Raw genomic sequence first — 112128 nt, 5'->3', positions numbered from 1 at the left:
CATGGCGCCGCCGAGCGCATCGATCTCTTTGACCAGATGGCTTTTGCCAATACCGCCAATCGCGGGGTTGCAGCTCATGTGACCGAGGGTTTCCACGTTGTGGGTCAGCAGCAGGGTTTTGACACCCATGCGTGCAGACGCAAGCGCAGCCTCGGTACCGGCATGGCCGCCGCCGATGACGATCACTTCAAAACGGGAAGGGAAATCCACCACGCACCTCGTGCCTGTTTTTGCGAATAGAGAAGGTAAGCCGACAAGTATAGGGACTTACCCCCTTGCAAAGGAACCGTTTGCGCAAAATTTGATCAGGCTGTGGATGAGTGGCAAACAACAGAAATCAAAGAATAAGAATTTAAAAAGCTTTGTTTTTATGTTTATTCTTATGCACACACCTTTCTGTGGATAAGGTTACACAGGCCTTATCTGGCGCTGTGTACAGAGAAATTAAACCCTGTTATTCAAGTGCCATGAGGGCTATGGATAACGTCATTTAACCTGTGGATTAAATGCCTATTTACCCACAGGCCGGTTTTTCCTCAAGAAAAAGAGTGGGTTATCAAGAGACCTGAAGGTGGGTTATCCCCAGGGTACAGGCGCACCTATTTTCACCTGTGGATGAAAAAAACCAGGATCTGGACGGCCTTCTTGGCCAACGCACAGCCAGTGAGGTGACTGACGAGCAAAAAAAAACCGCTCCCGAAGGAGCGGCCTGGTGTCGCCAATGGCCTTGTGAAGGCCTGTGGATTACTTGCCGATGCAGAAACTGGAGAAGATACGCCCCAGCAGGTCATCCGAGCTGAACGCCCCTGTGATCTCTCCCAGGGCGTGCTGAGCCTGGCGCAGGTCCTCTGCCAGCAGTTCACCGGCGCCAGCCAGGGTCAGCTGCGCACGGCCATGCTCCAGGTGATCGCTGGCCTGTCGCAGGGCATCCAGGTGGCGCCGGCGGGCACTGAAACCGCTCTCTGCAGTCTGTTCGTAGCCCATGCAGGCCTTGAGGTGGTCACGCAGCAGCTGCAAGCCGCTATCGTCATCCTTGGCGCTGAGGGTGATGGTCACATGGCCGTCGTCACACTGCTCCAGGCCCACGGCTTCACCGCTGAGGTCGGCCTTGTTACGGATCAACGTGACGTTGCCAGGGTCCGGGCGCTGATCGAGGAACTCCGGCCAGAGGGCGAAGGGATCGCTGGCTTCGGGTGCCGTGGAGTCGACCACCAGCAATACACGATCAGCTTCGCCAATGGCCTTGAGCGCCCGCTCGACACCTATCTTTTCCACATGGTCATCGGTATCACGCAGGCCAGCGGTGTCCACCACGTGCAACGGCATGCCGTCGATGTGGATATGTTCACGCAGGATGTCCCGGGTGGTGCCGGCGATGTCGGTAACGATGGCCGCTTCGCGACCGGCAAGGCGGTTCAGCAGGCTGGATTTACCCGCATTCGGGCGGCCGGCGATCACCACCGTCATACCATCGCGCAGCAGCGCGCCCTGCCCGGCTTCGCGTTGTACTGTGGACAACTCGCTGCGCACGGTATCCAGCATCGACAGCACGTGGCCATCGGCGAGGAAGTCGATCTCCTCCTCCGGGAAGTCGATCGCCGCCTCCACGTAGATGCGCAAGGCGATCAGCGCCTCGGTGAGGCTGTGCACACGCTTGGAGAACTCCCCCTGCAGCGAGCGCAAGGCATTGCGCGCCGCCTGGCTGGAGCTGGCCTCGATAAGGTCGGCGATCGCCTCGGCTTGTGCCAGGTCGAGCTTGTCGTTGAGAAACGCACGCTCGCTGAACTCACCCGGGCGGGCCAGCCGGCAACCGAGTTGTACACAGCGCTGCAGCAGCATGTCCAGGACCACAGGCCCGCCATGCCCCTGGAGCTCGAGCACATCTTCACCGGTGAACGAGTTGGGCCCTGGGAAGTACAAGGCGATGCCTTCGTCCAGCACCAGGCCCTGGTCATCGCGAAACGGCCCGTAATGGGCGTGGCGAGGCGTCAGGGTACGGCCGGTGATGAGCTGGCCTGCCTGGGCAGCCAACGGGCCGGACAACCTGACAATGCCCACGCCTCCGCGGCCCTGGGCGGTAGCGATGGCGGCGATGGTCTCACGCACAGTGTTCATGCTCGAAAGCCTCTACGACAAAAAACGACAGATAGCAAAAACGCCCCACTAGGGGGCGTTTTTATTCACAGACTAGCAGCCCGTCAAGCAGCAGCTTTCTTGCTCGCTGCTTCGATACGGCGGGTGATGTACCACTGCTGGGAAATCGACAAGCAGTTGTTCACAACCCAGTACAGCACCAGACCAGCCGGGAACCACAGGAAGAAGAAGGTGAAGATGATTGGCATCATTTTCATGACCTTCGCCTGCATCGGATCCGGCGGCGTCGGGTTCAGACGCTGCTGAATGAACATGGTGGCGCCCATGATGATCGGCAGGATGAAGAACGGATCCTTGATCGACAGGTCAGTGATCCACAGCATCCATGGGGCCTGGCGCATCTCGACGCTTTCCAGCAGTACCCAGTACAGGGCCAGGAATACCGGCATCTGTACCAGGATCGGCAAGCAGCCACCCAGCGGGTTGATCTTCTCTTTCTTGTACAGCTCCATCATCGCCTGGGACATCTTCTGGCGATCATCGCCGAAGCGTTCCTTCAGCGCGGCAAGCTTTGGCGCCACGGCACGCATGCGCGCCATCGAGCGGTAGCTGGCAGCCGACAGCGGGAAGAACAGGCCTTTGATCAGCATGGTCAGCACGATGATCGACCAGCCCCAGTTACCCAGCAGGCTGTGGATATGTTGCAGCAGCCAGAAGATCGGCTGGGCAATGAACCACAGGAAGCCGTAGTCGACGGTCAGTTCCAGGCCTGGGGACAACTCCTTGAGCTTGGACTGGATCTTCGGGCCGGCGTACAGCATGGCGCTGGTTTCGACCTTGCCGCCAGCAGGTACGCTGATGGCCGGGCCGGTGTAACCGATGATGTAGTTGCCTTGGCTGTCCTTGCGGGTTTGGACAACGTTGTTGTCCGACTTGGCCGGGATCCAGGCGGTTACGAAGTAGTGCTGCAGCCAGGCGACCCAGCCGCCGGACACATTTTCTTTCAAACTACCTTTGTCGATGTCTTTCATCGACACTTTCTTGTACGGCTCGGCAGCTGTCCACAGGGCGGCGCCCAGGTAGGTGGCGGTGCCGGTTGCCGTGCTCGAAGACGGATCGCCACTGGCGTCACGCTTGAGCTGGGCAAACATGTTGCCGCTCCAGGGCTGTGCGCTCTGGTTGTCGATCAGGTAGCTGACAGTCAGGTCGTACTCACCACGCTTGAAGCTGAAGCGCTTGATGTAGTTCACACCGTTGTCGCTGAACTTCAGGTCGACCACCAGTTGTTCCTGGCCATCGGCCAGCTGGTAGCTGCGCTGCTCGGCCGCGTACAGCGGGCGACCAGTGGAACGGGCGTCCGGGCCGTTGGCGCCGGTCAGGCCGCTCTGGGCCAGGTACACACGCTCGCCGCCATTGTCGAACAGCTGGAACGGAATGTTCGGGTGGTCCTGACGGCGTGGGTACTTCGGCAGGTTCAGCTGGACGATGTCACCACCGACCGGGTCGATAGCCAGTTCCAGAACATCAGTCTTGACCCGGACCAGATCCTTGCTGAGTGCGACCGGTGCCAGTTCGGCAGGGCTCGATTCGGCGTTGGCGCTCGGTACATCGGCGCTGGCACCGTTGTTACCGGCCGGCACGCCATCGGGCAAGCCCGGAGCAACAGTGCTGGCAGCAGTATTCTGAGTCGGCAGGGCAGCTTGGCCGTAGTCATCGTTCCACTTCAGGACCATGACGTAGGACACGACTGCCAGCGCGGCGATCAGGATCGTGCGTTTAATATCCATGATTACTCGGCTATCGAAGAAGTTCGGGAGGAAGGAGCGGGTGGAACGGGGTCGAAACCGCCGTCGTTCCACGGATGACAACGCCCCAGGCGACGAACGGCCAGCCACCCACCACGCCAGAGGCCATGGTTTTCGATGGCTTCGTAAGCGTAACAGGAGCAGCTGGGGAAGAAACGACAGTGATTGGCCATCAGTGGACTGATGGCATAACGGTAAAACTGGATCGGAACGAGTGCCAGTTTACGCATCTTGGCTGTCTACCCCTGCGGAATCGGCGCTAACTGCTGGAGATGGCCGGCTGCGCGCCAGGCGTTTCCAGAGCTTGCCAAAGTGTTGATGCAATTCCGGGTTTTCTACCTCACCCAATCCCTTGCGCGCGACGATCACGATGTCCAGGCCAGCGAGTATCTGCTGGTTCAGACGAAAGGAATCGCGCATCAAGCGCTTGAGGCGATTGCGTTGAACGGCGAGCTTGACGCTCTTCTTGCCAATCACCAGGCCAAGGCGTGGATGATCGAGGCCGTTCTCGCGAGCAAGGATCAGCAGGTTTTTCCCTGGAACCTTGCCGGTTGGGGAGTCGAAGACCGCTTTGAAATGTCGGGGTGTAAGCAGTCGCTTTTCCCGACTGAAGTCCTGACTCACCACCTGTGCCGAAAAATCAAATGGCCAGACGCTTACGGCCTTTGGCACGACGACGCGACAGAACAGCGCGGCCGTTCTTGGTAGCCATACGAGCACGGAAACCGTGAGTGCGCGCGCGCTTGATGGTGCTTGGTTGGAAAGTACGTTTCATGGCGTGTTACCTGGGTTTGTCGACGACGGCCGGGATGGCCCCCTTTTTAAGAGACCGGCGATTCTAGAGAAAGCAAGGCAATAGGTCAATTTCCAACCAGTCATTCCTTATAGACGGCGTGATGCGTTTGCTCGGCCAGCGGTTGCCCAGACACGAGCCATTCGGGATCCCCCCACCGTGGATAACATGATAAAAAAGAAGAGACATTTAAAAAGCTTTCTTAAAGAACTTATAAATCTTAAGTGGATAACTTTCTGTGGATAACGTTCTACAGCCCAGGAAAATCAGTCTGTACAGAGTTTTGAAACCCTGTCGGTATCCGGTGCTGCGCTTGTGCTGCGCCTGCGTAGAATCTGTGTATAAAAACACGCTTTATCCACAGTCGAATTATCCACAGATCTCGACCCAGGGTTGTGCATAGCCCTCAGGTGCGGTTATCCACAAGGTTTATGCACAGCTGTATAAAGACGTTTTGGTCGATAAATGGCTGTTTTGCCATGACTCCTAACGTATCCACATGTGGATAACTGATCGCTCGACCGGTACAATGGCGGTTTGCTTTTGCCTCATCCGGCTTTCAAACTCAGGGGATATCCGTGTCAGTGGAACTTTGGCAGCAGTGCGTGGAGCTTCTGCGCGATGAACTGCCTGCCCAGCAATTCAACACCTGGATCCGTCCGCTACAGGTCGAAGCCGAAGGCGACGAGTTGCGCGTCTATGCGCCTAACCGTTTCGTTCTCGATTGGGTCAATGAAAAGTACCTGGGTCGTCTGCTCGAGCTGTTGGGTGAAAACGGCAGCGGCATTGCACCTGCCCTTTCCTTATTAATAGGCAGCCGTCGCAGTTCGGCGCCGCGTGCCGCCCCCAATGCGCCTGTCAGTGCCGCTGTGGCTGCTTCGCTGGCGCAGACCCAGGTACACAAGGCTGCGCCCGCTGTTGTGTCGGCAGAACCTGCCGCTGCACCGGTAGAGCCTGTGCTGGTCAACGAGGTGGCTGAGCCGTCGTCGCGCGACAGCTTCGATGCCATGGCCGAGCCTGCGCCGGTGCCGGCTACCAGCACCCGTACCGAACAGCGCACCGTTCAGGTTGAAGGCGCGCTCAAGCACACCAGTTACCTGAACCGCACGTTCACCTTCGACACGTTCGTCGAAGGTAAGTCGAACCAGCTGGCGCGTGCGGCCGCCTGGCAGGTCGCCGACAACCCCAAGCATGGCTACAACCCGCTCTTCCTTTATGGCGGCGTCGGCCTGGGCAAAACCCACTTGATGCATGCTGTGGGTAACCACCTGCTGAAGAAAAACCCGAATGCCAAGGTGGTCTACCTGCACTCGGAGCGTTTCGTCGCCGACATGGTCAAGGCGCTGCAGCTCAATGCCATCAACGAATTCAAGCGCTTCTATCGCTCGGTCGATGCGCTGCTGATCGACGATATCCAGTTCTTCGCCCGCAAGGAGCGCTCGCAGGAAGAGTTTTTCCACACCTTCAACGCCCTGCTCGAGGGCGGCCAGCAGGTGATCCTCACCTCCGACCGCTACCCGAAAGAAATCGAAGGCCTGGAAGAACGCCTGAAGTCCCGCTTCGGCTGGGGCCTGACCGTTGCAGTCGAGCCGCCAGAGCTGGAAACCCGTGTGGCGATCCTGATGAAGAAGGCCGACCAGGCCAAAGTCGAGCTGCCCCATGACGCAGCCTTCTTCATTGCCCAGCGCATCCGTTCCAACGTCCGTGAACTTGAAGGGGCACTGAAGCGGGTGATTGCTCACTCGCACTTCATGGGCCGCGACATCACCATCGAACTGATTCGCGAATCGCTGAAGGATCTGCTGGCACTGCAGGACAAATTGGTCAGTGTGGATAACATCCAGCGCACCGTGGCCGAGTACTACAAGATCAAGATCTCCGATCTGTTGTCCAAACGGCGCTCGCGCTCTGTCGCGCGGCCGCGGCAGGTGGCCATGGCCCTGTCGAAGGAGCTGACCAACCACAGTCTGCCGGAGATCGGCGACATGTTTGGTGGTCGCGACCACACGACCGTGCTGCACGCCTGCCGCAAGATCAACGAACTGAAGGAATCCGACGCGGACATCCGCGAGGACTACAAGAACCTGCTGCGGACGCTGACGACCTGATGGCCGTCTGCGCAGCTAATTGAAGGCAAGGGACTAGACCATGCATTTCACCATTCAACGCGAAGCCCTGTTGAAACCCCTGCAACTGGTCGCCGGTGTCGTCGAGCGCCGTCAGACCTTGCCGGTCCTGTCTAACGTATTGCTGGTTGTGCAAGGCCAGCAGCTGTCGTTGACCGGTACCGACCTGGAAGTCGAACTGGTAGGCCGCGTGCAACTTGAAGAGCCAGCCGAGCCTGGCGAAATCACTGTCCCGGCGCGCAAGCTGATGGACATCTGCAAAAGCCTGCCGAACGACGTCCTGATCGATATCAAGGTCGACGAGCAAAAACTGTTGGTCAAGGCCGGCCGCAGCCGCTTTACCCTGTCGACCCTGCCTGCCAACGACTTCCCGACTGTGGAAGAAGGCCCGGGCTCGCTGACCTGCAACCTGGAGCAGAGCAAGCTGCGCCGCCTGATCGAGCGCACCAGCTTCGCCATGGCCCAGCAAGATGTTCGCTACTACCTCAACGGCATGCTGTTGGAGGTATCGCGTAATACCTTGCGTGCGGTGTCTACCGATGGTCACCGCCTGGCACTGTGCTCGATGAGTGCCCCCATCGAGCAGGATGATCGCCATCAGGTCATCGTGCCGCGCAAAGGTATCCTTGAGCTGGCGCGTCTGCTGACCGACCCTGAAGGCATGGTCAGTATCGTCCTGGGGCAGCATCATATCCGCGCGACCACCGGCGAATTCACCTTCACCTCCAAGCTGGTGGACGGCAAATTCCCTGACTACGAGCGCGTATTGCCCAAGGGTGGCGACAAACTGGTGGTGGGTGATCGTCAGGCACTGCGTGAGGCCTTCAGCCGTACCGCTATCCTGTCCAACGAGAAGTACCGCGGTATTCGCCTGCAACTGGCCGCTGGCCAATTGAAGATTCAGGCCAATAACCCGGAACAGGAAGAAGCTGAAGAAGAAATCAGCGTCGACTATAACGGCAGCGCGCTGGAAATCGGCTTCAACGTCAGCTACCTGCTGGACGTGCTGGGCGTCATGACAACCGAGCAGGTGCGTCTGATTCTGTCCGACTCCAACAGCAGTGCGCTGCTGCAGGAGGCTGGCAATGATGATTCGTCCTACGTTGTCATGCCGATGCGTCTGTAACCTGTAGCAGAGCGAATGTCCCTTCGACGTATCATGGTCACCGCGGTGCGCAACCTGCACCCGGTGACCCTCTCACCTTCTCCCCGCATCAACATCCTCTACGGTGCTAATGGCAGCGGCAAGACCAGTGTGCTTGAAGCTGTGCACCTGCTTGGGCTGGCGCGGTCCTTCCGCAGTACGCGTCTTAACCCCGTCATCCAATACGAGCAGCCAGCGTGCACCGTGTTTGGCGAGGTCGAGTTGACGTCGGGAGGCACCAGCAACCTGGGGGTATCTCGGGAACGGCAAGGCGAATTCACAATTCGCATCGACGGGCAGAATGCCAAAAGTGCTGCGCAGTTGGCCGAACTGTTGCCATTGCAGCTGATCAACCCAGACAGTTTCAGGTTGCTGGAGGGCGCCCCGAAAATTCGCCGCCAGTTCCTGGATTGGGGAGTGTTCCACGTGGAACCTCGGTTTTTGCCTGCCTGGCAGCGCCTGCAGAAGGCGCTCAGGCAGCGAAACTCGTGGTTGCGGCATGGTACACTTGACCCAGCTTCGCAAGCCGCCTGGGACCGGGAATTGTGCCTGGCCAGCGCGGAAATAGATGAATACCGTCGCAACTACATCATGGCCTTGAAGCCCGTCTTCGAGCGAACCCTGAGCGAACTGGTCGAGCTTGACGGGTTGACCCTGAGCTATTACCGAGGCTGGGACAAGGACCGGGAACTCAACGAAGTACTCGCCTCCTCTCTCCTTCGTGATCAGCAGATGGGCCATACCCAGGCCGGTCCGCAGCGTGCTGATCTACGACTTCGATTGGCTGCCAACAACGCAGCCGACATTCTGTCGCGAGGGCAGCAGAAACTTGTGGTGTGTGCGCTACGCATTGCCCAAGGGCACCTCGTCAGTCAGGCTCGCCGCGGTCACTGTATTTATCTCGTGGATGATTTGCCGTCAGAACTGGACGAGCAACACCGCCGCGCATTGTGCCGCTTGCTTGAAGAATTACGCTGCCAGGTGTTCATCACCTGTGTAGATCACGAATTACTGAGGGAAGGCTGGCAGACGGAAACGCCAGTTGCTTTGTTCCACGTGGAACAAGGCTGTATCACCCAGACCCACGACCATCGGGAGTGAAGGCATGAGCGAAAATCAAACGTACGACTCCTCCAGCATCAAGGTGCTGAAAGGTTTGGATGCCGTACGCAAGCGTCCCGGCATGTACATTGGCGACACCGATGATGGTAGCGGCCTGCACCACATGGTCTTCGAAGTGGTCGACAACTCGATCGACGAAGCCCTCGCCGGTCATTGCGATGACATCACCGTCATCATCCACACGGATGAATCCATCAGCGTGCGCGACAACGGTCGCGGCATTCCGGTTGATGTGCACAAAGAAGAAGGCGTTTCCGCAGCGGAGGTCATCATGACCGTGCTGCACGCCGGCGGTAAGTTCGACGACAACTCGTACAAAGTATCTGGCGGCCTGCACGGCGTGGGTGTTTCTGTAGTGAACGCTCTGTCCGAAAAGCTGGTGCTGACAGTACGTCGCAGCGGCAAGATCTGGGAGCAGACCTACGTTCATGGTGTCCCGCAGGCACCGATGGCGATTGTCGGTGACAGCGAAACGACCGGTACCCACATCCATTTCAAGCCTTCGGCTGAGACGTTCAAAAACATCCACTTCAGCTGGGATATCCTGGCCAAGCGGATCCGTGAGCTGTCGTTCCTTAACTCGGGCGTCGGCATTCTGCTCAAGGATGAACGCAGCGGTAAGGAAGAGTTCTTCAAGTACGAAGGTGGCCTGCGGGCGTTCGTCGAGTACCTGAACACCAACAAGACGCCGGTTAACACCCAGGTGTTCCACTTCAGTGTTCAGCGTGAAGATGGTGTGGGCGTTGAAGTCGCCCTGCAGTGGAACGACAGCTTCAACGAGAACCTGTTGTGCTTCACCAACAACATTCCGCAGCGTGATGGCGGTACTCACCTGGTGGGCTTCCGTTCTTCGCTGACCCGTAGCCTGAACAGCTACATCGAGCAGGAAGGCCTGGCCAAGAAGAACAAGGTCGCAACCACCGGCGACGACGCCCGTGAAGGCTTGACCGCGATCATCTCGGTCAAAGTCCCGGACCCCAAGTTCAGCTCCCAGACCAAGGACAAGCTGGTCTCCTCGGAAGTGAAGACTGCCGTGGAACAGGAGATGAACAAGTACTTCTCGGACTTCCTGCTGGAAAACCCGAACGAAGCCAAAGCTGTTGTCGGCAAGATGATCGACGCTGCCCGAGCGCGTGAAGCGGCGCGCAAGGCGCGTGAGATGACTCGCCGTAAAGGCGCACTGGACATCGCTGGCCTGCCTGGCAAGTTGGCTGACTGCCAGGAAAAGGACCCTGCCCTTTCCGAACTGTACCTGGTGGAGGGTGACTCCGCAGGTGGTTCGGCCAAGCAAGGTCGAAACCGTCGCACCCAGGCTATCCTGCCGCTGAAGGGCAAGATCCTCAACGTCGAGAAGGCTCGTTTCGACAAGATGATCTCGTCCCAGGAGGTCGGCACGCTGATCACTGCGCTGGGCTGTGGTATCGGTCGCGAAGAGTACAACATCGACAAGCTGCGTTATCACAACATCATCATCATGACCGATGCTGACGTTGACGGTTCGCACATCCGTACCTTGTTGCTGACCTTCTTCTTCCGTCAGCTGCCTGAGCTGGTCGAGCGTGGCTATATCTATATTGCCCAGCCACCGTTGTACAAGGTGAAGAAAGGCAAGCAGGAGCAGTACATCAAGGACGACGAGGCCATGGAAGAATACATGACCCAATCGGCCCTGGAAGATGCCAGCCTGCACCTGGACGAGTCGGCGCCAGCGGTTTCCGGTGTACAACTGGAAAGCCTGGTGAACGAGTTCCGTGGGGTGATGAAGACCCTCAAGCGTTTGTCGCGCCTCTACCCACAGGAGCTGACCGAGCACTTCATCTACCTGCCGGAAGTCACCCTGGAGCAGTTGGGCGACCACGCTGTGATGCAGGCCTGGCTGGCCAAGTTCCAGGAGCGTCTGAGCAATACCCAGAAGTCGGGCCTGGCTTACAATGCCAGCCTTCGCGAAGACAAAGAGCGCAATGTCTGGCTGCCGGAAGTGGAAATCACCTCGCACGGTCTGGCCAGCTACATCACGTTCAACCGCGATTTCTTCGGCAGCAACGACTACCGTACCGTGGTCAACATCGGTGCCAAGCTGTCCAGCCTGCTGGGTGAAGGTGCCTATGTTAAGCGCGGTGAGCGTCGCAAGGCGATTGTCGAGTTCAAGGAAGGCCTGGACTGGCTGATGAACGAGAGCACCAAGCGCCACACCATCCAGCGATACAAAGGGCTGGGTGAGATGAACCCGGACCAGCTGTGGGAAACCACCATGGACCCAACCGTGCGCCGCATGCTCAAGGTCACTATCGAAGACGCGATCGCTGCCGATCAGATCTTCAACACCCTGATGGGTGACGCGGTGGAGCCTCGCCGCGAGTTCATCGAAAGCAATGCGTTGTCGGTGTCGAACCTGGACTTCTGATCAGGTTCAGACAACCGCCATAAAAAAGCCCGCGCAAGCGGGCTTTTTTTTACCTCGATTTTGGCGACCTCAGTACCCACTGAGAATATTTACAATCACCCCGCTGGCGATGGCCACCAGCACGTAATCGCCGTTCACGGACAACCAACGGTGGTCACGCGGCGGTGCATAGAGGTGACGTGCGCGCCAGTCAGTCACCCAATAGCGGTCGCCGCGGTAACGGGGGGCAACGGCATGACCGCGTTGCCATTGCTGATGCGGTACCGGCATCCCCGCTTGAGGGCGGTAGTTTGGATTTTTGTAGGCCGGCGCGTGGCCGTTGCCCGGGCGCCCTTGCTGCGGCTGCTTTCCATGTTGGGGGCCGCCATGCTGAGGGTTGCCCTGATGGGCGGGACCGTTGTCATGCCCCTGGGGCGGGCCAGGTTGAGCGAAACTGGCCAGCGGTACGCTGAACATCAGCGCGGCGCAAAGCACGGTCAGGGTTTTCTTCATGTGATGCTGATCCTCTGCATGTTAAGGCCCGGCGCAACTCACTGAGCGCCTGGTGCGGTTAACTGTTCAGACAGCGGTTTTGCCAGCCTAATCCTTGGCCAGAGGTAAAGGTCGGGTAAAGGTGAACCAGGCGATCACATCGTGCCCAGGCCCAGCGCCTTCAACCGCCGATAGAGCGTGCGCTCGCTCATGCCAAGATGCCGGGCCAGTTCACTGCGTGGCCCCTGAAACTGATCCAGCGCCTGCGCCAGCTCACTCAAGTCGCCATGCCCCCTGCCCTTGGTGACACCTGGCGCGCTCTGCGGGCCGATATCTTCGGGTAGATGCTCGGGGCGGATCAGCCCGTCATCGGCAAACAGCCTTGCCCTTTCCAGGATATTACGCAGCTCGCGGATGTTGCCTGGGAATGGATGCAGGCCTAGCTGTTTCAGCGCGCCATCGGTCAGGCTCGGCGTCGGCTTGCCAGCCATACGCTGAAGGAGGCTCTCGGCAAGCAATGGCAGGTCTTCCACACGCTCGCGCAGTGCGGGCAGCCGGATCGGAAAGCCACTGATGCGGTAATACAGATCCTCACGGAAAGTACCCTCAGCGACCATCTTCTTGAGCGGTTTGTGTGTTGCCGACACCAGGCGGAAATCCGCGTGCACGGTCCGCAGGCTGCCCACCGGGCGGAAGCTTCCGGATTCGATCAGGCGCAGCAACTTCACCTGCATCGCCATCGGCACCTCGCCAATTTCATCGAGGAACAACGTGCCGCCATGGGCCGCTTCGGCCAGGCCGATCTTGCGCTGGTTGGCGCCGGTGAACGCGCCCTTCTCGTAGCCGAACAATTCGCTCTCGAACAGTGATTCGGTCAAACCGGTGCAGTCGACCACCACCAACGGCCCACTGGCGCGCGGGCTGCCCATGTGGATGGCGCGGGCGAACAGCTCTTTACCGGTACCCGATTCACCCTGCAACAACACCGGAATTTGCGCGGGGGCGGCGCGCTGCAGGCTGGCCAGTGCCGCCTTGAACGCTGGCGCCCGCCCGACCAAGCCCTGTTGCTGGGGCTGCGCCGAGGCTAGGGTGATCGTGGTGAGCCGCTCGACAAAGGCGACCACCCTGCCCTGCTCGTCCAGGATCGGCCGCAGTTCGACATCCACATGCTCAGGGCCTCGCGGGGTGTGATGAATGTGCAGCACGCGCTCCGGCACCTTGCTGTGCCACGCCTTGCGCATCGGGCAATGTTCACCTGCCTGGTCGCAAGGTACCGCGTAGTGGTGCGAGACCTTGTGGCACTTTTCACCCAACGGCGCCTGCTCGTCTCGGCCGAACTGGCGGCGGTAGGCGGCGTTGGCGGCGAGGATGTTGTAGTCGGTATCCAGCACGATGGTGGGCAGCGCATCGTGTTCGAGGTAGGAAACCAGCGCTAGGATGATGTGATGGGCTTCAGGCATGGGGGCACCGATGTGATAACCCGGCGGAGGGTAGCAAGGACTGCCAAACACTGCCATTGGCTGACAGTCGACTGTCAATGTGGCTGCCATGTTGCCTGGCGCGTGCCAGGCAGGGCCGCATTCATTGGCCCATGCCCATGAAAAACCCTGGCATGTATCTTGATAAACCTCCGGTCACTGCCTACGCCTCTACAAAGGGTGCAGGAAACTTTGGAGAACGTGATGATCATCGGTAACAACCTTCACGTGGAAGCCTTCTTCGACGAGGCGACCTCGACCATCAGCTACCTGCTCATGGACAGCGAGACGCGCAAGTGCGCGTTGATCGACAGTGTGCTGGACTACGACCCCAAGTCCGGGCGTACCTGCACCGCATCGGCAGACCGCTTGATCGCCCAGGTTGAGGCGCTGGGTGGCCAGGTGCAGTGGATTCTGGAAACCCATGTTCACGCCGATCACCTTTCGGCAGCCGCCTACCTGAAGGAAAAACTTGGCGGCCACACCGCCATCGGTGCGCACATCACCCAGGTGCAAAAAGTCTTCGGCGCGCTGTTCAATGCCGAGCCGGGTTTTGCCCGGGACGGCAGCCAGTTCGATGTACTGCTTGAGGACGAGGAAGGTTTTCGTATCGGCAACCTGCACGCCCGTGCCTTGCACACCCCGGGGCACACCCCGGCATGCATGAGTTATGTGGTGGTGGATGGTGGTGAAACGGCGGTGTTCGTCGGCGACACGCTGTTCATGCCCGACTACGGTACGGCGCGCTGCGACTTCCCCGGCGCCGACGCCCGCACCCTGTACCGGTCGATCCGCCGCCTGCTGGCCTTCCCCGACCAGACCCGGTTGTTCCTGTGCCACGACTACCTGCCTGGCGGGCGCGCGATGCAGTACGTCACGACCGTGGCCGAGCAGCGCGGCAGCAATATTCACATCCATCACGGCGTTGATGAAGACAGCTTCGTGGCCATGCGCGAGGCCCGTGACAAGACCCTCGACATGCCCGTGCTGATTCTGCCATCAGTGCAGGTGAACATGCGCAGCGGTCATTTTCCCGAGCCCGAGGCCAATGGCGTGAGCTACCTGAAGATTCCACTGAACACGCTTTGATCGCTTCTACCCATAACGAGATTTCCAGGAACTACCGCCATGCCTGCCTTGCTGTCCCCTGCCAATGCTTCCACTACCGACCACCACAAAGTGGTCATCGTCGGTGCCGGTGCCGCCGGTATCGCCACGGCGTCCAGCCTGATCAGCCGTGATCCGTCATTGGACATCGCACTGATCGACCCTGCCGACGTGCACTACTACCAGCCGGGCTGGACGATGGTCGGCGCCGGTGTGTTCAAGGCGCCGAGCACGGCGCGCACCATGGCCTCGACCATTCCCCGGGGTGTGCAATGGATCAAGGCGCGGGTGCAGGGCTTCGACCCGTTGGGCCAGCTGGTCGTGCTTGAGGGTGGCCGCGTCATCAGCTACGAGCAGTTGGTGGTTTGCCCTGGCCTGAAACTCGACTGGCAGGCCATCGACGGCCTGAGCGAGACCCTTGGCCGCAACGGCGTGACCTCGAACTACCGCTATGACCTGGCGCCTTACACCTGGCAGCTGGTGCAAAACCTCAGGCAAGGCCGTGCCCTGTTCACCCAGCCGCCAATGCCGATCAAGTGTGCCGGCGCGCCGCAGAAGGCGCTGTACTTGTCTTGCGATCATTGGTTGCGCCAGGGCCATCTGGGCGATGTGAAAGCCAGTTTCTTCAACGCCGGTGCCGTGCTGTTTGGCGTAGCCGACTACGTCCCTGCATTGATGGCCTATATCGACAAGTACGCCGTGGACCTCAATTACGCCCACCGCCTGGTGGCGGTGGATGGCCCCGGCAAGCGCGCGACGTTCGTGCGTACGTTGCCCGATGGTAGCCATGAAACCCGTATCGAGCCCTTCGACATGCTGCACGTGGTACCGCCGCAAGTGGCGCCCGAATTCATTCGGGAAAGCCCGCTGGCCGATAGCGCAGGCTGGGTCGATGTCGACCCGCAGACCTTGCGCCACCGAAAATTCACCAACATCCATGCCTTGGGCGACGTGGCCAGCACCAGCAATGCCAAGACTGCCGCAGCAGCGCGCAAGCAGGCGCCGGTAGTGGCCAACAATGTGCTGGTGGCGCTGGGCAGGCTGCCTACCCTCGCCCAGTACGACGGCTATGGCTCGTGCCCACTGACCGTCGAGCGCGGCAAGATCGTGCTGGCCGAGTTCACCTATGGCGGCAAGGTGGCGCCGAGCTTCCCGCGCTGGTTGCTCGATGGCCGCCAGCCGACGCGCCTGGCCTGGTTGCTCAAGGCGCGGGTACTGCCACCCTTGTACTGGAAAGGCATGCTCAAAGGGCGTGAATGGCTGGCGCGCCCGCAGCCACTGGTAGCCGAGGCCGGCAAGTGATCGAACATCAACTGTTGGGCGCGGGCCTGGGCGCGATCATTGGTGCGGTGTTGGCATTGACCGGCGCCGGGGGCGGTATTCTGGCGGTGCCACTGCTGGTGTTTGGCCTGGGCCTGTCGATGGTCGAGGCGGCGCCCGTCGGCCTGTTGGCCGTGGGCCTGGCTGCCGCCGTGGGCGCCGTGCTGGGTTTGCGCCAAGGCTTGGTGCGCTACCGGGCGGCGTTGTTCATTGCCCTGATCGGCATCGCGGTCGCCCCCTTTGGTTTGATGCTGGCGCACCGCGTGCCCAATACACCGCTGGTGCTGATATTCGCCTGCGTGCTGGTCTACGCCTGCCTGCGCATCTGGCGCAAGGCCGCCAGGGAGCTGCGCGGCGAAGCTAACGATGCGCACCGCTACATCGAGCCTTGCGTGCTCAACCCATTGCAAGGGCGTTTGCGTTGGACGCTCCCCTGCGCACGGGCCCTGGCATTGACCGGTGCGCTGTCGGGGTTGTTGTCTGGCCTGTTGGGGGTGGGCGGTGGCTTCGTGATTATTCCGGCCTTGAACCGCTACACCAACCTGCGCATGGCCAGCATCGTCTCTACCTCGCTGGCGGTGATTGCGCTGGTGTCCACCGGTAGCGTGGTCAGCGCCAGCCTGGCGGGGGTAATGCACTGGCAGGTTGGTGCCCCCTTTGCGGTCGGCGCGGTGACCGGCTTGCTGCTGGCGCGGCCACTGGCGGCCAGGCTGGCTGGGCCACGCTTGCAACAGATGTTTGCCGTGGCCGGTTGGTTGGCCGCCCTGCTGCTGGCTGGCAAGGTTCTATTGAGCTAACAGCTCGCCCTGTTCGGCGGCACACAGCGCCAGCAGGTAGTCCCACACGACCCGCAGGCGCACTGACTTGTGCAGCTCACGCCGCGTACAGATCCAGTAACTGCGCTGGATGGTTTCGCTGGGCAGCACACGGACCAGCGTCGGGTCGTGGCGCGCCATGAAGTTGGGCAACACGGCAATGCCAAGGCCTGCGCGTGCGGCTTGTTGCTGGGCGATTACGCTGGTGCTGCGAAATGCCACGCTGGGCGACCGGCAGAAGCTGTTGAGAAACAGCAGCTCCTGGCTGAACAGCAGGTCATCGACGTAGCCGATCCAGCTGTGCCGGGCCAGGTCTTCGCGGGTGCGCAGCGGCGGCGCGCGGTCGAGGTAGGCCTGGCTCGCGTACAGGGCCAGGCGATAGTCGGTGAGCTTGCGGGTGATCAGCAGGTCGGCATTGGGCCGCTCCAGGTGGATGCTGATTTCCGCCTCGCGGTTGAGGATGCTGACGAAGCGCGGTACGGCCACCAGCTCCACCTCAAGGCCCGGGTAGCGCTCGAACAACGCGTTCATGCGCGGGGTGAAGAACATGATGCCGATGCCTTCGGTCACCCCCAGGCGAATCTTGCCCAGCGGGGTGATGGCCTGGGTGATTTCTTCCTGCGCCAGCAAAGCAACGTTTTCCATGGCTTCGGCGTGCTTGAGCAAGGCCTGGCCGGAGGGGGTCAGGTCGTAGCCCTGGGCGTGCTGCACGAACAGGGGCGTGCCCAGGCTTTTCTCGATGCTCTCGATATGCCGGGCTACTGTGCTGTGGGTGGTGTTGAGGCGTTTGGCAGCGGTGAGCAGGCGGCCGCTGCGTTGCAACTCGAGGAAAAACCGCAAATCGTTCCAGTCGAACATGCTGATCCCTGCATCTCGATTACGCGGTCGTTCCCACAATGACCGTGTGCGTTCAATGGTTGTCGCTGTGCTAAAACGCACAGTGGCTGCGCGAAATCTCGTGTTTCCACAGCGAAATTAATCAATAAGATGGTGCGGGACAAGAATAATAATCAGGCGCGAGGTTGCACATGCCATCAGCCGATTCTGTCTTCGACTACGTGGTCGTGGGTGCCGGTCCTGCCGGGTGCCTGCTGGCCAATCGCTTGTCCGCCGACCCTTCCTGCCGCGTGCTGCTGCTTGAAGCGGGTGGCCGTGACAACTATCCCTGGATCCACATCCCCGTCGGCTACCTCTACTGCATCGGTAACCCCCGCACCGACTGGTGCTTCAAGACCGAGGCGCAGAACGGCCTGGGCGGCCGCAGCCTGGGTTACCCACGGGGCAAGGTGCTTGGCGGTTGTTCATCGATCAACGGCATGATCTACATGCGCGGCCAGGCGGCCGACTATGACCGCTGGGCCGAGCAAGGCAACTCAGGCTGGGCCTGGCAGGACGTACTGCCCCTGTTCAAGGCCAGCGAAAACCACTTTGCCGGTGACAGCGAGCACCATGGCGCTGCCGGTGAATGGCGGGTCGAGCGCCAGCGCTACAGCTGGCCGATTCTCGACGCCTTCCGCGATGCGGCCGAGCAAAGCGGCATCGCCAACGTCGACGATTTCAACACGGGTGATAACCAGGGCTGTGGATACTTTCAGGTCAACCAGCGCAGTGGTGTGCGCTGGAATGCGTCCAAGGCGTTTCTGCGGCCAGTGATGAGCCGGCCGAACCTGACGGTGCTGACCGGCGTGGAAGTCGACCAGGTGCTGCTCAACAACACCCGTGCGCGTGCGGTAAAAGCCCGCTGGCAGAATGCCTGGCACGAATTTGCTGCGCGGCGCGAGATCATTCTGTGTGCCGGGGCCGTGGGCTCGCCGGGCATCCTCCAGCGCTCCGGTATTGGCCCGCGCAAATTGCTGGAAGACTTGGGGATCGGCGTGCGCCATGACATGCCTGGCGTCGGTGGCAATCTGCAGGACCACCTGCAATTGCGCCTGATCTACCAGGTCCGCAACACCCGCACCCTCAACCAGATGGCCAACAGCCTGTGGGGCAAGATGGGCATGGGCCTGCGTTACCTGTACGACCGCAGCGGCCCGCTGGCCATGGCCCCCAGCCAGTTGGGCGCGTTCGTGCGCTCCAGCCCCGAGCACGCCACCGCCAACTTGCAGTACCACGTGCAGCCCTTGTCGCTGGAGCGCTTCGGCGAGCCGTTGCACCGCTTCCCGGCATTCACCGCCTCGGTGTGCAACCTGCGGCCGCTCAGCCGCGGGCGCATCGACATCGGTGCTGCAGATATGCACAGCGCGCCACGGATCGACCCCAACTACCTCAGTGACCCTGAAGATTTGCGGGTTGCCGCCGACGCCATCCGGATCACCCGGCGCATTGTCCAGGCCCCTGCCCTCGCCGCGTTCGCGCCACAGGAATACCTGCCGGGCGCAGCCCTGCAAAGTGAAGAGGACCTGTTCGAGGCCGCTGGCAAGATCGGTACCACCATCTTCCACCCTGTGGGCACCTGCCGCATGGGCAGCGGCCCACTGGATGTTGTGGATAACCAGCTGCGGGTGCACGGCATACCCGGCCTGCGTGTGGCGGACGCCTCGATCATGCCGCAGATCACCTCCGGCAATACCTGTTCACCCACGCTGATGATCGCCGAGAAGGCGGCGCAACTTATCCTCAAAGGAGCCGCAACCCAGACCTACCTAAACGAAGACGCAATACCGACGCCCTGACCCGGGTGCGTGCAACACCGGCAGCTTGCGGTCGGAAGCTGCCGACAGTGGAACAAAAAGAATAATCACTGTGGCCTGTGGGCCGAGGACAGCAACGATGTCGGATTACATCCAAGAGCAGGGTGCGACGGCCAGCGGCACCAGCCGTCGCGAAGAACGAAAGATCATTTTCGCGTCATCCCTCGGGACGGTTTTCGAGTGGTATGACTTTTTTCTCTATGGCGCGCTGGCAGCGGTCATCAGCAAGCAGTTCTTTGCTGGGGTCAACGACACCACGGCCTTCATCTTTGCCCTCATGGCCTTCGCCGCCGGCTTCCTGGTTCGCCCCTTCGGCGCGCTGGTGTTCGGCCGGCTGGGCGACATGATCGGGCGCAAGTACACCTTCCTGGTGACCATCGTGCTGATGGGCCTGTCGACCTTTGCCGTCGGCCTGCTGCCAACCTATGCCAGCATCGGCATCGCGGCACCGATCATCCTGGTGATCCTACGCATGCTGCAGGGGCTGGCGCTGGGCGGTGAATACGGCGGTGCGGCAACCTACGTGGCCGAGCATGCGCCGCAAGGCAAGCGCGGCTTCCATACCGGCTTCATCCAGTCCACCGCCACCCTTGGCTTGCTGCTGTCGCTGCTGGTGGTATTGGGCAGCCGCTACATCAGTGGCGACCAGTTCGAAACCTGGGGCTGGCGCCTGCCGTTCCTGCTGTCGATCTTCCTGCTGGCGATCTCCACCTGGATCCGCATGAGCATGCACGAGTCGCCGGCCTTCGTGAAAATGAAGGCCCAGGGCAAGATCAGCAAGTCGCCGATCCGTGAATCGTTCACCTCCTGGCCGAACCTCAAGGTGGTACTCACCGCCCTGTTCAGCATCAACGCTGGCCAGGCGGTGACCTTCTACACGGCGCAGTTCTACGTGCTGTTCTTCATGACCCAGATGCTCAAGATGGACCCCGCCCAGGCCAACACCCTGCTGATCATCAGTGTGGTGATCGGGGCGCCGTTCTTCGTGTTCTTCGGTTGGCTGTCGGACCGCATCGGGCGTAAGCCGATTCTGATGCTGGGCCTGTTGCTGGCGACCGTGCTGTACTTCCCACTGTTCAAGGCGCTCAGCCATTACGCCAACCCACAGATCGACGCCGCCAGCCGTCAGGCGCCGATCGTGGTCACCGCCGACCCGCAGGGCTGCACCTTCCAGTTCGACCCGGTCGGCAAGGCGCGTTTCGACAGCCCGTGCGACAAGGTCAAGACGTTCCTGGTCAAGCAGGGGCTGCCGTACAGCTCGGTGAGCGTGGCCGGCAGCGAGGTGGTGGTCAACATTGGCGACAAGACCATCAACGGTTTCGACGAAACCGCCATGCGCTCGGCGATCGAGCAGGCGGGGTACCCGGCCAAGGCTGACCCGGGGCAAGTGAACCAGGTGATGGTGGTGGTACTGATCGTGGCGATGATCCTGATCGCGACCATGACCTACGGCCCACTGGCGGCGGTGATGGTCGAGCTGTTCCCCACCCGTATCCGCTATACCTCGATGTCCCTGCCCTATCACATCGGCAACGGCTGGTTCGGTGGCTTCCTGCCGACGGTGTCGTTCGCACTGGTGGTGTATACCGGGGATATCTTCTACGGGCTGTGGTACCCAGTGCTGGTGACCGGCATCAGCCTGGTGGTAGGGATCTTCTGCCTGAAGGAAACCAAGGACGTGGATATCGACAAGGTTTGAGGGGTAAAAACGCCCATAAAAAACCGGCTTAAGCGCCGGTTTTTTTATGCCCTCTAAAAACTTATGCACGTTTTTCGCAAATCTGTAACGTGAAGAAATAAACAGCTAATTCAATCACTTAACACGTACTTGCAACAGCTCATTAAAAAACTGCTCACAAGTTATCCACAGAACGTCAGGCCATCTGCTCGTGTGGCTTTTCATCTACTGGTGGCAGCGAGCCCAAGGCCCTTTGCGTGGCCTCGTTCCAGGCGGCCGCGCGGTCGTTGAGCTCGGCGATGGCACGCGGGCCGGTGCCGTTGGCATACATCGGCTCACCGATCACCACCTCGATGGTGCCCGCCCGCTTGCCCCAGCCAGCCTTCGGCCAGAACTTGCCCGCATTGTGCGCAATGGGCAGCACCGGCAGGCCAGCATTGACTGCCAGCGCGGTACCGCCGCGGGAGAACTTGCCGACGATGCCGAATGGCACGCGGGTACCTTCCGGGAAAATCAGCACCCATACACCCTGCTTGAGCAGCTCGTCACCTTGGCTGGCGACCTGGCGCAGGGCTTCCTTGGGGTTGTCGCGGTTGATTGCGATCGGCCGCAGCATGGCCATGGCCCAGCCGAAGAACGGCACGTACAGCAGCTCGCGCTTGAGCACTTGGCTGAGCGGCGAGAAGTACTGGGAAAGGAAGAAGGTTTCCCAGGTGCTCTGATGGTTGGACAGGATCACACACGGCTCACTGGGCACGTTTTCGGCGCCGGTGATCTTGTAATCGATGCCAAGGATGGTGCGGCTCAAAAATAACGCGCAACGGCACCAGAACACGTTGATGAACTTGTAACGCCTGGGGAATGACAAGAATGGCGCGACAAAAAAGCTCAGGGTGCACCACAGCAACGAGCTGGTGCCCAGCAGCAGGTAAAAAAGAAAGATTCTGATCGCCTGCAGGATCGACATAGTGGCTTGTACCATTGCGGGCGTGCCCGCCTGAGAAAAATGCGCCCGAAGGCGCACTGTTTAAATTAGTTCTCTGGCGATAGCTGCCAGATCGTCGAAAATCAGTGTAGTTTCAGGGACGCCTTTTTCCAGGGTCCGCTCACCCTTGCCGGTTTTCACCAACACAGGTCGTGCACCGACGGCCAGGGCGGCCTGAAGGTCACCTTGGCTGTCGCCGACAAACCACACGCCGCCAAGGGCGGCCTGGTAATGCTCGGCAATTGCCAGCAGCATGCCCGGCTTGGGCTTGCGGCAAGCGCAGCCCTCGTCCGGCCCATGCGGGCAATACACGATATGGCCCACTTCACCGCCCTGCTCGGCCACCAACGCACGCAGGCGCGTGTGCATGGCCTCCAGGGTATCCAGCGAGTAGTAGCCACGGGCAATGCCGGACTGGTTGGTGGCCACGGCCACCGTCCAGCCCGCCTTGCTCAACTGCGCGATGGCCTCGACCGAGCCGGGGATGGGGACCCACTCTTCCAGCGACTTGATGTAGGCGTCGGAGTCGTAGTTGATCACCCCGTCACGATCGAGAATCAGCAGTTTCAAGGCTTACCCCAGCAGCGAGATGTCGGCTACACCCAGGAACAGACCGCGCAGGCGGCTGAGCAGGGCATAACGGTTGGCGCGGACCTTGGCGTCCTCGGCATTGACCATCACCGCCTCGAAGAAGGCGTCGACCGGGTCACGCAGGGCAGCCAGGCGGGCCAGCGACTCGCTGTACTGGCGTGCGGCAGCCATCGGTTGCACAGCCTGGTCGGCCTGCTGGATGGCCGAGTACAGGGAGAACTCGTTGGCGTTGTCGAAGTACTTCGGCTCGACCTGTTCGGCGATGGCGCCCTCGGCCTTGCTCAGCAGGTTCGATACGCGCTTGTTCACCGCCGCCAGGGCTTCGGCTTCCGGCAGTTTGCGGAAAGCCTGCACGGCCTGCACGCGCTGGTCGAAGTCCAGGGCAGAGCCCGGCTTCAGGGCACGTACCGACAGGTAGGTGGCGACGTCGATGCCTTCGTCTTCGTAGCGCGCACGCAGGCGGTCGAAGATGAACTCCAGCACCTGCTCGGCCAGGCCAGCGGCCTTGACCTTGGCGCCGAACTGCTTGACCGCGAATTCGGCGGCACCGGTCAGGTCCAGGTCCAGCTGCTTCTCGATCAGGATGCGCAGCACACCCAGTGCGGCGCGGCGCAGGGCGTACGGGTCTTTGCTACCGGTAGGCAGCATGCCGATACCGAAGATGCCGACCAGGGTGTCGAGCTTGTCGGCGATGGCCACGGCAGCACCGGTCAGGGTCTGCGGCAGTTCAGCGCCAGCGCCACGCGGCATGTACTGCTCGTTCAGGGCCATGGCGACGTCTTGCGGCTCGCCATCGTTGAGCGCGTAGTAGTAACCGGCAACACCCTGCATTTCAGGGAATTCGCCGACCATCTCGGTGGCCAGGTCGCACTTGGACAGCAGGCCGGCGCGGCCGGCGCGCTGGGCATCCCCGCCAATCAGTGGCGCGATGAATGCGGCCAGCTTGGAAACGCGTTCGGCCTTGTCGTAGACGGTGCCCAACTGAGCCTGGAACACCACGTTCTTGAGGCGCTCGTTGAAGGTTTCCAGCGGCTGTTTCTTGTCTTGCTTGAAGAAGAACTCGGCGTCGGTAAGGCGTGGGCGCACGACCTTCTCGTTGCCTTCGACGATCTGCTTCGGGTCGCGGCTTTCGACGTTGGCCACGGTAATGAAGCGCGGCAGCAGCTTGCCTTCGCTGTCCAGCAGGCAGAAGTACTTCTGGTTGTCCTGCATGGTGGTGATCAGGGCTTCTTGCGGCACGTCGAGGAAACGCTCCTCGAACGAGCACACCAGCGGCACTGGCCACTCGACCAGGGCGGTCACTTCGTCCAGCAGCGCGGGCGGCACGATGGCGCTGCCTTCCTGCTGCATGGCCAGTTCCGCAGTGCGTTTGGCGATCAGCTCGCGGCGCTCGGAGAAGTCGGCCAGCACGTAGGCTTTGCGCAGGTCTTCAACGTAGTTGGCCGGGGTGGTGATGACCACGTTTTCCGGGTGATGGAAACGGTGCCCGCGGGATTCACGGCCGGCTTGCTGGGCAAGGATGGTGCAGTCGACGACCTGGTCACCGAGCAGCATCACCAGCCACTGGGTCGGGCGCACGAACTCTTCGCGGCTGGCGCCCCAGCGCATGCGCTTGGGGATCGGCAGGTCGTTGAGCGAGTCTTCGACGATGGTCGGCAGCAGGCCGAGGGTGGCCTTGCCCGGGATGTGCTGGGAGAAGCGCAGCTTGGCGCCGCTCTGGTCGATCTCGGCCAGCTCGACGCCGCACTTCTTGGCGAAGCCCAGGGCGGCCTGGGTCGGGTTGCCTTCGGCGTCGAAGGCCGCCTGGCGGGGCGGGCCATCGATATTGATGCTGCGGTCAGGCTGCTGCACGTCGAGCTGTCGGATCAGCACGGCCAGGCGGCGCGGCGCGGCGTACACCGACTTGGCGGCGTAGTTCAGGCCTGCGGCCTGCAGGCCTTTCTCGATACCGGCCAGGAAGGCGTCGCCGAGGGTGGCCAGGGCTTTGGGTGGCAGCTCTTCGGTGCCCAGTTCTACCAGGAAATCTTGAGCACTCATTGTGCAGCCTCCAGCTTAGCCAACACTTCGTCACGCAGTTCAGGGGTCGCCATCGGGAAGCCCATGCGTGCGCGGGCTTGCAGATAGCTTTGCGCCACGTCCCGGGCCAGGGTACGTACACGCAGGATGTAACGCTGGCGCTCGGTCACCGAGATGGCGCGGCGGGCGTCGAGCAGGTTGAAGGTGTGCGAGGCCTTCAGGACCATTTCGTAGGTCGGCAGCGGCAGCTCCAGCTTGATCAGGCGGTTGGCTTCGCTTTCGTAGAAATCGAACAGCTCGAACAGTTTCTCGACGTTGGCGTGTTCGAAGTTGTAGGTCGACTGCTCCACTTCGTTCTGGTGGAACACGTCGCCGTAGGTGACCTTGCCGAACGGGCCATCGGCCCAGACCAGGTCGTAGACCGAGTCGACGCCCTGGATGTACATGGCCAGGCGTTCCAGGCCATAGGTAATCTCACCGGTGACCGGGTAGCACTCGATGCCGCCGACCTGCTGGAAGTAGGTGAACTGGGTCACCTCCATGCCGTTCAGCCAGATTTCCCAGCCCAGGCCCCAGGCGCCGAGGGTCGGCGATTCCCAGTTGTCTTCGACGAAACGGATGTCGTGGACCAGCGGATCCAGGCCGATGGCTTTCAGCGAGCCGAGGTACAGCTCCTGGAAGTTGGCCGGGTTCGGCTTGAGCACTACCTGGAACTGGTAGTAGTGCTGCAGGCGGTTTGGGTTTTCGCCATACCGCCCGTCGGCAGGGCGACGGCTAGGCTGCACGTAGGCGGCGTTCCAGGTCTCTGGGCCAACGGCGCGCAGGAACGTGGCGGTATGGAAAGTGCCGGCGCCTACTTCCATATCGTAGGGCTGAAGCACCACACAACCTTGAGCTGCCCAGTAGTTCTGCAGGGCGAGGATCAGGTCTTGGAAGGTACGCACGGCTGGCGTAGGCTGGCTCACGAAATTCACCTGTATCTGGGGATGCGGATGTAAAGAGCGGGAGTATAACCTGATTCGCCTCGCCCTCTACTCATTGGAGCCTTATGCCACGCTGCTTTTGGTGTACCGACGATCCGTTGTACCAGGCCTACCACGACCAGGAATGGGGAACACCGCAGCGTGATCCGGCGTTGCTGTTCGAGATGCTTTTGCTCGAAGGGTTCCAGGCTGGGCTGTCATGGATCACGGTTTTGCGTAAACGCGAGCGCTATCGCGAGGTGCTGCACGGCTTTGATCCGTTGAAGTTGTCGCAGTTGAGCGATGAACGCATCGAAGCGCTGATGCTCGACGCCGGCATCATCCGCAACCGCCTCAAGCTCAAGGCCGCCCGGCGCAACGCCCAGGCCTGGCTGGCTGTGGATAACCCCGCCGAGTGGCTCTGGTCGTTTGTCGGCGGCAAGCCCAAGGTCAATCATTTCGTGGGCCGCAGCGACGTGCCGGCGGTCACCGACGAAGCCAAGGCGATGAGCAAGGCCTTGCAAAAAGCTGGCTTCACCTTTGTTGGCCCGACCATCTGCTACGCCTTCATGCAGGCCACCGGCATGGTCATGGACCACACCACCGATTGTGATCGCTACGCCGCCTTGGCGCGCTGAAGGGGTACAATGCGCGCCTTGCTGAAATAAGGAATTCGCCTGTGGAAAAGTTCAAGGGCGCCCTGATGGTCGGGGTGCTTCGACTGTTCGCCAAGTTGCCCTGGGGCGCGGTACAGCGCGTCGGCGCCGGTATCGGCTGGCTGATGTGGAAGGTCCCGAACGGGTCGCGCAACGTGGTGCGTATCAACCTGGCCAAGTGTTTCCCCGAGATGGACCCGGTCGCGCGTGAGCAGCTGGTTGGCCATGCGCTCAGAGATATCGGCAAGTCCTTCGTCGAGAGCGCGTGCGCCTGGATCTGGCCACCGCAGCGTTCGCTGGAGCTGGTCAAGGAAGTGCAAGGCCTGGAAGTGCTGGAGCAGGCCCTTGCCTCGGGCAAGGGCGTGGTCGGCATTACCAGCCACCTGGGTAACTGGGAAGTGTTGAACCACTTCTACTGCAACCAGTGCAAACCGATCATCTTCTACCGCCCGCCGAAACTGAAGGCCGTGGATGACCTGCTGCGTGAGCAGCGGGTGCAAATGGGTAACCGCGTCGCGCCTTCGACCAAGGAAGGCATCCTCAGTGTGATCAAGGAAGTGCGCCGCGGTGGGCAGGTGGGCATCCCAGCCGACCCGGAGCCGGCGGAATCGGCCGGGGTGTTCGTGCCGTTTCTCGGTACCCAGGCGCTGACCAGCAAGTTCGTGCCGAACATGCTGGCCGGTGGCAAGGCGGTAGGGGTGTTCCTGCATGCGCTGCGTCTGCCGGATGGCTCTGGGTTCCGGGTGATTCTGGAAGCGGCGCCTGAAGCGATGTACAGCACGGATGTGACCGAATCGGCGGCGGCCATGAGCAAGGTGGTCGAGCGGTATGTGCGCGAGTACCCGAGCCAGTACATGTGGAGCATGAAGCGCTTCAAGAAGCGCCCGGCCGGTGAGCCGCGCTGGTATTGAGATTTTTTGGGGGCGCTTTGCGCCCCATTCGCGAGGCCAGCCCGCGTGCGCAGCCTGAGGGTCACTCTGTACCTTGTGGGAGCGGGCTTGCCCCCGCGAATGGGCTGCAAAGCAGCCCCGGCGATCTCAAGACTTGTTCAATTTCTTGAGAAAAACTGCCATTTCCTTCTCCGCCTGCTTATCCCCATGGGCCTGCGCCGCCACGATCCCGTCCTCCCAGGCCTTGCGCGCCGCCGCCAAGTCACCCTGCAACTGATACGCCTTGCCCAGCAGCTTCCACGCCGCCGAATACTTAGGGTCCTGCTCGACGCACCGTGCCAGGTGCACCGCCGCCTCAGCCCCGTTGCCCTCATCCAGCCAGGCTTTGCCCAGGCCAAACCTCAGCAGTGGGTTATCCACACCCTTGGCCAGCATTTTCTCCAGCGACTCGCGCATGCCCACTTCTCCTAGAAGAAACTCAAGCCGACGTGGAACAGCTTCTCCACATCCCGAATGTGCTTTTTATCCACAACGAACAGAATCACGTGGTCACCCGACGCGATCATCGTGTCGTCGTGGGCAATCATCACCTCTTCGTCGCGGATGATCGCGCCGATCGTGGTACCCGGTGGCAGGGCGATGTCTTCAATGGCCTTGCCCACCACCTTGCTCGATTTCGAATCGCCGTGCGCCACGGCCTCGATGGCCTCGGCCGCGCCGCGGCGCAGGGAGTGCACGCTGACGATGTCGCCACGCCGCACGTGCGCCAGCAAGGTGCCGATGGTGGCCAACTGCGGGCTGATGGCGATGTCGATTTCACCGCCCTGCACCAGGTCCACGTAGGCCGGGTTGTTGATGATGGTCATCACCTTGCGCGCACCCAGGCGCTTGGCCAGCAGCGACGACATGATGTTGGCCTCGTCGTCGTTGGTCAGGGCCAGGAAGATGTCGGCGTCGGCGATGTTCTCTTCGAGCATCAGGTCTTTGTCTGACGCACTGCCCTGCAGCACCACGGTGCTTTCCAGGGTGTCGGAGAGGTGGCGGCAGCGGGCCGGGTTCATCTCGATGATCTTCACCTGGTAGCGGCTTTCGATGGCCTCGGCCAGGCGCTCGCCGATCTGCCCGCCACCGGCGATGACCACACGCTTGTTGGTCTCGTCGATGCGCCGCAGCTCGCCCATCACCGCGCGAATGTCTTTTTTCGCGGCGATGAAGAACACTTCGTCATCGGCCTCGATCACGGTGTCACCGCGTGGGGTGATCGGCCGGTCACGGCGGAAGATTGCCGCCACGCGGGTGTCCACATTGGGCATGTGCGCGCGGATCTGGCGCAGCTGCTGGCCCACCAGTGGGCCGCCGTAGTAAGCCTTGACCGCCACCAGTTGCGCCTTGCCTTCGGCGAAGTCGATCACCTGCAAGGAGCCCGGGTGCTCGATCAGGCGCTTGATGTAGTTGGTCACCACCTGCTCGGGGCTGATCAGCACGTCCACCGGGATGTGGTCGTTGTGGAACAGCTCTTCGCGGGTGAGGTAGGCTGATTCGCGTACCCGGGCGATCTTGGTCGGCGTATGGAACAGCGAATAGGCGACCTGGCAGGCCACCATGTTGGTCTCGTCGCTGTTGGTCACCGCCACCAGCATGTCGGCGTCGTCGGCGCCGGCCTGGCGCAGCACCGTCGGCAGCGAGCCGCGGCCCTGCACCGTGCGGATGTCCAGACGGTCGCCGAGGTCGCGCAGGCGCTCGCCGTCGGTGTCGACCACGGTGATGTCGTTGGCCTCGCTGGCCAGGTGCTCTGCCAGCGTACCGCCCACCTGCCCTGCGCCGAGGATGATGATCTTCATCCGCTACTCCCTGAACCGTTGTGCTTATCCGCGTGAAGCGGCGATTTTGATCAGCTTGGCATAATAGAAACCGTCGTGGCCGCCTTCCTGGGCCAGCAACTGGCGGCCGTGGGGCTGGCGCAGGCCGGCCTCGGTGGCCAAGTCCAGCTCACGGGCGCCCGGAGTGCGGGCGAGGAACGCCTCGATCACCTCGGTGTTTTCGGTCGGCAGGCTCGAGCAGGTGGCGTAGAGCAGCATGCCGCCTACTTCCAGGGTTGGCCACAGGGCATCGAGCAGCTCGCCTTGCAGCGTGGCCAGGGCCGGAATGTCGTCGGCCTGGCGGGTCAGCTTGATGTCCGGGTGGCGGCGGATCACGCCGGTGGCCGAGCACGGGGCGTCGAGCAGGATGCGCTGGAAGGGTTTGCCGTCCCACCAGCTGGCGGTGTCGCGGGCATCACAGGCGATCAGTTCGGCGTCCAGTTGCAGGCGCTCGAGGTTCTCGCGCACGCGGGTCAGGCGCTTGGCCTCCAGGTCGATGGCCACCAGGTGTGCAAGGCCGGCCTCGGCTTCGAGCAAATGGCAGGTCTTGCCGCCCGGGGCGCAGCAGGCGTCGAGCACGCGTTGGCCGGGGGCCAGTTCGAGCAGGTCGGCAGACAATTGCGCGGCCTCGTCCTGCACGCTCACCCAGCCTTCGGCGAAGCCCGGCAGGCTGCGCACATCACAGGGCTCATTCAGCACGATACCGTCGCGGCTGAACTGGCAGGCGCTGGCGCCGACGCCGGCCTCTGCCAGCAAGGCCAGGTAGGCATCGCGGCTGTGGTGGCGGCGGTTGACCCGCAGGATCATCGGCGGGTGGGCGTTGTTGGCGGCGCAGATGGCTTCCCATTGCTCTGGCCAGAAGGCTTTCAGCGCTTTCTGCAGCCACCGAGGGTGTGCAGTGCGTACCACCGGGTCGCGCTCCATGCCGGCGAGCAGCGCTTCGCCTTCACGCTGGGCGCGGCGCAGCACGGCATTGAGCAGGGCCTTGGCCCACGGTTTTTTCAGCTTGTCGGCGCAGCCTACGGTCTCGCCGATGGCGGCGTGTGCCGGAATGCGCGTGTAGAACAGCTGGTACAAGCCGACCAGCAGCAGTGCCTGCACATCGGCATCGGCGGCCTTGAACGGCTTTTGCAGCAACTGCGCGGCCAACAGGTCGAGGCGCGGCTGCCAGCGGGCGGTGCCGAACGCCAGGTCCTGGGTCAGGCCACGGTCGCGTTCATCGACCTTGTCCAATTGCGCCGGCAACGAACTGTTCAGCGAGGCCTTGCCGCTGAGCACAGCGGCAAGGGCACGGGCGGCGGCCAGGCGTGGGTTCATTGGCCAAGCACCTTGCCGTTGGCGAACTTCTCGCGGCGGCTGTTGAACAGGTCGCTGAAGTTCAGCGCCTTGCCGCCGGGCAGTTGCAGGCGGGTCAGGCTCAACGCTTGATCACCACAAGCGACCTCCAGGCCATCCTTGCTGGCAGACAGGATCTCGCCGGGGGCGCCCTTGCCTGTGGACAACCTGGCCGCCAGCACCTTCACGCTTTCGCCGTCCAGGGTGCTATGGCACACCGGCCACGGGTTGAAGGCACGGATCAGGCGCTCCAGCTCCACGGCCGGGCGGCTCCAGTCGATGCGCGCTTCGTCTTTGTTCAGCTTGTGTGCGTAGGTGGCCAGGGTGTCGTCCTGAACTTCACCTTGCAGCGTGCCGTCGGCGAGGCCAGCGATGGCCTGTATGACGGCCGGTGGGCCCATTTCGGCGAGGCGATCATGCAGGGTACCGCCGGTGTCTTCGGCGCTGATCGGGGTGACCACCTTGAGCAGCATCGGCCCGGTGTCCAGGCCGGCTTCCATGCGCATCACGGTTACGCCGCTCTCGGCGTCACCGGCTTGCACGGCACGCTGGATCGGCGCTGCACCGCGCCAGCGTGGCAGCAGCGAGGCGTGGCTGTTGATGCAGCCCAGGCGGGGAATATCCAGCACGGCCTGGGGCAGGATCAGGCCGTAGGCGACCACCACCATCAGGTCGGGCTTGAGCGCGGCGAGTTCTGCCTGGGCATCGGCGTTGCGCAGGGTCGGCGGTTGCAGCACCGGGATGTCGTGGGCCACGGCCAGGGCCTTGACCGCGCTCGGCATGAGCTTCTGGCCACGGCCGGCGGGGCGGTCTGGCTGGGTGTAGACGGCCACGATCTCATAGGGGCTGTCGAGCAGTGCCTTGAGGTGTTCGGCGGCAAACTCTGGAGTGCCTGCGAAGACGATGCGCATGGAGTTCTCGCTGCAAAAAAGAAGAAGGCTTGCCGGAGCAAGCCTTCTGGAAGGTGGGGATCAGGCGTTCTGGCGGTGCTGCTTTTCCAGCTTCTTCTTGATTCGGTCGCGTTTGAGCGTGGACAGGTAGTCGACGAACAGCTTGCCGTTGAGGTGATCGAACTCGTGCTGCACGCACACGGCCAGCAGGCCTTCGGCTTCGAGCTCAAAGGGCTTGCCGTCGCGGTCCAGGGCTTTGACGCGCACCCGCAGAGGGCGGTCGACGTTCTCGTAGAAGCCAGGCACCGACAGGCAGCCTTCCTGATACTGGCCCATGTCGTGGGTCAGCTCTTCGACCACCGGGTTGATGAAAACCCGTGGCTCGCTGCGGTCTTCGCTCAGGTCCATCACCACAAGCTGTTTGTGGACGTTGACCTGGGTCGCCGCCAGGCCGATGCCAGGCGCCTCGTACATGGTTTCAAACATGTCGTCGATCAGCTGGCTCAGGGCGTCGTCGAACACCGTCACCGGTTTGGCGATGGTGCGCAGGCGCGGGTCCGGGAATTCGAGAATGTTCAAGATGGCCATAAGGTCGGGCAGTCACTGTGCGTTCGGTTGAAAACTGAACACACATAATAAAGGTAATCGGCGATTTCGGCACCTGGCAAGCTCGTCTAGGGTGTCTATGGGCTTGATAGCGTCCGATTAATGGACAGCTTTTCAAAGTGTTACCCACAAACTTATCCACAGGTTGTGCCACGTAAATGGCCCTGTTTCGATCAAGGATGATCCCGATGCCGACCCCCCACTCGTCGCTTTGCCCACCTGCCGAACTGGAAGCGCGATTACGCCTGCACCGCCTTCCCGAGACCGGGCTGCGTCGTTTTCACACCTTGCTGCAAGCCTTCGGCAGCGCCTCTTCAGCGCTGAGTGCGCCGGCCGGCGCCTGGCGAGCGCTGGGCATGGCGCAGGCCACCATCGACGCGCGGCGCAGCGCCGAAGTACGCGACGGCGCACTGGCTGCGATGGCCTGGCTAGAGCATCCCGGCCAGCATTTGCTGATGTGGGACAGCCCTGGCTACCCTGCGTTGCTGGGTGAAATCGACGATCCACCGCCGCTGCTTTTCGTCGCCGGTGACCCTGCTTTGCTTGAGCGGCCACAGCTGGCAATTGTGGGCAGCAGGCGTGCTTCACCCCCCGCGCTCGACACCGCCAGGGCATTTTCCCGATACCTGTCGCAGGCCGGTTTCACCATTACCAGTGGGCTGGCGTTGGGCATCGACGGTGCCGCTCATCGGGCTGCTCTGCAGGCTGGCGGGGGGACGATCGGTGTACTCGGCACGGGCTTGCAAAAACTTTATCCACAGCGCCACCGCGAGCTTGCCCAGGCGATCATCGACAGCGGTAGCGCACTGGTTTCCGAGTACCCGCTGGATGCCGGGCCGCTGCCGGGCAATTTTCCACGGCGCAATCGCATCATCAGCGGTTTGTCGCTGGGCGTGCTGGTGGTGGAGGCGAGCCTGGCCAGTGGTTCGTTGATAACCGCGCGGCTGGCGGCCGAGCAGGGCCGCGAGGTTTACGCCATCCCCGGTTCGATCCACCACCCAGGGGCCAAAGGCTGCCACCAGTTGATCCGTGACGGTGCGCTCTTGGTGGAGAGCGTGGAACAGATTCTGGAAAGCCTGCGAGGCTGGCAGCACCTGCCCCCTGCGATAGTGGACGAATATGACCACCCCCTGCTTGCTCTGCTGCATGCCGCACCACAGACTACCGAAAGCCTGGCCCATTGCAGCGAGCAGCCGCTGGCCGACGTGCTGGCGCAACTGACCGAACTGGAGCTGCAAGGCCAGGTCAGCAATGAAGCGGGGCGTTGGTTTGCCCGTGCGGGCTAAGTACACTGCGCGCAAGCAAGGTTTATAGGCGGAGAGAGAGAAATGGTGAGCAGTTTTCGTGTGCAACAAGCCGCACGTGAGATCCGGGCGGGCGCGGTGATTGCCTACCCGACCGAAGCGGTCTGGGGCCTGGGCTGCGACCCGTGGAACGAGGACGCGGTGTACCGCCTGCTGGCGCTCAAGTCGCGGCCTGTGGATAAAGGCCTGATCCTGGTCGCCGACAACATCCGCCAGTTCGACTTCCTGTTCGAGGATTTCCCCGAGGACTGGATCGACCGCATGGGCAGCACCTGGCCTGGCCCTAATACCTGGCTGGTGCCGCACCAGGACCTGTTGCCCGAGTGGGTGACGGGTGAGCACGACACGGTGGCGCTGCGGGTCAGCGACCACCCGCAGGTGCGTGAGTTGTGTGCATTGGTTGGGCCGTTGATTTCCACCTCGTGCAACCCCGGCGGGCGCCCGGCGGCGAAGACCCGGTTGCGGGTGGAGCAGTACTTCCATGGGCAGTTGGATCTGGTACTGGGCGGGGCGCTGGGCGGGCGGAAGAACCCGAGTGTGATTCGCAACCTGGCGACTGGCGAAGTCGTTCGTCCGGGCTAAATTGCCAAGCGCCAATACACCTCCTTGTGGGAGCGGGCTTGCCCCGCGAAGCGCCGCGCGGGCGGCGCTCGATATCCGCAACACCACATAAACCAAGGCAGGCACTTGGTCGCTTCAACGCAGCCTTCTGTCAATCAAGGCAACAAAACAGTCGACCCCACAGTCCGCCGCGCCGACAACTCCGCCTGCGCCTTGGCCGCTTCACCCAACGGATACCGTTGCTGGATATCCACAACCACCTTGCCACTCGCGATCACCGCAAACAGGTCATCGGCCATGGCCTGGGTGTTCTCGGCATTGTTGGCATAACTGGCCAAGGTCGGCCGGGTGACATACAGCGAACCCTTCTGCGCCAGGATCCCCAGGTTCACCCCGCTCACCGCGCCGGAGGCATTGCCAAAGCTCACCATCAACCCGCGCGGTTGCAGGCAATCGAGCGAGGTCAGCCAGGTGTCGGCACCCACACCGTCATACACCACCGGGCATTTCTTGCCGTCGGTCAGCTCCAGCACCCGCTTGGCCACGTCTTCACGGCTGTAGTCGATGGTTGCCCATGCTCCCAGCGCCTTGGCCCGCTCGGCTTTCTCGGCAGAGCTGACGGTACCGATCAGCTTGGCCCCGAGCGCGTTGGCCCACTGGCAAGCCAGGGAACCCACGCCACCCGCAGCGGCATGGAACAGGATCACGTCGCCCGGCTGCACGGCATAGGTCTGCTTGAGCAGGTATTGCACGGTCAGCCCCTTGAGCATCACCGCCGCCGCCTGCTCGAAACTGATGTTGTCCGGCAGCTTGACCAGGTTGGCCTCCGGCAGCGTATGCACCTCGCTGTAGGCACCCAGCGGCCCGCCGCCATAGGCTACGCGGTCACCCACTTTCAGGCGGGTAACGCCCTCGCCCACCGCCTCGACCACGCCTGCACCCTCGGTGCCCAGGCCTGACGGCAGTGCAGGCGGCGCGTACAGGCCATTGCGGAAATAGGTATCGATGAAGTTCAGGCCGATCGCATGGTTACGCACGCGGACCTGCTGTGGCCCGGGCGGGGCGGGTTCGAACTCTACAAGCTGCAGAACTTCCGGGCCGCCATGCTGGCTGAACTGGATACGCTTGGCCATCTCGCACTCCTGTTGTCGGGATTGGTAACAGCCCTCTATCGGACGCCTTTGCTTGATCGCCGTCAACTGCGGCGCGTCGGCCGCCGGTGGTATGCTACGCGGCGAATTCTTCTCTGCCCGCTCCAGGTGACCCGATGACCAGCCGCACCGAGGCCGTGAAAGCCTACCTGCTCGACCTGCAAGACCGCATCTGCTCCGCCCTCGAAACCGAGGACGGCGGCGCCCGCTTCGTCGAGGACGCCTGGACGCGCGAAGCCGGTGGCGGGGGCCGTACGCGGGTGATCGGTGATGGTAAGTTGATCGAGAAAGGCGGGGTCAACTTCTCTCACGTGTTCGGTACCGGCCTGCCGCCTTCGGCCAGTGCCCACCGCCCGGAACTGGCTGGCCGTGGCTTCGAGGCCCTGGGCGTGTCGTTGGTGATCCACCCGCACAACCCGCACGTGCCCACCTCTCACGCCAATGTGCGGTTCTTCATCGCCGAAAAAGAGGGTGAAGAGGCCGTGTGGTGGTTCGGCGGCGGCTTCGACCTGACCCCGTACTATGGCAATGAAGAAGACTGCATCCACTGGCACCGCGTGGCCGAGCAGGCCTGTGCGCCGTTTGGCGCCGACGTTTATCCGCGCTACAAAGCCTGGTGCGACCGCTACTTCCACCTCAAGCACCGTGGCGAACCGCGTGGCATCGGCGGGCTGTTCTTCGATGACCTGAACGAGTGGGACTTCGACACCTGCTTCGCGTTCATCCGCGCCATCGGCGACGCCTACGTCGAGGCCTACCTGCCGATTGTCCAGCGCCGCAAGGACACGCCCTACACCGCCGAGCAGCGTGAGTTCCAGGAGTACCGCCGCGGCCGCTACGTGGAGTTCAACCTGGTCTATGACCGGGGCACCTTGTTCGGCCTGCAATCGGGTGGGCGTACCGAGTCGATCCTCATGTCGCTGCCACCGCAGGTACGCTGGGGCTACGACTGGAAGGCCGCGCCCGGTAGCGAAGAAGCGCGCCTGACCGAGTACTACCTGCAAGATCGCGACTGGCTCGCCCAGTAAGCCTGTGGATAACCGAGGAACCCACCATGGACCAGTACGTCGTTTTCGGTAACCCCATCGGCCACAGCAAGTCGCCGCTGATCCACCGCCTGTTCGCCGAACAGACCGGCCAGGACCTGGAGTACGCCACCCTGTTGGCGCCGCTGGACGAGTTCAGCGATTGTGCCTACGGCTTCTTCAAACAAGGCAGAGGCGGCAACGTCACCGTGCCGTTCAAGGAAGAAGCCTACCGCCTGTGCGACAGCCTGACCCCACGTGCCCAGCGGGCGGGGGCGGTGAATACCCTGAGCAAGCTGGCTGACGGCACGCTGCAGGGTGACAACACCGACGGTGCCGGCCTTGTACGCGACCTGACGGTGAATGCCGGCGTGCAGCTGGCGGGCAAGCGGATTCTCATCCTTGGCGCGGGTGGCGCGGTGCGTGGCGTGCTGGAGCCGATCCTGGCGCACGGCCCCGAGTCGCTGGTGATTGCCAACCGCACGGTGGAAAAGGCCGAGCTGCTGGCCCATGAGTTCGATGAACTCGGGCCGGTGGTGGCCAGTGGGTTTGCCTGGCTGCAGGAACCGGTGGACGTGATCATCAACGCCACCTCGGCAAGCCTGGCGGGCGAGATGCCGCCGATTGCCGCAAGCCTGGTCGAGGCGGGGCGTACGGTTTGCTATGACATGATGTATGGCAAGGAGCCTACGCCGTTTTGCCAATGGGCCACCGACTTGGGGGCGGCCAAGGTGCTGGACGGGCTGGGGATGCTGGCTGAACAGGCGGCGGAAGCGTTCTTTATCTGGCGTGGGGTGCGCCCGGATACGGCGCCGGTGCTGGCTGAATTGCGCAGGCAGTTGGCGCGGGGTTGAGGTTTTGGGGCCTTAAAGCGGCCCCAGTCATTCTTCAAACCGGATCGGACACAACGCCACCCCCTCCAGCTTCTGCAATTCCTCGACCACCTGCGGCCGCGCCCGCTGCAAGGTCAAACTACCCCCCGCACGCCGCAATCGCCGGGCCTCGCGGTGCAACATATCCACACCGGAGTAATCGATGAAGTTCACCTGCCGCGCGTCGATCACCACATGCGGCCCCTGGCAGCGTTGCAGGCGCACCTGCAGGTAATGCGCCGCGCCAAAGAAGATCGACCCGCCCACCCGCAGCACATCGGCCTGCCCTTCCCGGCTCTGCTGCACCCGTGGCCGTGAAGTGCGCTTGAGGTAGAAGAACAGCGAAGCCAGCACCCCGGCGTAGATCGCCGTTTGCAGTTCCAGCAGCAAGGTCGCGGCGGCGGTCAGGGCCATGACCAGGAATTCCGAGCGGCTGACCCGGCACAGCGCGCGAATACCCCGGTGATCCACCAACCCCCAACAGATCAGCAGAATGCTGCCCGCCATGGCCGGGATCGGCAGATGGGCGATCAGCCCCGCGCCTGCGACGGCAAACACCGCGACCCACAGCGCCGAGAACACCCCCGCCATAGGCGACCTGGCACCTGCGTCGTAGCTCAGGCCCGAGCGGGTGAAAGAGCCTGATGAAAGGTAGCCGGAGAACCACGCACCGACGATGTTCGACAGGCCTTGGGCGCGGATCTCCTGGTCGGCGTCGATCAGCTGTTCGGAGCGCGAAGACAGCGACCTGGCGATCGACAGGCTGGTGACCAGGCCGAGCATACCCACGGCCACCGCGGTCGGCAGCAGCCGCAGCATCAGCTCAAGGTCCAGCAACGGCAGCGGGCTCAAGGGCGGTAATTGGCCGGTGAAGGCCGGCACCCTCGGCACATGGCCAAAGAAGCCAGGCAGTAACCAGGCCAGCAGGCTGACCAGGATCAGGCTGATCAACAAGCTTGGCCAACGCGGCCGCCACAGCTTGAAGCCCACGCCGATGAGCACCGTGGCCAGGCCCAGCATCAGCGATGGCAGGTCAACCTCACCGGCGTGGCTGGCCAGGTCCTGGACGGTTTTCAAGGCCGTGGCCTGGCTCGGCAGGTCCATGCCCAGCAGATTGGGCAACTGGCCGAGGGCGATGACGATGGCGGCGCCCAAGGTGAAGCCGAGCACCACCGAGTGGGAGACGAAATTGACCAGCGCGCCGAACCGTAGCAGGCCGAGCAAAAGCTGGAAGATGCCAGCAATGAAGGTCAGCAGCAGAACCAGCGTGACGTAGTCGGCACTGCCGGGCACCGCCAAGGGGCTGACACTGGCATACAGGACAATGGAGATGGCGGCAGTCGGGCCGCAGATCAGGTGCCAGGAAGAGCCCCACAGGCAGGCGATGAGCACCGGGACGATGGCGGCGAACAGGCCGTATTCGGCAGGCAGGCCGGCAATCAGGGCGTAGGCGATGGATTGGGGCAAGGCGAGGATGGCACCGCTTAGGCCCACCAGCAGGTCCTGACGCAGGCTGCGGCCCGATTGGCGGGGCAGCCAGGTGAGGAAGGGCAGCAGGCGGTGAAGACGGTGCATGGCTTATTCAAATCCCGGGGGTTGTACCCGCCCCTGTCGGAGCGGGTGAGTGTGGTTGTCTGAATTACAATTTGGCTTTGACGGCCTCGTTCGCATCACCACCGGCCTTGCTGGTTACCCCGGCCAGCCACCCTTCCAGAACCTCGGGATGCGCCTTGACCCACGCCTTGGCCGCCTCGTCGAAGCTGATTTTCTTATCCACAGCCTCGGCCATGATGCTGTTTTCCATGTCCAGGGTAAATCTCAGGTTACCCAGCAGCTTCGCGGTATTCGGGCACGCCTGTGCATAACCTTTGCGAGTCAGGGTATAGACCTCGCCCTTGCTGCCAAACCACTGCTCGCCGCCCGTGAGGTAGTGCATCTTCAGCTTCACGTTCATCGGGTGTGGTGTCCAGCCGAGAAAGGTGATGAACTGCTGTTTCTTCACGGCGCGGTCCACCTGCGCGAGCATCGCCTGTTCACTCGACTCCACCAGCTTCCACTGGCCGAGGTTGAACGCATTCTTGTCGATGATCTCCTTGAGCGACAGGTTGGCCGGGGCTCCCGAGCCGATTCCGTAGAGCTTCTTGTCGAACTGTTCGGCATGCGTTTGCAGGTCGGCGAAATCCTTCACCCCGGCATTCCACACATAGTCGGGCACCGCGAGGGTGAACTCGGTGCCTTCGAGGTTGCGGGCCAACTGCTGCACATCACCGGTGGCGACGAACTTGTCATGAAACCCCTGGTGCGCCGGCATCCAGTTGCCAAGGAAGGCATCGACTCGCCCATCCTTGAGGCCACCGTAGATGATCGGCACGGCCAGGCTGTCGATCTTCACCTGGTAGCCGAGGCTTTCCAGCAGCAGGCGGGTGATGGCGTTGGTGGTGGCGATGTCGCTCCAGCCGGGGTCGGCCAGCTTCACGGTGTTGCATTGCGCGTCTTCGGCGTGCGTCGAGGCAGCGCCCAGGCTCAAGGCCAGGGCGAGCACGGCGGTAGAGAACTTTTGCATGGCGGACTCTCTTCTCAATCCAGAGGTGCGGGCTGTGGATAACGGGCCTTGCGCTCGAGGTCGTCGAGATCGATGTGGTTGCGCATGTACTGTTGGCTGGCGTCCACCAGCGGTTGGTGGTCCCAGCTCTTCAGCTTGCCGATGGCCAGGGCCTCGGCCACCAGGCGACGGCGGCGCTGGCTGGCCAGCACCTGCTGGCGCAGGGTGGGGATGTCCCAACGTTGCCGGGCTTCATCGACAAATGCCTGCAGCAGCGCCTGATGGTCCGGGCTGCCGGTGAGGTTCTCCCGCTCGTACGGGTCGCGGCTCAGGTCATAGAGTAGCCATGGGTCGTCTTCGCTGTACACGAACTTGTACGGGCCGCGGCGGATCATCATCAGCGGGCCGACCGTACCCTCGGCCATGTATTCACCGATCACCTCGTCGTGGCCGCCCTGCCCTTGCAGGTGGCCAAGCAGCGAGCGTCCGTCCAGCTGCAGCGAGTTGTCCACAGTGCCGCCGGCCAGTTCGACCAGGGTGGGCAGCAGGTCGCAGGTCGAGACCGAGGCGCTTACCCGTGCCGCTGCAAAGCGCTTGGGCGCGTGAATCAGCAGTGGCACCCGTGCCGACATCTCGAACCAGTGCATCTTGTACCAGAGGCCGCGTTCGCCAAGCATGTCGCCGTGGTCGCCGGAGAACACGATCAACGTGTCCTCTGCCAGGCCGCATTCCTCAAGGGTTTGCAGCAACTGGCCAATGTTGTCGTCGATGTAGCTGCAGGCGCCGAAATAGGCACGCCGGGCATCGCGGATCTTGTCCACAGGCAGCGGCTTGTCCCACAGGTCGTAGACCTTGAGCAGGCGTTGCGAATGCGGGTCCTGCTCGTGCTGGGCGAACTCGGCGCGGGGCATGGGGATATCCACACCCTCGTAGCGGTCCCAGTAGCGCTTGGGGATGGTGTAGGGGTCGTGGGGGTGGGTCATGGACACGGTCAGGCAGAACGGCCGGCCATCGTTTTCGCGCACATGGTCGTAGAGGTACTGGCGGGCCTTGAACACCACCTCTTCGTCGAAATCCAGTTGGTTGGTGCGCACGCAGGGGCCGGCCTGCAGTACTGAAGACATGTTGTGGTACCAGCTCGGGCGCTCGTCGGGTGCATCCCAGTTCACCGCCCAGCCGTAGTCGGCCGGGTAGATATCGCTGGTCAGCCGTTCTTCATAGCCATGCAACTGGTCCGGGCCGCAGAAGTGCATCTTGCCGGACAACGCGGTGCGGTAGCCCAGACGACGCAGGTAGTGGGCGTAGGTTGGCACATCGGCAGGGAAGTCGGCGGCGTTGTCGTAGGCGCCAATGCGGCTGGGTAACTGGCCGCTGACCAGGGTGAAGCGCGAGGGCGCGCACAGCGGGCTGTTGCAGTAGGCCGAGTCGAAAACCACCGCCTGCGCGGCGAGGCGGGCGAGGTGTGGCATCTGGAGGGGCGAAGGGGCGTAGATCGGCAGCAGGGGCGCGGCCATCTGGTCGGCCATGATGAACAGGATATTCGGGCGCGTCATGGTTGGTTTCCATCGTTGAAGGTTATGCGAACCGCTTGCCTATCAAGATGCGACTGTGGATAACATGGGTAAAGCCCATGGCGGGCAATGACTGGGATTAGCTGAGCTTATGTTTGAGCGCCTTGCCGAGCTGTCGCTCGATACCCTGCGCGTGTTCGAGGCTGCGGCACGCTTGCGTGGCTTTACCGCCGCCGCGCTGGAACTGGGCACCACGCAGCCAGCGGTGAGCCAGCAGGTGAAGCGCCTTGAGGCTCAGCTGGGTACCCGGCTGTTCGACCGGATCTACCGGGGTATCGCGCTGACCGATGCCGGCCAGGTGCTGTTCGAGCAGGTGCACCAAGGGCTGCAGGCCATGGACGACGGCCTTGCCCTGGCCAGTGGCCGGGGCCAGCGTGAGGTGCTGCAAGTGGCCACCGACTTTGCCTTTGCTGCGTTCTGGCTGATGCCCAGGCTGCAACGTTTTCACGAGGCTTATCCACAGGTGGATGTCAGCTTGGTGACGGGTGAGCGCAGCCAGGCGATGTTGCGGCCGGACATTGATGTGGCCGTGCTGTTTGGCGATGGGCGTTTTCATCAGGGCGAGAGCCGGTGGTTGTTCGATGAAGAGGTATTTCCGGTCTGCAGCCCCCGGCTGACTCATGGCAAACCCTTGTCAGCCGTGGCTTTGCAGCGTTTGCCCTTGCTTCACCTGCGCGGCGAACAAGCCAGCCGCTGGTTCGACTGGGCGGGGGTGTTTCGCGGGTTTGGCGTGGACAGCCCGCCACCGCCGGGGCAACTGCGTTTCGATAACTACACCCTGTTGATCCAGGCGGCGATTGCCGGCCAAGGGGTGGCGATTGGCTGGGGGCACCTGGTCGATGGGCTGGTGGAGCAGGGCCTGCTGTGTCGGCCACTGGAGGGCAGTTTGCGTTCGGCGCGGGGGTATTACGTGGTGTTGCCGCCACGCAAGCGGCGCGGGGCGTTGATCGAGCGGTTTGTGGGTTGGCTTGAAGACGAGCGCAATGCTTGAGGGGCTCTTCGCGGGGCAAGCCCGCTCCCACAGATACTGCACACCAATCTGTGGAGGGCTTGACCCGCGAAGAGGCCTCAGGATACGAAGTTCAAATGCTCGCCCCGATGCAAGCCCAGGTCGAGCATATCCACCATCCCCGCCGCAACGTTCTCCAAATCCGCCAACTGCTGCGGCGCATTGATCAGCGTCCAGTGCAGCGCACTGCGCTGTAGCGCATCGACCACATGGTCCACGCCCTCGCGCTGTTCATCGGTGTAATGGCCTGGCCTGTCCAGCACATCGAAATCGCCCACCAGCAACAGCCGGCGTATAGTCGTACGCGCAAGCCCAGCGATCAGCGCCTCGCTCATCCGCCATTGCGCGGGCAGGTCAGCGGGTGCCAGCGCTGACACCAGCGCAACCACCGCCGAGCCCCCCGCAGCGCCCTGCTCTGCCTGGTCGGCAGCGCCCAGCCCGCCTATCTTGAAATGCAGGCCAGGGCGTGGCGCATGGCGGTTGAGGTCGTCGACCACGGCGGTAACCTCATGCTGGCGCGCCAGCAGCTCGGCGATCAGCGCACTGCCAAGGCTAGACTCGGCCCCGAACAGCACCAGCTTGAACACGGGGGTTTCGGCATTTTTCACTGCATCACCTCCTTTGCGGTGGTGATGGTTGGACCGCAATCAGGAGTTATCGTGCAGAGGATCAAGGGCTATCACGCCCACGTGTACTACGACGCATCGACCATCGAGCAGGCGCGGGCATTGTGCGAAGAGGCGGCGCGGCTGTTCCCCGTGACCATGGGGCGCATGCACCAGCAACCGGTGGGGCCGCACCCGGACTGGAGCTGCCAGTTGGCGTTCGGGCCGGAGGTGGTGGGGGTGGTGTTGCCGTGGCTGGCGTTGTATCGCAACGGGTTGGTGGTGTTTCTGCACCCGCTGACCGGGGATGAGCTGGCCGATCACCGTGATCATGCGATCTGGATGGGGGCTGTGCGGCCTTTGAAACTGTCGATTTTTGGTGGCTAGATGGGGGCCGCCATGCGGCCCATTCGCGGGGCGAGCCCCGCTCCCACAGGTCGAGTGCTTTCTGACAGATTGCAGTGGACCGGTGGGAGCGGGCTTGCCCCGCAAAGAAGGCAACGCCAATCAGCGTCGAGCGCCGCGCACACCTTCAGCCAGCGCCGAGCACAAGCTCAATACATCGTTAACAGCCTGATCCGCATCTTTGGCCTGGGCGATCTTGTCGACCAGTGCCGAGCCCACCACCACACCATCGGCCAGGCGCGCAATCGCCGCCGCCTGCTCTGGCGTGCGAATGCCAAACCCTACGCTGATCGGCAGGGCGGTATGCCGACGCAGGCGGGCAATCGCCTCGCTCACGTGCTGGGTTGTCGCAGACCCTGCCCCGGTTACACCAGCCACCGACACGTAATAGACAAACCCGGAGCTGCGCTCCAGCACACGCGGCAGGCGCGCGTCGTCGGTGGTCGGTGTGGTCAGGCGGATGAAGTCGATGCCCGACGCCTGGGCCGGGGTCGCCAGCTCGGCGTCGTGCTCAGGCGGCAGGTCGACGATGATCAGGCCATCGACGCCCGCATCCTTGGCCTCGGCCACGAACTTTTCCACGCCAAAGCGATGGATCGGGTTGTAGTAACCCATCAGTACGATCGGCGTAGCCTGGTTGCCCACGCGGAATTCGCGAACCATCTGCAGGGTCTTGGCCAAGGTCTGGCCGGCTTCCAGCGCACGCAGGGTGGCCAGCTGGATGGCGACGCCATCGGCCATCGGGTCGGTGAACGGCATGCCCAGTTCGATCACGTCGGCGCCAGCCGCTGGCAGGCCCTTGAGAATCTGCAGCGAGGCGTCGTAGCCGGGGTCACCCGCAGTTACGAAGGTGACCAGTGCCGCACGGCCTTCGGCCGCAAGTTCGGCGAAGCGTTGTTCAAGACGGCTCATGCCTGTTTCTCCTGGGCGGCCATGTGGTTCATCACGGTTTGCATGTCTTTGTCGCCGCGCCCGGACAGGCACACGACCATCAAGTGGTCCTTGGGCAGGTTCGGCGCGCGCTTGATCGCCTCGGCCAATGCGTGGGCGCTTTCCAGGGCCGGGATGATGCCTTCCAGGCGGCAGGTGGCGTGGAACGCATCCAAGGCTTCGTCGTCGGTAATGCTGACGTACTCGACGCGCTTCACTTCGTGCAGGTAGGCGTGCTCGGGGCCGATACCTGGGTAGTCCAGGCCGGCGGAAATCGAGTGGGCGTCGGTGATCTGGCCGTCAGCGTCTTGCAGCAGGTAGGTGCGGTTGCCGTGCAGGACACCCGGTACGCCACCGTTCAGGCTGGCAGCGTGCTTGTCGGTATGCACGCCGTGGCCGCCGGCTTCGACGCCGATGATCTGCACGCTTGGTTCTTCAAGGAATGCGTGGAACAGGCCCATGGCGTTGGAGCCGCCGCCGACGCAGGCGACCAGGCTGTCGGGCAGGCGCCCTTCCTTCTCTTGCAGCTGGACACGGGTTTCCTTGCCGATGATCGACTGGAAGTCGCGGACCATGGCTGGGTACGGGTGCGGGCCGGCCACGGTGCCGATCAGGTAGAAGGTGTCTTCGACGTTGGTGACCCAGTCGCGCAGGGCTTCGTTCATGGCGTCTTTGAGGGTGCCGGTGCCAGCGGTGACCGGGACGATTTCGGCGCCCAGCAAGCGCATGCGGAACACGTTCGCCTGCTGGCGCTCGATGTCGGTGGCACCCATGTAGATCACGCAAGGCAGGCCGAAACGGGCTGCAACGGTGGCGGTGGCCACGCCGTGCATGCCGGCGCCGGTTTCGGCGATCAGGCGTTTTTTGCCCATGCGCTTGGCCAGCAGCACCTGGCCGATGCAGTTGTTCACCTTGTGCGCGCCGGTGTGGTTGAGCTCTTCACGCTTGAAGAAGATTTTTGCGCCGCCGCAGTGCTCGGTCAGGCGCTCGGCGAAGTACAGCGGGTTCGGGCGGCCGATATAGTCACGCTGGAAGTAGGCCAGCTCTTCGAGAAACGCGGGGTCGGCCTTGGCCGCTTCGTATTCGCGGGCCAGGTCCAGCACCAGCGGCATCAGGGTTTCTGCCACGTAGCGGCCGCCGAACGAGCCGAACAGGCCGTTGGCGTCTGGGCCAGGGCGGTATTGAGTCTGGGTCATGGGGCGCTCCAAGGCGTACTGAATGAGTGATGGGCTTTACTGTAACCACGCAACGCCCGTCTGAAAACCGATAAGATTGCGCAAACCTGTCAGGAAAACTCACAAGACAATGGCCCAGGACCTTCCCCCTCTCAATGCCCTTCGGGCCTTTGAGGCCACTGCCCGGCTGAACAGTGTCAGCCAGGCTGCCGAGGCGCTGCACGTGACGCACGGGGCAGTCAGCCGGCAGATCAAGGTACTCGAAGAACACTTGGGCGTTGCCCTGTTCGTCAAGGATGGGCGTGGCATCAAACTCACAGATGCCGGCGTGCGCCTGCGCGATGCCAGTGGCGAGGCGTTCGACAGGTTGCGGGGGGTGTGTGCCGAACTGAGCCGGGATAACCGCGAGGCGCCATTCGTGCTTGGGTGCTCCGGCAGCCTGCTGGCGCGTTGGTTTATCCCTCGGCTCGGGCGGCTCAAAGCCGACTTGCCCGAGCTGCGCCTGCACCTCTCCGCCGGGGAAGGCGACCTGGACCCCAGGCGCCCGGGGCTGGATGCCTTGCTGGTGTTTGCCGAACCGCCGTGGCCGGCGGACATGCAAGTACACGTGCTGGCCGAAGAGCGCATCGGGCCTGTGCTAAGCCCGCACTTTGCCGGGTTCGAACGCTTGCGCGGGGCAGCGCCCGACGCCTTGCTGGGCGAGGCGTTGCTGCATACCACGTCTCGTCCGCAGGCGTGGCCGGCCTGGGCCGGGCAGCACGGGCTGGATGCGGGGGCCTTGCAGTTCGGCCAGGCATTCGAACACCTGTACTACCTGCTGGAGGCCGCAGTGGCCGGGCTGGGTGTGGCGATCGCGCCGCAACAGCTGGTGGCGGACGATTTACGTGCTGGAAGGTTGGCGGCACCTTGGGGTTTCTCACCCACCTGTGCCGCGCTGGCGCTGTGGGTGCCCCGACGCGCCGCAGATGGGCGCGCCGAGCAACTGGCGCAATGGCTGCGCCAGGAACTGCAGCTGCAAATCGCTTAGTTGCGCTTGTACAGCAGCCAGGCCGCCAGCAGGCCCAGTGCCCCAACGGCTACCCCGGCGGTGGTGATGGGGTGCTCCTGGGCATAGTCACGGGTGGCGATGCCGGTCTGGCGGGTGCGGGTCTTCACTTCCTCGTAGGCGTCGCTCAGCAGGCTGCGCGAATGTTTGAGAGCGCTTTCGGCATTGCTGCGGATGGCCTTTACCGACTTCTGGGACTCCTCCGATGCATCGTGCTTGAGGTTTTCCAGCGATTTCAGAAGGCTTTCGATCTCGGCTTCCATGCTTTCCAGGGATGTTTTACGCAGCGAGTTGCGATGCATGTTGAATCTCCTTCGGGGGTGGGCTGTAAGGATTGCGACTGCGCAGGGCTGCGAAAGTGCGATCGAACTTTTGCCCAAGGCGACGGCTCGCAGGTAAACCAGGCCTGCGCTGCTAGGCTCAAGCAGACTGTCATCCAAGGAGAGTGCACATGTCCGATCATCACACGTACAAGAAGATCGAACTGGTAGGGTCGTCGCCCACCAGCATCGAGGACGCGATCAACAATGCCCTGGCCGAAGCGGCCAAGAGCATCAAGCACCTGGAGTGGTTCGAAGTGATCGATACCCGGGGCCACCTGCGTGACAACAAGGTCGAGCATTTTCAGGTCACGCTCAAAGTCGGCTTCCGTATTGCCAACAGCTGAAACAGTGCCGGGGTAGCTGGCGCTGGCAAGATGGGGTAATACAGAGGGGGCGCCTTAGCCGGCGCCCTCTTTGATTTTCATCTGTACAAGGAAAGCGAACGATGAAGAAAATGATTCTGGCGGCAGGCCTTATGGCGTTGGCGGGTGGTGCGCTGGCGGCGGGCAAGCCGTGTGAAGAGCTCAAGGCAGAGATTGCCGCCAAGCTGGATGCCAAGGGCGTAAATGGCTACACGCTGGAGATCGTCAAGAAAGGCGAGCCGGCGGGCAAGGTAGTTGGCAGCTGTGAAGCTGGCACCAAGGAAATTGTCTACCGGCGTGGTTGAGTGACGGCCTCTTCGCGGGGTTGCCCGCGAAGAGGGTTACTCGGCCTTCAAAGCCTGCGCCAGCAGCTCATAGGACCTGACCCGGTCCGCATGCTCATACAGGTCACAGGTAAAGATCAGCTCATCCGCCCCGGTCTGCTCCAGCAGCACCTCCACCTTGGCCCGTACCTTCTGCGGGCTGCCAATCATCGCCAGGCCCAGGAAGCTCATCACCGCGTCGCGTTCGTGAGGTAGCCACAGCCCCTCCATGCTCTCAACGGGCGGGCGCTGCATCAGGCTCTGCCCGCGAATCAGGGCAAGGATGCGTTGGTACACCGAAGTAGCCAGGTATTCGGCCTTTTCGTCGGATTCGGCCACCACCATCGGAATGCCAAGCATCACATAGGGTTTGTCGAGCGTGGTGGAAGGCTTGAAGTGGTTGCGGTAGACGCGGATCGCCTCGTGCATGAAGCGCGGCGCGAAATGCGAGGCGAACGCGTAGGGCATGCCGCGCATGCCGGCCAGTTGGGCGCTGAACAGGCTTGAGCCGAGCAGCCACATCGGCACCTCGGTGTCATGCCCAGGCACGGCGATCACTTTTTGATCATCGGTGCGCGGGCCGAGGTAGCGTGACAGCTCCTCGACATCGTCGGGGAAGTCGTCCGCGCTGCCGGAGCGCTCGCGGCGCAGGGCGCGGGCGGTCATCTGGTCGGAGCCGGGGGCGCGGCCCAGGCCCAGGTCGATACGGCCGGGGTAGAGGCTGGCCAAGGTGCCGAACTGCTCGGCGATCACCAGCGGTGCGTGGTTGGGCAGCATCACGCCGCCGGAGCCAACGCGGATGCTCGAGGTGCCACCCGCCAGGTAGCCGATCAGCACGGAAGTCGCGGAACTGGCAATGCCATCCATGTTGTGATGCTCGGCGACCCAGAAGCGGTTGTAGCCGAAGCGTTCCACGTGCTGGGCCAGGTCCAGCGAGTTATGCAGCGACTGAGCCGGCCCGCCGTCGGCGCGCACGGGCACCAAGTCGAGGGTTGAAATTTTCAGGTCACGCAGCTGCGTCATCGGAGCCTCCTTGAACGTGGTTGGCCAGAGGCCTTTTAAACTCTGTATGGGCACATTCGGTGGATTCAATGCTTACGGTCAGATTGATCTGAACTTGCCGTACGCGGCCGGCCTCTGAACCCATAAGCATGTCACCCCAAGATATGTAAATGCAGCGACCAGGAGGCATCATGAAAAAGACAGCATCGGCGATCTGGCAAGGTGGCCTGAAGGATGGCAAGGGCCTGCTTTCTACTGAAAGCGGCGCGCTCAAGCAGAACCCCTACGGCTTCAACACCCGTTTTGAAGGCTCACCTGGGACCAACCCGGAAGAACTGATCGGCGCCGCCCATGCCGGCTGCTTCTCGATGGCGCTGTCGATGATGCTCGGCGAGGCGGGCCTGACCCCAGAGCGCATCGATACCATTGCCGAGGTGACCCTGGACAAGCAGCCCGATGGTTTCGCCATCACCGCCGTGCACCTGATTCTGAAGGCCAAGGTACCTGGGGCCAGCGAGGCGCAGTTCCTCGAGATTGCCAACAAGGCCAAGGCCGGGTGCCCGGTATCGAAGGTGCTCAATGCCACCATCAGCCTGGATGCCTCACTGGTGGGCTAGGCGGCGCAACGGGGGCGGTTTGCTGTAGTCTAAACAGCAACGGCAGCACGACTGCCCTTTCAGGAGCCATTCCATGATCCGCGTAGCAATCGCCGTGCTGGCCTCGCTGCTCGCCACGTCCGCCCTGGCGGCAGTGAAGCCGTGCGAAGAATTGAAAACCGAGATCGAGGCCAAGATCCAGGCACAGGGCGTGACGTCCTACACCCTGGAGATCGTGCCAAACAGCGAGGTCAAGGACCAGAACATGGTCGTAGGCAGCTGCGAGGGTGGTACCAAGAAGATCATCTATCAGAAGAATGATCGCTAGGGTTTAATTTGGTTGGGGGCGCAAAGCGCCCCCAACTGTCATGGAATACAAAACACGTTACTGGGCTCGTTCACTACCACTGTGCGGCTGGCGTCGTACAGCAGCACCTGCGGCTCCATCACCGGCGCGCGCGCCTCCAGGCGATAGCGCTCGCCTGCTTTGAAATTGTCATAGCGCACGGTCAGGTAGCAGGTACGGTCCCTTGGCTGGGACATCATGCCGCCGCCATAGATCTCATAATCGAAACGCACCACCAGCTCATGCTTGCCAGGTGTCACCTGGAAATAGCGGCCATCCTCCAGGCGCTTGCCGTCAAGGCGATCAGCCATGATGACTCTGCCGGGGGTGATGGTAGAAAGCTCGACCCAGGCCTGCTTGGGGTCGACGGGTGGCAAGGGGCTGGCGCAAGCCCCCAGTGCACTGAGGGCGATCAGCATCATGGGCTGGCGCATGGCAAAACTCCCACTTGCGATATACACGTTACAAGCATAGCGCCGATTGCGCGGCTCAGGTGCGTTGACAGCCTGCGGGCAAGCCTTGGCCAAGCAGTTTTTGCTGGTGATCGTAGAGTTTGACCCAAGGCCGGAAGCCAATGCTGCCCGCCTGCAACTGGTAGCGCTGCCCGGCGCTGAAGTCCTTGAAGGTCAGGTTGAGCTGGCAATCGCGCCACAGCGGCTCGTTTACCGGGCCTATATTGCTCGGGGTGACCGGAAACTGGTAGCGCACCGTCAATTCGTGGCTGCCGGGGGCGACCTCGAAGTAGCGCGTGTCGGCCCAGTCGCGTTCGTCTACCTGCACCGCATGCAGTGACGTTTCGTCCAGGGGTGTGAGGTCGACCCACGCCTGGTTCGGATCGGGGTCCGGCAGGGTCGAGCAAGCGGACAACAGCATGAGTGTGCTGGCGGCAAACAATGGACGCATGGCGAAACTCCCCCCTGGCGAGATAGTCTTGGCGCGAATTGGCCGTGAGCGAGTCAGACAGTCCCAGATGCTTCGACTATTTCTTTTTCAGCGCTCAGGCCCTGGGCCACTCGACCGCGTTTTCACCCGCTTTGTTCCCCTGCTGGCGGCTGTTCTGCTGAACGGTTGTAGCAGTGTTGGCTATTACGGGCAGTTGGCGCAGGGCCAATGGCAGCTGTTGCGCGCGCGCCAGCCGGTGGAACAGGTAATGGCAGATCCGGCCAGCAGCCCGCAACTGCGGGCGCGCTTGCAACATGCCGAACAGGCCCGAGTGTTCGCCAGCCAGCAGCTGAAACTGCCGGACAACCGCAGCTACCGGGTTTACGCCGACCTTGGCCGCCCTTATGTGGTGTGGAACGTGTTTGCCACGCCGGAGTTGTCGTTGCAGCCGGTGACGCATTGTTTCCCGATCGCGGGCTGCGTGGCCTACCGTGGTTACTACCGCCAAGGTGCGGCGCGTGGCGCGGCGGCGTTGATGCGCCAGGCAGGCATGGATGTGTATGTGGGCGGTGTCGAGGCTTACTCGACTCTGGGCTGGTTCGACGACCCACTGTTGTCTTCGATGGTCGGCTGGGGGGACGAACGGCTGGCCTCGCTGATCTTCCATGAGTTGGCCCATCAGCGCTTCTATGTGCAGGACGACACGGCGTTCAACGAGTCGTTTGCCACCTTCGTCGAGCACGAAGGCGCGCGGCAATGGCGCGCGGCACGCGGGCTTGCAGCGATCGAGGATGATCAGGCCGGGCAGCGTGACCAGTTCATTCGGCTGGTGCTGGCCAGCCGCGAACGGCTTCAGGGGATCTACGCCGGCCCTTTGGATGATGCGCACAAGCGGGCGGCGAAGCAGGCCGAGTTCGAGCGGTTGCGGCGCGAGTACCGGCAGGTGCGTGATGGCCAGTGGGGTGGGGACACGCGTTATGACGCTTGGATGTATGGGCCGATGAACAATGCCAAGCTGCTGCCGTTTGGGCTGTATGACCAGTGGGTGCCGGCGTTTGCGGCGTTGTTCCGGAAGGTTGACGGGGATTGGGCGCGGTTTTATCAGCGGGTCGAGGCGCTGGGGCGGCTGTCGGGTGAGGCGCGCAAAGCCGCGTTGGAGCGGCTTGTCGTTAGCCAATGAGATTTTCGGGCCGCTGCGCGGCCCCATTCCATTTCAGGCCTTGATGAAGGCCTGATGCATCTCGGCCAGGGTGGCGAAATGGAAGGCTGGCGTCTCGGCCTTCAACTCTTCCTCGCTACCAAACCCGTACCCCACCGCCACCGCCTGCAGCCCATTGCTGCGCGCGCCGATCAGGTCATGCTTGCGATCGCCGATCATCAGCGTCTGCGCCGGGTCCAGCCCTTCTTCGTCCAGCAAGTGGCGAATCAGCTCGACCTTGTTGGTGCGGGTGCCATCCAGCTCGCTGCCATAAATCACCTTGAAGTGGTGATCGAAGGCGAAATGCCGGGCGATCTCGCGGGCGAACTCCCAAGGCTTGGACGTTGCCACATACAGCGTGCGCCCCTGGCCAGTGAGGGCTTCGAGCAACGCCGGTACCCCTTCGAACACCTGGTTTTCATAAAGGCCGGTGACGCGGAAGCGCTCGCGATAGAAATTCACCGCCTCCCACGCCTTGGCTTCGTCAAAGCTGTAAAACTGCATGAACGCCTGCAGCAAGGGCGGGCCGATGAAGTGTTCGAGGCGGGTCAGGTCCGGCTCGTCGATACCCAGTTTGGCCAACGCATACTGGATGGAGCGGGTGATGCCCAGCCGTGGGTCGGTCAGGGTGCCGTCGAGGTCGAAGAGGATGTTCTGCTGGTGCATGTAAGCGGTTCCACTCAAGTCATTCGGGTTGGTCGTAGCCTTCGGCCAAGTGCTGGTCCTTGAGCTTGACGTAGTTGCCGGCGCTGTAGGGGAAGAACGCGCGCTCCTTGTCGGTCAGCGGCCGGGCCTGTTTCACCGGGCTGCCAACATACAGGAAGCCGCTGAGCAGGCGCTTGCCGGGCGGTACCAGGCTGCCGGCGCCGATGATCACCTCGTCCTCGACGATGGCGCCATCCATGATTGTGCTGCCCATGCCGACCAGGATGCGATTGCCCAGGGTACAGCCGTGCAGCATCACCTTGTGGCCGATGGTCACCTCATCACCGATGATCAGCGGGAAGCCGTCGGGGTTGAAAGGGCCGGCATGGGTGATGTGCAGCACGCTACCGTCCTGCACGCTGGTGCGGGCGCCGATGCGGATGCGGTGCATATCGCCGCGTACTACAGTCAAAGGCCAGACCGAGCTGTCTTCGCCAATCTCCACATCGCCCAGCACCACCGCCGAGCGGTCGATGAAGGCCCGTGGTCCAACTTTCGGAGTGTGTTGCTGGAAGCTTCGGATGGCCATGATAGGGTCTCTCATCTGTGCCGATAGGCAGGCTGCCTGCTGCGGTCGGCGTCGATTGTAATTAAGATGGTCCAGTGTTTCTTCTGCCAAGGTATCCAAACCGTGAGTGCGAACAACCCGCTTCTGCAGCCCTACGATCTGCCGCCCTTCTCGGCGATCCGTGCCGAACACGTGCTGCCGGCCATCGAAGAGATCCTGGCCGACAACCGCAAAGCCATTGCCGAGATTCTCGAACAGCAAGGCAAGACCCCTTCCTGGGCAGGCCTGGTGCTGGCCATGGACGAACTCAATGACCGCCTGGGCGCTGCCTGGAGCCCGGTCAGCCACCTCAATGCCGTGTGCAACAGCAAGGAACTGCGCGAGGCCTACGAGTCTTGCCTGCCGGCGCTGAGCGCCTACTCTACCGAACTGGGCCAGAACCGTGCGCTGTTCGACGCCTACCAGGCCCTGGCCAACAGCCCGGAGGCGGCTGGCTTCGATGTGGCGCAAAAGACCATCCTCGAACATGCCCTGCGTGATTTCCGCCTTTCGGGCATCGACCTGCCTGCCGACAAGCAGCAGCGCTACGCCGAAGTGCAGAGCAAGCTCAGCGAACTGGGCAGCCGCTTCTCCAACCAGCTGCTCGATGCCACCCAGGCCTGGACCAAGCACGTCACCGACGAAGCCGCGCTGGACGGCTTGACCGACTCGGCCAAGGCGCAGATGGCCGCCGCCGCCCAGGCAAAAGCGCTCGACGGCTGGCTGATCACCCTGGAGTTCCCCAGCTACTACGCGGTGATGACCTACGCCACCGATCGCGCCCTGCGCGAAGAGCTGTATGCCGCCTACTGCACCCGCGCTTCGGACCAAGGCCCCAATGCCGGCCAGTTCGACAATGGCCCGGTGATGCAGGAAATCCTCGACCTGCGCCAAGAGCTGGCCATACTGCTGGGCTACCCGAACTACGCCGAGTTGAGCCTGGCCACCAAGATGGCCGAGTCCAGTGACCAGGTGCTGAGCTTCCTGCGTGACCTGGCCAAGCGTTCCAAGCCGTTCGCTGCCCAGGACCTGGAGCAGCTCAAGGCCTATGCCGCCGAGCAGGGCTGCCCGCAACTGGCCAGCTGGGATGCCGGTTACTTCGGCGAGAAGCTGCGCGAGCAACGCTACAGCGTGTCGCAGGAAACCCTGCGTGCCTACTTCCCGATCGACAAGGTGTTGTCTGGCCTGTTCAGCATCGTCCAGCGCCTGTATGGCATCGAAATCGCCGAACTCAAAGGCTTCGACAGCTGGCACCCGGACGTGCGCCTGTTCGAAATCAAGGAACACGGCCAGCACGTCGGCCGTTTCTTCTTCGACCTCTATGCCCGCGCCAACAAGCGTGGCGGCGCCTGGATGGACGGTGCGCGCGACCGTCGCCGTACCGTCGATGGCGTGCTGCAGAGCCCGGTGGCCAACCTGGTGTGCAACTTCAACCCGGCCGCGCCAGGCAAGCCTGCGCTGTTGACCCACGATGAAGTCACCACCCTGTTCCACGAGTTCGGCCACGGCCTGCACCACCTGCTGACCCGCATCGAACACGCGGGTGTGTCTGGCATCAACGGCGTAGCCTGGGATGCAGTCGAGCTGCCGAGCCAGTTCATGGAAAACTGGTGCTGGGAGCCGGAAGGCCTGGCGCTGATCTCCGGCCATTACGAAAGCGGCGCTGCCCTGCCCCAGGACCTGCTGGACAAGATGCTGGCCGCCAAGAACTTCCAGTCCGGCATGATGATGGTGCGCCAGCTGGAGTTCTCGCTGTTCGACTTCGAGCTGCACGCCACCCATGGCGATGGCCGCAGCGTGCTGCAGGTGCTCGAAGGCGTGCGCGACGAGGTGACGGTCATGCGCCCACCGGCGTACAACCGCTTCCCCAACAGCTTCGCGCACATTTTCGCGGGCGGTTACGCGGCGGGCTACTACAGCTACAAGTGGGCCGAGGTATTGTCGGCTGACGCCTTCTCCCGCTTCGAAGAAGAAGGCGTGCTCAATGCCGACACTGGCCGTGCCTTCCGCGAGGCGATCCTGGCCCGAGGCGGGTCGCGTGAGCCGATGGTGCTGTTCGTCGACTTCCGTGGCCGTGAACCTTCCATCGATGCATTGCTGCGCCATTGCGGGCTGAGCGAGGACGCAGCGGCATGAGTGAGGTAGCTGTGAACAAGACCAAGAAACGCTTCATCGCCGGGGCCGTGTGCCCGGCGTGCAGCGAGCCGGACAAGTTGATGATGTGGAACGAGGACGGTGTACCGCACCGTGAGTGCGTGGCCTGTGGTTTCACCGATACCTTGAATGAACAAGGCCTGTCGGTACCGTCGGAGCTCGGTACCCGGGTCAACCACCTGGCGCCCAAGGCGGCGCCGGCCAAGGTGCAGACGGTGCAGTTCTTCCCCAACCCCAAATTGAAGAAACCGGCTGAGTGAAGCCGTCTTGCCACCCGGGCCTTGGCCTGGGTGGCAGGTTTCAGCTCGACCCTGGGTGTTAGATAGTCAGGCCAGCGCCTGCCCGCTGGTGGCGCATGCTCGCTTGCTCCAATCAGAGCAAGGTAAACAGCGATGGACACCCGCAACCCCCTTCTGCAACCCAGCAACGTACCTGTCGATTACGACGCGGTGACGCTGGATAACCTGCGTGCAGCGTTCGACTACGCGCTATCGGCTCATCAACAAGGTATCGCCCAAGCCCTCCTGGCTCAGCAGTCCATGCCGACCTGGGATGACCTGGTCATGGCGATCGATGGCTTGGATGCACAACTGCTGGCGGTGCTGTATGCGGCTTCACCGCTGATGTACAAGGGTGCGCCATGGGTCGAACTGGTTGAAGAGTTGTACGGCGCCATGCTTGAGCGCTTCGAGCAGAAGATGGCCGACCCTACCTTGCAAGCGTTGTATGAGCGCCTGGCCAACAGCGCCATTGGCAAGCATTTGGACGCGCACAAGCAAGCGACCCTGCGCTGGTACCGTCACAACTTCGCCTTGCACGGTGCCTTGCTCGATGCCCCAGGCCGCATGCAACTTGCGGCCATCAATGCCCAGGTACGCGAGCTTGCCGGGCGGTTTGCCCAGAACATGGCGCGCCCGGGCACGCTCATCCTCGACGCCGGGCAATTGCAAGGCCTTGCTCCACGGTTGTTGGGCGAGCTGCAAGCCCAAGCGCTGCAGGTTGGGCAAGCCGGCTGGTTGATACCCGCAGACCAATACGTGACCAACACGGTCCTTGAACATGCCGCGAACCGTAGCCTTCGGGAGCAGATCTACCGCCACCAGCACAGCCGTGGGGTCAGCGCCGAGGTGCAGCATGACAATGGTCAGCTCTTGCTGCAGTTGGCCCAGGCGCGTGAACAGAAGGCACATCTGCTGGGCTATGCCGACTACCCGTCACTAAGCCTGCACTCGAAAAGTGCCGGCGGCCTTGCCCAGGTTCTGCGCTTTCTGCACGGCCTGGCAGCGCGCGTCAAACCGGTCATGGAAAAGCACCGCGTGCACGTGCAAGCGCTTGCTGACAAGCACGGCCTGGACACGGCGCAGCCATGGGACAGGCGCTACCTGCATCGGCTCGAAAACCCGGCTGGGCAGGCGCTCTCCATGGACAGCTTGCGAGCGTACTTTGCCCTGGACAACGTGATCGAGGCCTTGCTGACGCTTGCGCAACGGCTGTTTGGCCTGGTCTTGGTCCGCAAATCACTGGCGACATGGCATGCCAGCGTCCAGGCGTACGAAGTCTGGCTGGACAATGCACTGACTGGCTTCCTTTACTTGGATGTCGTGCAATACCCAGGCAAGCAGCCGGGCCAGGTCGAAACCCGTTACATCCGTAACCGTCGGGTCGATGCCGAAGGGCGTTTCCACCCGGCCACCGTGGCGGTCTTCAGCGATATTCCCTCGACCATTGATGGTACCCCGCCCTTGCTCGACCACATGGCGCTGCGCAAGCTGTTCCATGAGTTCGGGCATGCCTTGCACCATCTGCTGGTGCGCACCAACAATCAGGTGCTTTCCAATGTCAGCGCGCTTGGCGCCGATGGTGTCGAGGTGTTCGGCAAGCTGTTCGAGCGCTGGGCGTGGGATGCTGGCTACCTGGCTGGCATTTCTGCGAACGCAGAGGCTGGCCAGCTGGACGCGCAGCAGTTGGCCGCCTGCCTGGATGGCCTTCGCCAAGGGGCTGTCACGGACACTGCCGAGACCTTGGCGATGGCGCTGTTCGATCTGGATTTGCATGCCACGCCGAATGACGGCAGGCGCGTGCGGCAGCGCCTGGAGGATGCCCGGGCGCAGTGCGGGTACTGGCCGCTGGAAGCATACGAGCATCCGGCCCATGCATTCGATTACCTGCTGGATTACTACGACGCTGGCTACTACGCCTACCTGTGGTCTGATGTGCTCGCATTCGATCTGTTCTCGCGTTTTCAAGCCAGCGGCCTGCTAGACCGGGCAACGGGGCGTGATTTGCAAATGGCGTTGCTTGAGCCTGGCGCTTCCCGGCCATTGCTTGAAGGTATGCAGGCATTTTTGGGCCGCGCGGTGAGTCACGAGCCTTTCCTGCGCTGGCATGGCCTGATTTGAGCCTGTACTGACCAGAGGTGCTGGCATGGATGCCCGCTTCTTTGTACTGTATATAAACACAGTACAGGGGCGCACCATGTTACCTCCAACACCGCAAAAAGGCCGTGGTACGGCGCACAATCCGCACAACCGCTTCGCCCCCAACCACTCGGTGGTGGAGGATGACGGCTGGTACCAGGAGGTGCCGATCAGCCAAGGCACCGAGGTGCGAATCGAGACGGCAAAGACGGTCATCAGCCGCAACACCTCGCCCGATCTGCCATTCGACCGCTCCATCAACCCCTATCGGGGCTGCGAGCATGGCTGCATCTACTGCTACGCACGCCCCTCACACGCGTATTGGGACCTTTCCCCAGGGCTGGATTTCGAAACCAAGCTGATCGCCAAGACCAACGCGGCCGAAGTGCTCGAACAACAGCTGAGCAAGCCGGGTTACGTCTGCGCGCCCATCAACCTGGGCTCCAATACCGACCCCTACCAGCCCATCGAGCGTGATCACCTGCTGACCCGTCGCTTGCTGGAGGTACTCCTGCGCTTCCGGCACCCGGTGACCATCGTCACCAAGGGTTCGCTGGTACTGCGTGATCTGGACCTGTTGGCCGAGATGGCCAGCCAGCGCCTGGCGCGGGTGATGATCAGCCTGACGACGCTGGATGACGACTTGAAGCGGGTGCTGGAACCGCGGGCGGCCTCGCCCAAGGCGCGGTTGCGGGCGATCCGGGTGCTGCGCGAGGCGGGGGTGCCGGTGGGGGTCTTGTGTTCGCCGATGATTCCGATGATCAACGACAGCGAACTGGAGCGCTTGCTCGAGGCCGCCAAGGAAGCGGGTGCCCAGAGCGCAGCCTACATGATGTTGCGCCTGCCGCTGGAAGTGGCGCCGCTGTTCGAGCAATGGTTGCAGGACCATTACCCCCAGCGTGCGGCCCATGTGTTGAGCCTGATTCGCCAGAGCCGCGGCGGTGAGCTGTATGACAGCCGCTTTGGTAAACGGATGCGTGGCGAGGGCATTTTTGCCGAGCTGCTGGCTCAGCGTTTTGCCAAGGCCTCACGCAAACTGGCATTCGAAGGGCGTGAAGCGCAGGCACTCGATTGCTCCAGGTTCTGCCCGCCTGGTGGCCAGTTGGCATTGTTCTGACCGTGTTGGCGCGTGGTCCATGGGCTGTGTCCAGGAGCAACCCCAGTGCCACTAATCCAAGTGAATAATCACAGTAATAGTACTAGGCAACTGATGTTTTTTTGCTATTATTCAGACCCCGCCTTATCTATCTGGAACGCCTGTTCTAGAGCCTCCGAATTAAGTTTCAGTTAAGTTTTCCCCGTTAGCGTAGGCAATCAGTCAACGAAGACTGTGATTTGTGGCCTGTGCGTGTCATCTAAATCCCTGCATAGCCAGAATCTTTCACCGGTAAAATGGATTTACCTACACACCGCCAAGAGGATGAATCATGCCCGTCAAGGACCCATCCAAGGTCGCTCCGGATGTACCCGCCGAGGGCGCCGATGCCGCTCTGAAGCACATCGTCGACGGCTTCCTGCGCTTTCATCATGACGTCTTCCCCGAGCAGCAAGAGCTGTTCAAGAAGCTCGCCACCGCGCAAACGCCACGCGCGATGTTCATCACCTGCGCCGACTCGCGCATCGTCCCCGAGCTGATTACCCAAAGCTCGCCAGGCGACCTGTTCGTGACCCGTAACGTCGGTAACGTAGTGCCCCCGTATGGCCAGATGAACGGCGGCGTTTCCAGCGCCATCGAATACGCCGTACTGGCCCTGGGCGTGCACCACATCATTGTCTGTGGCCACTCCGACTGCGGCGCGATGCGGGCGGTACTCAACCCGCAATCGCTGACCAAGATGCCGACCGTTTCCGCATGGCTTCGCCACGCTGAAGTGGCACGCACCGTGGTCGAGAACAACTGCTCTTGCGGCAGCGAGCACGAGACCATGCAGGTGCTGACCAAGGAAAACGTCATCGCCCAGCTGCATCACCTGCGCACGCACCCATCGGTTGCCTCGCGCCTGGCGGCCGGTGAGCTGTACATCCACGGTTGGGTCTACGACATCGAGACCAGCAAGATCGAAGCCTATGATGCTGCCAGCGACAGCTTCCTGCCCCTGGCGGCAGGCGAGCCGGTGCCCTGCGCTACTCCGAGAGGCCGCTACTAAGCGACCCTGACACCGTCAAAACCTTGATAGCCGGCTGCACCCTCTGGGGTGTGGCGCGGCCTTCGGCTGCCTTGAAATCCCTGACTGCCCTGCCGGCATGCTCGCTGGCGGCCCGCGCCTGCGCGCCTTTCAGGGGCCAACGTGCCCACGGCCAGAGGAATGGCCGTGCAACAGAAAATGGAGAAACAGGGTGAACATTACACAGTTGAAAGCGGCCTTGCCGCGAGAGTTGTTAGCGTCGGTGGTGGTATTTCTGGTTGCCCTGCCCTTGTGCATGGGCATCGCCATCGCATCGGGCATGCCGCCCGCCAAAGGCCTGATCACCGGCATCATCGGCGGGCTGGTGGTGGGCTTTCTGGCGGGTTCGCCGCTGCAGGTCAGTGGCCCGGCCGCGGGCCTGGCGGTGCTGGTGTTCGAGCTGGTGCGCCAGCACGGCGTGGCCATGCTCGGGCCGATCCTGCTGCTGGCCGGGCTGCTGCAGTTGTTGGCCGGGCGCTTTCGCCTGGGCTGCTGGTTCCGCGTCACTGCACCGGCAGTGGTGTACGGCATGCTGGCGGGTATCGGCGTACTGATCGTGTTGTCGCAGGTGCATGTGATGTTCGACACATCGCCGCAGCCTTCGGGCCTGCAGAACCTGTTGGCGTTTCCTTCGACGCTGGCGGCTGCCCTGCCGATGGAAAGCGCAGGCGCGGGCTGGCAAGCCGGTGCGCTTGGCCTGGGCACCATTGCGGTGATGTGGGGCTGGGAGCGCTTGCGGCCACAGAAGCTGCGCTTTATCCCCGGTGCCTTGCTGGGCGTGGCGGCAATGACGGCCATCAGCATGTGGCTGGCCCTGCCGGTGAATCGGGTGCAGGTACCGGCAGACCTTTCCGAGGCCATCGACTGGATCCGCCTGGATGACCTGATGAAACTGGCCGACCCTACCCTGCTGGTAGCTGCATTCGCCCTGGCCTTCATCGCCAGTGCCGAGACCTTGCTGTCGGCTGCCGCGGTTGACCGCATGCACAGCGGCCAGCGCTCGGACTTCGACCGTGAGCTGTCGGCCCAGGGCATCGGCAACATGCTCTGCGGTGTGCTGGGCGCCTTGCCGATGACCGGGGTGATCGTGCGCAGTTCGGCGAATGTCCAGGCCGGCGCACAAACCCGTGCCTCGGCGATCTTCCACGGCCTGTGGCTGTTGGCGTTCGTCGTGGTGTTGAGCAGCGTGCTGCAGCAGATCCCGGTGGCCAGCCTGGCGGGCGTGCTGGTGTTTACCGGCGTCAAGCTGGTGGACTTCAAGGCGTTTCGTGGGTTGGGCAGGTACGGCCGGATGCCGATGTTCACCTATGCAGCGACCGCCTTGGCGATCATTTTCACCGACCTGCTGACCGGCGTGCTGCTGGGCTTTGCCTTGACCCTGCTGAAGCTGGCGTTCAAGGCGGCGCGGCTGAAGATCAACCTGGTGAGCCTGGCCAAGCCTGGGCACATGGAATTGCGCCTGAGTGGCGCAGCAACCTTCCTCAAGGTGCCGGCATTGACCCAGGTGCTGGATACGGTGCCGGCGGGGACCACCTTGCATGTGCCGTTGGGCAACCTCAGCTACATCGACCACTCGTGCCTGGAACTGCTTGAGGACTGGAGCCGCAGCAATGCAGCCAATGGCTCGCGGTTGCTGATCGAGCAGCGGCGGTTGAAGCGGCGCATCGAGGGGCGCTTGCGGACAACGGCGGGGGTGGGCGCTTAGTATTCAGCTGTTGTGTTGCCTGAGCGGGCCTCTTCGCGGGCTTGCCCCGCGATGAGGCCAGATCAGACTGCATCAATGCTGGATTCAGGCCGGCTGGCCCAGCTCCACACCCAGCTGGCGCGAAAGGCATGGCCAACGCTTCCAGGCAGCGCCCGTCTCGGCGCTGCACAAGGTATCGCGATAGGCCTCTACCGATTCCTTGGCAAAGCTCGCTTCATTGAGCATTTCGTCAACCGAATGGTGCACCACTTCATCGAGCTGGTTGGCGAACGTCTCGCCGATCAGCTGATGGGCAATCAGGTTGGCCATGGTGGTATCGAACGGAATCAGCGGCTGCTTGAAGTGCTGGATATACAGGTCGTTGACCTCTTCCACCAGGCGATGCGCCAGGTACGCCTCATCCAGCAGGCAGTCCAGGCCCACGTGCCCTTGCATCACGCTGGGCGGCTGCATGAAATAAGCCTCGGCAATTTTCAGCACCGGCTTGATCTGCGATTCGATGCCTGCTTCACGGGCCACCTCGTGGGCAGCCTCCAGCAGCTCTGGCACCTGGTCGATGTAGGCGCTGACGAACCGCGCCAAAGTACCCTGGGCGTCCTGCTCAGGCAGGTGGATCGAAGGGTGCAAATGCGGCAGTTGTTGCTCGAGTCGCGCTTTCAGTTGGTTGGTCTGGCGCTCGTGTTGATGGGCTTGGCTAATCTGCTCGCGTACAGCAGCGATGTTCATGACAACTCCAGGGACATTACGTTTCAAACGGAAGACACTAAATTAGCTCGGTATACAGAATACCTAAGACGCATTTGTTATAACCCGCGCAAACGTGTGCACGCTGTGGCATATCGGAATGCCATTATTGGGCCACATCCTATCAAGCACGCGGCTTTCAAGGCATTCGGCAAATTCATGAAGTTCATTTCACTGGTGTCATTGCGTGCCATTGGTCGCTGTCTATACTCCCGTTGAACGTGATTCGTTGATGAGGCCCGACTGCTTTTGCAGGGGCTCGGTCGTCGAAGCCAGGCAGTCTTGACCGCCGTTCCCTCTTGCCGCAGGCCACGCCTCCGGGACAACAAGAATTAGAAGGGGAACCCGCAATGATGCGACATCCACCTGTCTGGATGGGCCTCCTGTTGTGGACAGTTTTCGGTCAGGCCAACGCCGCCTGGACCGTGAACATGGCGCCAGGGGCGACGGAAGTCTCCAACGCCGTCTTCGACCTGCACATGACCATTTTCTGGATCTGCGTGATCATCGGCATCGTGGTGTTTGGCGCGATGTTCTGGTCCATGGTCGTGCACCGCCGTTCGACCGGCCAGCAAGCTGCGCATTTTCACGAGCACACCTGGGTCGAAATCATGTGGACCGTGGTGCCGTTCCTGATTCTGGTGGCCATGGCCATCCCCGCCACCAAGACCCTCATCGACATCTACGACGCCAGTGAATCGGACATCGACATACAGGTCACCGGCTACCAGTGGAAGTGGCACTACAAATACCTGGGCCAGGACGTGGAGTTTTTCAGCAACCTGGCCACCCCCGCCGACCAGATCCATAACAAGGCCCCCAAGGACGAGCACTACCTGCTCGAAGTCGACCAGCCGCTGGTGCTGCCGGTGGGTGCGAAAGTGCGCTTTCTGGTGACCGCCGCCGACGTGATCCATTCCTGGTGGGTGCCGGCCTTCGCGGTCAAGCGTGATGCCATCCCCGGCTTCGTCAACGAGGCCTGGACGCGTATCGAGAAACCCGGCATCTACCGCGGCCAGTGCACCGAGCTGTGTGGCAAGGACCACGGCTTCATGCCGGTGGTGGTCGAGGTCAAGTCCAAGGCCGACTACGACACCTGGCTCGGCGAGCGCAAGGCCGAGGCCGCCAAGCTCAAGGAGCTGACCAGCAAGGAGTGGACCCTCGAAGAGCTGGTCGAGCGTGGCGACAAGGTCTACCACACCACCTGCGTGGCCTGTCACCAGGCCGAAGGCCAGGGCCTGCCGCCGATGTTCCCTGCACTCAAGGGCTCGAAAATCGCTACCGGGCCGAAGGAAGACCACCTCGGCATCGTCTTCCACGGCAAGCCCGGCACGGCCATGGCCGCGTTCGGCAAGCAGCTCTCGGAAGTGGATATCGCCGCCGTGGTCACCTACGAGCGCAACGCCTGGGGCAACAACAAGGGCGACATGGTCACGCCGAAGGATGTGCTGGCGCTCAAGCAGGCAGAAGCGCAATGAACCGGGTTACTCGCGGCAATCAATGGATTGCAGGAGACAGGACATGAGTGCAGTGATCGACGACCACGGCCACGGCCATGAGCACGCCCACGGCCCGGCCAAGGGCCTGATGCGCTGGGTGCTGACCACCAATCACAAGGACATCGGCACGATGTACCTGTGGTTCGCCTTCATCATGTTTCTGCTCGGTGGCTCGTTCGCCATGGTGATCCGCGCCGAGCTGTTCCAGCCCGGGCTGCAGATCGTCGAGCCTGCGTTCTTCAACCAGATGACCACCATGCATGGGCTGATCATGGTGTTCGGCGCCGTGATGCCGGCGTTCGTCGGCCTGGCCAACTGGATGATCCCGCTGATGATCGGCGCGCCGGACATGGCCCTGCCACGGATGAACAACCTCAGCTTCTGGTTGCTGCCGGCGGCCTTCCTGCTGCTGGTCTCGACCCTGTTCAGCCCCGGCGGCGGGCCCAACTTCGGCTGGACGTTCTACGCCCCGCTGTCGACCACCTATGCCCCGGCCAGCGTGACCTTCTTCATCTTTGCCATCCACCTGATGGGCATCAGTTCGATCATGGGCGCGATCAACGTGATCGCCACCATCCTCAACCTGCGTGCGCCGGGCATGACCTTGATGAAAATGCCGCTGTTCGTCTGGACCTGGCTGATCACCGCGTTCCTGCTGATTGCGGTGATGCCGGTACTGGCCGGCGTGGTGACCATGATGCTGATGGACATCCACTTCGGCACCAGCTTTTTCAGCGCCGCCGGCGGTGGCGACCCGGTGCTGTTCCAGCACGTGTTCTGGTTCTTCGGCCACCCCGAGGTGTACATCATGATCCTGCCGGCGTTCGGCGCGGTCAGCTCGATCATCCCGGCGTTCTCGCGCAAGCCGCTGTTTGGCTACACCTCGATGGTGTATGCCACCGGGGCGATCGCCTTTCTGTCGTTCATCGTCTGGGCGCACCACATGTTCGTGGTCGGTATCCCGGTGGTGGGCGAGCTGTTCTTCATGTATGCCACCATGCTCATCGCCGTGCCCACCGGGGTGAAGGTGTTCAACTGGGTCAGCACCATGTGGGAAGGGTCGCTGACCTTCGAAACGCCGATGCTGTTCGCCATCGCCTTCGTCATCCTGTTCACCATCGGCGGTTTCTCCGGGTTGATGCTGGCCATCGCGCCTGCGGACTTCCAGTACCACGACACTTACTTCGTGGTCGCCCACTTCCACTACGTGCTGGTGCCCGGGGCGATCTTCGGCATCTTCGCCTCGGCCTACTACTGGCTGCCGAAATGGACCGGGCACATGTATGACGAAACCCTCGGCAAGCTGCACTTCTGGCTGTCGTTCATCGGCATGAACATGGCCTTCTTCCCCATGCACTTCGTCGGCCTGGCGGGCATGCCGCGGCGCATTCCGGACTACAACCTGCAGTTCGCCGACTTCAACATGGTCTCCTCGATCGGCGCCTTCATGTTCGGCGCCACGCAGATCTTCTTCCTGTTCATCGTCATCAAGTGCATCCGTGGCGGTGCTCCAGCGCCGGCAAAACCCTGGGATGGCGCCGAAGGCCTGGAGTGGTCGGTCCCCTCGCCTGCGCCTTACCACACCTTCCAGACCCCACCGGACGTGAAGTAGAGGAGCGCCCATGAACGGCCTGTCGCTCAAACGCCTGGTCTTGCGCCTGCTGATGCTGACGGTGGTGATGTTCGCCTTCGGTTTCGCCCTGGTGCCGATCTATGACGTGATGTGCAAGGCCTTCGGCATCAATGGCAAGACCGGCGGCCAGTACGAGGGCAGCCAGGTCAGCGACCCATCGCGCTCGGTGCGGGTGCAGTTCATGTCGACCAACGCCAGTGACATGGTCTGGGACTTCTACTCCACGGCCGACCAGATCGACGTGAACCCCGGTGCGGTCAACCAGATGATCTTCGTGGCGCGCAACCCGACCGACCGGCCCATGAGCGCCCAGGCGATACCCAGCATCACCCCGGCCGAGGCCGCGGCGTATTTCCACAAGACCGAGTGCTTCTGCTTTACCCAGCAGGTGCTGCAGCCCGGCGAACGTATCGAGATGCCGGTGCGCTTCATCGTTGACCGCGACCTGCCGGCCAACGTGAAGCACCTGACACTGGCCTACACCTTGTTCGACATCACCGCTCGCCACCCGCCGGTCGCGCATGTTGCGGCCCAGGACGTCCAGGGCGCCCGTTAAGGGAAGGAGAACAGCAATGGCAAGTCATGAGCACTACTACGTTCCGGCGCAGAGCAAGTGGCCGATCATCGCCACCATCGGCATGTTCATCACGGTGTTCGGCCTGGGTACCTGGTTCAACGACATGAAGGCCGGGCACCCCGACTCGCATGGGCCGCTGATCTTCTTCGTCGGAGCGTTGTTACTGGCCTACATGCTGTTCGGCTGGTTTGGCGCGGTGGTGAAAGAGAGCCGCGCCGGGCTGTACAGCGCGCAGCTGGACCGCTCGTTCCGCTGGGGCATGAGCTGGTTCATCTTCTCGGAAGTGATGTTCTTCCTGGCCTTCTTCGGTGCGCTGTTCTACGTGCGGGTGCTGGCCGGGCCTTGGCTCGGTGGCGAAGGCGCCAAGGGCGTCGCGCACATGCTGTGGCCGACCTTCGAATTCACCTGGCCGCTGTTGCATACCCCGGACCCGAAACTGTTCCCGCCGCCCAAGGAAGTCATCGACCCTTGGCACCTGCCGCTGATCAACACCATTTTGCTGGTCAGTTCGAGCGTGACCATCACGATTGCCCACCACGCCCTGCGGCGTGACCACCGTGGGCCGCTGAAGCTGTGGATGGCGCTGACCATCGTGCTGGGCCTGAGCTTCATCGCCCTGCAGGCCTTCGAGTACCACGAGGCCTATACCGAGCTGGGGCTGACGCTGGGGTCGGGGATCTACGGCGCGACCTTCTTCATGCTTACCGGCTTCCATGGTGCCCACGTGACCTTGGGCACGATCATTCTGATCGTCATGTTCGTGCGCATCCTGCGCGGGCATTTCAATGCCGACAAGCACTTCGGCTTCGAAGCGGCCAGCTGGTACTGGCACTTCGTCGATGTGGTGTGGGTTGGGCTGTTCATCTTTGTGTACGTGCTTTGAAACCTGGCCTGCAACTGCTTTGTGTAGGAGCGGCCTTGCGTCGCGAAAGGGCAGCGAAGCGGCCCCGGCGATTTATGTCACCACACAAAACCTGGGGCCGCTTCGCGCCCCTTTCGCGACGCAAGGCCGCTCCTACAAAAAGCAGGGGGGTGATTCAGAAGGGCGCGTGAGAGACCAGCTGGCCACTGATCAAGCCGTAAGCCACCAGCCCGAGGGTCAAGGCGGCCAGGGTCACGCGTACGGTCAGCGCTTTCAGTAAGCGCGTCGAGTTTTCATCGTCCTTGACCAGAAACACCAGGCCACTGAACAGGCTGGCAACCGTGGCCAACAGCATCAGGACAATTGCGGCCTTGAGCATGGCGCTTCTCCGGGGGGGATGCAGTGATGTGGATAAGTATAGCGAGGCGCCCGTGAGGCCGTTTCGCCCAGGTTGGCTACCGACCTTGGTGGTGCTCGCGCTGCTGCCGGGCTTGATCGCGCTTGGCTGCTGGCAACTGGGCCGCGCCGAGCAAAAGCGCGCGCTGCTGGCGACCTATGCCGAGCGCAGCATTGATGCGCCCCTCTCTACTGCCCAGCTGCAGCAACGCGACGATAGCGCTTTTCGCCGCGTGCACCTGTACGGCCGTTTCGATGCCGAACACAGCCTGCTGCTGGACAACCGCATGCGCGACGGCCAGGCCGGTGTCGAACTGCTGCAGCCCTTCCATGACCAGCCCAGCGGGCTGTGGCTGTTGGTCAATCGTGGCTGGTTAGCCTGGCCGGACCGCCGCGTGCCGGTGCACTTCGAGACCCCGGCGCAGGCGTTGGCGCTGGAGGCTTCGGTCTATGTGGCGCCCGGCAGCACCTTCCAACTGCACCCCGACCCGGTTGGGGGCCAATGGCCGCACCTGCTGACCGCCATCGATGCCGCGCAGCTGTGGCAGCAGCTGAGCCGTGAAGGCTTCGCCCATGAACTGCGCCTGCAACCCGGCCCGGCCGCCTATCGCCTGGACTGGCCAGTGGTCGCGATGGGCCCGGAAAAGCACCTGGGCTACGCCGTGCAATGGTTTGCCCTGGCCGCCGCGCTGGTGCTGCTTTACCTCTACTTTGGCTGGCACAACAACAAGAAGGAGAACCACCATGGCCGCCACCACCAGCCCACTGGAAGTGCCTGAGCGCCGCAAGCCCAGAGCCCGCGGGCGTTTGCAGCTGGTCCTGATACTGCTGGTTGTGCTCGGCCCGATGATCCTGGCCACCAGCATGTACAAGCTCAAGTTCTGGGTGCCGGAAGGCCGCAGCTATCACGGCGCGATGATCGGCAATGGTGAAAGCCGCACGGATATCGGCGTGGCAGGCCAGGACGAGCGTTGGCAGTTGCTGGTCAGTGCGCCCGAAGCCTGTACCGAGGACTGCCAGCGCCTGGTGTACCTGGCCCGGCAAATCCAGGTCGGCCTGGGCCGCGATGCCAGCCGCGCAAGCCATGCGCTGGCAACCGCCCAGCCGCTGACCGCCGACTACCAGGCACTGCTTGGTCGCGAGTACCCGCAGCTGCAACGCTACCCACTGGATGCTCCGCACTACCTGCAGAAGGTAGGCAAGCCTGGCCCGCAACTGTGGATCGTCGACCCCCACGGCAACCTGGTGCTGCGTTACGACAGCAAGGCCAACGGCAAGCACGTGCTGGACGACCTGCGCCACCTACTCAAGCTCTCCAACATCGGCTAGGAGCCTGCCATGGCCAGACCCGGATTGCGCCTCGCTGTGTTCGCCACCCTGCTGGCACTGCTGGTCGTGTTGCTCGGTGCCTATACCCGCCTGACCCATGCCGGCCTGGGCTGCCCTGATTGGCCAGGCTGTTATGGTTTCATCAGTGTGCCCAAGACCGACGCTCAGCTGGCCCACGCCGAAGTGCACTTCCCCGAACACCCGGTGGAGGCCGCCAAGGGCTGGGCCGAAATGGTCCATCGCTACTTCGCCGGCACCCTGGCGCTGGTGATCGCCTGGCTGGCCTTGCAGGCCGTACGCCGCCATGCGCGTGATGGCCAGCCCTACCGCTTGCCCGTGCTGTTGCTGGCGGTGGTGCTGGCCCAGGCGGCGTTTGGCATGTGGACCGTGACGCTGAAACTCTGGCCGCAAGTCGTCACCGCGCATCTGCTGGGTGGGTTCACCACCTTGAGCCTGCTGTTTCTGCTGTGCCTGCGGCTGTCCCGGGCCTTTGCGCCGCTGCCTAAGCTACCGCTGAGCCTACGCCGCATCGCGGCTCTGGCGCTGCTGGTGGTGGTCGGCCAGATCGCCCTGGGCGGTTGGGTCAGCGCCAATTATGCGGCGGTCGCCTGTATCGATTTGCCCACCTGCCATGGCCAGTGGTGGCCGGCGGCGGACTTCAGCAACGGCTTCCACCTGACCCAGCACGTCGGCCCCAACTACCTGGGCGGGCAACTGGACAGCGATGCGCGCACGGCCATCCACATCAGCCACCGGTTGGGTGCGTTGCTGGTCAGTGCCGTGCTGCTGATGCTGAGCTTCAAGCTTTACCGCTGTGGCCTCGCTGGCCTGGCGCGGCTGGTGCTGTTGGCCCTGGCGGTGCAGGTCGGGCTAGGCATCAGCAACGTGCTGTTCCACCTGCCGCTTGGCGTGGCAGTGGCCCATAACGCTGGCGGGGCCATGCTGTTACTGAGCATGGTGCTGGTGAACTACCGCATCCGCGTGGTCGACAAAGTGCGCGTCGGCCACGGCTGGCGCCTGACGCCGGTGGTGGGCGTGGATATCTCGCACCCAATGAGGAACGATTCGTGGCGACGCTTCTAGGCGCACAACGGGCAGGCTGGCGCGACTATCTGGAGCTGACCAAGCCCAAGGTGGTGGTGCTGATGTTGATCACTTCCCTTGCAGGGATGTTCCTCGCCAGCCGCGCAGGCGTTGCCTGGAGCGTACTGCTGTTCGGCAACCTGGGCATTGGCTTGTGCGCGGGCGGTGCTGCGGTGGTCAACCATGTGGTGGACCGGCGTATCGACGCCTTGATGGCGCGCACCCACAAACGGCCGTTGGCTGCAGGCCGGGTCGCGCCGCTGCCGGCGCTGGCCTTTGCCTTGGCCCTGGCGTTGCTGGGCATGGCGCTGTTGCTGGTGTTCACCAACGCTCTCACCGCCTGGCTGACCCTGGCTTCGCTGCTGGGCTATGCGGTGCTCTACACCGGCTTTCTGAAGCGTGCAACACCACAGAACATCGTGATTGGTGGCTTGGCCGGCGCGGCGCCGCCGCTGCTTGGCTGGGTGGCGGTCAGCGGCCATGTCAGCACCGAGCCTTTGTTACTGGTGCTGATCATCTTCGCCTGGACGCCACCGCACTTCTGGGCCCTGGCCATCCACCGCAAGGAGGAATACGCCAAGGCCGATATCCCGATGCTGCCGGTGACCCACGGCGAGCGCTACACCAAGCTGCACATCCTGCTCTACACCCTGATACTGTTGGCCGTCACCCTGCTGCCCTATGCCATCCACATGAGCGGCCCGTTGTACCTGGCCTGTGCCCTGGCCCTGGGCCTGCGCTTCCTGCATTGGGCCTGGGTGTTGTACCGTGGCAGCCGCCCGCACGCGGCAATCGGCACCTTCAAGTACTCTATCGGCTACCTGTTCGCGCTGTTCGTCGCGTTGCTCCTTGACCACTACCTGTTGCTGAATCTATGACCCGAACCCAGAAAACCGTCTTCATCCTCGTCGCCCTGGTCGCGTTGATCCTGGGCCTGACCGTCAACAAGGTGCTCAATGGCCGCGACCAGCCCAACCCCACCGAACTGATCGACGCCGGCATCATCCTGCTGCCGCAGAGCCGCACGGTGGCAGATGTGACCATGACCAACCAGGACGGCCAGCCGGTGGCGCTGAATGACCTGAAGGGCAAGTGGTCGCTGCTGTTCTTCGGCTACACCTACTGCCCGGACATCTGCCCGACCACCCTGGCCCAGTTGCGCCAGGTGAAGAGCGAACTGCCCAAGGAGGCGGTGGACCGGTTGCAAGTGGTGCTGGTGAGCGTGGACCCGAACCGCGACACGCCGAACCAGCTCAAGCAGTACCTGGGTTACTTCGACAAGGATTTCGTCGGGGTGGCGGGCTCGATCGAGGACACCCAGAAGCTGGCCAATGCCTTGAGCATTCCGTTCATCCCGGCGGATACCAGCAAGCCGGGGTATACCGTGGATCACAGCGGTAACCTGGCGATTGTCGGGCCGGATGGGCGTCAGCGTGGGTTCATTCGTGCGCCGTTCAACAACCAGAAGCTGCTGGCGCAGTTGCCCGGGCTGGTGAAGCGGGATTGAGATTTTGGGCCTGCTGCGCAGGCCTTGCCGGGGCGCCGGACCGGTCGGAAAGGGCCGCAAAGCGGCCCCATGGATTTCGGATCAGAAAGCGGGTACTACAGCGCCCTTGTACTTCTCGTTGATGAACTGCTTCACCTCTGGCGAGTGCAGTGCAGCCGCCAGTTTCTTCATGTCATCCGAGTCTTTGTTGTCCGGGCGGGCAACCAGGATGTTCACATAAGGCGAGTCGCTGCCTTCAATGGCCAGCGCGTCCTTCGCAGGGTTCAGCTTGGCTTCCAGCGCGTAGTTGGTGTTGATCAGGGCAGCATCGACCTGGGTCAGCACGCGCGGGATGGTGGCCGCTTCCAGCTCACGGAACTTGATGTTCTTCGGGTTCTCGGCAACGTCCTTCACGGTCGACAGGATATTGCTGTTGTCCTTGAGCGTGATCACGCCGGCCTTGGCCAGCAGCAGCAAAGCACGGCCGCCGTTGGTGGCGTCGTTGGGAATGACCACGGTGGCGCCCGAAGGCAGCTCGGCGAGCTTCTTGTACTTGGACGAGTACACGCCCAGCGGCTCGATGTGCACGCCGGCAACGCTGACCAGGGCGGTGCCCTTGGCCTTGTTGAACTCATCCAGGTACGGCTGGTGCTGGAAGAAGTTGGCGTCCAGGCGCTTTTCGGCGACCTGCACGTTCGGCTGGATGTAGTCGGTGAATACCTTGACCTTCAGGTCCACGCCTTCTTTAGCCAGTTGTGGTTTGACGAACTCGAGGATCTCGGCGTGCGGCACCGGGGTGGCGGCAACGGTCAGGGTATCGGCGTGGGCCGAAAAGGCCGCGACAGCGGCAGCGACAGCAAGCAGCTTCTTCATGAATCACTCCTTGTGAGGGCCGCGACGGCCCCCGAACGGGTCGGCCAGGCCGACCCCATTGGGGTTACTTACGGGAAAAATGCACGACCAGTTTGTCGCCCACACTTTGCAGGACTTGAACCAGCACCAGCAGCAGCACCACGGTCACGACCATGACATCGGTCTGGAAGCGCTGGTAGCCGAAGCGGATGGCCAGGTCGCCCAGGCCGCCTGCGCCCACCACACCGGCCATCGCGGTGTACGAAACCAGGGTGATGGCGGTGACGGTGATGGCTGCGAAGATGCCCGGGCGGGCTTCCGGCAGCAAGGCACTGGTGATGATCTGGCGCGTCGTCGCGCCCATCGACTGGGTGGCCTCGATGATGCCGCGGTCGACCTCGCGCAGGGCGGTTTCGACCAGGCGCGCGAAGAACGGCGTGGCCCCTACCACCAGCGGCGGAATGGCCCCGGCGACGCCCAGCGAGGTGCCGGTGATCAGCACGGTGAACGGGATCATCACGATCAGCAGGATGATGAACGGCAGCGAGCGCAGGATGTTGACCACCAGCGACAGCAGCGCGTACACGCCCTTCTGTTCGAACATCTGGCGTGGGCCGCAAAGGAACAGCAGCACGCCCAGCGGCAGGCCCAGCAGCACGGTGAAGAACAACGAGCCGAACAGCATGACCATGGTGTCGACGGTGGCCAGCCAGATTTCGGCCCAGTCGACGTTGGCGAAGAAATTCAGGGCGTCCATCAACGCAGTACCTCCATATGTACGTCAGCTGCCTTGAAGCGGTCGAACGCCGCTTCCATGTCGCCGCCGGTGACGGCCAGGGTCAGCTGCCCATAGGGGACATCCTTGATGCGGTCGATACGCCCGGCCAGGATGCTGTAGTCGACGCCGGTCTCGCGGGCCACGGTGCCCAGCAGCGGTGCGTAGGTCGCCTCGCCCTGGAAGGTCAGGCGCACGATGCGCCCCGGTACGTGGGCGAAGTCGTCGCGCTGTTCGCCTTCATCGACCTGTTCGTCCTCCTGGACGAAACGCTTGGTGGTCGGGTGCTGCGGGTGCAGGAACACATCGGCCACCGAGCCCTGCTCGACGATCTGCCCGGCGTCCATGACCGCCACGCGGTCGCAGACCCGGCGGATCACGTCCATTTCGTGGGTGATCAGGACGATGGTCAGCTTCAGCTCACGGTTGATCTCGGCCAGCAGTTGCAGCACCGACGCGGTGGTCTGCGGGTCGAGGGCGCTGGTGGCCTCGTCGCACAGCAGGATCTTCGGGTTGGTGGACAGGGCACGGGCGATGCCCACGCGCTGCTTCTGGCCGCCGGACAGCTGCGCCGGGTACTTCTTGGCGTGGTCGGATAGCCCGACGCGGGCCAGCAGCTCGGTGACGCGCTTGTCGATCTCGCTGCGCGACAGCCCGCCGGCCAGGGTCAGCGGCAGGGCGACGTTGTCGGCCACGGTCTTGGATGCCAGCAGGTTGAAGTGCTGGAAAATCATCCCGACCTGCTGGCGGAAGCCGCGCAGTTGGTTGGCGTTGAACGCAGTGACGTCCTCGCCATCGACGATGATCGTGCCGCCCGAGGGCTCTTCGAGGCGGTTGATCAGGCGCAGCATAGTGCTTTTGCCGGCGCCGGAATGGCCGATCAGGCCGAACACCTGGCCGTCTTCGATGGTCAGGCTGGTCGGGTTGAGGGCGGGGATTTCCCTACCGGCGACGCGGTAGGTCTTATGGACATGTTGGAACTCGATCACGTAGCGAACCTTGTGGGGCGCATGGAATTTTGGGTCAGCGGTTAGCTGGGGTCGCGCATTTTAGCCTTTTCCCATAGCTGTTCTTAGCATTTATTTCGTCATGCACCAACCCAGCGGGCATAACGCGACAACCGGTAAAGCTTATTGAACGTAGCCAATCGGGCTCCAGTCACTACTAGAACAAGCCCACACGGGCAAGCCTGAAGACTGATGAGGAAAGCTGACCATGCCCAGCAAGAAAACGGACGCGCCCAAAGAGAGCCAGGCCGCCGGTACCCAGACGCCCGACAAGGCCAATACCAATGCCAAACTGCAGAGCCTCGAGGCTGTGCGCAGCGATGCGACGGGCCAGGCTTTGCGGACCAACCAAGGCGTGCGCATCGCCGACAACCAGAACACGCTCAAGGCCGGTGACCGCGGGCCTTCGCTGCTCGAAGACTTCATCATGCGCGAGAAGATCACCCACTTCGACCATGAGCGCATCCCGGAGCGGATCGTCCACGCACGCGGCACCGGTGCCCATGGCTACTTCCAGAGCTACGGCAACCATGCTGCCCTGACCAAGGCCGGTTTCCTGCAGGACCCAGAGAAGATCACCCCGGTATTCGTGCGTTTTTCAACCGTGCAGGGCCCACGCGGCTCGGGCGACACCGTGCGAGATGTACGTGGCTTCGCGGTGAAGTTCTACACCGATGAGGGCAATTTCGACTTGGTTGGCAACAACATGCCGGTGTTCTTCATCCAGGACGCGATCAAGTTCCCCGACTTCGTGCATGCGGTCAAACCCGAGCCACACAACGAGATGCCTACGGGCGGCTCGGCCCACGATACGTTCTGGGACTTCGTTTCGCTGGTGCCAGAGTCTGCGCACATGGTCATGTGGGCCATGTCCGACCGCGCCATCCCCCGCAGCCTGCGGATGATGGAAGGCTTTGGCATCCACACCTTCCGCCTGATCAATGCCGAAGGGGTGGCCAGCTTCGTCAAGTTCCATTGGAAACCACGCCAAGGGGTGCACTCGGTATTGTGGGATGAGGCGCAGAAACTGGCGGGTAAGGACACCGACTTCCACCGCCGCGACCTGAGCGAAGCGATTGAGATGGGTGACTACCCAGAGTGGGAGTTGGGCGTGCAGATCGTGCCCGAAGCCGACGAGCATAAGTTCGAATTCGACCTGCTCGACCCCACCAAGATCATCCCCGAAGAACTGGTGCCGGTCACGCCGCTGGGCAAGATGGTGCTCAACCGCAACCCCGACAACTTCTTTGCCGAAGTGGAGCAGGTTGCCTTCTGCCCTGGGCATATCGTGCCTGGCATCGACTTCTCCAACGATCCCCTGCTGCAGGGGCGGTTGTTCTCCTATACCGACACCCAGCTGAGCCGCCTGGGCGGGCCTAACTTCCATGAAATCCCGATCAACCGCCCGGTTGCGCCGAACCATAACAACCAACGTGACGCGCTGCACCGGCAGACTATCCACAAGGGCCGCGCCTCGTACGAGCCGAACTCGATCGATGGCGGGTGGCCGAAAGAAACCCCTGCCGCAGCCCAGGATGGCGGCTTCGAGAGCTACCAGGAGCGTATCGATGCGGTGAAGATACGCCAACGAAGCGAGTCGTTCGGTGATCACTTCTCGCAGGCGCGGTTGTTCTTCCAGAGCATGAGCCCGAATGAGCAGCAGCACATCATCAAGGCCTACAGCTTCGAGCTGGGCAAGGTTGAGCGTGAGCATATCCGGGTGCGTGAGGTAAATGAGATTCTGGCCAACATCGACCTGAAACTGGCTGCGGCCGTGGCGGCCAACCTCGGCCTGCCTGCGCCCAAGGCCGGCACGGTTCAGGTCAAAGGCAGCAAGCTGGCGAAATCGCCCGCCTTGAGCCAGATGAACCACCCCGGCGATGTAGGCATCAAGGGCCGCAAGATTGCCGTGCTGGTGGCTGACGGCGTGGACGGTGCCAGCGTCGATCAACAGGTCAAGGCGTTGGAAGCGCACAGTGCTCGCATCATGGTGCTCGGGCCTACGTCGGCGCCGGTTAAAACCGCCCAAGGCAAGCCACTGCCGGTGGATGCGTCGATGGAGGGCATGCCATCGATCATGTTCGACGGCATTGTGGTGCCGGCTGGCAAGGCGTCGTTGGATGCGTTGGGTGCCAGTGGGCTGGCCAAGCACTTCCTGCTAGAGGGTTACAAGCATCTGAAGGCGATGGCGCTGGCCAAGGAAGGCAAGGGGTTGCTGGACAGCTTGGGGCTCAAGGAAGACAAGGGCCTGCTGCTGGGGGATGACCAGAAGACCGTGGATGCCTTTGTGAAAGCGGTTGAAGGGCATCGGGTGTGGGAGCGGGAGGCGGCTGCTGAAGCAGTACCAGCCTGACAGGGCCGCTTCGCGGGGCAATCCGACTTGCCCCGCGAAGCATTCAGCGCTGGTGCGGGACCAGTACCACCTGCGCCGGCAATTTGCGCTGGATTTCATGCTTCTGCTTCAGCGCAAAGCTGCTGTCGAGCTTGTGAACGCGCTTTTCCAGCAGGGTCTTCAGCCAAGGCGCGTCCTCGGTGCGTGGTACCTGAAACACCACCTCGCACTGGTAATTGACCACGTCCTTGGCAATTTCATCGAGCTGACGGCGCATGGCAGCCATGTCCGTAGTCTTCAGCGCGATCACCGTGCTTGGCGCAGTCGGGTCGATGACCCGCGCCTGGGGCTTGGCCTCGGCAGCTTTCAACGCCGCCTCGGCTTTCTCCAGCTCGGCTTTGCGCGCCTGGCTGACGGCATCACCACCCGTTACTGCCGGGGCTTGCGGCATCAGGGCGCGGGCGCGGGCCAGGGCGGTGGCCGCAGCGTTGACATCGCCCTTCTGCAGGACGATCTGGCTACGCTGCAGATACGCCTCGGCCAACTGCCGCTGGTATTGCTCCAGGCGCGGGTCTACCGGCGACTGTGCCTGCAATGCAGCCAGTTGGTCTTCGGCGGTGGCCAGCTCATTGCTGGCAATGTTTTGTTGCAACTGCTGCCAGGCATCGGCTTGAGCAGGTGCATCGGCTTGTTCGACCGGTGCGCTGGAACAGGCAGCCAGGAACAGGGAAAACGCGGCAACAAGCAGATAACGGGAGGCGAACGGCTTCATTCCTGCGACTCTCTATTTGCGCAAAAAGCGAGCAAGTCTACACCCAGGTGCGCACGCTCGAAAACAAGTCTTACAGACCCTTTACCCGTGAAAAGGTTGCAGGGCGCGCCTTCGGGCGCCCTGGCTTTCAGCGTTTCGGCAAGGCCAGGCTCAGCAAGAATAGCACTGCCGCGCAGACCACGATCGAAGGGCCGGCTGGGGTGTCCTTGAACCAGGACATGGCCAGGCCGCCACAAACCGCGGTCACCCCCAGCAGGCTGGCACCCAGGGCCATCTGTTCGGGCGAGCGGGCGTGGCGCTGCGCCGCAGCGGCCGGGATGATCAGCAACGAGGTGATCAGCAGCACGCCGACGATCTTCATCGCCACGGCAATCACCACCGCAATCAACAGCATCAATGCCAGGCGCAGGCCCGCCACGGGCAAGCCCTCGACCATGGCCAGTTCCTCGTGCACGGTCACCGCCAGCAAGGGCCGCCACAGTGCGGCGAGCAACAGCAGCACCATTGCGCTGCCACCGAGGATCCAGGCAAGGTCGGTGGTGCTGATGGCCAGCAGGTCGCCGAACAGATAGGCCATCAGGTCGATGCGCACGTCGTGCATGAAGCTCAGCACCACCAGGCCCAGGGAAAGCGTGCTGGGGGCAAGGATGCCGAGCAGGGTGTCGGAGGCCAGCGGTTGGCGTTGCTGCAAAGTCACCAGCAGGATCGCCAGCAGCAGGCAGCCCACGGTCACTGCCAGGGCTGGGCTGACGTCCAGCGCGAAACCCAGGGCGACGCCGAGCAAGGCGGCGTGGGACAGGGTGTCGCCAAAATAGGCCATGCGCCGCCACACCACGAAAGACCCTAGTGGGCCGGCCACCAGCGCCAGGGACAGACCGGCAAGCAGGGCGTAGAGAAGAAAATCAGCCATGCTTGCAGTGCTCTCCGTGAACATGGGTGCCAGGGGCGACCACCGAGCCATGCAGGTCGTGGCTGTGGTCGTGATGGTGGTGATAGATGGCCAGGCTTTTCGCGTTCTGGCCGAACAGCTCGACGAAGGCCGGGTCGCCGCTGACTTGCTCCGGGTGGCCGGAACAGCACACGTGGCGGTTGAGGCAGACCACCTGGTCGGTGGTGCTCATGACCAGGTGCAGGTCGTGGGAGACCATCAGCACGCCGCAGCCGTGGCGGTCGCGCAGGCGGGTGATGAGGTTGTACAGCTCGGTCTGGCCGACCACATCGACGCCTTGTACCGGTTCGTCGAGCACCAGCAGTTGCGGCTCGCGCAGCAGGGCCCGGGCCAGCAGCACGCGCTGCATTTCGCCGCCGGAAACGGTCTGGATCGGGTTGTCGATAACGTGCTCGGCGCCCACTTCCTGTAACGCCGACAGCGCCGCTGCCCGGTCGACGCCCGGTACCAGGCGCAAGAAGCGCAGCACCGACAGCGGCAGCGTGGCGTCGACCTGGATTTTTTGCGGCATGTAGCCGATGCGCAGGCGCGGTTTACGCCATACCTTGCCCCGGTGCGGCTTGAGCAGCCCCAGCACGGCGCGTACCAGGGTAGTCTTGCCTGCCCCGTTGGGGCCGATCAGGGTGACGATCTGGCCCGGCGCCACCGACAAGTCGATGCTGTCGAGCACCGCTTCGCCGGCGAAGGTCACACCGACCTGCTCCAGGCGGATCAGCGCGTCGCTCATGCCGCGCTCCGGCAGCTGCCGCACAGGCCTACCACTTCCACGGTCTGGGTTTCGACGCTGAAGCCGACGCCCTTGGCGCTGTTGATGATGGCGTCGCTGATGCTGGCCTGCTCCAGCTCGATGGCCACATGGCAGGCGCGGCAGATCAGGAACTGGCCCTGGTGCACGTGCTCGGGGTGGCTGCAGCCAATGAACGCATTGAGTGAGGCGATGCGGTGCACCAGGCCGTTGTCGAGTAGGAAGTCCAGAGCGCGGTACACGGTTGGCGGTGCGGCGCGGCGGCCGTCCTGCTCGCTGAGCACGGCAAGAATGTCGTAGGCGCCCAGCGGTTTGTGGCTTTGCCATACCAGCTCCAGCACACGGCGGCGCAGCGCAGTCAGGCGCAACCCTTGGCGGGTGCACAAGGCATCGGCTTCGGCCAGTGCGCTGTGTACGCAATGGGAGTGATCGTGGGGGCGGTTGGCCAGCGGCGTGATGGACATGGGCAGCGACGGTTCTGGATGGAGACGTTATTATGTTACCTGTTTCTGGCGAGCCGAGTATTCACCGTGTCCCGATTCCTAGCCCTTTTTGTCGCTTTCATCGCATTTTCAGCCCAGGCCGACGTGCGTGTGCTGACCAGCATCAAACCGCTGCAGCAGATCGCCGCCGCCGTTCAGGACGGGGTCGGCAGCCCGGATGTGCTGCTGCCGCCTGGCGCCTCGCCGCACCATTACGCCCTGCGCCCCTCCGACGTACGGCGCGTCGCGGACGCCGACCTGCTGTACTGGATCGGCCCGGACATGGAGAGCTTCCTGCCCAGGGTGCTCAAAGGCCGAGACAAGGCCACCATCGCGGTTCAGTCGCTGACCGGCATGCAGCTGCGCCATTTTGGCGAAGACAGCCACTCGCATGAAGAAACCGACCAGGACGACCATGATCACGACCACCGCCCCGGTAGCCTGGATGCGCATCTGTGGTTGTCGTCGGTCAATGCCCGGGTGATCGCGGCGAAGATGGCGGCGGACCTGGTCGAGGTCGACCCGGCCAATGCCACGCGCTATCAGAGCAACCTGAAGGCATTCGTCGAGCGCCTGGATGCTCTGGATGGGCGCATCAAGGCACGTGTGGCCGGCATCGCCGACAAGCCGTACTTCGTGTTCCACGAAGCCTTCGACTACTTCGAGGCCGCCTATGGCCTGAAGCACGCCGGGGTATTCAGCGTGGCTTCGGAGGTGCAGCCGGGCGCCCAGCATGTGGCGGCCATGCGCAAACGCCTGCAGGAAGTGGGCAAGACCTGTGTGTTCAGCGAACCGCCGCTGCGCCCGCGCTTGGCCGAGACGTTGACCGCCGGGCTGCCGGTGCGCCTGGCCGAGCTGGATGCCCTGGGCGGCACCGACCCGGTGGACGGCAAGGGCTATGAGCGCTTGCTGGAGAAGCTGGGGGGTGATCTGGCCGGGTGCCTGGAGCAGTTGTAAACCTGTAGCGGCTTCTTCGCGGGCTTGCCCCGCGAAGAAGCCGGCGAGGTTCTAGAGCGCGAACGGCAGGTGCAACGCCACTTGCTGGCGCTGCGCCAGGCGCACCTCGAACTCGCTCGGGTCATGGATCATCACATCCATCCCGGCAAACGACTCCGCCGCGATCAGGCGCGACAGCCAGAAGCGCACGCAGCCGACCCGCAACATTTCCGGCCACAATTCGGCCTCGGCTGCGGTGAACGGCCGCAGCGCCGCATAGGCCGCCAGCAGCGCCTGGGCCCGTGGCACATCGAGCGCGCCCTGCTCATCGATGCACCAGTCGTTCACGGTGATGGCGATGTCATACAGCATCGGGCCCGAGCAGGCGTTGTAGAAGTCGATCACCCCGCTCAGGTGGGTACCTTCGAACATCACGTTGTCGCGGAACAGGTCGGCGTGCAGGTTGGCCCGTGGCAAGGCCAGGATCTGCGCCTTGTGCGCGTTGATTTCGTCCAGCGCAGGCTGCAGCAGCGCAACCTGTTCGGCCGTGAGGCGCGGCATCAGCTCGGCTCCCGAGGCCAGCATCCAGTCCAGGCCGCGGTCGGTCTTGCGCTCGATGACGTGGTGACGGGTAGCCAGGTGAATGTGCGCGAGCAATTCGCCTACCTGCGCGCAGTGCTGGTTGTTCGGCACCTTGATGTGCTTGCCCGACAAGCGCGGCTGCAGCAGTGCAGGCTTGCCGCACAGTTCGCGCAGGCCATTGCCGTCGCGGTCACGCAGGGCGTAGGGCACCGGCATGTCGGCGGCGTGCAGCACGTCGAGCAGCTCGATGAAGAACGGCATGTCTTCGCTCGGGCCACGTTCGATCAGCGTCAGGACGAACTCACCCTGTTCCAGGCTGACGAAGAAGTTGCTGTTTTCGGTGCCGGCGGCGATGCCCTGGAAATCGAGCAGACGGCCCAGCTGGTACGGCGCCAGAAAGGTTTCCAGCTCAGGCCGGGTCACAGGGGTGAAGACTGACATGATGAAAAAATGCCCATACGGGCACTTCCGCCGGGAAGTGCCGGGTTGATGTGAACGATACGCGTCAGCTTACCACTCGAAGATCTTCCAGGACGGAATCAGCATGTCCGGCTGGTCGGAACGAATGAAATTGGCATCAGTGCCATCGGCGCGTACCAGAAAATAAGGCTTGCCGTTTTTCGGCGTGATCTTGATCGCATACAGGAAGCCGTTCTGGCGGTATTCCTGGATGGTTTTATCGCCTTCCGTGCGAATGGTCACCTCGGGATCGGCCGAGGGGGCGTCGTCCGCCGCCAGGGTGACGACTGGCATGGTTGCCAACAGACCGAGCAGTAACAGGCGATTGAGTGTACGCATGATAACCTTGTCCCTTTGTCGTCATTGATCCGGCTATTCTAGCTCCGGACCCGCCGAAAAGGTTGATTCTGCTCATGAGCCAAGCGCCCCTCGTCCTGGTGGACGGTTCCTCCTACCTCTACCGCGCTTTCCACGCATTGCCGCCTCTGACCACCTCCAAGGGCATGCCTACCGGCGCGGTGAAGGGTGTGCTGAACATGCTCAAGAGCCTGCGCAAGCAATACCCCGACAGCCTGTTTGCGGTGGTGTTCGACGCCAAGGGCGGTACCTTCCGCGATGCCATGTTCGCCGAGTACAAGGCCAACCGCCCGAGCATGCCTGACGACCTGCGGGTGCAGATCGAACCGTTGCATGCCAGCGTCAAGGCCTTGGGCTACCCGCTGCTGTGCGTCGAGGGCGTGGAGGCCGACGATGTCATCGGCACCTTGGCGCGCAGCAGTGCGGCGCAGGGCCGGTCGGTGATCATTTCGACCGGCGACAAGGACATGGCGCAGTTGGTGGACGGGCATGTCACCCTGGTCAACACCATGACCGGTAGCGTGATGGATGTTGCCGGGGTGCACGAAAAGTTTGGTGTCGGCCCTGAGCACATCATCGATTTCCTCGCCCTGATGGGCGACAAGGTCGACAACATCCCCGGCGTGCCGGGCGTGGGCGAGAAGACCGCTGCCGGCCTGCTGACAGGTATTGGTGGCGGCCTGCGCGAGGTCTACGACAACCTCGACAAGGTGCCGACCCTGAGCATCCGCGGCGCCAAGACCCTGCCGGCCAAGCTTGAAGAGCACCGTGAGGCGGCGTTCCTGTCCTATGAGCTGGCCACCATCAAGCTCGACGTGCCGCTGGATATCGAAGTCGAGGCGCTGGTCTGCGGCGAGCCAGACCGTGATGCACTGCTGGCCTTGTACACCGAGATGGAATTCAAGAGCTGGGTCGCCGACGTTCAGCGCGAAGCCGCCAGGGCCGGGGCGACCGTGACCGTGCCGGAGGACGCGCCGGCGGCCAAGGTCGAACCCAAGTACGAGACGGTGCTCGACCAGGCCCGCTTCGATGCCTGGCTGGCCAAGCTGCGCCAGGCCCCGCTGTTCGCGTTCGACACCGAAACCACCGGCCTCGATGCCCAGCAGGCGCAGCTGGTCGGCCTGTCGTTCGCGGTCGAGCCGCATGAGGCGGCGTATGTACCGCTGACCCACGACTACGAAGGCGCCCCGGTCCAGCTGGACCGCGAGGCCGTGCTGCTGGCGCTCAAACCCCTGCTGGAAGACCCGGCCAAAGCCAAGGTCGGGCAGAACGCCAAGTACGATATCAACATCCTGGCCAACGGCGCCCCGGCCATCCAGATGCGCGGCGTGGCCTACGACACCATGCTCGAGTCCTATGTGCTGGACTCCACGGCCACCCGTCACGACATGGACAGCCTGGCGCAGAAGTACCTCGACCACACCACCATCACCTTCGAGCAGATTGCCGGCAAGGGCGCGAAACAGCTGACCTTCAACCAGATCCCGCTGGACAAGGCCGGCCCATATGCTGCCGAAGATGCCGACATCACCCTGCGCCTGCACCAGGCACTGCAGCTGCGCCTGGCCAAGACCCCAAGCGTGCAACCGGTGCTGATGGACATCGAGATGCCGCTGGTGCCGGTGCTGGCGAAGATCGAGCGCCAAGGCGCGTTGGTGGATGCCGAACTGCTCCACGTGCAAAGCGGCGAACTGGGCGTGAAAATGGCTGAACTGGAGCGCCAGGCCTATGAACTGGCTGGCGAGACGTTCAACCTTGGCTCGCCCAAGCAGCTGGGGGCGATCCTCTACGACAAGCTGGGCATGCCGGTGCTGAGCAAGACTGCCAAGGGCCAGCCGTCCACCGCCGAGGCGGTACTCGACGAGCTGGCCGAGCAAGGCTACCCGCTGCCCGAGGTACTGATGCAGTACCGCAGCCTGAGCAAGCTCAAGAGCACCTACACCGACAAGCTGCCGGGGCAGATCAACCCGCGCACCGGGCGCATTCACACCTCTTACCAGCAGGCAGTGGCCGCCACCGGGCGCCTGTCGTCCAGCGACCCGAACCTGCAGAACATCCCGATCCGCACCGCCGAAGGTCGGCGTATCCGTCAGGCCTTCGTGGCCAGCCCCGGTTACAAGCTGCTGGCGGCGGACTATTCGCAGATCGAACTGCGCATCATGGCCCACCTGGCCAAGGACGAAGGTTTGCTGCATGCCTTCCGCAACAACCTCGACGTGCACCGCGCCACTGCTGCCGAAGTGTTCGGTGTGGCGCTGGAAAATGTCACCACCGACCAGCGCCGCAGCGCCAAGGCCATCAACTTCGGCCTGATCTACGGCATGAGTGCCTTTGGCCTGGCCAAGCAGATTGGCGTCGACCGCAAGCAATCCCAGGACTACATCGACCGTTACTTCGCCCGTTACCCAGGCGTGCTGGCTTACATGGAGCGCACCCGCGCCCAGGCGGCCGAGCAAGGCTTCGTCGAAACCCTGTTCGGCCGCCGGCTGTACTTGCCGGATATCAACGCCAAGAACCCGGCCCTGCGCAAAGGCGCCGAGCGGACGGCGATCAACGCCCCGATGCAGGGTACTGCGGCCGATATCATCAAGCGGGCGATGGTCAACGTGGACAACTGGCTGACCGAGAGCGGCCTGGATGCCCGGGTGATCCTGCAGGTGCACGATGAACTGGTGCTGGAGGTGCGTGAGGAGTTGGTCGAGCAGGTGAAAGATGAAATCCGCCTGCACATGAGCCGTGCCGCGCAGCTGGATGTGCCGTTGTTGGTCGAAGCAGGAATTGGCGCGAATTGGGACGAAGCTCACTGATTGAGCCTGCAAAGCTGTGTAGGATCTGCGACGTAGTGACGCGGATCCTGGCATAGCTAGATGCCATTAGTGCTGGGTTTCATGAAACTATCGCAAATAGTTTTCAAGGCCTCGGAACTAAACCGGTGAAGCGGAACTCAGAGTAACTGAATGGCTGGTGAAGCCCTTCGATGCTCCTATGTTGTGTTAAGTGTTGGCAGATATCTGGACCCCGCCCTAGCGGTCCGGACTTGGACCCCGAACTTCCCCCTCCCCATACGAAGTCCGGGGTTTTTTTTGCCTGGGATTTGACCACCCTACGATCCCTGGAGCGGCCTTTCGGCAAGGCTCCAGGATCAGTGATCAGCCTTTATTCCGCAGGCTTGTCTTCCAGTTCCATCCAGCCCGCCAGCACGCGGTAGGCCTCTTCGAGCCCCAGGCGCTTGGGCGCCGAGAACAACTGGATGGTCACCGCGTCGCCCCACCCCTTGCGGATCTCGGACTGCACCTTGAGCAAGGTGTTCTTGCCCGCGCCGTGGGTCAGCTTGTCGGCCTTGGTCAGTAGAATGTGCATCGGCATGCCGCTGGCCTTGGCCCAGTCGAGCATCATCTTGTCGAAGTCGGTCATCGGATGGCGCACGTCCATCATCAAGATCACCCCGCGCAGACACTCGCGGCTGCCCAGGTAAGCTTCCAGGTGGCGCTGCCAGTGCTGCTTGAGCGGAATCGGTACTTTTGCATAACCGTAGCCCGGCAGGTCGACCAAACGCCGTTCATCGTCCAGACTGAAGAAATTCAACAGCTGGGTGCGCCCCGGGGTTTTCGAGGTACGCGCCAGGCTGGCATGAGTCAGGGTATTGAGGGCGCTGGATTTGCCGGCGTTGGAACGGCCGGCGAAAGCCACCTCGTAACCCTGGTCGTCCGGGCATTGTTCGACCTTGGCAGCGCTGAGGGCGAATGTGGCTTTCTGGCAGAGGCCGAGGATGGGGTTCTTGACTTGCATGGGATATCCGATGTGGGTGTTGCCTGACTCTGAAGGCTCGAGCCTGGCAAGCGGTGTCGTTTCCGTTTGGATGGCGGAAGTATATAATGCCCCAGTTTTTGTGTGCTCATTCTCCCAGCGAAGGAGAGCGAGCATGGGGTGTCGAACAATAGCTCGCGCATCAGAACGCAGCGCGGCCCCCAACCCTGAAGGTCGTTCCGCATGGCGAAATGGCTGCTTGCTGTCGGTATGTTCCTGCCGTTTTTCAGCGCACAGGCTACACAGGATCCCGAGGTGTTGTACAACCGCACGTGTGCGGCCTGTCACGCCGGGCAGTTGCCACAGGCCCCCCAGCGGGGTGACCGGGCAGCGTGGGAGCCAAGGCTGGCGCAAGGTGTGGATGTACTCGTGAGGCATGTGACCCAGGGTTTCAAGGCTATGCCGCCGCGTGGATTGTGCATGGACTGCAGTGCCGAGGACTACCGTTTGGTCATCCTTTGGATGAGCGGCAGTCCCGATACATAACATTTCACCCTTAGCCGTGTTGGATTAGCTGATGAACAAACTAGTCGTGAGTCTGCTGTTGACCATGGGTGTCGCAGGTGCGGCCACTGCTGCGCAACCTATCAAAGGCGATGCCGCCGCCGGCCAGGCCAAGACGGCCGTCTGTGGTGCCTGCCACAACCCCGACGGCAATAGCCTGGCACCGAACTTCCCGAAACTGGCAGGCCAGGGCCAGCGCTACCTCGAAAAACAACTGCACGATATCAAGTCCGGCAAGCGCACCGTGCTGGAGATGACCGGCATGCTGGCCGCCTTCAGTGACCAGGACTTGGCCGATATCGCCGCGTACTTTGCCAGCCAGAAGGGCAGCGTCGGGGCGGCCGACCCCAAGCTGGTCGAACGTGGCCGTGCCCTGTTCAACGGCGGCGACCTGGAAAAAGGCCTGCCTGCCTGTACCGGCTGCCACTCGCCCAACGGCGCAGGTATCGCCTTGGCCGGCTTCCCGCACCTGAGCGGGCAGCACGCGCAGTACGTGACCAAGCAGCTGACCGAGTTCCGTGAAGGCGTGCGTACCAACGATGGCGACGCCACGACCATGCGCACCATCGCGGGCAAGCTGAGCAACCACGATATCGAAGCGTTGGCCAGCTACATCCAGGGCCTGCACTGAGGTGGTTGTCGATTTCTTCGCGGCTGAACCCGCGAAGAAATTGGCGCATTAACATTCGGTTAATGTTGTAAGCCAAAGATGAAAGGGCGGCCGGACCGCCCTTTTTTGCGTCCGCAGCCGTTACACTACAGAACTCGGGCCTGGCCCGACCTGTCTCAGGTACAGGTCGCGTCGAGGCGACCCATGAATGCTCAGGAGTAAAGCATGCGTAAACTGATTCTCAGCGCTGCGTTGGTCGCCGCCAGCGTATTCGGTATGACCGCCGTTCAGGCCGCCGAGCCTGTTGCCGGCAAGGAATATATCGAGCTGAGCAACCCTGTTCCGGTTTCCGTGCCCGGCAAGATCGAAGTGGTCGAGCTGTTCTGGTACGGCTGCCCTCACTGCTACCACTTCGAGCCGACCATCAACCCGTGGGCCGAAAAGCTGCCAGCAGACGTCAATTTCAAGCGCGTACCCGCCATGTTCGGTGGCCCGTGGGACGCGCACGGCCAGATGTTCCTGACCCTCGAAGCCATGGGCGTCGAGCACAAGGTTCACGCGGCAGTGTTCGATGCCATCCAGAACCAGAACAAACGCCTGACCGACCCAGAGGACATGGCCGACTTCCTCGCCACTCAAGGCGTGGACAAGGACAAGTTCCTCGCCACCTTCAACTCCTTCGCCATCAAAGGCCAGGTCAACCAGGCCAAGGAACTGGCGAAGAAGTACGAAATCACCGGCGTACCGAGCTTGGTCGTCAACGGCAAGTACCGCTTCGACCTGGGCACTGCAGGCGGGCCTGAAGGCGTGCTTAAAGTGGCCGACCAGCTGATCGACAAGGAGCGCGCCGCTAAGTAAGCGGCGTACCCATGCCCCGCTTCAGAACCACGCGTGGCATTGGCCTGCACCAGCCGCAGGTCAACGAGCATCACCTGCAGGCTCCCGGCCTGCCAGAGGATGGTCGCCTGCGGCTGCTCAGTTTCAACATTCAGGTCGGCATCAGCACCGAACGCTACCGGCACTACCTGACCCGCAGCTGGCAGCACCTGCTGCCGCATACCGGGCGTGCCGGCAACCTGCAGAAGATCGGCCAACTGCTCGGTGACTTCGACCTGGTGGCCCTGCAAGAAGCCGATGGTGGCAGCCTGCGCTCAGGCTACATCAACCAGGTCGAACACCTGGCTCACCTGGGTGCCTTCCCCTATTGGTACCAGCAGCTCAATCGCAACCTTGGGCGTTTTGCCCAGCACAGCAACGGCGTGCTCAGCCGCCTCAAGCCGCAACACCTTGAAGACCACCCTTTGCCCGGCCCGTCCGGTCGCGGTGCAATCCTGGTGCGTTTCGGCGAAGGTGAAGATGCGCTGATCGTGGTGATGATGCACCTGGCACTCGGCGCCAAGACCCGTGCCCTGCAGCTCAGCTATATTCGCGAGCTGATCGGCGGCTACCGCCATCAGGTGTTGATGGGTGACATGAACACCCATGCCACCGACCTGCTGGAGCGTTCGCCCCTGCGCGATCTGGGCCTGGTTGCCCCTCAGGTCGAGGCCACCTTCCCCAGCTGGCGACCGCAGCGTTGCCTGGACCATATCCTGCTCAGCCCAACCCTTACGCTTGAGCGTGTCGAGGTGTTGGCGCAGCCAATTTCCGATCACCTTCCCGTTGCCGTCGAGATTCGATTGCCTGATGCATTGACTGTGGATACGCTGCCGGTTTTGAGCTAATTGCCATCACCGTTTGCGGACCTGGGCATGACTGACGACGCTGAGCGCTGGAAAGAGAAATACCTTAAGAGCATCGAGCAGCAAGAGAAGCTTGAGCGCCGTTGGGACGCACGTCTCGACCTGCTGCGTCGCGGGCTCGTGCGCAGCACCCTGGCCGCCGAAGGTAGCGACAAGGTGGTGGACGCGTGCATGAAGGAAATGCGCGAGGTCATCCGCAGCGACAATATGGACGCGGGCCTTGCCGGGCTGATCCCGCGCCTGGAAAAGGCCGTGCTGGACTCCGAGCAGCGCCGTGAAACCCGCATGAACCAGGTCAGTGATGCGCTGACATCGCTGGTGAGCCAGCTGCAAGGCCTGCCGTTGCCGAGCGACATCTCGCGGCCGCTGAAAAAGCTGGCGAAGAAGCTTGATGTTGGGGTCGCCCAGTCACGTGAACTGCCCCCGCTGCTGGGCGAGCTGAGTGGCCTGCAAGGCCGCGCACTCTCTGCCTTGGGCAAGCCCGAGGAAGAGCGGCCGGGCTTTTTGCAGCGTTTGTTTGGCGGGCGTGAGAACGAGCAACCCGGCGAAGCTGACGCCGACGCCGAGGCTACGCTGGTAGCAGCGCCTGCGGGCGTGATGGCAGACGCAGTGCCGCAGCCGGCAGCAGCCCCCGTACAGCGCACAGCCGAGGACCCGCAGCCCGACGATGTGGACGCCCTGCTGCCGTTGCCAGCCCCGCTGACTGAGGCACAGGCGCCCGAGGGCCCGGCGCTGATCGAAACCACAGACACGCCGGCCACGCCACAACCTGAGTCCTTGCCGGACGAGGCGCCCGAGCTGGCTACTACCCTCATCTCTCCCGCGGCTGAGGCAGAACCTGCGCAGGCGCTCGAAGACACCTTCGGCGAAGACGGCCCCTATGCCCTGCCCTATGCGGTAGAGCCGCCCTACAGCCAAGTGGCCGCACACATCGAACAGACCCTGATCGGTCTGCTCGACGACCTCAGCCTGCCCGAACGGCACAAGGCCCAGGCCCAGGAAATGCGCGGGCGGGTGGCGCGTGGGCTGAATTGGTATGAGCTGATCCCGGTGCTGGATGACCTAGCGGTGCTGATGTTGGCGATAACCGATAGCGGCCAGCACGAATTCGAGACCTACCTGCAACAGATCAACGAGCGCCTGGAAAGCTTCCAGAGTCACCTGCACGAAGCCAGTGCCGGGCATGCCGACAACAGCAGCGCCGCCCAGGCGCTCGATACCCAGCTGCGCAAGCAGGTCGATGGGCTGCAGAGCAGTGTGCAAGGTGCCGCCGATGTGGACAGCCTCAAGCACATCCTGGAAAACCGCCTCGAAGGCCTGTTGGTAACCATGGACGAACACAAGCACGAGCGTGATCGTCGCGAGCAGGAGCTCGCCGGGCGCCTGCAAGGCCTGTCCGAGCGGGTGGCGAACATGGAACACGAGGCGCTCGGTTATCGCGAGCACCTCGAAGAGCAGCGGCAAAAGGCGTTGCTGGACCCGCTGACCGGCCTGCCCAATCGCGCGGCCTGGAGCGAGCACCTGGAACGCGAGATGCTCGACTGGCATGAAAGTGGCGGCCATCTGGCCATGGCGATCCTCGACCTGGACCACTTCAAGCGCATCAACGACAACTATGGGCACCTGGCGGGGGACAAGGTGTTGAAGATCGTCGCCGACCAGCTGCGCAAACGCCTGCGAGGGCGCGATTTCATCGCGCGCTACGGCGGTGAGGAGTTCGTGCTGCTGTTCCCGCAGACCTCGCCAGCGGCCGCCGCCCAGATGGCCGAGGTACTGCGTGCGACCATCGAAGCGTGCCCGTTCCACTTCAAGGGTGAACGCGTGGTGATCACCGCCTCTATCGGGCTGGGCGCGTTTCGCTCGGGCGAGCGCGGCGACCAGGTGCTCAAGCGCGCCGACACCGCGTTGTACCGAGCCAAGGATTTGGGGCGAAATCGAGTGGAGCAGGGGTAAATATGTACCGCGTTGCGGGCTGAGAAGTGTTCGAGACTGGCTTGCCGTGATGCTGAATCACCAGCAGCGGTCGATTGAACTACTTACTCAGGAGTCGAAAATGACCAGATGGACACTGCCACTGATAGTGAGCCTGACATTCCATGTCAGTGCCATGGCCGCAGATGATCACTGGACGGCGCATATCAGCGCCGAGGGTGAAGTACTGCGATCTTGGCCGAAATGGATCGAAAAAGTAGAAAAGACACCGCAATCCAATTACTTCACGCAGTACAAGATGCACCTCAACAAGCACATCGTTCAGCAGGACCCCAGGTTTTGTTCTGTTTCGCCGATTGATGGGAGCACGCAGACCCGCTTGTTGCATGGCCACGCCAAAGTTGTTGGTATGCCGAGTGTTGACGGGGGCGTTACCATTAACACCCAGCTGATAGACGTCAACGGCGCCAGTGGAGACAATTCGCTGGCGTTCATGCTGATGTGCATGCGTTGAGGCTGCTTGAGCCGCGCCGTCTGAAAGGGGCTCGTTATACTGTGGCTAACTTATCTATTCACGTTGACGTGCCCTTTCGATGAAGACCCTTTTAGCAACGCTTTTACTGATGATATTGACCGGCTGCTCGACGGGCCTGCGCATCGACCGCAGCCACCCTTCGGTCAACCAGGACAACCGTATCCAGTTCGTCGTCCTGCACTACACCAATGCCTCGCTTGAGCGCTCATTGGCGCTGTTGACCCACGGCGAGGTCAGCAGCCATTACCTGATTGGCGACGGCCCGGCCACGGTCTATCAGCTGGTGGATGAAAGCCGCCGTGCCTGGCATGCCGGTGACAGCCAGTGGCAGGGGCGCACTTGGTTGAACTCCACTTCTATTGGCATCGAAATCGTCAACCCAGGGTTCACCGACACTCCCAATGGCCGGGTCTGGTACCCCTACAGCGAAGCCCAGGTGCAGTCCTTGATCGCACTGCTCAAGGACATCGTCACGCGCAACAAGATCGACCCCCGGCACATCGTTGGCCATAGCGATATCGCACCTTTGCGCAAGCTCGACCCGGGCCCGTTGTTCCCGTGGAAGCGTTTGGCTGATGCCGGCATCGGTATCTGGCCCGAGGCTAACGCCGTCGCCCGTCAACAAGCCTTCTTCAGCGTCAACCCGCCAAGCGTGGGCTGGTATCAGCAGGAACTGGCGCGGTTCGGCTACGCCATCGCGCAAACCGGTGAGCTGGACGTTGCCACGCGGCATGTGATCGCCGCGTTCCAGATGCGTTTCCGGCCACAACGCTTCGATGGCATGCCCGACGCGCAAACGGCCGCCATGCTGCAGGTGCTCAACCGCATGCGTTGAGCTGAGGCGCCCAACGGCGAGGGCGATTCCTGATCCAGTTGCTATACCTTAGTAATCAACTGGATGCCCTTGATGTCAGCCCTCATCTCCACGCTGCGCCAAATTTTCTACCGTCCCTGGATGCTGGCCTCACTGGCGGCGCTGGCCAGCGCCGCGCTGTTGCTGACCGCCAGCATCGGCATTGCCCTGCAGCAGATGAAGCAAAGCGAGAGCGCACAGATGAATGCCCGGGGAGAGCGCTTTCTCGAACGCCTCGAACAGGTGTTCGGTCAGTTGCGTGAAGGGGTGGATATCTTGCAGGCGCAGCCCTTGCGAGGTTGCAGCCCGCAGATGCTGGCGGCGTTGCAGCAAGTTGGCCTGAGCTCGCGCTTCATTTATGAGGCGGCCTACGTGGATGCCAATGTCGCCTGCTCCAACCGGGGTGATGAGCGGGCGTTCGAACCCCTGCGGGCGCCTGACATCAAGGGCCCGACCTACAGCTATTGGCTCAATACCACTACCGAACCCAACGAAAACCTGGCGGCCTTGATGCTAGGGCGTGGCAATTTCGTGGTGTCCACCTCGCGCGGGCACCTGACCGATGTGGTCCACCTGCCGCCCGGCGGCAGCCTGGTGGTTGTGCTGGACAACGGTACGCGGGCAATCCCGGTACTGGGCCCACCGCAGGTCTGGCCCCCGCCCTCGGCCTGGACGGCCAGCCACAAGTCGCTGCTGGAGCTGAGCGACCGCCTCATCTACCGCATGCCAACCAAATCACCGGACTATCAACTGGTGCTGATCGCGCCGCGTGCCAGCCTGCCCTTGCGCATGAACGGCATGCTCTGGCTGTTGTTCCCCGGCAGCGTGCTGGCCGCCTGTTGCATCGGCTGGCTGGTGCTGCAGTTGATTCTGCAGCGCCGGTCGATGAGCTCGGAGTTGCAGAACGCGCTGCGCCGAGGCGAGCTGCAGGTGCTGTACCAACCGATCATCGAGCTCGACACCCGGCGCTGTGTCGGCGCCGAAGCCCTGGTGCGCTGGCGCCGCCCTGACGGTACCCTGACCAGCCCGGACCTGTTCATACCCCTGGCCGAAAATACCGGGCAAATCCGCCAGATCACCGATTTTGTCCTGCAACGTGTGCTCGAACAGCTTGGCCAGTTGCTGCGTTCGCACCGCAACCTGTACATCTCGGTGAACCTTGCAGCGTGCGACGTGATGGTCCCTCGTATAGGCCGGGTCGCGGCGCGGTTGCTGGCCCAGCACCGGGTCTCGGCCAGCCAGATCGCTTTCGAGGTCACCGAGCGCGGCCTGATCGACGTGGTGGTAGCCCGTGACAACCTGCAGGCCCTGCGTGCGTTGGGCCATCAGGTGTTGATCGACGATTTCGGCACGGGTTATTGCAGCCTGGCCTATCTGCAGACCTTGCCCGTCGACTGCCTGAAGATCGACAAGGCCTTCATTGATGCCTTGGGGCATGACGCCGCCAGCAGTGGCGTGGCCCCGCACATCATCCGCATGGCGCATGACCTGCACCTGCGAGTGATTGCCGAAGGCATCGAATGCGAAGACCAGGCGGTGCTGCTCTACAGCGAAGGGGTCAACTATGGGCAGGGCTGGTTGTTCGCCCGCCCGTTGAATGCCCGCCAGTTTGCCGAACTGGTCACCCGCGGCCGGCGCGAGGGGGCTGGACGGCGGGCCGACGATGAGTCCTGAGGCCCGCCCCGCTGGCTACACCGGCAAGGCCATGTAGAACTGGGTGCCCTGCCCCGGGCGGGAAAACACGCCCATTCGGCCGCCGTGCAGTTGCACGATCTCCTTGCACAACGCCAGGCCCAGCCCTGCACCGCCCTTCTTGCGCCCCACCTGCACAAAGGGCTCGAAGATACGCCCCTGCTGCCCATAGGCGATGCCCTCGCCGTTGTCCTCGACGCTGATGATCACACGCTCGGCATGGCGCCTTGCGTGCAGGCGTATGCGGCCACCACTGGGGGTATGGCGCACGGCGTTGTGCAGCAGGTTGTCCAGTACCCGGTCGAGCTGGGCGACATCGGCCTGGATGCGAGGCAGCGGCAGCTCCAGTTCCTTGATCAGCTCGATCTGCTTGAGTGCGGCCTGTTCGACAAAACGCAGCTGCGCGCGCTCCAGCAGCTCATCGATGGCGCAAGGGGCGAGTTCGAGTTTCTGCAAGCCGCTCTGGTAACGAGAGAAGTTCAGCAGGTCGTTGATCAGCTGGGTCAGGCGCTGCATTTCTTCGCCGATGGTTTCGAGCAGGTCGTACTCGCGCGCCTCGGGTGGAAACTTCACCCGCTCACGCAGCAGGCCGAACGCCATGTGCATGCCTGTGACCGGTGTGCGCAGTTCGTGCGAGGCGCGCAGAACGAACTCGCTGCGCACGCGCTCGAAGGCCCGCTGCTCGGTCACATCGTGCAGCACCATCACCGCGCCCAGAATCGGCCCCTGAGGGTGGCTGACCGGTGTCAGGCTGTAGGTCAGCAGACGGGTTTCTTCATCGACGTCGATGTTCAGGTCGTCTGGCGGGCGATCGAGGCTGCCACCGCGCAGCACTTGGCGCAGTTGCTGCTCCAGCTCCGGGCGCTGCAAGGCTTCGGCCAGGGTGCTGCCAAGGCGGCTGTCGTTCCAGCCCAGCTGGCGTTGGGCCACGGGGTTGAGGTGTTCCAGGCGGCCCTGCCGGTCAATGATCAGCAGGCCATCGTCGATGCTGTCGAGCACGGCCTGCAGGCGTTGCTGGCCGGCCAGCAGCTCATCGACGTTGGTGGCCTGGTGCTTGCGCAAGGCGTCGGCCATCAGCCCGAAGCGACGGGTCAGCTGGTTGAGCTCGCTGGCCTGGGTGACTGGCAGGGTGACGTCGAAGTTGCCCTTGCCGAGTTGATCGGCCGCCTTGGCCAAGGCTTCGATCGGTTGGCCGAAGCGTCGCGCGATGTTGTGCGCGGTGACAAAGCCCAATACCAGTATCGCCAAGCCCATCAGGCCGAGCACGCCGCTGATCAGCAAGGCGCGATCACGGGTACGTTCTTCACTGCGGGTGATGTGTTCCAGCGCCTGTTTGTGCGAATCGATGAGGTCGGTGCGTAGCTGGTTGAAGGCTGCCCCCAGTGGCTCGTCGCTGCCCATGCTGCGCGCAGGTGCTGGGCTGTCGCGGTAGGCCTGGAGGAAGGTCTGGTAATTGCTGCTGGCCTTACTGAAACCGGTGCGTTCACCGCCTTGTTCGAGCCCTTGGTCGAGCAGCGCCTGGAAGTTGTCCTGCAACAGCCGCAGGTTCTGCGGCGCGGTGTTCTCATCGAGTATCAGGGTCAGCTGTTCGCCGAGGTTTTGCCGCAGTTTCAGTCCCACTTCCAGCGCGTGGGTGGTGTCCCGTACCAGCTGCTGCTGCACCGTGGCCATCTGCAGCACGCTGACCAGCCCCAGCATCAGGCCCAGCAGGGCCACTGTGACCAGTGCCGAAATGCTGAGGAAAAGCCGCGTGCGCAGCTTCATCTGCCACTTCATAGGTTGTACTGCTTGCGTTTGCGATACAGGGTCGAGGCATCGATGCCCAGGGTCTTGGCGGCCTGGTCGAGGGTATCGCTGGCGGCCAGCACGGCGCCGATGTGCGCGCGCTCCAGCTCATCCAGGCTCAATGCCGCGCCCACGCGGGGCGCGTTGCCTGCCGGCTGTTCGCCCATGCCCAGGTGGCTGATCTCCACGCGTTCCTGCGGGCAGATGATGCTGGCGCGCTCCACGACGTTGCGCAGTTCACGAATGTTGCCGGGCCAGCGGTAGTTGAGCAGGGCAGCCCTGGCCTCATCGCTGAAACCACGGGCGGGCCTGGAGTATTCCTTGACGAAGCGGGCCAGGAAACGATCGGCCAGGGTCAGGATGTCTTCGCTGCGTTCGCGCAGGGGCGGCAGGTGCAAGGTGATGACGTTGAGGCGGTACAGCAGGTCTTCGCGGAAGCGGCTTTCGCGCACCATCTCTTCAAGGTTGAGGTTGGTGGCGGCGAGAATGCGCACATCGGCCCGGCGGGTGACCGGGTCGCCGACACGCTCGTACTCCTTGTCCTGGATGAAGCGCAGCAACTTTGGCTGCAAGGTCAGCGGGAAGTCGCCGATTTCATCGAGGAAGAGCGTGCCCCCGTCGGCCTGGCTGACGCGACCAAGGGTGCTCTCGCTGGCGCCGGTGAAGGCGCCGCGGGTATGGCCGAACAGCTCGCTTTCCATGAGTTCGGCATTCAGCGACGGGCAGTTGATGGTGACGCAGGCTTTGCGCGCCCGCTTGCTCCAGCCATGAATGGCACGGGCCAGTTCACCCTTGCCGGTGCCGGACTCGCCGAGGATGAGGATGTTGGCGTCGGTGGTGGCCACCTGACGCGCGGTTTCCAGCACCGCCATCATGGCCGGGCTGTGCGAGTCGAGGCCGTCCTTGGGCTTGCGCACCTCGCCTTCAAGGGCTTCGAGGCGCGCCGACAGTTGGCGCACTTCCAGCTGCTTGGCGGTCGCCAGGCGCAGTTGATCGGGGCTGCAGGGTTTGACCAGATAGTCGGCGGCACCGGCCTGGATGGCATCCACCGCCGTGTCGATCGCCGAATGCGCGGTCACGATCACCACTCGCATCCACGGGGCTTGGATACGCATCTGGGCCAGCACGTCGAGGCCGTTGTCCTCGCCCAGGCGCAGGTCGAGGAAGCACAGGTCGAACACCTGGCGTTGCAGCAGGGTTTCGGCCTGCGCGGCGCTGTTGGCGGTGGCCACGCTATAGCCTTCGTCTTCGAGGCAGTAGCGGAAGGTGCGCAGGATCGCGGACTCGTCATCCACCAGCAGAATGCGGCCTTGCTTGTCCTGGGCTGATTCCATTTCCTGCGCTCCTTAGGATAGATCTTCAATTAGTGTGGGAAAAATCGGGCAAGTTGCATGGTCAATTCTGAAGGATTCTGTCCTTTGCATGCTAGCCAATGGCCAAACAATGCCCTTGAGCCGCGATATCTCGATGATTTGCTTAGAGGTGCGCGATGGCACATTGGTTGCGACTATTTTCTGTTTTTGCCAACAAAGGAGGCATAGCCATGCCCTTTTTCCCACGACTGGCCGTGTTGGCGGCCACTTTGCTGCCGGTCTTGACCCCGGCATTCGCTGACCCTGTGCAGGACGCCCGCCAGGAGGGCTCACTGCAAACCGCCCTGTCGCTCAACCGCATGCTCAACCCCTTTCGTATCGAGGTGGTGGTGGATGGCAAGCAGGCGCGGCTATCGGGTGAGGTCGAAAACGCTGTCGAGCGCCAGTTGGCCGAGCATGTCGCCTTGGCCACCCGCGGCATCGAACAGGTCGACAACCAGTTGCAGGTCAATGCTCAGCTGGTGGAACGCCCGCTCGAGCTGCGGGCCTATGCCCAGCGGCTGGAGGACGCAACGTTGGCGGCGGTGATACGTGCACGGCTGCTGTGGAGCCGCACCACCGAGAAGGCGCCTATAGAAGTGCAAAGCAGCGAAGGCGTAGTGACGCTGCGCGGCAGGGTCGACAGCGCAGAGGCCAAGGAGTTGGCCGGCGTAGTGGCGCGCACCACCGACGGTGTGCACCTGGTCAACAACCTGGTCAGCCTGGACACCGCCGCCATGGCCAAGGCACGCGACAACCCGGTAGGCGCGCCGACCGGGCCGCAACCTAGCGACAGCTGGATCGTCGACAAGATCCAGAACAGCTTCCGTTTCAGCCGCAACCTCGATGGCCTGAACCTCAAGGTCGCCAGTGAGGAGGGCCTGGTGCGGCTGTCGGGCGAAGTGGTCAGCAGCGAGCAGAAAACCATTGCTGTCGAGATTGCCCGGCAGATCATTGGCGTGCGCGGTGTGGACGCCGATCTGCTCAAGGTGGCGACCAAGGTCGAGGGCTGATCGTGCAATTCGCACGACGCCCCAGGGGCCATCGTGCAGGATACGTCCTTCGGTGCAATGTGTGATTGGTTTAAGTGTTTGATTTAAAAGGATTTTTTATTGATACAAAGGCTGGCATGCAGGCTGCAATTACCTGTTCAGGTTTGAACAACAATTACAGCAGGAGGAGCCGGCATGAACCGCCAATCCGTCAACCGCTCGCAGAACGTCGCACTGCCTTTGCGCCAGTTCCTGTTACTGGGGATGGCGCTGCTGCTGACCTTGGCCGCTGGCCTCTTCTACTACAGCTGGCAGACCGCGCGTCTGGCGGAGCAAGTGGCGGCACAGACCGCACTTCTGACGCAGATTCAGGCAACCCGTGCCACCAGCCTCGTGAAGGCGGCCGACCCGCTGCCATCGAGCAATGCCACCGCTTCACCGGCCACCTTGGAAAACGTCGTACCACAGGATCGCTGGGTGTTCTGAGCCTGTGCTGTACCCCAAAGCCGGATTGATTTCAAAAAAGAAAGGAGAACCACCATGCTGAGTTGGGCTATCACTTTCCTCATCATCGCCATTGTCGCCGCCGTACTGGGCTTCGGTGGTATCGCTGGCGCGGCCACGGGTATCGCGAAGATCCTGTTCATCGTCTTCCTGGTCCTGTTCGTAGCCTCCTTCTTCTTTGGACGTGGTCGAGGTTGAAGATGCGCAGGAAGCTTTGCACAGCCCTGGCTGCCGCCTGCTTGCTGGGCGGCAGTGCAGCGGCGATGGCGGCCAATGACGGCCAGGTCCGGGTCGATCAGTTGCTCGGCTCGGACCCTGAATACCAGGAAACCTGGCAGGACACGATCAAGGGCGAGGAGCGCTTGCCCGATTGGGTAGTCAACCTCACCGGCAGTGCCCAGGAGCAGATGTCGGCAGTCACCGAGGACGGCGACCAGTATCTGGTCGGGCCCTTGTGTGAAACGGCGCAAAACTGCACCTACAAGCGTCTGATCGTGGCGTTTAGCTGGGACAAGGACCAAGCCTACGGGATGCTCGTAGAGGTGCCCGAAGCCTTGCCGAGCGACAAGTCGCCTACCCGTCATGCGCAATACCGCTTTATTGGCGAACCGGATGATGGCATGCAGGCGATGTTGCGCGAGCAACTCAAGCGTGACCCGAAGTGGTACTGAGCTTTTATAAGCCGTTACCGATGAACGGTTATGCACTGTCACGTAACAGAAGCTGAACCTTTTTATATTTCAGCCTTCTATGATGCGCCGCCCCGAGGAGGGGCAGCACATGACCAAGGGGCCGGGCTGTTCTGACTGTTGCAGGGTCGGAGTGGCCTAGGGGTACAGGGAGTGCCTCCAGCAATGGGCCGGGTCAGGAAAGGCGGAATCGGAAGCCTCAGGTCGGTGGTGTCATCAGGGATACCCTGTGCCGACCTGACTTCCGAGGAGCCAACGAGGAACCGTCAAGGCAATCAGGCAAATTACCCTTCTTGCGTGTTTTTCCCTCAAAGACACATTTTGTCTCGACCGTACATCAACTTTTTTTCGCCCGCCAGGGTCCCCTCGCAAGTGGCATTTCGGCCATTCGGATTGTCGAACAAGCCATCTAGCCCCCTCCGAAGACGCTGCCAAATCTGCCTAAAAATGGCGCTTTGGTCTTGTTCGGGATTCCGAACGTTATAAATCAAGCACTTGCGACATGCCATTTTTAGCGTAAATCATTATGCAGTTTCGGCATGGGGTATACGTTTCAGGCATTAGATTTCCCCCTTCCCCATCGCAATAGTTGCCGCCTTTTCGCTGGCCCGAGCGCCCAGTCGCTCGCTCGCGGTGTCCTTACATGAGGCCACCGGACGGAAGCTTTTCGCTCACCGTGACGTTGCCAACGGCTCTGTTACGCGCGTTTTCGTCCGGCGCCCATGACCACTAGAACAAAGGGTAAAGACATGAAGAAGGCAAAACTGAGCCTCGCCTGGCAGATCGTGATCGGTCTGGTCCTGGGCGTTGCAATCGGCGCGCTACTGAATCATTTCAGTGCAGAAAAGGCATGGTGGATCAGCAACGTCCTCCAGCCCGCTGGTGACATCTTCATTCGCCTGATCAAGATGATCGTCGTCCCGATCGTGATCTCGTCGCTGATCGTGGGCATCGCCGGAGTTGGCGACGCGAAGAAACTGGGCAGCATCGGCCTCAAGACCATCATCTACTTCGAGGTGGTGACCACCATCGCCATCGTCGTCGGCCTGGTGTTGGCCAACCTGTTCCACCCGGGTGCCGGCATCGACATGAGCACCCTGGGTACCGTGGACATCTCCAAGTACCAGGCCACTGCGGCCGAAGTGCAGCATGAGCATGCATTCATCGAAACCCTGCTCAACCTGATCCCGTCGAACATCTTCGCGGCGCTGATGCGTGGCGAAATGCTGCCGATCATCTTCTTCTCGGTGATGTTCGGCCTGGGCCTATCGAGCCTTCAGGCAGAGCTGCGCGACCCGCTGGTGCGTACCTTCCAGGCCGTGTCGGAGACCATGTTCAAGGTCACCCACATGATCATGAACTACGCCCCGATCGGCGTGTTCGCCCTGATCGCCGTCACCGTCGCCAACTTCGGCTTCAGCTCGCTGCTGCCGCTGGCCAAGCTGGTGCTGCTGGTGTACTTCGCCATCGCCTTCTTCGCCTTCATGGTGCTGGGCCTGGTGGCACGCGTGTTTGGCTTCTCGGTGATCAAGATCATGCGCATCATGAAAGATGAGCTGATCCTGGCCTACTCCACCTCCAGCTCCGAAACCGTGCTGCCGCGGGTGATCGAGAAGATGGAGAAGTACGGCGCGCCGAAGTCGATCTGCTCGTTCGTGGTGCCGACCGGCTATTCGTTCAACCTCGACGGTTCGACCCTGTACCAGAGCATCGCGGCAATCTTCATCGCCCAGCTGTACGGCATCGACCTGTCGTGGAGCCAGCAGCTGCTGCTGGTGCTGACCCTGATGGTCACCTCCAAGGGTATTGCCGGCGTACCGGGCGTGTCGTTCGTGGTGTTGCTGGCGACCCTGGGCAGCGTGGGCATCCCGCTGGAAGGCCTGGCCTTCATCGCCGGTGTCGACCGCATCATGGACATGGCCCGTACTGCGCTGAACGTGGTCGGCAACGCCCTGGCCGCGCTGGTCATCGCACGCTGGGAAGGCATGTACGACGCTGCCAAGGGCGAGCAGTACTATGCTTCGCTGATGGCCGACAAGCAGGGAGCTGTGGTGGTTGGCGAAGCCGCCAAGCGCTGAAGCTGATGCGTTGAACAAAAAGCCCCGACTTGTCGGGGCTTTTTGTTGTGTGGCGGATTGTGGGGGGCGCGTTGCGCCCCTTTCTAGGGACTGCGTCTTGCGTGGGCGCCTGCAATCTCCGTTATCATTCGGGCACTTTTCAGGGGGAACAATCGGATGCTCAACGGCCTTTGGCTCGGCTTTTTCCTGGTGGCGGCCGTCTCCGCCCTGGCCCAGTGGCTGATCGGCGGCAACGCCGGCATCTTCGCCGCCATGGTCGAGAGCATCTTCGCCATGGCCAAGCTGTCGGTGGAGGTGATGGTCCTGTTGTTCGGTACCCTGACCCTGTGGCTGGGCTTTCTGAAAATCGCCGAGAAGGCCGGTATCGTCGAGTGGCTGGCCAAGGTCCTCGGCCCGCTGTTCGCCAGGCTGATGCCCGAGGTGCCGCCGGGGCACCCGGCCCTGGGCCTGATCACCATGAACTTCGCGGCCAATGGCCTGGGGCTGGACAACGCGGCCACGCCGATTGGCCTTAAGGCCATGCGCGCGCTGCAGGAGCTGAACCCCAGCAGCAGCACCGCAAGCAACGCACAGATCCTGTTCCTGGTACTCAATGCGTCGTCGCTGACCCTGTTGCCGGTGACCATCTTCATGTACCGCGCGCAGCAAGGCGCGACCGACCCGACGCTGGTATTTTTGCCGATCCTGCTGGCTACCAGCGTGTCGACCCTGGTGGGCCTGCTGTCGGTGGCGGTGATGCAGCGCCTGCGCCTGTGGGACCCGGTGGTGCTGGCCTACCTGATCCCCGGTGCGTTGCTGTTGGGCTGCTTCATGGCCTTTCTCGGCACCTTGTCGGCCGCTGCGCTGGCGGGCCTGTCGTCGATCCTGGGCAACCTCACGCTGTTCGGTGTGATCATCCTGTTCCTGGTGATCGGTGCGCTGAAGCGGGTCAAGGTGTACGAAGCCTTTGTCGAAGGCGCCAAGGAAGGCTTTGATGTGGCCAAGAGCCTGCTGCCCTACCTAGTGGCCATGCTCGTGGCAGTCGGCGTACTGCGCGCCTCGGGCGCGCTGGAGCTGGCGCTGGACGGCATTCGCCATGCGGTGAACTGGATGGGCATGGATACCCGCTTCGTCGAAGGCCTGCCCACCGCGCTGGTCAAGCCGTTCTCGGGCAGTGCGGCGCGGGCCATGTTGATCGAGACCATGCAGACCCACGGTGTGGACAGCTTCCCGGCACTGGTCGCGGCGACCGTTCAGGGCAGTACCGAGACCACCTTCTATGTGCTGGCGGTGTACTTCGGTGCCGTGGGCATCCAGCGGGTACGCCACGCGGTCGGTTGCGCCCTGCTGGCCGAATTTTCCGGCGTGGTCGCGGCGATCTTGGTCTGCTACTGGTTCTTCGGCTGAGCCTGGACCTGAGCTTGGGCCTGCGTGGCCTGGGCGACGGTCCAGCTGACTACCTGCCCGACCAGTTGGTCGCTGGCGCCGCCGAAGCCTGCAACCACTGCCGAAACCTCCCTGGCGGCCAGCGGTTGGCGGATCTCGAAGCGTTTGCTGGCGAGGATACGCTGACTGCGCCCTTGGACCAGACGCGCATCGTAGCGAATCACCACCTCCACTGCCCCGTCCGGGCGGTACTCACTCTGAAACGCCTGCAGCTCGCCGGCCAGCTCGTAGTCGGCCTGCAGGTTGCTGTCATCGGCGCTCAGGCGTTGAACCTGGCCGTCACGCTGGAAGCCATCGAGCAGGCGGTTGCGTAGCAGTACTGGCGCGGCGTCGCTCCAGCGTGCGCCCTTGTAGCTGCTGACCACGTCTCCCTGTGGGATCACCGCGATCCGTGGGCCGGCCAGTACTTCGCTGGCCAGCGGTTTGTTAAGCCGCAGCGACCAGTCCAGCGGCGCGGCAACGCGGCTGGGTTGGTTCACCGGCAGGCGATACAGGTCCACAGGTTCGCTTTGCGGCAGGATCGAGCAGGCACTGGCCAGGCTCACCGCGGCCGCCAGGGCCAACAGGCGCAGCGATGCTTTCATGGCTGGAACTCCTTGTTGTTGTCGCGTCCGAGCAGGTAGCCGCTCGGGTCGGCCTCCAACTGCCGGGAAATGCCCTTGAGTGCGTTGAGGGTTTCGCGCAGCTCGCGGATGGCGGGGGTTAGCTGGTTCAGGCCCTGGGCACCGTCACCGATGGCCTCGCTGTTGTTCTTGAGCAGCGCATTGATGGTCGCCGTGCTTTCGGCCAGCGACTGCATGGCCTGCTCGGCGCTGCCGATGGCCTGTTTGCCCTCGCTGCCGAGCAGGCTGTTGGCGTTGCGCATCAGCGCCTGGGTTTCGGCCAGGGTGGCGCTGGCCTGTTTGCCGACCTGCACCAGCTGCGTGATGGCCTCGGCAATACTGCCGTGCTGGCCGGCGAAGGCACCGGTGGTCTTGTCGAGATTGGCCAGGGTGCTGCTAAGGTGGCCGATGTTGTCTTCCGAGAACATCAGGTTGGCGTTGTGCAGCAGCAGGTTGATGTTGGTCACCAAGTCGCTGCTGTCGTTGAGCAGGCGCGAGATTGGCGAAGGCGAGGCGATGATCACTGGCAGCTTGCCATCCTTGCCCTTGAGCTCGGGGCTATGCGGCGTGCCGCCGCTGAGCTGGATGAACGCGTTGCCGGTGACCCCGGCCAGGGTCAGCTTGGCCTGGGTATCCTCCTTGACCGGCGTGTCGCCGCTCAGCCGTACCCGGGCCAGCACGCGGCGAGGGTCCTTCGGGTCCAGGCGCAGGGTCGACACGTCGCCCACCTTGATGCCGTTGTACTGCACCGGGCTGCCGCGGGACAGGCCCGAGACGGCTTCGTTGAACACCACTTCGTAATCCTTGAAGGCATCGTCGACACTGGACTTGGTCAGCCACAGGCCAAACAGCATGGCACCGGCCACCACCAGGACGGTGACCAGGCCGATGAGGACGTGATGTGCTCGGGTTTCCATCGTTCAGCGCTCCTGGCCCGGGCGGGCGGCGGCCTGTTCGGCTGCGCGCCCGCGTGGGCCGTGAAAGTATTCTTGAATCCAGGCGTCGTCGGCTTGCTCGACCTCGGCCAGGGGGCCGGCCACCAGGACCTTTTTCTGCGACAGCACCGCCACCCGGTCAGTGATGGTGTAGAGGGTGTCCAGGTCGTGGGTGATGAGAAACACCGACAGGCCGAGTGCGTCGCGCAGGGTCAGGATCAACTGGTCGAACGCGGCGGCGCCGATCGGGTCGAGGCCTGCGGTGGGCTCGTCGAGGAACAGGATGTCCGGGTCCAGTGCCAGGGCACGTGCCAGCGCTGCGCGCTTGATCATGCCGCCGGACAGCGAGGCGGGGTATTTGTCGGCAGCCGAGATGGGCAGGCCGGCCAGGGCCAGCTTGACCCCGGCCAGGTGCTCGGCGTCGGCGCGGGACAAGCCGGCGTGTTCGATCAGCGGCAAGGCGACGTTTTCGGTGATGGTCAGCGACGAGAACAGCGCGCCCTTCTGGAACAGCACGCCGAAGCGTCGCTCGACCAACGAACGCTGTTCTTCACGCAACTCGGCCAGGTCCTGGCCAAATACCTTGATCTGCCCCTCGTTAGGCCGTCGCAGGCCGATGATGCTGCGCAACAGCACCGATTTGCCGCTACCCGAGCCACCGACCACGGCAAGGATCTCGCCCCGGTACAGGTTCAGGTCGAGGTTTTCATGCACGCTCTGGCTGCCGAAGCGGTTACAGATGCCCCGTGCCTCGATCACGGTTTCCCGGCCGCTCACCAGCCCATCTCCATGAAGAACAGTGCCGCCACCGCATCCAGCACGATGACCACGAAAATCGACTGCACCACTGCCGAGGTGGTGTGGGCGCCCACGGACTCCGCGCTGCCGCTGACCTTGAAGCCTTCCAGGCAGCCGATGGCGGCGATCAGGAAGGCAAAAAACGGTGCTTTGGCCAGGCCGACGAGGAAGTGCTGCACACCGATGTCGGTCTGCAGCAGCGACAGGAACATGGCGGGTGAGATATCCAGCGACAGGGCACACACCACCGCGCCGCCGACGATGCCGCAGATCATCGCGAGGAAGGTCAGCAGCGGCAACGAAATCAATAGCGCCAATACCCGTGGCACCACCAGCAGCTCCATGGGGTTGAGGCCCAGGGTGCGGATGGCGTCGATTTCTTCGTTGGCCTTCATCGAGCCGATCTGCGCGGTGAAGGCACTGGCCGTGCGGCCGGCCATGAGGATGGCGGTCAACAGCACGGCAAACTCACGCAAGAACGAGAACGCCACCAGGTCGACGGTGAAGAGGGTCGCGCCGAATGCGGCCAGCACCGTTGCGCCCAGAAACGCCACCACCGCGCCCACCAGAAAGGTCAGCAAGGCGACGATGGGGGCAGCATCCAGGCCGGTCTGTTCGATGTGCGCCACGACCGGCGTAAGCCGCCAGCGGTGGGGCTGGAAGGCCCGGCGCAGCAAGGTTTCGAGAATCAGGCCGACGAAGCCGAGCAACTGCCGGGTGTCTTGCCAGAGGGTGCTGACGGCACGGCCGATACGTTCGAGCAGCAACAGCAGCACCGGGCGTTCGGCCTCCTTGACCGGAATGCAGTAGTCCTGCACCGAGCAGTACACGGTCTTGAGCAGGGCACGGCTGGCGTCGGGCAGGCCATCGGTGCAGTGCGACAGGCGTTCGGCACCGAGCAGTTCGGCCAGCAGCGAGGCGCCGGCGGTGTCGAGGCGGCCCAGTTGGCTGAGGTCGGCAACGGCGTCGTTGCTGCATTGCGTGCGCAGGCGTTCGCTGTCGCGCTTGAGGCTGGCATAGTGGGCCAGGGTCCAGTCACCGGTAATACGCAGGCAGGGCGGTTGGTGGCTGGTGTCCAAGGTGGCGCTGGGGGGTGTCATAGGCTCCATGCAACTGACTCGGCGCTAAGGCTTAGGGGCTGATCATAGCGCAGAGGGCATGGGGCGGTTTATTGATTCTGTGCTCAAACCAGGAAGCTATGGGCTCGGCGCATCGTCGACCACTTTGAACCGCAGCACCCCGATCACCTGGCCGTCCTCGGTCAGCACCCTCACCTGCCATTTACCGACCGGGTTAGGCGGGAAGTTCTGCTTGTGGGTCCAGGCCCGGTAGCCTTCCTTGCGCCCGCCATGAATATCCAGCGCAATCCGGTCTACTTCCTTGCCGTCTTTTTGCCACACGTGGTAAATGCGCTCGTTCAGGCCCCGGGGGGCGTTGACCGAGGTGTACGCATACAGCCCGCTGGTCTTGATGCGGCTGGCGGCGATCTCGTCCAGTGACTCGCCGGGCTGGCGATTGAGCACTTCGGTGCTGACGGCCACTTCGGTCATCCACAACGTCGCCGGTGGTACCCACGAGCGCAGCAACCACCCCCCGCCGCCCACCGACAGGGTCACCAGAACCAGCGCCACGCCGCGCCGCCAGGTATTGACCGGGAAGCTGCTGGCCAGGCTCGGGAACGACAGGGCCATGGCAATGATCAACGCCAGCTTGAAGCTTTGTGCGGTGGTCAGGTGAAGAATGATCGGCAGCGCGGTGAGCAGCGCCGCGAATAAGGTCAGCGTGTGCAGCGCGAGGAACAGCCAGCGCCGCGGCGCCAACCACTTGTAGTACAGCGGGTCGACGATCGAGATCAGCCCGGCGGCGGCGAGCAGGCCGGTGAATACCAGTTGGCCGCTGTTCCAGGTGGTGGTGATGAAGAAGAACGGCAGGACGAAGAACAGTGTTTCCTGGTGGATCATCTGCGTCGCGTAGCGCAGCAACGGTTGCGGGATCTCACGGTTGAAGGTGCGGGCGAACAGGCCGGTGAGGGTGTTTTCCAGCATCAGCCAGACCCAGCTGACCAGCATCAGGATCGCCACCCAGCTGGCCAGGCCGGCCTGGCGGTCGACCAGGATGAAGCTGCCGATGCCGGAGAGGAAGCCTCCGAGCGCGATGATGCCGGGGTAGCGTTTAAGCAGTTCGATGACGCGCTGGACGATGCGGGGAATTGGGGGCATGGGTCTACAACAGGGAGAGATAGGGTGGCTGTGCCGGCCTCTTTTCGGGCAACCCCGTGAAGAGGCCGGTACTGGCTAAAGGATACCGCCGAATCACGCTTTGCGTGTAGCACCGCTCGGTGGTTGCGGGGTATGCCGGCGCCAACGCAGCAACCCGGCCGCCAGGATCAGCCCCAGCAGCAAGGCGAGCAACCCGTACAGCTCGTCATAACCCAGCAGGGGCTTCTCGATGCGCAGGTAGCCCTGGTCCTTGAGCAGTGCCTGCAACGCTTCGTTGGCCTGCGCCAGGCTGACCTGCCGCAACTTTCGCACCGGGTTGGCAAAGCGCCCGTCGTTGTAGTCGTTCAACGCCCCCCAGTAGTAGTCGGCCAAGGCGCTGTTGCCCTGGGTGCTCCAGCTTTCCCGGGCCATGCTGGCGCCCTTGATGCGGGCGAAGGTATCCGGGTCGAGGCCTTCCTTGCGCAGGTGGTCGAACAACCCCTGCATCACCTTGACCGCCTGGTCGACGTCGTCGCGTTCCAGGTCGGCGTTGAGGCTGAGCATGCCGCTGTCACCGAAGCTCTCGCGCTGTACCGACGGCCCGTAGGACAAGCCATTGCGCAGGCGCAGCTGGTCGTATAGCGCCCAATCCAGGTAGCGTGACAGCAGGTCGAGGGTCGGCTGATGGTCGTTGTCCAGCACCGGCTCGATGAACAGCCAGTGCAGCTTGACGCTTTCGCCCAGCCAGCCGCGAGTCAGGTCGCGGCGTTGCTCGGCCTGCTGGCTGATGCTTTCGAGGTTGCGGCGCTCTTCCGGCTCGGTGGCAGGCAGCTCGCCAAAGGTGCGCTCCAGGTACGCCGGCAGCAGGCGGTCGAGGCCGCCGACCATGATCAGGGTCATGTTGTTGGCCGCGTACCAGCGGTCGCGCAAGGCCTGCACCTGCTCCAGGGTCATGTCGTCGATGTTCGAGCGCTCGGCACACTTGAGGCCCAGTTCGGTCGCCAGTTGGTCACTGGCAGGGTGGCCGATGTCCTGGCGGTCCAACCAGCGTTGCAGGTGACCATAGTGGCCGCCGTCCTCGCGCTCGATGATCCTTTTCGCCGTGGCCAGGGCCTTGGCGTCGATAGGGGTGTCGCGGATCACCGCCAGCAGCAGGTCGAGCACTTTACGCTGGTTACGCGCAGGTGCCTCGATCACGAACGTGGTGTCGGCGCTGCTGGTATAGGCGTTCCACTCGCCACCCAAGGCTTGCAGGCGCTCTTCCAGTCCGCCCTCGCCGGTTTCGTCGATACCGCTGAACAGCAGGTGCTCGAGCAGGTGTGGCAGCTCCTTCTGCTCACAGTCTAAGTCATCCAGGCCAACCCCGACCACCAGGCGGATGGCCACGTGGTCGCGTTCATAGCCGTCCTTGAGGATGACCTGCAGACCGTTGGGCAACAGGTACCCCTCTACCCGCGAGCGGTCGAGGGCCAGGGTGGGCAGGCTGCAGAACAGCAGGCAAACGAACATCAGGCAACGCATGGGCGAGCTTGGCTCTCCTGGTAGGCGAAATCACGGCAAGCGGGCTTCGTCCGGCACAGTGTCGAGCATCAGCCCGCCGGTGTCCGAACCGCCTAGTACCACATAGGCACTGCTGCAGAACAAAGAGTTCAACCGCTTCATGTCGGCAATCAGCTCCAAGTGTAGCGAACTGGTCTCGATACTTTGCACCACCTTGCGTTGCAGGCGGCTGACATGCGCGTGGGCAAGGCGCCTTTCCTGCGCACGGAAACGGCGTTTTTCACGCAGCAGCAGCTGTGCGCTCTCGGGGTCTGCGCTGAGAAACACCGACAGGCCGAGGCGCAGGTTCGACAACAGCTGTTCTTGCAGGCCGGTCAGTTCCTCCAGGCCGACCTGGGAAAACGCCCGGCGTTGGCTGGTTTTCTGCTGCTGGACCTTGCGCAGCATGCGCTCGACCAGGTCGCAGGCCAGCTTGAGGTTGATCGCCAGTTCGATGATTTCGGCCCAGCGCCGGTTGTCGCGCTCGCTGAGGTCCTCCCGCGTCATTTGCGCCAGGTACAGTTTGATGGCGCTGTACAAGGCCTCGGCGTCCTCGGCCAAGGCGCGCACCTGCTGTGGCAGGGCTGTCTGGGTGCCGCGCAGGGCGCCGAGCATGGCTTCGAGCAGGTTGTCGACAATATCGCCCAGGCGCAGGGTCTCGCGGGCGGCATTGGCCAGTGCCAGGCTGGGGGTGTCGAGCGCCGAGGCATCGAGGTGGCGCGGGCGCACTTGGCCGTTGCCGTTTTCGCGTTCGGGCAGCAAGCTGTTGCACAACCGGCCCATAGGTTTGACGGTGGGCAGCATGATCAGGCAGCGCAAGGTGTTGTAGAGCAGGTGGAAGCCGATCACTAGCTCCTGAGGGCTGAAGCTCAGTGTGTCCATCCACGTCACCAGTGGGTGCAGCACCGGAATGATCAGCACCAGGCCGATCAGCTTGTACAGCAAGCTGCCCAGTGCCACACGCCGCCCGGCGGCGTTCTGCATGCTGGTGCTGATGAACGCCAGCAAGCCGCTACCGATGTTGGCACCGACCACCAGGCCGATGGCCACCGGCAGGCTGATCAGGTCGGCGCCGGCCAGCGTCGCGGTGAGCAGCACGGCCGCCAGGCTGGAATAGGAAATCATGGCAAACAGCGCGCCGACCAGGGCATCGAGCAAGATGTCGCCGGTCAGCGAGGCGAACAGCACTTTCACCCCCTGGGCATGGGTGATGGGTGCAGCGGCCTGCACGATCAGCTCCAGGGCCAGGATGATCAAGCCAAGCCCGATCCCTACCCGGCCCAATTGGCCGACCCGGGTCTGCTTGCGGGAAAGGAAGAAGATCACCCCTAGAAAAATCAGCAGCGGTGAGAGCCACGACAGGTCGAAGGTCAGCACCCTGGCCATGAGCGCGGTGCCGACATCGGCGCCGAGCATGATCGCCAGGGCTGGCGTCATGGCCATCAGGCCCTGGCCGACGAAGGATGTGACCAGCATGGCGGTGGCGTTGCTGCTCTGCACCATGGCGGTGACGAGGATCCCGGCGATGAACGCCAGGGGGCGCTTGTTCATGTTCTGGCTGATGATGCGGCGCAGGTCGGACCCGAATACCCGCAGGATGCCAGTACGCACGATATGTGTACCCCAGACCAATAGCGTCACGGCCGAGAGCAGGTTGAGCAGGGTCAGCATGGCGAAGCCCCCTGTTGCCGATGGCCCATGCGGGCCAAGAAGTGGAGCGTGGGCGCTTGAGAAATTTCAGTGCCCACTCAAAGCTTTAGTTGTTTTGTGCAGCTGTTGCCAGCTTCGCATGGCTGTCACTCATTTGAAACACACCGCGCATGAATGATTGCCCTGTATTTCTGTGGCCGCATCAACGAAAAAGGGCCCCGAAGGGCCCTTTTCTGCAACACGCTTCCTGGGTTTATTGACCCGGAATGTCCTTGCGCAGTTTCACCGGATCATGCTCTTTGCCATCCTTGCCATCCTTGCGTGATGAGGCAGTGCGCATACGGATGTTGATCGCTTCCACCGCCAGCGAGAACGCCATGGCGAAGTAGACGTAGCCTTTTGGCACATGCACGTCGAACGATTCGGCGATCAGTACCGTACCGACCACGATCAGGAACGACAGCGCGAGCATCTTCAGCGAAGGGTGCTTGTCGATGAAGTTGCTGATGGCACCGGCGCACAGCATCATCACCAGCACGGCGACGACGATGGCGGCGATCATCACCGGCACATGGGACACCATGCCCACTGCGGTGATCACCGAGTCCAGCGAGAACACGATGTCGATGATGGCGATCTGGATGATGGTGTAGAAGAACTTGCCGCCCGCGCCTTTGGGCTCGTCGCTGCTTTCGTCTTCACCTTCCAGGCCGTGGTAGATCTCCTGCGAGCTCTTCCACAGCAGGAACAGGCCACCGAAGAACAGGATCAGGTCGCGCCCGGAGATGCCATGGCCGAAGACCTCGAACAGGTCGGCAGTCAGGCGCATGACCCAGGTGATCGACAGCAGCAAGAGGATGCGCGTGACCATGGCCAGGGCCAGGCCGAAGATCCGGGTACGTGGCTGCATGTGCTTGGGCATGCGGCTGACCAGGATCGAAATCATGATGATGTTGTCGATCCCGAGCACGATCTCAAGCGCGGTGAGGGTGAAAAAGGCAACCCAGATTTCCGGGCTGGTCAGCCATTCCATGTGTATTCCTTCGAGCGATAAAGGCGACGCGCCCGGACAAGGGGCGCGTCGCGGTAGGGTAATACGTGTTTATTAAAGACTACTGAACAGCGGGAAAATGCCCATCAGCAATGCGGCGAGCATTATGCACAGGCACACCAGAACTGCCCACTTCAAGGTGAAGCGCTGGTGGTCGCCGAATTCGATGCCGGCCAGGGCCACCAGCAGGTAGGTGGAGGGTACCAGGGGGCTGAGCAGGTGTACCGGCTGGCCGACGATCGACGCACGGGCCATCTCGACCGGGCTGATGCCATAGTGGCTGGCCGCTTCGGCAAGCACCGGCAACACGCCGTAGTAGAAGGCGTCGTTGGACATGAAGAAGGTGAACGGCATGCTCACGATCGCGGTGATCACCGCCAGGTACGGGCCCATTGCATCGGGGATGACCGCCAGCAGGCTCTTGGACATGGCATCGACCATGCCGGTGCCCGACAGGATGCCGGTGAAGATACCTGCGGCGAAGATCAGCCCGGTGACGGCCAGCACGCTGCCGGCATGGGCGGCAATGCGATCTTTCTGCTGTTGCAGGCAGGGGTAGTTGACGATCATGGCGATGCTGAAGGCGATCATGAACAGTACCGGCAGTGGCAGTACGCCTGCGATCAGGGCAACCATCAGGGCTGCGGTCAGGGCGCCGTTGAAGTACAGGAGCTTGGGGCGACGCGCATCCGGGTACTGCGAAACGGTGATTTCGCTGTGGTCGATGTCGTCGGTCGGCAGGTGCAGTTCACCCAGACGAGCACGCTCGCGTTTGCCGTACATATAGGCAATGGCCAGGATCGCCAGCACGCCGAACAGCATCGCCGGGATCATCGGCACGAAAATGTCCGATGGGTCCACGTGCAGGGCGCTGGCGGCGCGGGCGGTCGGGCCACCCCACGGGGTCATGTTCATCACGCCGCCGGCGAGAATGATCAGCCCGGCCATGATCCGCGGGCTCATGCCCAAGCGGCTGTACATCGGCAACATGGCGGCGCAGCAGATCATGTAGGTGGTGGCGCCGTCACCGTCGAGCGAGACCACCAGGGCCAGCACGGCGGTGCCCACCGAGACTTTCAGCGGGTCACCTTTGACCAGCTTGAGGATCTTGCGCACGGCCGGGTCGAACAGGCCAGAGTCGATCATCAGGGCGAAATAGAGAATGGCGAACATCAACATCACGCCGGTGGGCGCGAGCTTGCTGATGCCGTCGAGCATCATCGGGCCGATCTTGGCGGAAAAACCACCGAACAGGGCGAACAGGATCGGTACCAGGATCAGCGCGATCAAGGCCGACAGGCGCTTGGTCATGATCAGGTACATGAAGGTGATGACCATGGCAAAGCCGAGGAAGGTCAGCATGGCAATACTCCAGGCGTGGCGCGGCGAAAGGACAGTCGATTCGGGCGGATCAGCGCGTCGGGCGCTGCGCAGGGAGCTTGCGAAGGGGCACTACGAGAAGGCGGGCACAGGAATACATCAGAATCACCATTGTTGTTGTTGATTGGGCCGGGCGCGGAAATTTCCGGATGCCCTGGCTGACCGGTCTTGTGCCGGTAGTGGGCGCTATCCTATGAGGGCAAGCTTTCAGCCAGCTTTCGCTGAGACAAAGGCGACAGGAGGTAGGTGATGCAGGATGTGACCGAGGGTGGCTGCCATTGTGGCGCCTTGCGTTATCGGTTGGAGGGCGCGCTGACGGATGTTGCCCACTGCCATTGCACGATTTGTCGGCGGGTCAGTGGTGGTTTGGTGGTGACCTGGCTGACTCTGCCCCGCTCGGGTTTTCAATGGTTGGCGGGCGAGCCGAACTGCTACGTGGCACCGGCCAGTTGCAGCCGGTACTTCTGTGGGCATTGCGGGGCGCATGTGGCGCTGGTTACTGCGCACAGCCCGCACAGCATTGATGTGACGGTGGCGACGCTGGACCACCCGGAACGGGTGCGGGCCAACCGGCATATCTGGATTGGTAGCCGGCTGCCCTGGTTGCACCTGGACGAGGACTTGCCGGGCGAGGCTGAGGAAAGCTTGTAGGAGCGGCCTTGCGTCGCGAAAGGGCTGCGCAGCGGCCCCGGGATTTGGGACTGTCAGTTTTTTTGTGTTCCGACCGGTCCGGCGCCCCCGGCAAGGCCGCTCCTATGTATGGACTCGCCCACATTGTCTAGCTGCTTTTGAGCATTGGAACCCGGTTGCATCTATGTATCAGGCCTATTCGAGGAAGCTTTTCGCTTCTGGCCAACA

General features: G+C 62.6%; 110 protein-coding genes (1 of these 110 only partly in view). 56 read left to right on the top strand and 54 right to left on the bottom strand.

The annotated features are described in order from the left end of the window. From mnmG to rpmH, 6 genes are all read right to left on the bottom strand, one after another. On the bottom strand, positions 1 to 210 hold the start of the coding sequence (gene mnmG / locus HU766_RS08590) for a tRNA uridine-5-carboxymethylaminomethyl(34) synthesis enzyme MnmG (RefSeq protein WP_186655455.1). Its footprint begins 1683 nt before the window's first position; 210 of the gene's 1893 nt are visible here — the first part of the coding sequence; the start codon lies at positions 208 to 210; its stop codon lies beyond the left edge, outside the window. Positions 211 to 744: 534 nt separating this feature from the next. Beyond that, positions 745 to 2115 (bottom strand): tRNA uridine-5-carboxymethylaminomethyl(34) synthesis GTPase MnmE, encoded by a 1371-nt coding sequence (gene mnmE, locus HU766_RS08585; RefSeq protein ID WP_186655452.1) that lies wholly within the window; start codon positions 2113 to 2115, stop codon positions 745 to 747. An 83-nt stretch (positions 2116 to 2198) separates the two neighbouring features. Beyond that, a complete protein-coding gene (gene yidC / locus HU766_RS08580; protein WP_033702440.1) occupies positions 2199 to 3881 on the bottom strand; it encodes a membrane protein insertase YidC in 1683 nt (560 codons plus the stop codon). A 2-nt stretch (positions 3882 to 3883) separates the two neighbouring features. Continuing rightward, positions 3884 to 4129: a membrane protein insertion efficiency factor YidD gene (yidD, locus tag HU766_RS08575; protein WP_015268406.1), complete on the bottom strand. Its 246-nt coding sequence runs from the start codon at positions 4127 to 4129 to the stop codon at positions 3884 to 3886. Beyond that, positions 4122 to 4526, bottom strand: coding sequence for a ribonuclease P protein component (gene rnpA / locus HU766_RS08570; RefSeq protein WP_077068714.1), 405 nt, complete (start codon positions 4524 to 4526; stop codon positions 4122 to 4124). The genes yidD and rnpA overlap by 8 nt, the downstream gene beginning before the upstream one ends. Before the next feature lie 13 nt (positions 4527 to 4539). Beyond that, positions 4540 to 4674 carry a 50S ribosomal protein L34 gene (rpmH, locus tag HU766_RS08565; protein WP_003253163.1) on the bottom strand — a complete coding sequence of 45 codons (135 nt, stop codon included), beginning with the start codon at positions 4672 to 4674 and terminating at the stop codon, positions 4540 to 4542. A 596-nt stretch (positions 4675 to 5270) separates the two neighbouring features. Between rpmH and dnaA the strand changes: the two genes are divergently transcribed. The 4 genes from dnaA to gyrB are packed head-to-tail and all read left to right on the top strand — an operon-like array spanning position 5271 to position 11488. After that, entirely contained in the window at positions 5271 to 6800 is a 1530-nt protein-coding gene (gene dnaA / locus HU766_RS08560) for a chromosomal replication initiator protein DnaA (RefSeq protein ID WP_033702442.1), read from the top strand. 40 nt (positions 6801 to 6840) lie between these two features. Then, positions 6841 to 7944, top strand: coding sequence for a DNA polymerase III subunit beta (gene dnaN, locus HU766_RS08555; protein WP_027592068.1), 1104 nt, complete (start codon positions 6841 to 6843; stop codon positions 7942 to 7944). Between the two features lie 15 nt (positions 7945 to 7959). Further along, positions 7960 to 9063, top strand: a complete 1104-nt coding sequence (gene recF, locus HU766_RS08550) for a DNA replication/repair protein RecF (RefSeq protein WP_033702443.1) — start codon at positions 7960 to 7962, stop codon at positions 9061 to 9063. 4 nt (positions 9064 to 9067) lie between these two features. Beyond that, complete coding sequence (gene gyrB, locus HU766_RS08545; protein ID WP_033702444.1) at positions 9068 to 11488, top strand: DNA topoisomerase (ATP-hydrolyzing) subunit B; 2421 nt, start codon at positions 9068 to 9070, stop codon at positions 11486 to 11488. 69 nt (positions 11489 to 11557) lie between these two features. Here the strand turns inward: gyrB and HU766_RS08540 are convergent, their stop codons facing one another. Next, the gene (locus tag HU766_RS08540) at positions 11558 to 11980 is read right to left on the bottom strand and encodes an RcnB family protein (protein WP_095063958.1); all 423 of its coding nucleotides are present in this window, start codon (positions 11978 to 11980) and stop codon (positions 11558 to 11560) included. A gap of 134 nt (positions 11981 to 12114) precedes the next feature. Continuing rightward, positions 12115 to 13419 (bottom strand): sigma 54-interacting transcriptional regulator, encoded by a 1305-nt coding sequence (locus tag HU766_RS08535; protein ID WP_186655450.1) that lies wholly within the window; start codon positions 13417 to 13419, stop codon positions 12115 to 12117. A gap of 222 nt (positions 13420 to 13641) precedes the next feature. On the opposite strand from HU766_RS08535, the gene HU766_RS08530 reads away from it, so the two are divergent. The 3 genes from HU766_RS08530 to HU766_RS08520 are packed head-to-tail and all read left to right on the top strand — an operon-like array spanning position 13642 to position 16661. Next, positions 13642 to 14526 (top strand): MBL fold metallo-hydrolase, encoded by an 885-nt coding sequence (locus tag HU766_RS08530; protein ID WP_033702447.1) that lies wholly within the window; start codon positions 13642 to 13644, stop codon positions 14524 to 14526. Between the two features lie 39 nt (positions 14527 to 14565). Further along, positions 14566 to 15846: an FAD/NAD(P)-binding oxidoreductase gene (locus tag HU766_RS08525; protein ID WP_186655447.1), complete on the top strand. Its 1281-nt coding sequence runs from the start codon at positions 14566 to 14568 to the stop codon at positions 15844 to 15846. Next, a complete protein-coding gene (locus HU766_RS08520; protein ID WP_186655444.1) occupies positions 15843 to 16661 on the top strand; it encodes a sulfite exporter TauE/SafE family protein in 819 nt (272 codons plus the stop codon). Before HU766_RS08525 ends, HU766_RS08520 begins: the two co-directional genes overlap by 4 nt. On the opposite strand, the gene HU766_RS08515 is transcribed toward HU766_RS08520, so the two are convergent. Continuing rightward, entirely contained in the window at positions 16650 to 17537 is an 888-nt protein-coding gene (locus tag HU766_RS08515; protein WP_186655441.1) for a LysR family transcriptional regulator, read from the bottom strand. The genes HU766_RS08520 and HU766_RS08515 overlap by 12 nt on opposite strands. Positions 17538 to 17707: 170 nt before the next feature. Between HU766_RS08515 and HU766_RS08510 the strand changes: the two genes are divergently transcribed. Both HU766_RS08510 and HU766_RS08505 read left to right on the top strand, forming a co-directional pair. Continuing rightward, positions 17708 to 19354 (top strand): GMC family oxidoreductase N-terminal domain-containing protein, encoded by a 1647-nt coding sequence (locus HU766_RS08510; protein ID WP_186655438.1) that lies wholly within the window; start codon positions 17708 to 17710, stop codon positions 19352 to 19354. Between the two features lie 97 nt (positions 19355 to 19451). After that, positions 19452 to 21071: an MFS transporter gene (locus HU766_RS08505; protein ID WP_033702451.1), complete on the top strand. Its 1620-nt coding sequence runs from the start codon at positions 19452 to 19454 to the stop codon at positions 21069 to 21071. A gap of 175 nt (positions 21072 to 21246) precedes the next feature. On the opposite strand, the gene HU766_RS08500 is transcribed toward HU766_RS08505, so the two are convergent. The 4 genes from HU766_RS08500 to glyQ are packed head-to-tail and all read right to left on the bottom strand — an operon-like array spanning position 21247 to position 25607. Further along, on the bottom strand, positions 21247 to 22032 hold the full coding sequence (locus tag HU766_RS08500) for a lysophospholipid acyltransferase family protein (RefSeq protein WP_186655435.1): 786 nt from the start codon (positions 22030 to 22032) through the stop codon (positions 21247 to 21249). A gap of 45 nt (positions 22033 to 22077) precedes the next feature. Beyond that, entirely contained in the window at positions 22078 to 22605 is a 528-nt protein-coding gene (gmhB, locus tag HU766_RS08495; RefSeq protein WP_047582464.1) for a D-glycero-beta-D-manno-heptose 1,7-bisphosphate 7-phosphatase, read from the bottom strand. A gap of 3 nt (positions 22606 to 22608) precedes the next feature. After that, entirely contained in the window at positions 22609 to 24663 is a 2055-nt protein-coding gene (glyS, locus tag HU766_RS08490; RefSeq protein ID WP_095063962.1) for a glycine--tRNA ligase subunit beta, read from the bottom strand. Continuing rightward, positions 24660 to 25607, bottom strand: a complete 948-nt coding sequence (gene glyQ, locus HU766_RS08485; RefSeq protein ID WP_033702456.1) for a glycine--tRNA ligase subunit alpha — start codon at positions 25605 to 25607, stop codon at positions 24660 to 24662. Before glyQ ends, glyS begins: the two co-directional genes overlap by 4 nt. Before the next feature lie 83 nt (positions 25608 to 25690). On the opposite strand from glyQ, the gene HU766_RS08480 reads away from it, so the two are divergent. Next, positions 25691 to 26242 carry a DNA-3-methyladenine glycosylase I gene (locus HU766_RS08480; RefSeq protein WP_186655432.1) on the top strand — a complete coding sequence of 184 codons (552 nt, stop codon included), beginning with the start codon at positions 25691 to 25693 and terminating at the stop codon, positions 26240 to 26242. A gap of 41 nt (positions 26243 to 26283) precedes the next feature. Continuing rightward, complete coding sequence (locus tag HU766_RS08475) at positions 26284 to 27171, top strand: lysophospholipid acyltransferase (protein WP_033702458.1); 888 nt, start codon at positions 26284 to 26286, stop codon at positions 27169 to 27171. 126 nt (positions 27172 to 27297) lie between these two features. Here the strand turns inward: HU766_RS08475 and HU766_RS08470 are convergent, their stop codons facing one another. Genes HU766_RS08470 through def form a run of 5 tightly spaced genes read right to left on the bottom strand, consistent with a single transcriptional unit; the run spans position 27298 to position 31822 of the window. Continuing rightward, positions 27298 to 27606: a tetratricopeptide repeat protein gene (locus tag HU766_RS08470; RefSeq protein ID WP_186655429.1), complete on the bottom strand. Its 309-nt coding sequence runs from the start codon at positions 27604 to 27606 to the stop codon at positions 27298 to 27300. An 11-nt stretch (positions 27607 to 27617) separates the two neighbouring features. Next, positions 27618 to 28991, bottom strand: a complete 1374-nt coding sequence (gene trkA / locus HU766_RS08465) for a Trk system potassium transporter TrkA (RefSeq protein ID WP_033702460.1) — start codon at positions 28989 to 28991, stop codon at positions 27618 to 27620. 24 nt (positions 28992 to 29015) lie between these two features. Next, positions 29016 to 30326 (bottom strand): 16S rRNA (cytosine(967)-C(5))-methyltransferase RsmB, encoded by a 1311-nt coding sequence (rsmB, locus tag HU766_RS08460; protein ID WP_186655426.1) that lies wholly within the window; start codon positions 30324 to 30326, stop codon positions 29016 to 29018. After that, the gene (gene fmt / locus HU766_RS08455) at positions 30323 to 31255 is read right to left on the bottom strand and encodes a methionyl-tRNA formyltransferase (protein ID WP_186655423.1); all 933 of its coding nucleotides are present in this window, start codon (positions 31253 to 31255) and stop codon (positions 30323 to 30325) included. The genes rsmB and fmt overlap by 4 nt, the downstream gene beginning before the upstream one ends. Positions 31256 to 31315: 60 nt before the next feature. Further along, positions 31316 to 31822 (bottom strand): peptide deformylase, encoded by a 507-nt coding sequence (gene def, locus HU766_RS08450; protein WP_033702463.1) that lies wholly within the window; start codon positions 31820 to 31822, stop codon positions 31316 to 31318. Between the two features lie 206 nt (positions 31823 to 32028). Here def and dprA point away from each other — a divergent pair, with 206 nt between their 5' ends. Continuing rightward, positions 32029 to 33126, top strand: a complete 1098-nt coding sequence (gene dprA, locus HU766_RS08445; protein ID WP_186655421.1) for a DNA-processing protein DprA — start codon at positions 32029 to 32031, stop codon at positions 33124 to 33126. Positions 33127 to 33168: 42 nt separating this feature from the next. Continuing rightward, a complete protein-coding gene (locus HU766_RS08440; protein ID WP_033702465.1) occupies positions 33169 to 33726 on the top strand; it encodes an L-threonylcarbamoyladenylate synthase in 558 nt (185 codons plus the stop codon). Positions 33727 to 33860: 134 nt separating this feature from the next. On the opposite strand, the gene HU766_RS08435 is transcribed toward HU766_RS08440, so the two are convergent. Next, positions 33861 to 34838 (bottom strand): NADPH:quinone reductase, encoded by a 978-nt coding sequence (locus HU766_RS08435; RefSeq protein ID WP_156309994.1) that lies wholly within the window; start codon positions 34836 to 34838, stop codon positions 33861 to 33863. 134 nt (positions 34839 to 34972) lie between these two features. Between HU766_RS08435 and hemF the strand changes: the two genes are divergently transcribed. Continuing rightward, complete coding sequence (hemF, locus tag HU766_RS08430; protein ID WP_033702467.1) at positions 34973 to 35884, top strand: oxygen-dependent coproporphyrinogen oxidase; 912 nt, start codon at positions 34973 to 34975, stop codon at positions 35882 to 35884. Between the two features lie 26 nt (positions 35885 to 35910). Continuing rightward, positions 35911 to 36735, top strand: a complete 825-nt coding sequence (gene aroE / locus HU766_RS08425; protein WP_033702468.1) for a shikimate dehydrogenase — start codon at positions 35911 to 35913, stop codon at positions 36733 to 36735. A gap of 27 nt (positions 36736 to 36762) precedes the next feature. On the opposite strand, the gene HU766_RS08420 is transcribed toward aroE, so the two are convergent. The 3 genes from HU766_RS08420 to betC all read right to left on the bottom strand — a co-directional run bounded on the left by HU766_RS08420 (position 36763) and on the right by betC (position 40848). Further along, complete coding sequence (locus tag HU766_RS08420; protein ID WP_186655407.1) at positions 36763 to 38328, bottom strand: SulP family inorganic anion transporter; 1566 nt, start codon at positions 38326 to 38328, stop codon at positions 36763 to 36765. A gap of 64 nt (positions 38329 to 38392) precedes the next feature. Further along, positions 38393 to 39316, bottom strand: coding sequence for a choline ABC transporter substrate-binding protein (choX, locus tag HU766_RS08415; protein WP_186655405.1), 924 nt, complete (start codon positions 39314 to 39316; stop codon positions 38393 to 38395). A gap of 14 nt (positions 39317 to 39330) precedes the next feature. Next, positions 39331 to 40848: a choline-sulfatase gene (betC, locus tag HU766_RS08410; protein ID WP_186655403.1), complete on the bottom strand. Its 1518-nt coding sequence runs from the start codon at positions 40846 to 40848 to the stop codon at positions 39331 to 39333. 109 nt (positions 40849 to 40957) lie between these two features. On the opposite strand from betC, the gene HU766_RS08405 reads away from it, so the two are divergent. Beyond that, the gene (locus HU766_RS08405; protein WP_033702472.1) at positions 40958 to 41857 is read left to right on the top strand and encodes a LysR family transcriptional regulator; all 900 of its coding nucleotides are present in this window, start codon (positions 40958 to 40960) and stop codon (positions 41855 to 41857) included. A gap of 77 nt (positions 41858 to 41934) precedes the next feature. Here HU766_RS08405 and HU766_RS08400 read toward each other — a convergent pair whose 3' ends face one another. Further along, positions 41935 to 42483, bottom strand: coding sequence for an NAD(P)H-binding protein (locus tag HU766_RS08400; protein ID WP_186655401.1), 549 nt, complete (start codon positions 42481 to 42483; stop codon positions 41935 to 41937). A 51-nt stretch (positions 42484 to 42534) separates the two neighbouring features. On the opposite strand from HU766_RS08400, the gene HU766_RS08395 reads away from it, so the two are divergent. Next, the gene (locus tag HU766_RS08395; protein ID WP_186655399.1) at positions 42535 to 42867 is read left to right on the top strand and encodes a DOPA 4,5-dioxygenase family protein; all 333 of its coding nucleotides are present in this window, start codon (positions 42535 to 42537) and stop codon (positions 42865 to 42867) included. 120 nt (positions 42868 to 42987) lie between these two features. On the opposite strand, the gene trpA is transcribed toward HU766_RS08395, so the two are convergent. Further along, positions 42988 to 43797, bottom strand: coding sequence for a tryptophan synthase subunit alpha (gene trpA / locus HU766_RS08390; protein WP_033702475.1), 810 nt, complete (start codon positions 43795 to 43797; stop codon positions 42988 to 42990). After that, positions 43794 to 45011 (bottom strand): tryptophan synthase subunit beta, encoded by a 1218-nt coding sequence (trpB, locus tag HU766_RS08385; protein ID WP_033702476.1) that lies wholly within the window; start codon positions 45009 to 45011, stop codon positions 43794 to 43796. The genes trpA and trpB overlap by 4 nt, the downstream gene beginning before the upstream one ends. Before the next feature lie 109 nt (positions 45012 to 45120). Here trpB and HU766_RS08380 point away from each other — a divergent pair, with 109 nt between their 5' ends. Beyond that, positions 45121 to 46017 carry a LysR family transcriptional regulator gene (locus HU766_RS08380; RefSeq protein WP_186655397.1) on the top strand — a complete coding sequence of 299 codons (897 nt, stop codon included), beginning with the start codon at positions 45121 to 45123 and terminating at the stop codon, positions 46015 to 46017. Here the strand turns inward: HU766_RS08380 and HU766_RS08375 are convergent. After that, positions 46014 to 46337 (bottom strand): DUF883 family protein, encoded by a 324-nt coding sequence (locus HU766_RS08375; RefSeq protein ID WP_027592031.1) that lies wholly within the window; start codon positions 46335 to 46337, stop codon positions 46014 to 46016. The genes HU766_RS08380 and HU766_RS08375 overlap by 4 nt on opposite strands. Positions 46338 to 46486: 149 nt before the next feature. Between HU766_RS08375 and HU766_RS08370 the strand changes: the two genes are divergently transcribed. Both HU766_RS08370 and HU766_RS08365 read left to right on the top strand, forming a co-directional pair. Next, positions 46487 to 46702, top strand: coding sequence for a dodecin (locus tag HU766_RS08370; protein WP_033702479.1), 216 nt, complete (start codon positions 46487 to 46489; stop codon positions 46700 to 46702). 101 nt (positions 46703 to 46803) lie between these two features. Next, positions 46804 to 47025 carry a DUF1161 domain-containing protein gene (locus HU766_RS08365; protein WP_033702480.1) on the top strand — a complete coding sequence of 74 codons (222 nt, stop codon included), beginning with the start codon at positions 46804 to 46806 and terminating at the stop codon, positions 47023 to 47025. A gap of 36 nt (positions 47026 to 47061) precedes the next feature. On the opposite strand, the gene HU766_RS08360 is transcribed toward HU766_RS08365, so the two are convergent. After that, positions 47062 to 48066, bottom strand: a complete 1005-nt coding sequence (locus HU766_RS08360) for an LLM class flavin-dependent oxidoreductase (RefSeq protein WP_186655395.1) — start codon at positions 48064 to 48066, stop codon at positions 47062 to 47064. Between the two features lie 170 nt (positions 48067 to 48236). On the opposite strand from HU766_RS08360, the gene HU766_RS08355 reads away from it, so the two are divergent. Together HU766_RS08355 and HU766_RS08350 are read left to right on the top strand one after the other, a co-directional pair. Continuing rightward, positions 48237 to 48662, top strand: coding sequence for an OsmC family protein (locus HU766_RS08355; RefSeq protein WP_033702482.1), 426 nt, complete (start codon positions 48237 to 48239; stop codon positions 48660 to 48662). Positions 48663 to 48735: 73 nt separating this feature from the next. Further along, positions 48736 to 48969: a DUF1161 domain-containing protein gene (locus tag HU766_RS08350; RefSeq protein WP_033702483.1), complete on the top strand. Its 234-nt coding sequence runs from the start codon at positions 48736 to 48738 to the stop codon at positions 48967 to 48969. Between the two features lie 38 nt (positions 48970 to 49007). On the opposite strand, the gene HU766_RS08345 is transcribed toward HU766_RS08350, so the two are convergent. Both HU766_RS08345 and HU766_RS08340 read right to left on the bottom strand, forming a co-directional pair. Continuing rightward, on the bottom strand, positions 49008 to 49421 hold the full coding sequence (locus HU766_RS08345; RefSeq protein WP_033702484.1) for a hypothetical protein: 414 nt from the start codon (positions 49419 to 49421) through the stop codon (positions 49008 to 49010). A gap of 55 nt (positions 49422 to 49476) precedes the next feature. Then, positions 49477 to 49890, bottom strand: coding sequence for a hypothetical protein (locus HU766_RS08340; protein WP_033702485.1), 414 nt, complete (start codon positions 49888 to 49890; stop codon positions 49477 to 49479). A gap of 67 nt (positions 49891 to 49957) precedes the next feature. Here HU766_RS08340 and HU766_RS08335 point away from each other — a divergent pair, with 67 nt between their 5' ends. After that, a complete protein-coding gene (locus HU766_RS08335; RefSeq protein WP_238338578.1) occupies positions 49958 to 51049 on the top strand; it encodes an aminopeptidase in 1092 nt (363 codons plus the stop codon). Positions 51050 to 51082: 33 nt separating this feature from the next. On the opposite strand, the gene HU766_RS08330 is transcribed toward HU766_RS08335, so the two are convergent. Further along, a complete protein-coding gene (locus HU766_RS08330; protein WP_033702488.1) occupies positions 51083 to 51733 on the bottom strand; it encodes an HAD family hydrolase in 651 nt (216 codons plus the stop codon). Between the two features lie 19 nt (positions 51734 to 51752). After that, positions 51753 to 52301, bottom strand: coding sequence for a gamma carbonic anhydrase family protein (locus tag HU766_RS08325; RefSeq protein ID WP_033702489.1), 549 nt, complete (start codon positions 52299 to 52301; stop codon positions 51753 to 51755). Between the two features lie 102 nt (positions 52302 to 52403). Between HU766_RS08325 and prlC the strand changes: the two genes are divergently transcribed. The 6 genes from prlC to HU766_RS08295 all read left to right on the top strand — a co-directional run bounded on the left by prlC (position 52404) and on the right by HU766_RS08295 (position 60760). Further along, positions 52404 to 54455, top strand: coding sequence for an oligopeptidase A (gene prlC / locus HU766_RS08320; RefSeq protein ID WP_346656659.1), 2052 nt, complete (start codon positions 52404 to 52406; stop codon positions 54453 to 54455). Next, complete coding sequence (locus tag HU766_RS08315; protein WP_186655386.1) at positions 54452 to 54733, top strand: YheV family putative zinc ribbon protein; 282 nt, start codon at positions 54452 to 54454, stop codon at positions 54731 to 54733. Before prlC ends, HU766_RS08315 begins: the two co-directional genes overlap by 4 nt. Positions 54734 to 54865: 132 nt before the next feature. Next, positions 54866 to 56872 (top strand): M3 family metallopeptidase, encoded by a 2007-nt coding sequence (locus tag HU766_RS08310; RefSeq protein ID WP_186655383.1) that lies wholly within the window; start codon positions 54866 to 54868, stop codon positions 56870 to 56872. 76 nt (positions 56873 to 56948) lie between these two features. Further along, complete coding sequence (locus HU766_RS08305) at positions 56949 to 58007, top strand: PA0069 family radical SAM protein (protein WP_186655379.1); 1059 nt, start codon at positions 56949 to 56951, stop codon at positions 58005 to 58007. Between the two features lie 310 nt (positions 58008 to 58317). Continuing rightward, positions 58318 to 59037: a carbonic anhydrase gene (locus HU766_RS08300; RefSeq protein ID WP_033702506.1), complete on the top strand. Its 720-nt coding sequence runs from the start codon at positions 58318 to 58320 to the stop codon at positions 59035 to 59037. A gap of 190 nt (positions 59038 to 59227) precedes the next feature. Beyond that, positions 59228 to 60760, top strand: coding sequence for a SulP family inorganic anion transporter (locus HU766_RS08295; protein ID WP_033702507.1), 1533 nt, complete (start codon positions 59228 to 59230; stop codon positions 60758 to 60760). 84 nt (positions 60761 to 60844) lie between these two features. Here HU766_RS08295 and HU766_RS08290 read toward each other — a convergent pair whose 3' ends face one another. Then, positions 60845 to 61486, bottom strand: a complete 642-nt coding sequence (locus tag HU766_RS08290) for a hypothetical protein (protein ID WP_033702508.1) — start codon at positions 61484 to 61486, stop codon at positions 60845 to 60847. Between the two features lie 368 nt (positions 61487 to 61854). Between HU766_RS08290 and coxB the strand changes: the two genes are divergently transcribed. The 4 genes from coxB to HU766_RS08270 are packed head-to-tail and all read left to right on the top strand — an operon-like array spanning position 61855 to position 66096. Further along, on the top strand, positions 61855 to 62982 hold the full coding sequence (gene coxB, locus HU766_RS08285) for a cytochrome c oxidase subunit II (RefSeq protein ID WP_047582429.1): 1128 nt from the start codon (positions 61855 to 61857) through the stop codon (positions 62980 to 62982). A 43-nt stretch (positions 62983 to 63025) separates the two neighbouring features. Then, a complete protein-coding gene (gene ctaD, locus HU766_RS08280) occupies positions 63026 to 64615 on the top strand; it encodes a cytochrome c oxidase subunit I (protein ID WP_186655376.1) in 1590 nt (529 codons plus the stop codon). Positions 64616 to 64625: 10 nt separating this feature from the next. Beyond that, on the top strand, positions 64626 to 65192 hold the full coding sequence (locus HU766_RS08275) for a cytochrome c oxidase assembly protein (protein WP_033702511.1): 567 nt from the start codon (positions 64626 to 64628) through the stop codon (positions 65190 to 65192). 16 nt (positions 65193 to 65208) lie between these two features. Beyond that, entirely contained in the window at positions 65209 to 66096 is an 888-nt protein-coding gene (locus HU766_RS08270) for a cytochrome c oxidase subunit 3 (RefSeq protein WP_186655373.1), read from the top strand. A 154-nt stretch (positions 66097 to 66250) separates the two neighbouring features. Here HU766_RS08270 and HU766_RS08265 read toward each other — a convergent pair whose 3' ends face one another. Beyond that, positions 66251 to 66454, bottom strand: a complete 204-nt coding sequence (locus tag HU766_RS08265) for a twin transmembrane helix small protein (protein ID WP_186655369.1) — start codon at positions 66452 to 66454, stop codon at positions 66251 to 66253. Positions 66455 to 66506: 52 nt separating this feature from the next. Here HU766_RS08265 and HU766_RS08260 point away from each other — a divergent pair, with 52 nt between their 5' ends. From HU766_RS08260 to HU766_RS08240, 5 genes are read left to right on the top strand one after another with little or no spacing between them, the layout of a single operon-like run. Then, positions 66507 to 67250, top strand: coding sequence for an SURF1 family protein (locus tag HU766_RS08260; protein WP_186655367.1), 744 nt, complete (start codon positions 66507 to 66509; stop codon positions 67248 to 67250). Then, on the top strand, positions 67216 to 67800 hold the full coding sequence (locus HU766_RS08255) for a hypothetical protein (protein WP_186655364.1): 585 nt from the start codon (positions 67216 to 67218) through the stop codon (positions 67798 to 67800). The genes HU766_RS08260 and HU766_RS08255 overlap by 35 nt, the downstream gene beginning before the upstream one ends. 9 nt (positions 67801 to 67809) lie before the next feature. Beyond that, positions 67810 to 68883, top strand: a complete 1074-nt coding sequence (locus tag HU766_RS08250) for a COX15/CtaA family protein (RefSeq protein ID WP_047583839.1) — start codon at positions 67810 to 67812, stop codon at positions 68881 to 68883. Then, a complete protein-coding gene (cyoE, locus tag HU766_RS08245; protein WP_186655361.1) occupies positions 68868 to 69761 on the top strand; it encodes a heme o synthase in 894 nt (297 codons plus the stop codon). The genes HU766_RS08250 and cyoE overlap by 16 nt, the downstream gene beginning before the upstream one ends. Further along, positions 69758 to 70390 carry an SCO family protein gene (locus HU766_RS08240; RefSeq protein WP_186655358.1) on the top strand — a complete coding sequence of 211 codons (633 nt, stop codon included), beginning with the start codon at positions 69758 to 69760 and terminating at the stop codon, positions 70388 to 70390. Before cyoE ends, HU766_RS08240 begins: the two co-directional genes overlap by 4 nt. 81 nt (positions 70391 to 70471) lie before the next feature. On the opposite strand, the gene HU766_RS08235 is transcribed toward HU766_RS08240, so the two are convergent. The 3 genes from HU766_RS08235 to HU766_RS08225 all read right to left on the bottom strand — a co-directional run bounded on the left by HU766_RS08235 (position 70472) and on the right by HU766_RS08225 (position 72985). Further along, the gene (locus HU766_RS08235; RefSeq protein ID WP_033702519.1) at positions 70472 to 71242 is read right to left on the bottom strand and encodes a MetQ/NlpA family ABC transporter substrate-binding protein; all 771 of its coding nucleotides are present in this window, start codon (positions 71240 to 71242) and stop codon (positions 70472 to 70474) included. Between the two features lie 64 nt (positions 71243 to 71306). Next, positions 71307 to 71978, bottom strand: a complete 672-nt coding sequence (locus HU766_RS08230) for a methionine ABC transporter permease (RefSeq protein WP_033702520.1) — start codon at positions 71976 to 71978, stop codon at positions 71307 to 71309. Then, on the bottom strand, positions 71978 to 72985 hold the full coding sequence (locus HU766_RS08225; protein WP_033702521.1) for a methionine ABC transporter ATP-binding protein: 1008 nt from the start codon (positions 72983 to 72985) through the stop codon (positions 71978 to 71980). Before HU766_RS08225 ends, HU766_RS08230 begins: the two co-directional genes overlap by 1 nt. 226 nt (positions 72986 to 73211) lie before the next feature. Between HU766_RS08225 and katE the strand changes: the two genes are divergently transcribed. Further along, complete coding sequence (gene katE, locus HU766_RS08220; RefSeq protein ID WP_186655355.1) at positions 73212 to 75356, top strand: catalase HPII; 2145 nt, start codon at positions 73212 to 73214, stop codon at positions 75354 to 75356. Between the two features lie 43 nt (positions 75357 to 75399). On the opposite strand, the gene HU766_RS08215 is transcribed toward katE, so the two are convergent. From HU766_RS08215 to zur, 4 genes are all read right to left on the bottom strand, one after another. After that, entirely contained in the window at positions 75400 to 76107 is a 708-nt protein-coding gene (locus HU766_RS08215) for a PA5502 family lipoprotein (RefSeq protein ID WP_033702523.1), read from the bottom strand. 127 nt (positions 76108 to 76234) lie between these two features. After that, positions 76235 to 77017, bottom strand: coding sequence for a zinc ABC transporter permease subunit ZnuB (znuB, locus tag HU766_RS08210; RefSeq protein ID WP_186655352.1), 783 nt, complete (start codon positions 77015 to 77017; stop codon positions 76235 to 76237). Then, a complete protein-coding gene (znuC, locus tag HU766_RS08205; protein ID WP_033702525.1) occupies positions 77010 to 77783 on the bottom strand; it encodes a zinc ABC transporter ATP-binding protein ZnuC in 774 nt (257 codons plus the stop codon). The genes znuB and znuC overlap by 8 nt, the downstream gene beginning before the upstream one ends. Then, a complete protein-coding gene (gene zur, locus HU766_RS08200) occupies positions 77780 to 78265 on the bottom strand; it encodes a zinc uptake transcriptional repressor Zur (protein WP_033702526.1) in 486 nt (161 codons plus the stop codon). The genes znuC and zur overlap by 4 nt, the downstream gene beginning before the upstream one ends. A gap of 18 nt (positions 78266 to 78283) precedes the next feature. On the opposite strand from zur, the gene HU766_RS08195 reads away from it, so the two are divergent. After that, complete coding sequence (locus tag HU766_RS08195; protein WP_186655350.1) at positions 78284 to 79240, top strand: zinc ABC transporter substrate-binding protein; 957 nt, start codon at positions 78284 to 78286, stop codon at positions 79238 to 79240. 51 nt (positions 79241 to 79291) lie between these two features. Here the strand turns inward: HU766_RS08195 and HU766_RS08190 are convergent, their stop codons facing one another. Next, a complete protein-coding gene (locus tag HU766_RS08190) occupies positions 79292 to 80242 on the bottom strand; it encodes a homoserine kinase (protein ID WP_033702527.1) in 951 nt (316 codons plus the stop codon). Between the two features lie 69 nt (positions 80243 to 80311). Then, on the bottom strand, positions 80312 to 80599 hold the full coding sequence (locus HU766_RS08185; protein ID WP_010951520.1) for a DUF2782 domain-containing protein: 288 nt from the start codon (positions 80597 to 80599) through the stop codon (positions 80312 to 80314). Between the two features lie 74 nt (positions 80600 to 80673). Between HU766_RS08185 and polA the strand changes: the two genes are divergently transcribed. Continuing rightward, on the top strand, positions 80674 to 83424 hold the full coding sequence (gene polA / locus HU766_RS08180) for a DNA polymerase I (protein ID WP_186655334.1): 2751 nt from the start codon (positions 80674 to 80676) through the stop codon (positions 83422 to 83424). Between the two features lie 349 nt (positions 83425 to 83773). On the opposite strand, the gene yihA is transcribed toward polA, so the two are convergent. Further along, the gene (yihA, locus tag HU766_RS08175; RefSeq protein WP_033702529.1) at positions 83774 to 84406 is read right to left on the bottom strand and encodes a ribosome biogenesis GTP-binding protein YihA/YsxC; all 633 of its coding nucleotides are present in this window, start codon (positions 84404 to 84406) and stop codon (positions 83774 to 83776) included. Positions 84407 to 84607: 201 nt separating this feature from the next. Here yihA and HU766_RS08170 point away from each other — a divergent pair, with 201 nt between their 5' ends. The 8 genes from HU766_RS08170 to HU766_RS08135 all read left to right on the top strand — a co-directional run bounded on the left by HU766_RS08170 (position 84608) and on the right by HU766_RS08135 (position 92274). Further along, positions 84608 to 84910, top strand: a complete 303-nt coding sequence (locus HU766_RS08170) for a c-type cytochrome (protein WP_186655332.1) — start codon at positions 84608 to 84610, stop codon at positions 84908 to 84910. A 31-nt stretch (positions 84911 to 84941) separates the two neighbouring features. Beyond that, positions 84942 to 85559 (top strand): c-type cytochrome, encoded by a 618-nt coding sequence (locus tag HU766_RS08165; protein ID WP_033702531.1) that lies wholly within the window; start codon positions 84942 to 84944, stop codon positions 85557 to 85559. 204 nt (positions 85560 to 85763) lie between these two features. Further along, positions 85764 to 86396 carry a thiol:disulfide interchange protein DsbA gene (dsbA, locus tag HU766_RS08160; RefSeq protein ID WP_186655330.1) on the top strand — a complete coding sequence of 211 codons (633 nt, stop codon included), beginning with the start codon at positions 85764 to 85766 and terminating at the stop codon, positions 86394 to 86396. Positions 86397 to 86407: 11 nt separating this feature from the next. Continuing rightward, positions 86408 to 87262, top strand: a complete 855-nt coding sequence (locus HU766_RS08155) for an endonuclease/exonuclease/phosphatase family protein (RefSeq protein ID WP_033702533.1) — start codon at positions 86408 to 86410, stop codon at positions 87260 to 87262. 27 nt (positions 87263 to 87289) lie between these two features. Continuing rightward, complete coding sequence (locus HU766_RS08150; protein WP_186655328.1) at positions 87290 to 89233, top strand: GGDEF domain-containing protein; 1944 nt, start codon at positions 87290 to 87292, stop codon at positions 89231 to 89233. Positions 89234 to 89333: 100 nt separating this feature from the next. After that, entirely contained in the window at positions 89334 to 89726 is a 393-nt protein-coding gene (locus HU766_RS08145) for a hypothetical protein (protein WP_033702535.1), read from the top strand. Positions 89727 to 89805: 79 nt separating this feature from the next. Next, the gene (locus HU766_RS08140) at positions 89806 to 90582 is read left to right on the top strand and encodes an N-acetylmuramoyl-L-alanine amidase (RefSeq protein WP_186655315.1); all 777 of its coding nucleotides are present in this window, start codon (positions 89806 to 89808) and stop codon (positions 90580 to 90582) included. Positions 90583 to 90654: 72 nt separating this feature from the next. Further along, positions 90655 to 92274 (top strand): EAL domain-containing protein, encoded by a 1620-nt coding sequence (locus tag HU766_RS08135; RefSeq protein WP_186655312.1) that lies wholly within the window; start codon positions 90655 to 90657, stop codon positions 92272 to 92274. A gap of 15 nt (positions 92275 to 92289) precedes the next feature. Here the strand turns inward: HU766_RS08135 and HU766_RS08130 are convergent, their stop codons facing one another. Next, the gene (locus tag HU766_RS08130) at positions 92290 to 94068 is read right to left on the bottom strand and encodes a KinB sensor domain-containing domain (RefSeq protein WP_186655310.1); all 1779 of its coding nucleotides are present in this window, start codon (positions 94066 to 94068) and stop codon (positions 92290 to 92292) included. After that, positions 94065 to 95411 carry a sigma-54-dependent response regulator transcription factor AlgB gene (algB, locus tag HU766_RS08125; RefSeq protein ID WP_186655300.1) on the bottom strand — a complete coding sequence of 449 codons (1347 nt, stop codon included), beginning with the start codon at positions 95409 to 95411 and terminating at the stop codon, positions 94065 to 94067. Before algB ends, HU766_RS08130 begins: the two co-directional genes overlap by 4 nt. 209 nt (positions 95412 to 95620) lie before the next feature. Between algB and HU766_RS08120 the strand changes: the two genes are divergently transcribed. The 6 genes from HU766_RS08120 to HU766_RS08095 all read left to right on the top strand — a co-directional run bounded on the left by HU766_RS08120 (position 95621) and on the right by HU766_RS08095 (position 101078). Then, positions 95621 to 96442 carry a BON domain-containing protein gene (locus HU766_RS08120; protein ID WP_186655298.1) on the top strand — a complete coding sequence of 274 codons (822 nt, stop codon included), beginning with the start codon at positions 95621 to 95623 and terminating at the stop codon, positions 96440 to 96442. Between the two features lie 174 nt (positions 96443 to 96616). Further along, the gene (locus tag HU766_RS08115) at positions 96617 to 96907 is read left to right on the top strand and encodes a hypothetical protein (protein ID WP_033702541.1); all 291 of its coding nucleotides are present in this window, start codon (positions 96617 to 96619) and stop codon (positions 96905 to 96907) included. Between the two features lie 54 nt (positions 96908 to 96961). Beyond that, entirely contained in the window at positions 96962 to 97123 is a 162-nt protein-coding gene (locus tag HU766_RS08110) for a DUF1328 domain-containing protein (protein ID WP_003252966.1), read from the top strand. Positions 97124 to 97125: 2 nt separating this feature from the next. Beyond that, positions 97126 to 97596 (top strand): inhibitor of vertebrate lysozyme family protein, encoded by a 471-nt coding sequence (locus tag HU766_RS08105; RefSeq protein WP_186655295.1) that lies wholly within the window; start codon positions 97126 to 97128, stop codon positions 97594 to 97596. Between the two features lie 767 nt (positions 97597 to 98363). Next, positions 98364 to 99692 carry a glutamate/aspartate:proton symporter GltP gene (gene gltP, locus HU766_RS08100; RefSeq protein ID WP_186655293.1) on the top strand — a complete coding sequence of 443 codons (1329 nt, stop codon included), beginning with the start codon at positions 98364 to 98366 and terminating at the stop codon, positions 99690 to 99692. Positions 99693 to 99848: 156 nt separating this feature from the next. Then, complete coding sequence (locus tag HU766_RS08095) at positions 99849 to 101078, top strand: spore maturation protein (protein WP_033702545.1); 1230 nt, start codon at positions 99849 to 99851, stop codon at positions 101076 to 101078. Here the strand turns inward: HU766_RS08095 and HU766_RS08090 are convergent. The 9 genes from HU766_RS08090 to HU766_RS08050 all read right to left on the bottom strand — a co-directional run bounded on the left by HU766_RS08090 (position 101060) and on the right by HU766_RS08050 (position 111252). Further along, a complete protein-coding gene (locus HU766_RS08090) occupies positions 101060 to 101701 on the bottom strand; it encodes an ABC-type transport auxiliary lipoprotein family protein (RefSeq protein ID WP_095065507.1) in 642 nt (213 codons plus the stop codon). The two genes, HU766_RS08095 and HU766_RS08090, sit on opposite strands and share 19 nt — an antisense overlap. Then, positions 101698 to 102636 (bottom strand): MlaD family protein, encoded by a 939-nt coding sequence (locus HU766_RS08085; RefSeq protein ID WP_033702547.1) that lies wholly within the window; start codon positions 102634 to 102636, stop codon positions 101698 to 101700. The genes HU766_RS08090 and HU766_RS08085 overlap by 4 nt, the downstream gene beginning before the upstream one ends. Positions 102637 to 102639: 3 nt before the next feature. Beyond that, positions 102640 to 103431 (bottom strand): ATP-binding cassette domain-containing protein, encoded by a 792-nt coding sequence (locus tag HU766_RS08080; RefSeq protein WP_186655291.1) that lies wholly within the window; start codon positions 103429 to 103431, stop codon positions 102640 to 102642. Continuing rightward, on the bottom strand, positions 103428 to 104561 hold the full coding sequence (locus HU766_RS08075; RefSeq protein WP_186655280.1) for an MlaE family lipid ABC transporter permease subunit: 1134 nt from the start codon (positions 104559 to 104561) through the stop codon (positions 103428 to 103430). The genes HU766_RS08080 and HU766_RS08075 overlap by 4 nt, the downstream gene beginning before the upstream one ends. Positions 104562 to 104648: 87 nt before the next feature. Continuing rightward, positions 104649 to 105671, bottom strand: coding sequence for a DUF5924 family protein (locus HU766_RS08070; RefSeq protein WP_186655278.1), 1023 nt, complete (start codon positions 105669 to 105671; stop codon positions 104649 to 104651). A 93-nt stretch (positions 105672 to 105764) separates the two neighbouring features. Beyond that, complete coding sequence (locus HU766_RS08065; RefSeq protein WP_186655275.1) at positions 105765 to 107171, bottom strand: pitrilysin family protein; 1407 nt, start codon at positions 107169 to 107171, stop codon at positions 105765 to 105767. Positions 107172 to 107201: 30 nt separating this feature from the next. Beyond that, positions 107202 to 108860, bottom strand: a complete 1659-nt coding sequence (locus HU766_RS08060; RefSeq protein ID WP_186655272.1) for a Na/Pi cotransporter family protein — start codon at positions 108858 to 108860, stop codon at positions 107202 to 107204. Between the two features lie 232 nt (positions 108861 to 109092). Next, positions 109093 to 109872 (bottom strand): TerC family protein, encoded by a 780-nt coding sequence (locus tag HU766_RS08055; protein ID WP_186655270.1) that lies wholly within the window; start codon positions 109870 to 109872, stop codon positions 109093 to 109095. Between the two features lie 72 nt (positions 109873 to 109944). Further along, complete coding sequence (locus tag HU766_RS08050) at positions 109945 to 111252, bottom strand: CitMHS family transporter (RefSeq protein ID WP_186655266.1); 1308 nt, start codon at positions 111250 to 111252, stop codon at positions 109945 to 109947. A gap of 267 nt (positions 111253 to 111519) precedes the next feature. Between HU766_RS08050 and HU766_RS08045 the strand changes: the two genes are divergently transcribed. Then, positions 111520 to 111921, top strand: a complete 402-nt coding sequence (locus HU766_RS08045; RefSeq protein ID WP_033702555.1) for a GFA family protein — start codon at positions 111520 to 111522, stop codon at positions 111919 to 111921. Positions 111922 to 112128 lie beyond the last annotated feature (207 nt).

The sequence above is a fragment of the Pseudomonas sp. SWRI77 genome, assembly GCF_014269105.1.
GTDB classification, from domain to species: domain Bacteria; phylum Pseudomonadota; class Gammaproteobacteria; order Pseudomonadales; family Pseudomonadaceae; genus Aquipseudomonas; species Aquipseudomonas capeferrum.
This window is presented reverse-complemented; position numbering and strand designations above follow the sequence as displayed.

What these genes read in the sequence shown, in the direction of transcription:
- HU766_RS08300 (WP_033702506.1), top strand. Translation starts at nt 58,318, where the DNA reads ATGCCCGTCAAGGACCCATCCAAGGTCGCTCCGGATGTACCCGCCGAG.
- HU766_RS08500 (WP_186655435.1), bottom strand. Translation starts at nt 22,032, where the DNA reads ATGGTACAAGCCACTATGTCGATCCTGCAGGCGATCAGAATCTTTCTT.
- HU766_RS08350 (WP_033702483.1), top strand. Translation starts at nt 48,736, where the DNA reads ATGATCCGCGTAGCAATCGCCGTGCTGGCCTCGCTGCTCGCCACGTCC.
- rpmH (WP_003253163.1), bottom strand. Translation starts at nt 4,674, where the DNA reads ATGAAACGTACTTTCCAACCAAGCACCATCAAGCGCGCGCGCACTCAC.
- HU766_RS08380 (WP_186655397.1), top strand. Translation starts at nt 45,121, where the DNA reads ATGGCCCAGGACCTTCCCCCTCTCAATGCCCTTCGGGCCTTTGAGGCC.
- HU766_RS08250 (WP_047583839.1), top strand. Translation starts at nt 67,810, where the DNA reads ATGGCCAGACCCGGATTGCGCCTCGCTGTGTTCGCCACCCTGCTGGCA.
- hemF (WP_033702467.1), top strand. Translation starts at nt 34,973, where the DNA reads ATGACCAGCCGCACCGAGGCCGTGAAAGCCTACCTGCTCGACCTGCAA.
- znuC (WP_033702525.1), bottom strand. Translation starts at nt 77,783, where the DNA reads ATGAGCGACGCGCTGATCCGCCTGGAGCAGGTCGGTGTGACCTTCGCC.
- HU766_RS08155 (WP_033702533.1), top strand. Translation starts at nt 86,408, where the DNA reads ATGCCCCGCTTCAGAACCACGCGTGGCATTGGCCTGCACCAGCCGCAG.
- HU766_RS08340 (WP_033702485.1), bottom strand. Translation starts at nt 49,890, where the DNA reads ATGCGTCCATTGTTTGCCGCCAGCACACTCATGCTGTTGTCCGCTTGC.
- HU766_RS08150 (WP_186655328.1), top strand. Translation starts at nt 87,290, where the DNA reads ATGACTGACGACGCTGAGCGCTGGAAAGAGAAATACCTTAAGAGCATC.
- HU766_RS08135 (WP_186655312.1), top strand. Translation starts at nt 90,655, where the DNA reads ATGTCAGCCCTCATCTCCACGCTGCGCCAAATTTTCTACCGTCCCTGG.
- HU766_RS08255 (WP_186655364.1), top strand. Translation starts at nt 67,216, where the DNA reads ATGGCCGCCACCACCAGCCCACTGGAAGTGCCTGAGCGCCGCAAGCCC.
- HU766_RS08095 (WP_033702545.1), top strand. Translation starts at nt 99,849, where the DNA reads ATGCTCAACGGCCTTTGGCTCGGCTTTTTCCTGGTGGCGGCCGTCTCC.
- HU766_RS08270 (WP_186655373.1), top strand. Translation starts at nt 65,209, where the DNA reads ATGGCAAGTCATGAGCACTACTACGTTCCGGCGCAGAGCAAGTGGCCG.
- HU766_RS08325 (WP_033702489.1), bottom strand. Translation starts at nt 52,301, where the DNA reads ATGGCCATCCGAAGCTTCCAGCAACACACTCCGAAAGTTGGACCACGG.
- HU766_RS08360 (WP_186655395.1), bottom strand. Translation starts at nt 48,066, where the DNA reads ATGACGCAGCTGCGTGACCTGAAAATTTCAACCCTCGACTTGGTGCCC.
- HU766_RS08195 (WP_186655350.1), top strand. Translation starts at nt 78,284, where the DNA reads ATGGAGACGTTATTATGTTACCTGTTTCTGGCGAGCCGAGTATTCACC.
- katE (WP_186655355.1), top strand. Translation starts at nt 73,212, where the DNA reads ATGCCCAGCAAGAAAACGGACGCGCCCAAAGAGAGCCAGGCCGCCGGT.
- HU766_RS08435 (WP_156309994.1), bottom strand. Translation starts at nt 34,838, where the DNA reads ATGGCCAAGCGTATCCAGTTCAGCCAGCATGGCGGCCCGGAAGTTCTG.
- HU766_RS08535 (WP_186655450.1), bottom strand. Translation starts at nt 13,419, where the DNA reads ATGCCTGAAGCCCATCACATCATCCTAGCGCTGGTTTCCTACCTCGAA.
- znuB (WP_186655352.1), bottom strand. Translation starts at nt 77,017, where the DNA reads ATGGCTGATTTTCTTCTCTACGCCCTGCTTGCCGGTCTGTCCCTGGCG.
- HU766_RS08375 (WP_027592031.1), bottom strand. Translation starts at nt 46,337, where the DNA reads ATGCATCGCAACTCGCTGCGTAAAACATCCCTGGAAAGCATGGAAGCC.
- dprA (WP_186655421.1), top strand. Translation starts at nt 32,029, where the DNA reads ATGCCGACCCCCCACTCGTCGCTTTGCCCACCTGCCGAACTGGAAGCG.
- HU766_RS08335 (WP_238338578.1), top strand. Translation starts at nt 49,958, where the DNA reads ATGCTTCGACTATTTCTTTTTCAGCGCTCAGGCCCTGGGCCACTCGAC.
- HU766_RS08165 (WP_033702531.1), top strand. Translation starts at nt 84,942, where the DNA reads ATGAACAAACTAGTCGTGAGTCTGCTGTTGACCATGGGTGTCGCAGGT.
- HU766_RS08050 (WP_186655266.1), bottom strand. Translation starts at nt 111,252, where the DNA reads ATGCTGACCTTCCTCGGCTTTGCCATGGTCATCACCTTCATGTACCTG.
- HU766_RS08075 (WP_186655280.1), bottom strand. Translation starts at nt 104,561, where the DNA reads ATGGAGCCTATGACACCCCCCAGCGCCACCTTGGACACCAGCCACCAA.
- algB (WP_186655300.1), bottom strand. Translation starts at nt 95,411, where the DNA reads ATGGAATCAGCCCAGGACAAGCAAGGCCGCATTCTGCTGGTGGATGAC.
- HU766_RS08230 (WP_033702520.1), bottom strand. Translation starts at nt 71,978, where the DNA reads ATGGACGCCCTGAATTTCTTCGCCAACGTCGACTGGGCCGAAATCTGG.
- HU766_RS08530 (WP_033702447.1), top strand. Translation starts at nt 13,642, where the DNA reads ATGATCATCGGTAACAACCTTCACGTGGAAGCCTTCTTCGACGAGGCG.
- HU766_RS08190 (WP_033702527.1), bottom strand. Translation starts at nt 80,242, where the DNA reads ATGTCAGTCTTCACCCCTGTGACCCGGCCTGAGCTGGAAACCTTTCTG.
- coxB (WP_047582429.1), top strand. Translation starts at nt 61,855, where the DNA reads ATGATGCGACATCCACCTGTCTGGATGGGCCTCCTGTTGTGGACAGTT.
- HU766_RS08170 (WP_186655332.1), top strand. Translation starts at nt 84,608, where the DNA reads ATGGCGAAATGGCTGCTTGCTGTCGGTATGTTCCTGCCGTTTTTCAGC.
- trkA (WP_033702460.1), bottom strand. Translation starts at nt 28,991, where the DNA reads ATGAAGATCATCATCCTCGGCGCAGGGCAGGTGGGCGGTACGCTGGCA.
- rsmB (WP_186655426.1), bottom strand. Translation starts at nt 30,326, where the DNA reads ATGAACCCACGCCTGGCCGCCGCCCGTGCCCTTGCCGCTGTGCTCAGC.
- yidC (WP_033702440.1), bottom strand. Translation starts at nt 3,881, where the DNA reads ATGGATATTAAACGCACGATCCTGATCGCCGCGCTGGCAGTCGTGTCC.
- dsbA (WP_186655330.1), top strand. Translation starts at nt 85,764, where the DNA reads ATGCGTAAACTGATTCTCAGCGCTGCGTTGGTCGCCGCCAGCGTATTC.
- HU766_RS08480 (WP_186655432.1), top strand. Translation starts at nt 25,691, where the DNA reads ATGCCACGCTGCTTTTGGTGTACCGACGATCCGTTGTACCAGGCCTAC.
- HU766_RS08105 (WP_186655295.1), top strand. Translation starts at nt 97,126, where the DNA reads ATGCGCAGGAAGCTTTGCACAGCCCTGGCTGCCGCCTGCTTGCTGGGC.
- choX (WP_186655405.1), bottom strand. Translation starts at nt 39,316, where the DNA reads ATGCAAAAGTTCTCTACCGCCGTGCTCGCCCTGGCCTTGAGCCTGGGC.
- HU766_RS08060 (WP_186655272.1), bottom strand. Translation starts at nt 108,860, where the DNA reads ATGCTGACCCTGCTCAACCTGCTCTCGGCCGTGACGCTATTGGTCTGG.
- HU766_RS08065 (WP_186655275.1), bottom strand. Translation starts at nt 107,171, where the DNA reads ATGCGTTGCCTGATGTTCGTTTGCCTGCTGTTCTGCAGCCTGCCCACC.
- betC (WP_186655403.1), bottom strand. Translation starts at nt 40,848, where the DNA reads ATGACGCGCCCGAATATCCTGTTCATCATGGCCGACCAGATGGCCGCG.
- HU766_RS08070 (WP_186655278.1), bottom strand. Translation starts at nt 105,671, where the DNA reads ATGCCCCCAATTCCCCGCATCGTCCAGCGCGTCATCGAACTGCTTAAA.
- HU766_RS08505 (WP_033702451.1), top strand. Translation starts at nt 19,452, where the DNA reads ATGTCGGATTACATCCAAGAGCAGGGTGCGACGGCCAGCGGCACCAGC.
- HU766_RS08330 (WP_033702488.1), bottom strand. Translation starts at nt 51,733, where the DNA reads ATGCACCAGCAGAACATCCTCTTCGACCTCGACGGCACCCTGACCGAC.
- def (WP_033702463.1), bottom strand. Translation starts at nt 31,822, where the DNA reads ATGGCCATCTTGAACATTCTCGAATTCCCGGACCCGCGCCTGCGCACC.
- HU766_RS08525 (WP_186655447.1), top strand. Translation starts at nt 14,566, where the DNA reads ATGCCTGCCTTGCTGTCCCCTGCCAATGCTTCCACTACCGACCACCAC.
- HU766_RS08215 (WP_033702523.1), bottom strand. Translation starts at nt 76,107, where the DNA reads ATGAAGCCGTTCGCCTCCCGTTATCTGCTTGTTGCCGCGTTTTCCCTG.
- HU766_RS08240 (WP_186655358.1), top strand. Translation starts at nt 69,758, where the DNA reads ATGACCCGAACCCAGAAAACCGTCTTCATCCTCGTCGCCCTGGTCGCG.
- HU766_RS08145 (WP_033702535.1), top strand. Translation starts at nt 89,334, where the DNA reads ATGACCAGATGGACACTGCCACTGATAGTGAGCCTGACATTCCATGTC.
- HU766_RS08140 (WP_186655315.1), top strand. Translation starts at nt 89,806, where the DNA reads ATGAAGACCCTTTTAGCAACGCTTTTACTGATGATATTGACCGGCTGC.
- HU766_RS08310 (WP_186655383.1), top strand. Translation starts at nt 54,866, where the DNA reads ATGGACACCCGCAACCCCCTTCTGCAACCCAGCAACGTACCTGTCGAT.
- ctaD (WP_186655376.1), top strand. Translation starts at nt 63,026, where the DNA reads ATGAGTGCAGTGATCGACGACCACGGCCACGGCCATGAGCACGCCCAC.
- HU766_RS08110 (WP_003252966.1), top strand. Translation starts at nt 96,962, where the DNA reads ATGCTGAGTTGGGCTATCACTTTCCTCATCATCGCCATTGTCGCCGCC.
- trpB (WP_033702476.1), bottom strand. Translation starts at nt 45,011, where the DNA reads ATGACCCAGACTCAATACCGCCCTGGCCCAGACGCCAACGGCCTGTTC.
- HU766_RS08130 (WP_186655310.1), bottom strand. Translation starts at nt 94,068, where the DNA reads ATGAAGTGGCAGATGAAGCTGCGCACGCGGCTTTTCCTCAGCATTTCG.
- yihA (WP_033702529.1), bottom strand. Translation starts at nt 84,406, where the DNA reads ATGCAAGTCAAGAACCCCATCCTCGGCCTCTGCCAGAAAGCCACATTC.
- HU766_RS08470 (WP_186655429.1), bottom strand. Translation starts at nt 27,606, where the DNA reads ATGCGCGAGTCGCTGGAGAAAATGCTGGCCAAGGGTGTGGATAACCCA.
- HU766_RS08275 (WP_033702511.1), top strand. Translation starts at nt 64,626, where the DNA reads ATGAACGGCCTGTCGCTCAAACGCCTGGTCTTGCGCCTGCTGATGCTG.
- HU766_RS08290 (WP_033702508.1), bottom strand. Translation starts at nt 61,486, where the DNA reads ATGAACATCGCTGCTGTACGCGAGCAGATTAGCCAAGCCCATCAACAC.
- HU766_RS08315 (WP_186655386.1), top strand. Translation starts at nt 54,452, where the DNA reads ATGAGTGAGGTAGCTGTGAACAAGACCAAGAAACGCTTCATCGCCGGG.
- polA (WP_186655334.1), top strand. Translation starts at nt 80,674, where the DNA reads ATGAGCCAAGCGCCCCTCGTCCTGGTGGACGGTTCCTCCTACCTCTAC.
- aroE (WP_033702468.1), top strand. Translation starts at nt 35,911, where the DNA reads ATGGACCAGTACGTCGTTTTCGGTAACCCCATCGGCCACAGCAAGTCG.
- HU766_RS08420 (WP_186655407.1), bottom strand. Translation starts at nt 38,328, where the DNA reads ATGCACCGTCTTCACCGCCTGCTGCCCTTCCTCACCTGGCTGCCCCGC.
- HU766_RS08440 (WP_033702465.1), top strand. Translation starts at nt 33,169, where the DNA reads ATGGTGAGCAGTTTTCGTGTGCAACAAGCCGCACGTGAGATCCGGGCG.
- HU766_RS08055 (WP_186655270.1), bottom strand. Translation starts at nt 109,872, where the DNA reads ATGGAATGGCTGACCAGCCCGGAAATCTGGGTTGCCTTTTTCACCCTC.
- HU766_RS08355 (WP_033702482.1), top strand. Translation starts at nt 48,237, where the DNA reads ATGAAAAAGACAGCATCGGCGATCTGGCAAGGTGGCCTGAAGGATGGC.
- HU766_RS08370 (WP_033702479.1), top strand. Translation starts at nt 46,487, where the DNA reads ATGTCCGATCATCACACGTACAAGAAGATCGAACTGGTAGGGTCGTCG.
- HU766_RS08305 (WP_186655379.1), top strand. Translation starts at nt 56,949, where the DNA reads ATGTTACCTCCAACACCGCAAAAAGGCCGTGGTACGGCGCACAATCCG.
- HU766_RS08045 (WP_033702555.1), top strand. Translation starts at nt 111,520, where the DNA reads ATGCAGGATGTGACCGAGGGTGGCTGCCATTGTGGCGCCTTGCGTTAT.
- HU766_RS08185 (WP_010951520.1), bottom strand. Translation starts at nt 80,599, where the DNA reads ATGCGTACACTCAATCGCCTGTTACTGCTCGGTCTGTTGGCAACCATG.
- HU766_RS08515 (WP_186655441.1), bottom strand. Translation starts at nt 17,537, where the DNA reads ATGTTCGACTGGAACGATTTGCGGTTTTTCCTCGAGTTGCAACGCAGC.
- HU766_RS08540 (WP_095063958.1), bottom strand. Translation starts at nt 11,980, where the DNA reads ATGAAGAAAACCCTGACCGTGCTTTGCGCCGCGCTGATGTTCAGCGTA.
- recF (WP_033702443.1), top strand. Translation starts at nt 7,960, where the DNA reads ATGTCCCTTCGACGTATCATGGTCACCGCGGTGCGCAACCTGCACCCG.
- dnaN (WP_027592068.1), top strand. Translation starts at nt 6,841, where the DNA reads ATGCATTTCACCATTCAACGCGAAGCCCTGTTGAAACCCCTGCAACTG.
- glyS (WP_095063962.1), bottom strand. Translation starts at nt 24,663, where the DNA reads ATGAGTGCTCAAGATTTCCTGGTAGAACTGGGCACCGAAGAGCTGCCA.
- gyrB (WP_033702444.1), top strand. Translation starts at nt 9,068, where the DNA reads ATGAGCGAAAATCAAACGTACGACTCCTCCAGCATCAAGGTGCTGAAA.
- fmt (WP_186655423.1), bottom strand. Translation starts at nt 31,255, where the DNA reads ATGCGCATCGTCTTCGCAGGCACTCCAGAGTTTGCCGCCGAACACCTC.
- HU766_RS08115 (WP_033702541.1), top strand. Translation starts at nt 96,617, where the DNA reads ATGAACCGCCAATCCGTCAACCGCTCGCAGAACGTCGCACTGCCTTTG.
- HU766_RS08510 (WP_186655438.1), top strand. Translation starts at nt 17,708, where the DNA reads ATGCCATCAGCCGATTCTGTCTTCGACTACGTGGTCGTGGGTGCCGGT.
- HU766_RS08345 (WP_033702484.1), bottom strand. Translation starts at nt 49,421, where the DNA reads ATGCGCCAGCCCATGATGCTGATCGCCCTCAGTGCACTGGGGGCTTGC.
- HU766_RS08365 (WP_033702480.1), top strand. Translation starts at nt 46,804, where the DNA reads ATGAAGAAAATGATTCTGGCGGCAGGCCTTATGGCGTTGGCGGGTGGT.
- gltP (WP_186655293.1), top strand. Translation starts at nt 98,364, where the DNA reads ATGAAGAAGGCAAAACTGAGCCTCGCCTGGCAGATCGTGATCGGTCTG.
- yidD (WP_015268406.1), bottom strand. Translation starts at nt 4,129, where the DNA reads ATGCGTAAACTGGCACTCGTTCCGATCCAGTTTTACCGTTATGCCATC.
- zur (WP_033702526.1), bottom strand. Translation starts at nt 78,265, where the DNA reads ATGTCCATCACGCCGCTGGCCAACCGCCCCCACGATCACTCCCATTGC.
- trpA (WP_033702475.1), bottom strand. Translation starts at nt 43,797, where the DNA reads ATGAGCCGTCTTGAACAACGCTTCGCCGAACTTGCGGCCGAAGGCCGT.
- HU766_RS08265 (WP_186655369.1), bottom strand. Translation starts at nt 66,454, where the DNA reads ATGCTCAAGGCCGCAATTGTCCTGATGCTGTTGGCCACGGTTGCCAGC.
- mnmE (WP_186655452.1), bottom strand. Translation starts at nt 2,115, where the DNA reads ATGAACACTGTGCGTGAGACCATCGCCGCCATCGCTACCGCCCAGGGC.
- HU766_RS08405 (WP_033702472.1), top strand. Translation starts at nt 40,958, where the DNA reads ATGTTTGAGCGCCTTGCCGAGCTGTCGCTCGATACCCTGCGCGTGTTC.
- HU766_RS08235 (WP_033702519.1), bottom strand. Translation starts at nt 71,242, where the DNA reads ATGAAGAAGCTGCTTGCTGTCGCTGCCGCTGTCGCGGCCTTTTCGGCC.
- HU766_RS08085 (WP_033702547.1), bottom strand. Translation starts at nt 102,636, where the DNA reads ATGGAAACCCGAGCACATCACGTCCTCATCGGCCTGGTCACCGTCCTG.
- HU766_RS08120 (WP_186655298.1), top strand. Translation starts at nt 95,621, where the DNA reads ATGCCCTTTTTCCCACGACTGGCCGTGTTGGCGGCCACTTTGCTGCCG.
- HU766_RS08090 (WP_095065507.1), bottom strand. Translation starts at nt 101,701, where the DNA reads ATGAAAGCATCGCTGCGCCTGTTGGCCCTGGCGGCCGCGGTGAGCCTG.